General features: G+C 58.4%; 103 protein-coding genes, 1 pseudogene and 1 riboswitch (2 of these 105 running past the window's edge). Of the genes and pseudogenes, 50 read left to right on the top strand and 54 right to left on the bottom strand.

Translation table 11 applies throughout. From position 1 onward, the window contains the following. The 4 genes from AB8W27_RS13910 to bioA form a co-directional block, all read right to left on the bottom strand. On the bottom strand, positions 1-1,162 hold the 5' portion of the coding sequence (locus tag AB8W27_RS13910; RefSeq protein ID WP_041923352.1) for a putative acyl-CoA thioester hydrolase. Its footprint begins 149 nt before the window's first position; 1,162 of the gene's 1,311 nt are visible here — the first part of the coding sequence; it begins with the start codon at positions 1,160-1,162; its stop codon lies off the left edge, out of view. A 111-nt stretch (positions 1,163-1,273) separates the two neighbouring features. Beyond that, positions 1,274-1,750, bottom strand: coding sequence for a kinase inhibitor (locus AB8W27_RS13905; protein ID WP_041923353.1), 477 nt, complete (start codon positions 1,748-1,750; stop codon positions 1,274-1,276). Between the two features lie 13 nt (positions 1,751-1,763). Then, a complete protein-coding gene (locus tag AB8W27_RS13900) occupies positions 1,764-2,444 on the bottom strand; it encodes a type 1 glutamine amidotransferase domain-containing protein (protein ID WP_015740590.1) in 681 nt (226 codons plus the stop codon). Positions 2,445-2,512: 68 nt separating this feature from the next. Next, the gene (bioA, locus tag AB8W27_RS13895) at positions 2,513-3,805 is read right to left on the bottom strand and encodes an adenosylmethionine--8-amino-7-oxononanoate transaminase (protein ID WP_015740591.1); all 1,293 of its coding nucleotides are present in this window, start codon (positions 3,803-3,805) and stop codon (positions 2,513-2,515) included. An 81-nt stretch (positions 3,806-3,886) separates the two neighbouring features. Between bioA and bioB the strand changes: the two genes are divergently transcribed. Genes bioB through bioD form a run of 4 tightly spaced genes read left to right on the top strand, consistent with a single transcriptional unit; the run spans position 3,887 to position 7,493 of the window. Then, positions 3,887-4,927, top strand: coding sequence for a biotin synthase BioB (gene bioB / locus AB8W27_RS13890; RefSeq protein WP_015740592.1), 1,041 nt, complete (start codon positions 3,887-3,889; stop codon positions 4,925-4,927). Further along, positions 4,924-6,075: an 8-amino-7-oxononanoate synthase gene (gene bioF, locus AB8W27_RS13885; RefSeq protein ID WP_015740593.1), complete on the top strand. Its 1,152-nt coding sequence runs from the start codon at positions 4,924-4,926 to the stop codon at positions 6,073-6,075. Before bioB ends, bioF begins: the two co-directional genes overlap by 4 nt. Then, positions 6,059-6,817 carry a malonyl-ACP O-methyltransferase BioC gene (gene bioC, locus AB8W27_RS13880; protein ID WP_041923354.1) on the top strand — a complete coding sequence of 253 codons (759 nt, stop codon included), beginning with the start codon at positions 6,059-6,061 and terminating at the stop codon, positions 6,815-6,817. The genes bioF and bioC overlap by 17 nt, the downstream gene beginning before the upstream one ends. Continuing rightward, on the top strand, positions 6,810-7,493 hold the full coding sequence (gene bioD / locus AB8W27_RS13875; protein WP_015740595.1) for a dethiobiotin synthase: 684 nt from the start codon (positions 6,810-6,812) through the stop codon (positions 7,491-7,493). Before bioC ends, bioD begins: the two co-directional genes overlap by 8 nt. Here bioD and AB8W27_RS13870 read toward each other — a convergent pair. After that, positions 7,490-8,197, bottom strand: a complete 708-nt coding sequence (locus tag AB8W27_RS13870) for an ABC transporter ATP-binding protein (RefSeq protein ID WP_015740596.1) — start codon at positions 8,195-8,197, stop codon at positions 7,490-7,492. The two genes, bioD and AB8W27_RS13870, sit on opposite strands and share 4 nt — an antisense overlap. Before the next feature lie 890 nt (positions 8,198-9,087). Between AB8W27_RS13870 and uvrB the strand changes: the two genes are divergently transcribed. Further along, positions 9,088-11,109: an excinuclease ABC subunit UvrB gene (gene uvrB, locus AB8W27_RS13865; protein WP_015740598.1), complete on the top strand. Its 2,022-nt coding sequence runs from the start codon at positions 9,088-9,090 to the stop codon at positions 11,107-11,109. A gap of 191 nt (positions 11,110-11,300) precedes the next feature. On the opposite strand, the gene yvcK is transcribed toward uvrB, so the two are convergent. Next, positions 11,301-12,209, bottom strand: a complete 909-nt coding sequence (gene yvcK / locus AB8W27_RS13860; protein WP_015740599.1) for a uridine diphosphate-N-acetylglucosamine-binding protein YvcK — start codon at positions 12,207-12,209, stop codon at positions 11,301-11,303. A 221-nt stretch (positions 12,210-12,430) separates the two neighbouring features. Beyond that, positions 12,431-12,566, top strand: a riboswitch (molybdenum cofactor riboswitch). On the opposite strand from yvcK, the gene moaA reads away from it, so the two are divergent. From moaA to AB8W27_RS13830, 6 genes are all read left to right on the top strand, one after another. Next, positions 12,554-13,543, top strand: coding sequence for a GTP 3',8-cyclase MoaA (moaA, locus tag AB8W27_RS13855; RefSeq protein ID WP_041923355.1), 990 nt, complete (start codon positions 12,554-12,556; stop codon positions 13,541-13,543). (Overlaps the previous riboswitch by 13 nt.) Before the next feature lie 21 nt (positions 13,544-13,564). Next, complete coding sequence (gene moaB / locus AB8W27_RS13850) at positions 13,565-14,077, top strand: molybdenum cofactor biosynthesis protein B (RefSeq protein WP_007768497.1); 513 nt, start codon at positions 13,565-13,567, stop codon at positions 14,075-14,077. Positions 14,078-14,080: 3 nt separating this feature from the next. Then, on the top strand, positions 14,081-14,566 hold the full coding sequence (gene moaC, locus AB8W27_RS13845; RefSeq protein ID WP_015740602.1) for a cyclic pyranopterin monophosphate synthase MoaC: 486 nt from the start codon (positions 14,081-14,083) through the stop codon (positions 14,564-14,566). Continuing rightward, positions 14,559-14,804, top strand: coding sequence for a molybdopterin synthase sulfur carrier subunit (gene moaD, locus AB8W27_RS13840; protein ID WP_007768499.1), 246 nt, complete (start codon positions 14,559-14,561; stop codon positions 14,802-14,804). The genes moaC and moaD overlap by 8 nt, the downstream gene beginning before the upstream one ends. 1 nt (position 14,805) lies before the next feature. Continuing rightward, positions 14,806-15,258 carry a molybdopterin synthase catalytic subunit MoaE gene (gene moaE, locus AB8W27_RS13835; protein WP_015740603.1) on the top strand — a complete coding sequence of 151 codons (453 nt, stop codon included), beginning with the start codon at positions 14,806-14,808 and terminating at the stop codon, positions 15,256-15,258. A 93-nt stretch (positions 15,259-15,351) separates the two neighbouring features. After that, positions 15,352-16,059 carry a Bax inhibitor-1/YccA family protein gene (locus tag AB8W27_RS13830; protein WP_015740604.1) on the top strand — a complete coding sequence of 236 codons (708 nt, stop codon included), beginning with the start codon at positions 15,352-15,354 and terminating at the stop codon, positions 16,057-16,059. A gap of 215 nt (positions 16,060-16,274) precedes the next feature. Here the strand turns inward: AB8W27_RS13830 and AB8W27_RS13825 are convergent, their stop codons facing one another. Genes AB8W27_RS13825 through AB8W27_RS13815 form a run of 3 tightly spaced genes read right to left on the bottom strand, consistent with a single transcriptional unit; the run spans position 16,275 to position 19,302 of the window. Then, positions 16,275-17,303 carry a YbhN family protein gene (locus tag AB8W27_RS13825; RefSeq protein WP_041923356.1) on the bottom strand — a complete coding sequence of 343 codons (1,029 nt, stop codon included), beginning with the start codon at positions 17,301-17,303 and terminating at the stop codon, positions 16,275-16,277. Beyond that, positions 17,303-18,544, bottom strand: coding sequence for a cardiolipin synthase ClsB (gene clsB, locus AB8W27_RS13820; protein WP_015740606.1), 1,242 nt, complete (start codon positions 18,542-18,544; stop codon positions 17,303-17,305). The genes AB8W27_RS13825 and clsB overlap by 1 nt, the downstream gene beginning before the upstream one ends. After that, complete coding sequence (locus AB8W27_RS13815) at positions 18,541-19,302, bottom strand: endonuclease/exonuclease/phosphatase family protein (protein ID WP_041923357.1); 762 nt, start codon at positions 19,300-19,302, stop codon at positions 18,541-18,543. Before AB8W27_RS13815 ends, clsB begins: the two co-directional genes overlap by 4 nt. Positions 19,303-19,437: 135 nt before the next feature. Here AB8W27_RS13815 and AB8W27_RS13810 point away from each other — a divergent pair, with 135 nt between their 5' ends. Further along, positions 19,438-19,854 (top strand): YbhQ family protein, encoded by a 417-nt coding sequence (locus AB8W27_RS13810; protein WP_015740608.1) that lies wholly within the window; start codon positions 19,438-19,440, stop codon positions 19,852-19,854. Here AB8W27_RS13810 and AB8W27_RS13805 read toward each other — a convergent pair. Genes AB8W27_RS13805 through cecR form a run of 5 tightly spaced genes read right to left on the bottom strand, consistent with a single transcriptional unit; the run spans position 19,816 to position 25,459 of the window. Beyond that, a complete protein-coding gene (locus tag AB8W27_RS13805; protein WP_015740609.1) occupies positions 19,816-20,922 on the bottom strand; it encodes an ABC transporter permease in 1,107 nt (368 codons plus the stop codon). The genes AB8W27_RS13810 and AB8W27_RS13805 overlap by 39 nt on opposite strands. A 9-nt stretch (positions 20,923-20,931) precedes the next feature. Beyond that, positions 20,932-22,053, bottom strand: coding sequence for an ABC transporter permease (locus AB8W27_RS13800; protein WP_015740610.1), 1,122 nt, complete (start codon positions 22,051-22,053; stop codon positions 20,932-20,934). Next, complete coding sequence (locus AB8W27_RS13795) at positions 22,050-23,780, bottom strand: ATP-binding cassette domain-containing protein (RefSeq protein ID WP_041923358.1); 1,731 nt, start codon at positions 23,778-23,780, stop codon at positions 22,050-22,052. The genes AB8W27_RS13800 and AB8W27_RS13795 overlap by 4 nt, the downstream gene beginning before the upstream one ends. Beyond that, on the bottom strand, positions 23,767-24,768 hold the full coding sequence (hlyD, locus tag AB8W27_RS13790) for a secretion protein HlyD (RefSeq protein ID WP_041923359.1): 1,002 nt from the start codon (positions 24,766-24,768) through the stop codon (positions 23,767-23,769). The genes AB8W27_RS13795 and hlyD overlap by 14 nt, the downstream gene beginning before the upstream one ends. After that, positions 24,761-25,459: a transcriptional regulator CecR gene (cecR, locus tag AB8W27_RS13785; protein WP_015740613.1), complete on the bottom strand. Its 699-nt coding sequence runs from the start codon at positions 25,457-25,459 to the stop codon at positions 24,761-24,763. Before cecR ends, hlyD begins: the two co-directional genes overlap by 8 nt. Before the next feature lie 225 nt (positions 25,460-25,684). Between cecR and rhlE the strand changes: the two genes are divergently transcribed. Beyond that, positions 25,685-27,181 carry an ATP-dependent RNA helicase RhlE gene (gene rhlE, locus AB8W27_RS13780; protein ID WP_041923360.1) on the top strand — a complete coding sequence of 499 codons (1,497 nt, stop codon included), beginning with the start codon at positions 25,685-25,687 and terminating at the stop codon, positions 27,179-27,181. Positions 27,182-27,547: 366 nt separating this feature from the next. Then, entirely contained in the window at positions 27,548-29,728 is a 2,181-nt protein-coding gene (dinG, locus tag AB8W27_RS13775) for an ATP-dependent DNA helicase DinG (protein ID WP_041923361.1), read from the top strand. On the opposite strand, the gene AB8W27_RS13770 is transcribed toward dinG, so the two are convergent. The 5 genes from AB8W27_RS13770 to AB8W27_RS13750 all read right to left on the bottom strand — a co-directional run bounded on the left by AB8W27_RS13770 (position 29,719) and on the right by AB8W27_RS13750 (position 35,097). Then, on the bottom strand, positions 29,719-30,213 hold the full coding sequence (locus AB8W27_RS13770; RefSeq protein WP_015740617.1) for a fimbrial protein: 495 nt from the start codon (positions 30,211-30,213) through the stop codon (positions 29,719-29,721). The two genes, dinG and AB8W27_RS13770, sit on opposite strands and share 10 nt — an antisense overlap. Before the next feature lie 12 nt (positions 30,214-30,225). Beyond that, the gene (locus tag AB8W27_RS13765) at positions 30,226-31,206 is read right to left on the bottom strand and encodes a fimbrial protein (protein WP_041923362.1); all 981 of its coding nucleotides are present in this window, start codon (positions 31,204-31,206) and stop codon (positions 30,226-30,228) included. Between the two features lie 23 nt (positions 31,207-31,229). Further along, positions 31,230-33,782, bottom strand: coding sequence for a fimbria/pilus outer membrane usher protein (locus tag AB8W27_RS13760; protein ID WP_015740619.1), 2,553 nt, complete (start codon positions 33,780-33,782; stop codon positions 31,230-31,232). Between the two features lie 40 nt (positions 33,783-33,822). Further along, positions 33,823-34,494: a molecular chaperone gene (locus tag AB8W27_RS13755; protein WP_041923363.1), complete on the bottom strand. Its 672-nt coding sequence runs from the start codon at positions 34,492-34,494 to the stop codon at positions 33,823-33,825. Positions 34,495-34,560: 66 nt separating this feature from the next. After that, entirely contained in the window at positions 34,561-35,097 is a 537-nt protein-coding gene (locus tag AB8W27_RS13750; protein ID WP_041923364.1) for a fimbrial protein, read from the bottom strand. A gap of 329 nt (positions 35,098-35,426) precedes the next feature. Here AB8W27_RS13750 and ybiB point away from each other — a divergent pair, with 329 nt between their 5' ends. After that, entirely contained in the window at positions 35,427-36,395 is a 969-nt protein-coding gene (gene ybiB, locus AB8W27_RS13745) for a DNA-binding protein YbiB (RefSeq protein WP_041924138.1), read from the top strand. A gap of 92 nt (positions 36,396-36,487) precedes the next feature. Here the strand turns inward: ybiB and ybiJ are convergent, their stop codons facing one another. From ybiJ to AB8W27_RS13730, 3 genes are all read right to left on the bottom strand, one after another. Next, on the bottom strand, positions 36,488-36,748 hold the full coding sequence (gene ybiJ / locus AB8W27_RS13740) for a DUF1471 family protein YbiJ (RefSeq protein ID WP_007768578.1): 261 nt from the start codon (positions 36,746-36,748) through the stop codon (positions 36,488-36,490). A gap of 259 nt (positions 36,749-37,007) precedes the next feature. Further along, entirely contained in the window at positions 37,008-37,274 is a 267-nt protein-coding gene (locus AB8W27_RS13735; protein ID WP_015740623.1) for a DksA/TraR family C4-type zinc finger protein, read from the bottom strand. A 93-nt stretch (positions 37,275-37,367) separates the two neighbouring features. Further along, positions 37,368-37,985: a flavin reductase family protein gene (locus AB8W27_RS13730; protein WP_015740624.1), complete on the bottom strand. Its 618-nt coding sequence runs from the start codon at positions 37,983-37,985 to the stop codon at positions 37,368-37,370. A 111-nt stretch (positions 37,986-38,096) separates the two neighbouring features. Here AB8W27_RS13730 and rlmF point away from each other — a divergent pair, with 111 nt between their 5' ends. Further along, positions 38,097-39,026, top strand: a complete 930-nt coding sequence (gene rlmF, locus AB8W27_RS13725; protein WP_041923365.1) for a 23S rRNA (adenine(1618)-N(6))-methyltransferase RlmF — start codon at positions 38,097-38,099, stop codon at positions 39,024-39,026. Here the strand turns inward: rlmF and ybiO are convergent, their stop codons facing one another. From ybiO to rhtA, 6 genes are all read right to left on the bottom strand, one after another. Next, the gene (gene ybiO / locus AB8W27_RS13720) at positions 39,027-41,285 is read right to left on the bottom strand and encodes a mechanosensitive channel protein (RefSeq protein WP_161577141.1); all 2,259 of its coding nucleotides are present in this window, start codon (positions 41,283-41,285) and stop codon (positions 39,027-39,029) included. Positions 41,286-41,565: 280 nt separating this feature from the next. Continuing rightward, positions 41,566-42,288 (bottom strand): glutamine ABC transporter ATP-binding protein GlnQ, encoded by a 723-nt coding sequence (gene glnQ, locus AB8W27_RS13715; protein ID WP_007768596.1) that lies wholly within the window; start codon positions 42,286-42,288, stop codon positions 41,566-41,568. Then, complete coding sequence (glnP, locus tag AB8W27_RS13710; protein WP_015740627.1) at positions 42,285-42,944, bottom strand: glutamine ABC transporter permease GlnP; 660 nt, start codon at positions 42,942-42,944, stop codon at positions 42,285-42,287. The genes glnQ and glnP overlap by 4 nt, the downstream gene beginning before the upstream one ends. Positions 42,945-43,030: 86 nt before the next feature. After that, complete coding sequence (glnH, locus tag AB8W27_RS13705; RefSeq protein ID WP_041923366.1) at positions 43,031-43,774, bottom strand: glutamine ABC transporter substrate-binding protein GlnH; 744 nt, start codon at positions 43,772-43,774, stop codon at positions 43,031-43,033. Positions 43,775-44,149: 375 nt separating this feature from the next. Next, on the bottom strand, positions 44,150-44,653 hold the full coding sequence (gene dps / locus AB8W27_RS13700; RefSeq protein WP_015740629.1) for a DNA starvation/stationary phase protection protein Dps: 504 nt from the start codon (positions 44,651-44,653) through the stop codon (positions 44,150-44,152). 317 nt (positions 44,654-44,970) lie between these two features. Continuing rightward, positions 44,971-45,858, bottom strand: coding sequence for a threonine/homoserine exporter RhtA (rhtA, locus tag AB8W27_RS13695; RefSeq protein WP_015740630.1), 888 nt, complete (start codon positions 45,856-45,858; stop codon positions 44,971-44,973). 351 nt (positions 45,859-46,209) lie between these two features. Between rhtA and ompX the strand changes: the two genes are divergently transcribed. Continuing rightward, a complete protein-coding gene (gene ompX / locus AB8W27_RS13690; RefSeq protein ID WP_007707096.1) occupies positions 46,210-46,722 on the top strand; it encodes an outer membrane protein OmpX in 513 nt (170 codons plus the stop codon). A gap of 68 nt (positions 46,723-46,790) precedes the next feature. Here ompX and AB8W27_RS13685 read toward each other — a convergent pair whose 3' ends face one another. Both AB8W27_RS13685 and mntS read right to left on the bottom strand, forming a co-directional pair. Continuing rightward, entirely contained in the window at positions 46,791-48,374 is a 1,584-nt protein-coding gene (locus AB8W27_RS13685; RefSeq protein ID WP_015740633.1) for a phosphoethanolamine transferase, read from the bottom strand. Positions 48,375-48,667: 293 nt separating this feature from the next. Further along, positions 48,668-48,802 carry a manganase accumulation protein MntS gene (gene mntS, locus AB8W27_RS13680; protein ID WP_015740634.1) on the bottom strand — a complete coding sequence of 45 codons (135 nt, stop codon included), beginning with the start codon at positions 48,800-48,802 and terminating at the stop codon, positions 48,668-48,670. A 183-nt stretch (positions 48,803-48,985) separates the two neighbouring features. Here mntS and mntR point away from each other — a divergent pair, with 183 nt between their 5' ends. From mntR to AB8W27_RS13640, 8 genes are all read left to right on the top strand, one after another. Further along, positions 48,986-49,453 (top strand): manganese-binding transcriptional regulator MntR, encoded by a 468-nt coding sequence (gene mntR, locus AB8W27_RS13675; protein ID WP_004388452.1) that lies wholly within the window; start codon positions 48,986-48,988, stop codon positions 49,451-49,453. A gap of 2 nt (positions 49,454-49,455) precedes the next feature. Next, entirely contained in the window at positions 49,456-50,574 is a 1,119-nt protein-coding gene (locus AB8W27_RS13670; RefSeq protein ID WP_015740635.1) for an anion transporter, read from the top strand. A 100-nt stretch (positions 50,575-50,674) separates the two neighbouring features. Continuing rightward, entirely contained in the window at positions 50,675-51,832 is a 1,158-nt protein-coding gene (locus AB8W27_RS13665; RefSeq protein ID WP_041923367.1) for an HlyD family secretion protein, read from the top strand. Next, positions 51,829-53,400 (top strand): DHA2 family efflux MFS transporter permease subunit, encoded by a 1,572-nt coding sequence (locus AB8W27_RS13660; protein WP_015740636.1) that lies wholly within the window; start codon positions 51,829-51,831, stop codon positions 53,398-53,400. Before AB8W27_RS13665 ends, AB8W27_RS13660 begins: the two co-directional genes overlap by 4 nt. Position 53,401: 1 nt before the next feature. After that, positions 53,402-54,943, top strand: coding sequence for an efflux transporter outer membrane subunit (locus tag AB8W27_RS13655; RefSeq protein WP_041923368.1), 1,542 nt, complete (start codon positions 53,402-53,404; stop codon positions 54,941-54,943). A gap of 226 nt (positions 54,944-55,169) precedes the next feature. Beyond that, positions 55,170-56,546: a glycoside hydrolase family 1 protein gene (locus AB8W27_RS13650; RefSeq protein WP_041923369.1), complete on the top strand. Its 1,377-nt coding sequence runs from the start codon at positions 55,170-55,172 to the stop codon at positions 56,544-56,546. Positions 56,547-56,581: 35 nt separating this feature from the next. Continuing rightward, entirely contained in the window at positions 56,582-57,919 is a 1,338-nt protein-coding gene (locus AB8W27_RS13645; protein WP_041924139.1) for a PTS sugar transporter subunit IIC, read from the top strand. Between the two features lie 12 nt (positions 57,920-57,931). After that, the gene (locus AB8W27_RS13640) at positions 57,932-58,648 is read left to right on the top strand and encodes a GntR family transcriptional regulator (protein ID WP_015740640.1); all 717 of its coding nucleotides are present in this window, start codon (positions 57,932-57,934) and stop codon (positions 58,646-58,648) included. 71 nt (positions 58,649-58,719) lie between these two features. Here AB8W27_RS13640 and ldtB read toward each other — a convergent pair whose 3' ends face one another. Beyond that, the gene (gene ldtB, locus AB8W27_RS13635; protein WP_041923370.1) at positions 58,720-59,640 is read right to left on the bottom strand and encodes a L,D-transpeptidase; all 921 of its coding nucleotides are present in this window, start codon (positions 59,638-59,640) and stop codon (positions 58,720-58,722) included. Positions 59,641-59,859: 219 nt separating this feature from the next. On the opposite strand from ldtB, the gene AB8W27_RS13630 reads away from it, so the two are divergent. After that, positions 59,860-61,452, top strand: a complete 1,593-nt coding sequence (locus tag AB8W27_RS13630) for an ABC-F family ATPase (protein WP_041923371.1) — start codon at positions 59,860-59,862, stop codon at positions 61,450-61,452. An 81-nt stretch (positions 61,453-61,533) separates the two neighbouring features. On the opposite strand, the gene AB8W27_RS13625 is transcribed toward AB8W27_RS13630, so the two are convergent. The 3 genes from AB8W27_RS13625 to AB8W27_RS13615 all read right to left on the bottom strand — a co-directional run bounded on the left by AB8W27_RS13625 (position 61,534) and on the right by AB8W27_RS13615 (position 68,095). After that, on the bottom strand, positions 61,534-63,678 hold the full coding sequence (locus AB8W27_RS13625) for a filamentous hemagglutinin N-terminal domain-containing protein (protein WP_015740643.1): 2,145 nt from the start codon (positions 63,676-63,678) through the stop codon (positions 61,534-61,536). 732 nt (positions 63,679-64,410) lie between these two features. Continuing rightward, on the bottom strand, positions 64,411-66,774 hold the full coding sequence (locus AB8W27_RS13620; RefSeq protein ID WP_015740644.1) for a TIM-barrel domain-containing protein: 2,364 nt from the start codon (positions 66,772-66,774) through the stop codon (positions 64,411-64,413). Positions 66,775-66,784: 10 nt separating this feature from the next. Continuing rightward, positions 66,785-68,095: an MFS transporter gene (locus AB8W27_RS13615; RefSeq protein ID WP_015740645.1), complete on the bottom strand. Its 1,311-nt coding sequence runs from the start codon at positions 68,093-68,095 to the stop codon at positions 66,785-66,787. Between the two features lie 306 nt (positions 68,096-68,401). On the opposite strand from AB8W27_RS13615, the gene AB8W27_RS13610 reads away from it, so the two are divergent. Continuing rightward, the gene (locus AB8W27_RS13610) at positions 68,402-69,472 is read left to right on the top strand and encodes a LacI family DNA-binding transcriptional regulator (RefSeq protein WP_041924140.1); all 1,071 of its coding nucleotides are present in this window, start codon (positions 68,402-68,404) and stop codon (positions 69,470-69,472) included. On the opposite strand, the gene moeB is transcribed toward AB8W27_RS13610, so the two are convergent. Together moeB and moeA are read right to left on the bottom strand one after the other, a co-directional pair. Continuing rightward, positions 69,469-70,227: a molybdopterin-synthase adenylyltransferase MoeB gene (moeB, locus tag AB8W27_RS13605; RefSeq protein WP_041923372.1), complete on the bottom strand. Its 759-nt coding sequence runs from the start codon at positions 70,225-70,227 to the stop codon at positions 69,469-69,471. The two genes, AB8W27_RS13610 and moeB, sit on opposite strands and share 4 nt — an antisense overlap. A 1-nt stretch (position 70,228) precedes the next feature. Beyond that, positions 70,229-71,458: a molybdopterin molybdotransferase MoeA gene (gene moeA, locus AB8W27_RS13600; RefSeq protein ID WP_015740648.1), complete on the bottom strand. Its 1,230-nt coding sequence runs from the start codon at positions 71,456-71,458 to the stop codon at positions 70,229-70,231. A 235-nt stretch (positions 71,459-71,693) separates the two neighbouring features. On the opposite strand from moeA, the gene gsiA reads away from it, so the two are divergent. From gsiA to gsiD, 4 genes are all read left to right on the top strand, one after another. Further along, the gene (gene gsiA / locus AB8W27_RS13595) at positions 71,694-73,568 is read left to right on the top strand and encodes a glutathione ABC transporter ATP-binding protein GsiA (RefSeq protein ID WP_041923373.1); all 1,875 of its coding nucleotides are present in this window, start codon (positions 71,694-71,696) and stop codon (positions 73,566-73,568) included. Between the two features lie 29 nt (positions 73,569-73,597). Further along, entirely contained in the window at positions 73,598-75,136 is a 1,539-nt protein-coding gene (gene gsiB, locus AB8W27_RS13590) for a glutathione ABC transporter substrate-binding protein GsiB (RefSeq protein WP_041923374.1), read from the top strand. A 205-nt stretch (positions 75,137-75,341) separates the two neighbouring features. Then, positions 75,342-76,262, top strand: coding sequence for a glutathione ABC transporter permease GsiC (gene gsiC, locus AB8W27_RS13585; RefSeq protein WP_007768642.1), 921 nt, complete (start codon positions 75,342-75,344; stop codon positions 76,260-76,262). A 2-nt stretch (positions 76,263-76,264) separates the two neighbouring features. Further along, positions 76,265-77,176, top strand: coding sequence for a glutathione ABC transporter permease GsiD (gsiD, locus tag AB8W27_RS13580; RefSeq protein ID WP_007768643.1), 912 nt, complete (start codon positions 76,265-76,267; stop codon positions 77,174-77,176). Between the two features lie 110 nt (positions 77,177-77,286). Here the strand turns inward: gsiD and rimO are convergent, their stop codons facing one another. Beyond that, positions 77,287-78,612: a 30S ribosomal protein S12 methylthiotransferase RimO gene (rimO, locus tag AB8W27_RS13575; protein WP_015740651.1), complete on the bottom strand. Its 1,326-nt coding sequence runs from the start codon at positions 78,610-78,612 to the stop codon at positions 77,287-77,289. 171 nt (positions 78,613-78,783) lie between these two features. On the opposite strand from rimO, the gene AB8W27_RS13570 reads away from it, so the two are divergent. Continuing rightward, positions 78,784-79,896 carry a PQQ-dependent sugar dehydrogenase gene (locus tag AB8W27_RS13570; protein ID WP_041923375.1) on the top strand — a complete coding sequence of 371 codons (1,113 nt, stop codon included), beginning with the start codon at positions 78,784-78,786 and terminating at the stop codon, positions 79,894-79,896. Here AB8W27_RS13570 and AB8W27_RS13565 read toward each other — a convergent pair whose 3' ends face one another. Beyond that, a complete protein-coding gene (locus AB8W27_RS13565) occupies positions 79,897-80,523 on the bottom strand; it encodes a glutathione S-transferase family protein (protein WP_041923376.1) in 627 nt (208 codons plus the stop codon). A 249-nt stretch (positions 80,524-80,772) separates the two neighbouring features. On the opposite strand from AB8W27_RS13565, the gene dacC reads away from it, so the two are divergent. Beyond that, positions 80,773-81,984: a serine-type D-Ala-D-Ala carboxypeptidase gene (dacC, locus tag AB8W27_RS13560; protein ID WP_015740654.1), complete on the top strand. Its 1,212-nt coding sequence runs from the start codon at positions 80,773-80,775 to the stop codon at positions 81,982-81,984. Positions 81,985-82,011: 27 nt separating this feature from the next. Here dacC and deoR read toward each other — a convergent pair whose 3' ends face one another. The 3 genes from deoR to AB8W27_RS13545 all read right to left on the bottom strand — a co-directional run bounded on the left by deoR (position 82,012) and on the right by AB8W27_RS13545 (position 84,186). After that, the gene (gene deoR / locus AB8W27_RS13555) at positions 82,012-82,776 is read right to left on the bottom strand and encodes a DNA-binding transcriptional repressor DeoR (RefSeq protein WP_015740655.1); all 765 of its coding nucleotides are present in this window, start codon (positions 82,774-82,776) and stop codon (positions 82,012-82,014) included. A gap of 79 nt (positions 82,777-82,855) precedes the next feature. Continuing rightward, positions 82,856-83,449: an undecaprenyl-diphosphate phosphatase gene (gene ybjG / locus AB8W27_RS13550; protein WP_007768656.1), complete on the bottom strand. Its 594-nt coding sequence runs from the start codon at positions 83,447-83,449 to the stop codon at positions 82,856-82,858. After that, positions 83,446-84,186, bottom strand: a complete 741-nt coding sequence (locus AB8W27_RS13545; protein WP_049787141.1) for a phosphatase PAP2 family protein — start codon at positions 84,184-84,186, stop codon at positions 83,446-83,448. The genes ybjG and AB8W27_RS13545 overlap by 4 nt, the downstream gene beginning before the upstream one ends. Positions 84,187-84,353: 167 nt before the next feature. Here AB8W27_RS13545 and AB8W27_RS13540 point away from each other — a divergent pair, with 167 nt between their 5' ends. Next, positions 84,354-85,586 carry an MFS transporter gene (locus AB8W27_RS13540; RefSeq protein WP_015740657.1) on the top strand — a complete coding sequence of 411 codons (1,233 nt, stop codon included), beginning with the start codon at positions 84,354-84,356 and terminating at the stop codon, positions 85,584-85,586. A gap of 33 nt (positions 85,587-85,619) precedes the next feature. Here the strand turns inward: AB8W27_RS13540 and AB8W27_RS13535 are convergent, their stop codons facing one another. Beyond that, positions 85,620-86,432: a Cof-type HAD-IIB family hydrolase gene (locus AB8W27_RS13535; RefSeq protein ID WP_015740658.1), complete on the bottom strand. Its 813-nt coding sequence runs from the start codon at positions 86,430-86,432 to the stop codon at positions 85,620-85,622. 180 nt (positions 86,433-86,612) lie between these two features. Here AB8W27_RS13535 and AB8W27_RS13530 point away from each other — a divergent pair, with 180 nt between their 5' ends. Continuing rightward, the gene (locus tag AB8W27_RS13530; protein WP_007768658.1) at positions 86,613-88,064 is read left to right on the top strand and encodes a flagellin; all 1,452 of its coding nucleotides are present in this window, start codon (positions 86,613-86,615) and stop codon (positions 88,062-88,064) included. Here AB8W27_RS13530 and AB8W27_RS13525 read toward each other — a convergent pair. Further along, entirely contained in the window at positions 88,057-89,283 is a 1,227-nt protein-coding gene (locus AB8W27_RS13525) for an MFS transporter (RefSeq protein WP_015740660.1), read from the bottom strand. The two genes, AB8W27_RS13530 and AB8W27_RS13525, sit on opposite strands and share 8 nt — an antisense overlap. 104 nt (positions 89,284-89,387) lie before the next feature. Between AB8W27_RS13525 and AB8W27_RS13520 the strand changes: the two genes are divergently transcribed. Beyond that, positions 89,388-89,933, top strand: a complete 546-nt coding sequence (locus AB8W27_RS13520) for a TetR/AcrR family transcriptional regulator (protein ID WP_007768661.1) — start codon at positions 89,388-89,390, stop codon at positions 89,931-89,933. Between the two features lie 124 nt (positions 89,934-90,057). Beyond that, positions 90,058-90,390, top strand: coding sequence for a DUF1493 family protein (locus AB8W27_RS13515; RefSeq protein WP_015740661.1), 333 nt, complete (start codon positions 90,058-90,060; stop codon positions 90,388-90,390). Between the two features lie 477 nt (positions 90,391-90,867). Here AB8W27_RS13515 and AB8W27_RS13510 read toward each other — a convergent pair whose 3' ends face one another. Then, the gene (locus AB8W27_RS13510; RefSeq protein WP_015740662.1) at positions 90,868-91,671 is read right to left on the bottom strand and encodes a DUF3800 domain-containing protein; all 804 of its coding nucleotides are present in this window, start codon (positions 91,669-91,671) and stop codon (positions 90,868-90,870) included. A gap of 411 nt (positions 91,672-92,082) precedes the next feature. Here AB8W27_RS13510 and AB8W27_RS13505 point away from each other — a divergent pair, with 411 nt between their 5' ends. Together AB8W27_RS13505 and AB8W27_RS13500 are read left to right on the top strand one after the other, a co-directional pair. Next, positions 92,083-92,652: a hypothetical protein gene (locus AB8W27_RS13505; RefSeq protein WP_041923377.1), complete on the top strand. Its 570-nt coding sequence runs from the start codon at positions 92,083-92,085 to the stop codon at positions 92,650-92,652. A 46-nt stretch (positions 92,653-92,698) separates the two neighbouring features. Continuing rightward, entirely contained in the window at positions 92,699-93,112 is a 414-nt protein-coding gene (locus tag AB8W27_RS13500) for a hypothetical protein (protein WP_015740665.1), read from the top strand. A gap of 6 nt (positions 93,113-93,118) precedes the next feature. Here the strand turns inward: AB8W27_RS13500 and AB8W27_RS13495 are convergent. Further along, positions 93,119-93,720 (bottom strand): annotated as a pseudogene (locus AB8W27_RS13495) (phage portal protein); the annotation flags it as partial. A 214-nt stretch (positions 93,721-93,934) separates the two neighbouring features. Further along, positions 93,935-95,617 (bottom strand): aspartate:alanine antiporter, encoded by a 1,683-nt coding sequence (locus tag AB8W27_RS13490; protein WP_007768664.1) that lies wholly within the window; start codon positions 95,615-95,617, stop codon positions 93,935-93,937. Positions 95,618-95,909: 292 nt separating this feature from the next. On the opposite strand from AB8W27_RS13490, the gene ybjM reads away from it, so the two are divergent. From ybjM to rlmC, 10 genes are all read left to right on the top strand, one after another. Beyond that, positions 95,910-96,287, top strand: coding sequence for an inner membrane protein YbjM (gene ybjM / locus AB8W27_RS13485; RefSeq protein ID WP_015740668.1), 378 nt, complete (start codon positions 95,910-95,912; stop codon positions 96,285-96,287). Positions 96,288-96,418: 131 nt separating this feature from the next. Next, complete coding sequence (nfsA, locus tag AB8W27_RS13480; protein WP_007768667.1) at positions 96,419-97,141, top strand: oxygen-insensitive NADPH nitroreductase; 723 nt, start codon at positions 96,419-96,421, stop codon at positions 97,139-97,141. Between the two features lie 79 nt (positions 97,142-97,220). Continuing rightward, the gene (rimK, locus tag AB8W27_RS13475) at positions 97,221-98,123 is read left to right on the top strand and encodes a 30S ribosomal protein S6--L-glutamate ligase (RefSeq protein ID WP_015740669.1); all 903 of its coding nucleotides are present in this window, start codon (positions 97,221-97,223) and stop codon (positions 98,121-98,123) included. Between the two features lie 82 nt (positions 98,124-98,205). After that, the gene (locus AB8W27_RS13470; protein WP_015740670.1) at positions 98,206-98,685 is read left to right on the top strand and encodes a YbjN domain-containing protein; all 480 of its coding nucleotides are present in this window, start codon (positions 98,206-98,208) and stop codon (positions 98,683-98,685) included. Positions 98,686-99,043: 358 nt separating this feature from the next. Then, positions 99,044-100,156, top strand: coding sequence for a spermidine/putrescine ABC transporter substrate-binding protein PotF (gene potF / locus AB8W27_RS13465; protein ID WP_041923378.1), 1,113 nt, complete (start codon positions 99,044-99,046; stop codon positions 100,154-100,156). A 139-nt stretch (positions 100,157-100,295) separates the two neighbouring features. Further along, the gene (gene potG / locus AB8W27_RS13460) at positions 100,296-101,429 is read left to right on the top strand and encodes a putrescine ABC transporter ATP-binding subunit PotG (RefSeq protein WP_105581804.1); all 1,134 of its coding nucleotides are present in this window, start codon (positions 100,296-100,298) and stop codon (positions 101,427-101,429) included. A 10-nt stretch (positions 101,430-101,439) separates the two neighbouring features. Then, positions 101,440-102,399, top strand: coding sequence for a putrescine ABC transporter permease PotH (gene potH / locus AB8W27_RS13455; protein WP_015740673.1), 960 nt, complete (start codon positions 101,440-101,442; stop codon positions 102,397-102,399). After that, positions 102,396-103,241: a putrescine ABC transporter permease PotI gene (gene potI / locus AB8W27_RS13450; RefSeq protein ID WP_007768676.1), complete on the top strand. Its 846-nt coding sequence runs from the start codon at positions 102,396-102,398 to the stop codon at positions 103,239-103,241. The genes potH and potI overlap by 4 nt, the downstream gene beginning before the upstream one ends. A 113-nt stretch (positions 103,242-103,354) precedes the next feature. Further along, a complete protein-coding gene (locus AB8W27_RS13445; protein WP_049787142.1) occupies positions 103,355-103,789 on the top strand; it encodes a YbjO family protein in 435 nt (144 codons plus the stop codon). 52 nt (positions 103,790-103,841) lie between these two features. Continuing rightward, entirely contained in the window at positions 103,842-104,969 is a 1,128-nt protein-coding gene (gene rlmC / locus AB8W27_RS13440; protein ID WP_015740675.1) for a 23S rRNA (uracil(747)-C(5))-methyltransferase RlmC, read from the top strand. A gap of 112 nt (positions 104,970-105,081) precedes the next feature. On the opposite strand, the gene AB8W27_RS13435 is transcribed toward rlmC, so the two are convergent. From AB8W27_RS13435 to AB8W27_RS13425, 3 genes are read right to left on the bottom strand one after another with little or no spacing between them, the layout of a single operon-like run. Beyond that, the gene (locus AB8W27_RS13435; protein ID WP_015740676.1) at positions 105,082-106,269 is read right to left on the bottom strand and encodes a glycoside hydrolase family 88 protein; all 1,188 of its coding nucleotides are present in this window, start codon (positions 106,267-106,269) and stop codon (positions 105,082-105,084) included. Positions 106,270-106,285: 16 nt separating this feature from the next. Beyond that, a complete protein-coding gene (locus tag AB8W27_RS13430) occupies positions 106,286-107,545 on the bottom strand; it encodes an oligosaccharide MFS transporter (protein ID WP_015740677.1) in 1,260 nt (419 codons plus the stop codon). 17 nt (positions 107,546-107,562) lie between these two features. Further along, entirely contained in the window at positions 107,563-109,407 is a 1,845-nt protein-coding gene (locus tag AB8W27_RS13425) for a DUF2264 domain-containing protein (protein WP_041923380.1), read from the bottom strand. Between the two features lie 191 nt (positions 109,408-109,598). Here AB8W27_RS13425 and AB8W27_RS13420 point away from each other — a divergent pair, with 191 nt between their 5' ends. Beyond that, the gene (locus AB8W27_RS13420) at positions 109,599-110,471 is read left to right on the top strand and encodes an AraC family transcriptional regulator (protein WP_041923381.1); all 873 of its coding nucleotides are present in this window, start codon (positions 109,599-109,601) and stop codon (positions 110,469-110,471) included. A gap of 16 nt (positions 110,472-110,487) precedes the next feature. Here AB8W27_RS13420 and artJ read toward each other — a convergent pair whose 3' ends face one another. The 5 genes from artJ to artP all read right to left on the bottom strand — a co-directional run. Beyond that, a complete protein-coding gene (gene artJ / locus AB8W27_RS13415) occupies positions 110,488-111,219 on the bottom strand; it encodes an arginine ABC transporter substrate-binding protein ArtJ (protein ID WP_015740680.1) in 732 nt (243 codons plus the stop codon). Between the two features lie 264 nt (positions 111,220-111,483). Beyond that, positions 111,484-112,152 (bottom strand): arginine ABC transporter permease ArtM, encoded by a 669-nt coding sequence (gene artM, locus AB8W27_RS13410; RefSeq protein ID WP_015740681.1) that lies wholly within the window; start codon positions 112,150-112,152, stop codon positions 111,484-111,486. Beyond that, entirely contained in the window at positions 112,152-112,868 is a 717-nt protein-coding gene (gene artQ / locus AB8W27_RS13405; RefSeq protein ID WP_015740682.1) for an arginine ABC transporter permease ArtQ, read from the bottom strand. Before artQ ends, artM begins: the two co-directional genes overlap by 1 nt. An 8-nt stretch (positions 112,869-112,876) precedes the next feature. After that, positions 112,877-113,608 carry an arginine ABC transporter substrate-binding protein ArtI gene (gene artI, locus AB8W27_RS13400; protein WP_032993733.1) on the bottom strand — a complete coding sequence of 244 codons (732 nt, stop codon included), beginning with the start codon at positions 113,606-113,608 and terminating at the stop codon, positions 112,877-112,879. A gap of 20 nt (positions 113,609-113,628) precedes the next feature. Next, positions 113,629-114,136, bottom strand: partial view of an arginine ABC transporter ATP-binding protein ArtP gene (artP, locus tag AB8W27_RS13395; protein ID WP_007768702.1) — the 3' portion only. 221 nt of this gene lie beyond the right edge of the window; 508 of the gene's 729 nt are visible here — the last part of the coding sequence; its start codon lies off the right edge, out of view; it ends in the stop codon at positions 113,629-113,631.

Below are 114,136 nucleotides of genomic sequence, written 5' to 3'. Positions count from 1 at the left end.
CCAGCGCCGGGCCCCACGGCTGCGCGGTGTTGAAACCGGCGTCAATCACGCTGTCGCGGATAACCACCTGGCCGTTTGGCGTCTGGCCTGGCGTATAGCCGTTGGCGCTCGCATCCATATCCCAGGCGCGGCCCAGTTGCGCCACGCCTTCACCAGCGGCCACAAAGCGGCTGTTCACGGCGAGGAAACCGAAATAGAAATTCGGCATAGTCGCCGGTGCGAAGACATAGCCTTCTTTCTGCGTACGGGTATTCACCACGCGGAAGTCGGTGTTATCAAACACCACCGCGCCGCGACCCGCGACCAGATCCACATCGCCTTCCACGTAGCTGTTAGTCACCTGCGTGCGGGTCAGACGATCCGGCGTGAAGCGGTTGCGGATATCGCTGTTGGTCACCAGGAACGGATTCTGGCGGCCCAGGATATTCACTTTGTTGATCTGCACGCGATCGCCATCGGTACGCAGCGCGACAGCCTGGTGCTGGCCTTCGCCCGCGGCGTCGCCGAGGCTGTTTTCGATGGTCAGGTTCTGCAGTTGCAGACCATTATTCTGTGACCAGAACACGGCGGAGCACATCAGGCCGACGCTGCCGTTGCGGTGGTTCTGGCAGTTGTCGAACATATACCAGGCCGGTTTGCCAGGCATATATTTACCGGACGGGTTCACGGTACGACGCCAGGTGTTGGCATCCATTTCGCTGTCCAGCGCGGCGCTGATTTTCACATCAAGCGGTTTTTCGCCGGTGCCGTAAAGCGTGACGCTGCCCGGCGCCGCAGGCACGTAAACGGTGCCTTCGTAGGTGCCCGGAAGGATCGCGATGTACTGGCGCGCTGAGGCGTGACGGGCAATGGCTGCGTCAACCGCCGCCTGAATGCTGGTATGGGTCACGCCCTGCTCGCCCGCCTGGCCGACCACGAAGTCCGCTTGTTCAGGCAGGCGAATCGGGGAGGGCGACCACGGCGCGGCATTCGGATCGGTATTGGCGAAATAGCGGGCCGGGACGAAATTTTTCGCTTCATCCGCAGACAGCACCGGGCGAGCCGACGTACCCGGCGCGCGTTGTTCAGAAGGACGTTGGTCCGGTGGCGTTGAGCTGCATGCAGTCAGTGTCACGCCAAAAGCGAACGCCAGCGCCAGACGGGAGACCGAAAATTTGTTCAAGGGTTGCTCCTTGCTAAGCCTGTTTAAAATGGGGGAACGCACAGAGCCTGCTTTTTTATACTAAGTTGAGCGAAACGGGAAGCCGATTGTGATAACCGGCTTCAAAATGATTCAGATGTAATGCGCGGTCAGCGAGGCGCTGGCGAGCCGGTGAAAGTGAACATTGAAACCGACCAGCGCGCCGCTGGCGTTTTCATCAACGTCAATACTATCCACATCCAGCGCATGCACCGTGAAAATATAGCGGTGCGTTTCGCCTTTCGGTGGCGCGGCGCCGCCATAACCGGCGGTGCCGAAATCGGTGCGCGTCTGAATCGCGCCGTCCGGCAGGTCAGCCTGGCCGGAGCCCGCGCCCTGCGGCAGCACGCGGGTATCCGCGGGCAGATTCGCCACTATCCAGTGCCACCAGCCGGAGCCGGTCGGGGCGTCTGGATCGTAACAGGTCACGACAAAGCTTTTCGTGCCCGGCGGCACGTCATCCCAGGTGAGATGGGGCGAAATATTATCGCCCTCATAGCCCATGCCGTTAAACACGTGACGCGCGGGGAGCTTGTCCCCGTCGTTAAAATTCACACTGATTAACTTCATGCAGTCTCCCCGCTTACAGATGGAGCAATTTTAACAGCGCTTCGGCGGTGGCCGCGGAAGACGCCGGGTTCTGGCCGGTCACCAGGTGCCCGTCGACAACCACGTGCACGCCCCAGTCATCGGTACGTTCAAACTGGCCGCCAGCCTCTTTCAGCGCATCTTCTACGAGGAACGGCACGACGTTGGTCAGCCCGACCGCGTCTTCTTCGCTGTTGGTAAAGCCGGTGACGCGTTTGCCTTCCACCAGCGGGCTGCCGTCAGGCTTTTTCACATGACGCAGCACGCCCGGCGCGTGACACACCGTCGCGACCGGCTTGCCGCTGCCCCAGTAGTGTTCGATAAGCGCGATGGAAACCGGGTGATCGGCCAGATCCCATAGCGGGCCGTGGCCGCCCGGATAAAACAGCGCGTCGTACTCGTCGGCGTTAATTTCATCAAGCCGCGCGGTATTCGCCAGCGCCTCCTGGGCCTCAGGATCTTCACGAAAACGCCGGGTGTCGGCGGTCTGCGCGTCCGGCTCGTCGCTTTTCGGATCGAGCGGCGGCTGGCCGCCCTTCGGCGTGGCGAGCGTCACGTCGATACCCGCATCGCGAAACACAAAGTAAGGGGCCGCAAACTCTTCCAGCCAGAAGCCGGTTTTTTTCCCGGTATCGCCCAGTTTGTCGTGGGAGGTCAGTACCATCAGAATCTTCATCGCGTTCTCCTGGTTGTTTTATCGCAAATCCTGAAAGTGTAGTGCATCCCTCACGGCTTGCCGGGCGCTCAGCGTCTGAAAAACGACGGGTTTTTCACGGCGTCACACACCGCGCAGGTGAGACGCGTGAGCTGTTCAGGCGTAATGATATAAGGCGGCATCAGGTAAATCAGGCGGCCAAACGGGCGCACCCAGACGCCCTGTTCCACGAAAAAGCGCTGAAGCGCGGCCATCTCGACCGGCGCGGTGGTTTCCACGACGCCGATAGCGCCCAGCACGCGCACGTCAGCGACCATCGGCAATTCGCGACACGGCGCCAGGTCGTCACGCAACTGCCGCTCAATAGCCGCCACCTGTGAGCGCCACTCGCCGGTTTCCAGCAGCGCCAGACTCTCGGTAGCCACCGCGCAGGCGAGCGGATTGCCCATAAACGTCGGGCCATGCATAAAGCAGCCCGCCTCGCCGTTACTGATGGTGTCGGCGACATGCCGCGTGGTGAGGGTGGCGGAAAGCGTCATCGTGCCGCCGGTCAGCGCCTTGCCGAGGCAGAGAATATCCGGCGTTATCCCGGCGTGTTCACAGGCGAACAGCTTTCCGGTCCGGCCAAAGCCGGTCGCTATCTCATCGGCGATAAGCAAAATCCCTTCGCGGTCGCACATGCGGCGAATGCGCTTAAGCCACTCCGGGTGATACATCCGCATGCCGCCCGCGCCCTGCACAACGGGTTCGAGAATGACTGCGGCTATCTCCTGGCGGTGCGCGGCCAGCAGACGGGCGAACGGCGCGAGATCGCGCTCATCCCACTCGCCGTCAAAACGGCTCTGCGGCGCGGGCGCGAAGAGGTTTTCCGGCAGATAACCCTTCCAGAGACTGTGCATCGAGTTATCCGGATCGCACACCGACATCGCCCCAAAGGTGTCGCCGTGGTAGCCGTGGCGGAAGGTCAGAAAGCGCTGACGCGGCTCGCCGCGGGCGTGCCAGTACTGCAACGCCATTTTCATCGCCACTTCCACCGCCACCGAACCGGAGTCGGCAAGAAACACGCACTCCAGGCGCTCCGGGGTCATCGCCACCAGCTTGCGGCACAGGGCTATCGCGGCGGGATGGGTGACGCCGCCGAACATCACGTGCGACATCGCGTCAATCTGGTTTTTCATGGCCGCGTTGAGGCGCGGATGGTTATAGCCGTGAATGGCGGCCCACCACGAGGACATACCATCCACCAGCCGTTCGCCGCTCGCCAGATGCAATTCGCAGCCAGCGGCGTGCGTCACCGGGTAGACCGGCAGCGGCGCGCTCATGGAGGTGTAAGGGTGCCAGATATGGTCACGATCGAAGGCGAGATCGGCGGGTGTTAACATGACTTGTAAACCATTTTAAAAAGATTTAGGTTTACGAGTATATCCATAACCCAGATAAATAAAACCCTTTGGAGACGCCCGATGGCTCACCTTTCACGCTGGACTTTGTCGCAAGTCACTGAACTCTTTGAAAAACCGCTGCTGGATCTGCTGTTTGAAGCGCAACAGGCGCATCGCCAGCACTTCGATCCGCGCCAGGTGCAGGTCAGCACGCTGCTGTCTATCAAAACCGGCGCCTGCCCGGAAGACTGCAAATACTGCCCGCAGAGCGCGCGCTACAAAACCGGCCTTGAGGCCGAGCGCCTGATGGAAGTGGATCAGGTGCTCGATTCCGCCCGCAAGGCCAAAGCGGCGGGCTCGACGCGTTTCTGCATGGGCGCGGCCTGGAAAAACCCCAACGATCGCGATATGCCGTATCTGGAGCAGATGGTGCAGGGCGTCAAAGCGCTGGGCCTGGAAACCTGCATGACGCTCGGCACGCTGAGCGACGATCAGGCGCAGCGCCTCGGCGAAGCGGGACTCGATTACTACAACCACAACCTCGACACCTCCCCGGAGTTCTACGGCAATATCATCACCACGCGTACCTATCAGGAGCGTCTCGATACGCTGGAGAAAGTGCGCGAGGCGGGCATTAAGGTCTGCTCTGGCGGCATCGTGGGGCTTGGCGAGACCGTCACCGATCGCGCCGGGCTGCTGCTGCAACTCGCCAACCTGCCAACGCCGCCGGAAAGCGTGCCGATCAACATGCTGGTGAAGGTTAAGGGCACGCCGCTTGCCGATAATGACGATGTCGATGCGTTTGATTTCATCCGCACCATCGCGGTGGCGCGCATCATGATGCCGACGTCTTACGTGCGCCTCTCCGCGGGCCGCGAGCAGATGAACGAGCAGACCCAGGCGATGTGCTTTATGGCGGGCGCCAACTCCATTTTCTACGGTTGCAAACTGCTGACCACGCCGAACCCGGAAGAAGACAAAGATTTGCAGCTGTTCCGCAAGCTCGGCATCAACCCGCAGCAGACGGCGGTACTGGCAGGTGATAACGAACAGCAGGCGCGCCTTGAGCACGCGCTGCGCGACGCTGACAACCCGCAGTATTACAACGCGGCGGCGGTATGACCTGGCAGGCGAGAATCGATACGGCGCTGCGCGCGCGTGAAGCCAGCCACAGCCTGCGCCGCCGCGTCGTTTGCACGCCGGCGGCTGGCGGCGCGCTGGTGCATCAGGGCGTACGCTACCGTAATTTTTCCGGCAACGACTATCTGGGCTTAAGCCAGCATCCGGCGCTAATCGCGGCCTGGCGACAGGGCGCGGAGATGTTCGGCGTGGGGAGCGGGGCGTCTGGCCACGTCAGCGGCTACAGCGGCGCGCATCAGTCGCTGGAAAACGCGCTGGCGCAGTGGCTCGGTTTCGACCGCGCGCTGCTGTTTATCTCCGGCTTCGCCGCCAATCAGGCGGTAGTCGCCGCGCTGATGCAGCAGCCTGACCGCATTCTCGCCGACCGTTTAAGCCACGCCTCGCTGCTGGAGGCCGCAAGCCACAGCCCGGCGACGCTGCGCCGCTTTGCGCATAACGCGCCGGGGGCGCTCGCCGCGCTGCTCGACAAACCTTGCGACGGGCTGACGCTCGTCTTTACCGAAGGGGTATTCAGCATGGATGGCGATCGCGCGCCGCTTGCGGATATCGCCGGTCTTGCTCAGAGCGCGCAGACGTTGCTGATGGTGGATGACGCCCACGGCATTGGCGTGCTGGGGCGCGAGGGGCGGGGCAGTTGCGATGTCGCAGGCGTCAGGCCCGATCTGCTGCTGGTGACGTTTGGCAAAGCTTTCGGGCTGAGCGGCGCGGCGCTGTTGTGCAGCGAGTCGATGGCGGACTATCTGCTACAAACCGCGCGCCATCTCATCTACAGCACTGCGATGCCTGCGGCTCAGGCCTGCGCGCTGGACGCCGCCTTAACGGTTGTCCGCGAGGGCGACGACTTACGCGCGCGGCTTGCGCGCAACATCACACGGTTTCGCGCGGGCGCGTCGCAGCTACCGCTGACGCTTGCCGATTCGCAGACCGCCATTCAGCCGCTGATCGTCGGTGAAAACAGCGCCGCGCTGACGCTTGCGGAAAAGCTGCGCGAGCGCGGCTGCTGGGCGACGGCCATTCGCCCGCCGACCGTCCCTGCGGGCACCGCGCGGCTGCGTCTGACGCTCAGCGCCGCCCACCAGGATGACGACATCGACGCGCTGCTGGAGGCGTTATATGACGGTTGCCGTTGATAAACGCGCCGTGGCCGCGGCGTTTGGCCGCGCGGCCCACAGCTATGACGATTTCGCGGCGCTTCAGCGCCAGAGCGCGCAACGGCTTGCGGAACACTGCGGGGCGCAGGGCGTCACGACGGTACTGGACGCCGGCTGCGGCACCGGCGCGGGCGGCCTCGACTGGCGCGCGCGTGGCTGCGACGTGACGGCGTTCGATTTAAGCCCCGCGATGCTGGCGCGCGCCCGTGAGCGACACGCGGCGCATCGCTACGTACAGGGCGATATCGAGGCGCTGCCGTTTGCCGAAGGCAGTTTTGATCTTGTGTGGAGCAATCTGGCGGTGCAGTGGTGCCAGAGCCTGTCAGGGGCGCTGGCCGGGATGCTGCGCGTCGCGCGCCCCGGCGGACGCGTGGCGTTCAGCACGCTGGCCCACGGCTCGCTTGGCGAGCTGCATCAGGCGTGGGCGGCCGTGGACGATCGTCCGCACGCTAACCATTTCGCCAGCCCTGAGGCGGTTTTAGCTGCGGCCCCGGCGGCGCGCATGACGCTGCGCCAGCATCCCGTGACGCTGCTGTTCGGCGATGCGCTCAGCGCCATGCAGTCGCTGAAGGGCATTGGCGCGACGCATCTGCACGCCGGGCGCGACAGCCGCACGCTCACCCGCCGTGAGCTTCGCATGCTCGAAGACGCCTGGCCGCGTCAGGACGGGCGTTTCCCGCTGACTTACCAACTGATTTCTGGAGTGATTGAACGTGACTGAACGCTGGTTTATTACCGGAACCGACACCGAAGTGGGTAAAACTATCGCGAGCTGCGCGCTGCTGGAGGCCGCGAAAGCCGCAGGCTTTAGCACCGCGGGCTACAAGCCGGTCGCCTCCGGCAGCGATATCACGCCTGAAGGGCTTCGCAACAGCGACGCGCTGGCGCTCCAGCGCCACAGCAGCGTGGCGCTGCGCTACGAACAGGTGAACCCGCTGACGTTTGAAGAGCCCACCTCGCCGCATATCGCAAGCCGGGAAGAGGGGCTGCCGATTGATTTCACCGTGATGTCCGCTGGCCTGCGCGCGCTTGAGCCGCTGGCCGACTGGGTGCTGGTGGAAGGCGCGGGCGGCTGGTTTACGCCGCTCTCTGACGAGGCGACGTTCGCCGACTGGGCGCAGCAGGAGCGCCTGCCGGTGATTTTAGTGGTCGGCGTTAAGCTTGGCTGCATCAACCATGCGCTGCTGACCGCGCAGGCGGTCCAGGCCGCGGGCCTGCGTCTCGCAGGCTGGGTGGCGAATGACGTGCAGCCGCCTGGCCGCCGCCATCAGGACTATCTCGCCACGCTTAAGCGTTTGCTGCCCGCCCCGATGCTTGGCGAAATTCCATGGCTGGGTGCCGAGCCGGATGTGACGCCTGCCGCGCAATGGATCGATCTCAGCACACTGGCGCGCTAAGGCGTTATCCAGTGCGTCAGACGCGCGTCGGTTAACTGCGCGGCGCTCCCCCGGGCCACGGCGCGCCCGCGGTGCAGCAGGCAGAAACGATCCGCCACCCGGCGGATAAACGACAAATGTTGCTCCACCAGCAACAGGCTCATTCCCCACTCGCGGTTAAGCCGCGTGAGCAGATCCGCAAGCTTTGGAATAAACGTCTGGCCGAGGCCGCGCGTCGGCTCATCCAGAATCAGCAACCGCGGGCGCGTCACCAGCGCCTGCGCCAGTATCAGCTGGAGCGCCAGCTCCGGCGACAGGCCTGAGGCCTGCGCGTGACGGCGCGTCCAGAGCGTCGGGAACAGATCAAACACCGGCTCCGGGCTGGTCGCGCGCTCAGGCTGCGCCCGCAGCGCGATATGCAGATTCTCCTCCACCGTTAACTGTGAAAAATAGCGACGCGCCTGCGGCACGTAGCGGATGCCGAGCGCCGCGCGGGCATCCGCGCCGACGCGCATCAGCTCCTGCGGCGCTTGTCCGGCCTCGCGCCAGAGCATGCTGCCGCTCTTTACCGGCAGATACCCCGCCACACAGTTCAGCAGCGTGGTTTTCCCCATACCAGGCGCGCCGATAACGCAGGTGCACTCGCCGGGCAGGAGATCGAGACTGACGTCCCACAGGGTGTGCTGCGTGCCGTAAAAGTGGTTAACCGCGTGCAGACTTAACATGGCGCTTCTCCTTCAGACAGGTAATCGGAAAACAGCATTGGCGCAGGCGTTCTTACGGCTGCCTGCGCAGTGACTTCCCCGGCCTGCCCGCGCATCCTGCTGTCGCTTCCCGCCAACGACGGGAAGAGGGTGTAGTTCCGGTAACCGGTTATTGCAATTCTCTTGCCAGCCAGTGAAAAGCCCTCCTGTCGCGCCGGAAATTGAGACTAAACCTGAACGCGCGGCGAACGGGTAGTGCGTTATCCTGGAAAAAGCCGGGCGGCGTGCACTTTTTGAGTGCTGAGAGCGGCGTGGTGTTGGTGCAGCGTTGCGCAAAAGCAAAGCAAAAAAAGGTGAAAAGGATCACGCAAGGCGCGGCGTGGAAAGCAAGCGAAATTTGTCGAAACCCGCCGGGAAAATTTTTTTCTGAGCCAGACGCGGGCGGCCAGGGCTCATCGGCGACGCGGCGCGCTTTCAGGGCTGGAGGCAGTTATCCACTATTCCTGTGGATAACCTTGTGTATTAGAGTTAGAAAACGCGCCGTAAGCGAGAGCCGATGCGGCTTGCACCCGATCTGGCGCGAAAGCCGTCTTTTCAGGAAAATCATTTAAAATTAAAAGGTTAATGAAAAGCAAGCGTTGAAGAAAAAGTGTCATCTGCTGCAACAAAACTATCACAGCCTCGCTTGACAAATGTTAAAGGATAAAAAGTTTTGGGGATAACCGGCCTCATATAGTGTTTTATCCGGCGCAGGGGCAAATTTACTTCATACCAGGTGGTAAAAATGCGGTGTGAGCAAAATCCGCTAACCTGCTACTGATTTTATATCCAGTATTTATCGCTGGCAAAAATCGCTGTGGCGAGTAAAATTAACGCTCTGTCCCGCGCAAATCTTCATCAGGTGTTTCTTCATGAGCAAACCGTTCAAACTCAATTCCGCTTTCAAACCTTCCGGCGACCAGCCAGAGGCTATCCGCCGCATCAAGGAAGGGCTGGAGGACGGGCTGGCGCACCAGACGCTGCTGGGTGTGACGGGCTCGGGGAAAACGTTCACCATGGCGAACGTCATCGCCGATTTGCAGCGCCCGACCATGGTGCTGGCGCCTAACAAAACGCTGGCGGCGCAGCTCTACGGCGAGATGAAAGAGTTTTTCCCGGACAACGCCGTGGAATATTTCGTCTCGTACTATGACTACTACCAGCCGGAAGCCTATGTGCCGAGCTCCGACACCTTTATCGAAAAGGACGCGTCGGTGAACGAGCATATCGAACAGATGCGTCTGTCGGCCACTAAAGCGCTGCTGGAGCGGCGCGACGTGGTGGTCGTGGCATCCGTTTCCGCCATCTACGGCCTTGGCGACCCGGATCTCTACCTGAAGATGATGCTGCATCTCACCAAAGGGATGATCATCGACCAGCGCGCTATTTTGCGCCGCCTGACGGAGCTGCAATATACCCGCAACGACCAGGCGTTCCAGCGCGGCACCTTCCGCGTGCGCGGCGAGGTGATTGATATTTTCCCGGCGGAATCGGACGAGCTGGCGCTGCGCGTCGAGCTGTTCGACGAAGAGGTGGAGCGGCTGTCGCTGTTCGACCCGCTGACCGGCACCGTGGATTCCATCATTCAGCGTTTTACCGTCTACCCGAAAACGCACTACGTGACTCCGCGCGAGCGCATTGTGCAGGCGATGGAAGATATCAAAGTGGAGCTGGCCGAGCGCCGTAAGGTGCTGCTTGAGAATAACAAACTGCTCGAAGAGCAGCGTCTGACCCAGCGTACCCAGTTCGATCTGGAAATGATGAACGAGCTGGGGTACTGCTCCGGCATTGAAAACTACTCGCGCTATCTCTCCGGTCGCGGCCCGGGCGAAGCGCCGCCGACGCTGTTTGACTATCTGCCGGCGGACGGCCTGCTGGTTATCGATGAATCGCACGTCACCATTCCGCAGATTGGCGGAATGTTCCGTGGCGACCGCGCGCGTAAAGAGACGCTGGTGGAGTACGGCTTCCGTCTGCCGTCGGCGCTTGATAACCGCCCGCTGAAGTTTGAAGAGTTCGAGGCGCTGGCCCCGCAGACGGTTTATGTGTCGGCAACGCCCGGCAACTATGAGCTGGAAAAATCGGGCAGCGAGATTATCGACCAGGTGGTGCGCCCGACCGGTCTGCTCGATCCGATTATCGAAGTGCGCCCGGTAGGGACGCAGGTGGACGACCTGCTGTCGGAAATCCGCAAACGCGTCGCCATCAACGAGCGCGTGCTGGTGACGACGCTGACCAAGCGCATGGCGGAAGATTTAACCGAATATCTCGAAGAACACGGCGAGAAAGTGCGCTATCTGCACTCCGATATCGACACCGTGGAGCGTATGGAGATTATCCGCGACCTGCGTCTTGGCGAGTTTGACGTGCTGGTGGGCATCAACCTGTTGCGAGAAGGGCTGGATATGCCGGAGGTGTCGCTGGTGGCGATCCTCGACGCCGACAAAGAGGGCTTCCTGCGCTCCGAGCGTTCGCTTATCCAGACCATTGGCCGCGCGGCGCGTAACGTGAACGGCAAAGCGATTCTCTACGGCGATAAAATTACGCCGTCGATGGCGAGAGCGATTAACGAAACCGAACGCCGTCGTGAGAAGCAGCAGGCGTACAACGAAGAACACGGCATTGTGCCGCAGGGTCTCAACAAGAAAGTGGTCGATATCCTGGCGCTTGGCGAGAATATCGCGAAAACCAAGGCGAAAGGCCGCGGCAAAGGGCGCACGGTGGCGGATGCCGAAGCCGCTGAACTGGCGCTGACGCCGAAAGCGTTGCAGCAGAAAATTCATCAGCTTGAAGCGCAGATGGTGCAGCATGCGCAGAATCTGGAGTTTGAAGAGGCCGCGCAGATCCGCGATAAGCTTCATCAGTTGCGCGAGCTGTTTATCGCCGCGTCGTAAGCGCTTCTTGCTGCGAATGGATGGTTTGCGATGCGGTGGGTGTGTGATTGTCTGTGGTGTGGTGTGGTGTGGTGTGGTGTGGTGTGGTGGGTGCGCTTCGCTTACCCACCCTACCTGGAATCAATGCCGGCTTCGTCGTTCCGTAGGGCGGGTAAGCGAAGCGCACCCGCCATAACCACGACCCGAACAGATTATCCCAGCGCCTGAATCGCTTTTTCCAGCGCCACGCGCAGCAGGTGGCGGTCGTGGCGGTAAGGGATATCGCTGGCTTCCAGCGGCTCCTGAATCACAATCCTGTCCTGCGCGCCGCTCACGTCCACCTTCGGGCCGACCACCACGGCATCCACCACGCGTTTCCCGACATACGTCTCCATCAGCGCCAGCTTCTCTTCGAGCCTGAGCGAAGCGGCGGCCGGGCTTAACTCGCGGCCTAAATTGCCGATATACACCATTGGCGCGGGCGTGCGGCGCAGCGCTTTGGCGAGATCGTCAAGCAGCAGCAGCGGTATCAGGCTGGTGTAAAAACTGCCAGGGCCAATAATAATCAAATCGGCTTCGGCAATCGCCCCAACGGCCTCGCGCGTCGCCTGCACATTTGGGTAGAGCATCAGCTCCTTGGGCGGGTGGCTCAGCAAATCGATATTCACTTCGCCGTACACTTCGTGGTCTTCGCGATCGATTGCCATCAGATCGACCGGTTGCTCAGACATCGGGATCAGGAACGCGTCCACTTTAAGCAGGTTGCGGATAAGATTGATCGCCTCAAGAGGCCGCACGCTCAGATGATCCAGCGCCTTTAACATGAGATTTCCGAGGTTATGCCCCGAAAGTTCCCCATTACCTCCAAAACGGTACTCAAACATCGCCGACGCGACGCTCGGTTCGGTAATTAACTGGTTGAGACAGTTGCGCATATCGCCCCAGGCGATCCCGCCTTCCGAGCGGCGGATGCGGCCCGTCGAGCCGCCGTTATCCGTCGTCGTGACAATGCCTGTGAGGCGCGAGCCCAGAGAAGAGAGCGAGGACATAACGCGTCCTAAACCGTGACCGCCGCCGAGCGCCACCACCCGGTCGAGATCCGCAAACGTGCGATTGCGCATACCTAATCCTTATTATTCAAAACTCGCCTACGTTAGCTGAAAAGCGCGAGAAAAACGATCCGCTGGCGCTGAAAATGACACACATCAAAGTGAAACCGTGGTTTTTACGTATTCTGGTGCACGTTACGCAAATAATGCCGTTATGTATCAATTTATATAGCGAAATCGCGCGTGGCGAAACCCGCGATAACACGCTACTATCGCCGCTGGCAGGTTTAAAAACCTGAAAAAGACACTCAAGCCTTTGCGCCTACGTTTTTAAGAAATATGGCGCTCTGGCCGTGGCGAAACGCCACCAGGGTGCAGGAAGAAATGACTGCATCTCCCGATTTGGAAAGGTGTACATGATTTCTCAACTTACCGATGCGTTTGCGCGTAAGTTCTATTACTTACGCCTGTCAGTGACTGACGTTTGCAACTTTCGTTGCACCTATTGCCTGCCGGATGGCTACAAGCCCGCAGGCGTCACCAACAAAGGCTTCCTCTCGCTCGACGAAATCCGTCGCGTGACGCGCGCGTTCGCGAATCTCGGCACTGAAAAAGTGCGTCTGACCGGCGGCGAACCGTCGCTGCGCCGCGATTTTTGCGACATCATCGCTGCTGTGCGTGAAAACCCCTCCATTCGCCAGATTGCGGTGACGACCAACGGCTATCGCCTGGCGCGCGACGTCGCGCAGTGGCGCGAGGCCGGGCTAACCGCGGTGAATGTCAGCGTCGACAGCCTTGATGCCCGTCAGTTTCATGCCATCACCGGCCAGGATAAATTCCGTCAGGTAATGGCCGGTATTGATGCCGCCTTCGACGCAGGGTTTGAAAAGGTGAAGGTTAACACCGTGCTGATGCGCGACGTCAACCACCACCAGCTCGACACCTTCCTCAACTGGATCAAATCCCGCCCCATCCAGCTACGCTTTATTGAGCTGATGGAAACCGGCGAGGGGAGCGATCTCTTCCGCAAGCACCATATTTCTGGCGCGACGATCCGCGACGAACTGCTTAAGCGCGGCTGGATCCATCAGCTACGCAGCCGCGCCGACGGCCCGGCGCAGGTCTTCTGCCACCCGGACTATCAGGGCGAGATCGGCCTTATCATGCCGTATGAGAAAGATTTCTGCGCCAGCTGCAACCGCCTGCGCGTGTCGTCGGTCGGCAAGTTGCACCTGTGCCTGTTCGGTGACGGCGGCGTGGAGCTGCGCGATCTGCTGGCCGAAGAGGGGCAGCAGGCGGCGTTGATGGCGCGCATTGAAACGGCGTTGCTCGGCAAAAAGCAGACCCACTTCCTGCATCAGGGCGACACCGGCATCACCCAGAATCTGTCCTATATCGGCGGCTGACGCCGCGTACAAGGAGTCACTATGAGTCAGGTTAGCGCAGAGTTTGTGCCGGCGCGCGTCGCCATTCTTACGGTTTCCAGCCGCCGCGGCGAAGAGGACGACACCTCCGGCCATTTTTTGCAGGAGGCCGCTCACGAGGCGGGCCATCAGGTGGTGGATAAAGCCATCGTCAAAGAGAACCGGTATGCCATTCGCGCTGAAGTCTCCCGCTGGATTGCCAGCGACGATGTTCAGGTCGTGCTGATTAACGGCGGCACGGGCTTTACCGCAGGCGATCAGGTGCCGGAGGCGCTGCAGCCGCTGTTCGATCGCGAGATCGCGGGTTTCGGCGAAATGTTTCGTATGCTCTCGTTTGAAGAAATTGGCACCGCGATGATGCAGTCGCGCGCGGTGGCGGGCATCGCCAACGATACCCTGATTTTTGCCATGCCGGGCTCGACGCGCGCCTGTCGCACCGCCTGGGAAAATATCATCGCGCCGCAGCTCGATGCCCGTACGCGCCCCTGTAATTTTCACCCTCATCTGAAGAAGTAAGTTATGTCGCAACTAACCCACATCAACGCTGCGGGCGAAGCCCATATGGTGGATGTCTCCGGCAAAGCGGAAACGGTGCGTGAAGCGCGCGCCGAAGCGTTTGTTGAAATGCGCCCGGAGACGCTGTCGATGATCGTCAATGGCAGCCATCACAAAGGCGACGTGTTCGCCACGGCGCGCATCGCCGGTATTCAGGCCGCCAAACGCACCTGGGAGCTGATCCCGCTCTGTCATCCGCTGCTGCTGAGCAACGTCGAAGTACAGCTTTTCGCCGACGAAGCGCACAGCCGCGTGCGTATTGAATCGCTCTGCCGTCTGACTGGCAAAACCGGCGTCGAGATGGAAGCGCTCACTGCGGCGTCAGTGGCGGCGCTCACGATTTACGACATGTGCAAAGCGGTGCAGAAAGATATGGTGATTGGCCCGGTGCGGCTGCTGGCGAAAAGCGGCGGCAAATCGGGCGATTTTCAGGTAGATGCTCATGATTAACGTGCTTTTCTTCGCGCAGGTGCGCGAGCTTACCGGCGTGGACGCCGAGCGCGTGGCGGCGGAATTCGCGACCGTTGAGGCGCTGCGCGAACATCTCGCGGCGCGCGGCGGGCGTTTCGCGCTGGCGCTGGAGCCTGGCAAGCTGCTGGCGGCGGTCAACCAGACGCTGGTGCCGTTTGACCATCCGCTCGCCGATGGCGATGAAGTGGCCTTTTTCCCGCCAGTGACCGGAGGCTGAGATGAACGACACCCGCATCCGCGTCGGCTATGAGAATTTCAGCGTCGGCGAGGAATACCAGTGGCTGGCGCAGTGCGATGAAGACGGCGCGGTCGTGACCTTTACCGGCAAAGTGCGCAACCACAATCTCGGCGACAGCGTAAGCGCGCTGACGCTTGAGCATTACCCAGGCATGACCGAGAAAGCGCTGGCGGAGATCGTCACCGAGGCGCGTGAGCGCTGGCCGTTGCAACGCGTGTCGGTTATCCACCGCGTCGGCGAACTGTGGCCGGGCGATGAAATTGTTTTTGTCGGCGTGACCGGCGCGCACCGCAGCCAGGCGTTTGAAGCGGCGCAGTTTATTATGGATTACCTTAAAACGCGCGCGCCGTTCTGGAAGCGTGAAGCTACGCCGGAAGGCGACCGCTGGGTAGAGGCGCGCGACAGCGATCAGGCGGCAGCGAAGCGCTGGTAATGACATCACAGGAAATTTGTTCCAGGATTAACAGCGGGGAGGCGCGTTACGCGCGTCTCGACACAAGATTAACTGAATGAATGAGGCAGCGTCATGGATCGATTCCCACGCTCAAGTGAAAGTATTGTGCAGCCGCGCGCCGGGCTGCAAACGTTTATGGCTCAGGTTTATGGCTGGATGACCTGCGGTCTGTTGCTGACCGCCTTTGTCGCCTGGTATTCGGCCAACAACGAAAACCTGATGATGTATATCTTCTCCAGCCGGTTTGTGTTCTTTGGGCTTATCATCGCCCAGCTTGCCCTGGTGTTTGTTCTCTCCGGCCTGGTGCATAAACTCAGCCCGGCGGTCGCCACCGCGCTGTTTATGCTCTATTCGGCGCTCACGGGGCTTACGCTCTCGTCTATATTTCTGGTCTATACCTACGCGTCCATCGCCAGCACGTTTGTGGTGACGGCGGGGATGTTCGGCGTGATGAGCCTTTATGGCTATACGACCAAACGCGATCTCAGCGGCTGGGGCAATATCCTGTTTATGGCGCTGATTGGGCTGATTATCGCCTCGCTCGTGAACTTCTGGCTGAAGAGTCCGGCGCTGATGTGGGCGGTAACCTATATCGGCGTTATCGTGTTTGTAGGGCTGACGGCCTATGACACCCAGAAGCTGAAGAGTCTGGGCGAGCAGATTGACGTGAACGACCATGGGAATCTGCGCAAATATTCGATTCTCGGCGCGCTGACGTTGTACCTCGATTTCATCAACCTGTTCCTGATGCTGTTGCGGATTTTCGGTAACCGCCGTTAACCGGCTGTGAATACATCAAACCCTCTGCGGAGGGTTTTTTTATGGGCGGGGGGCGGCGGGTGCGCTGCGCTTACCCGCCCTACGAAGATGACGCGATGTGTGATGCTGTAGGGTGGGTAAGCGCAGCGCACCCACCAGCGGACACGAAGATAACGTTGAGGTTGGTTTTGTAGGGGGGGTAAGCGCAGCGCACCCACCAGTCACCCACAAACCCATCACTTCTCCTTCGCGAGGCTCAGCGACGGCTCATCGTTCTCCTCACGCACGCTCTCAGAGCCCTGCGCCTTAGCGAGCTTCTGCTCGTTTTTGGCGCGCAGTTTCTTCGCGCGGCCCTCAAGAACCAGATAGATAACGATAGCCAGCAGCAGCGGGGCGAAGAAATAGAGCATACGGTAGGCAAGCAGCGCCGCGATAATCGCGCCGTGGCTCACGTGCTCGCCGCCGAGTAGCGCGATAAACACCGCCTCCAGCACCCCGATACCCGCCGGGATATGGATAATCACCCCGGCGATACTGCTCACCAGCAATACGCCCAGCACAAAGAAGTAATTCACTTCCTGGCCCAGCAGCAGCCAGATAATCGCGCCCATCGCCATCCAGTTCGCGCTGGAAATCACCATCTGCGCTATCGCGAATTTCCATGACGGTAGCACCAGCTTCTGGCCCTTGATCGTCATATGGCGGCGTTTAGCGAACGCGCAGAACCACATATACACCGCAATCACCGCGAGCAGCACAATACCGATAATGCGCAGCGTCATTTCGTCGATATACCAGTGCGCCGGCAGCTTCACCACGCCAAAGGTGAAAATGACGCCGCCGAGCAGGATATAACCGAGCCAGTTGGTGGTAATACTTAGCGAGAAAATGCGCGTGATGGTGCTCCCCGGCAGCCCCAGGCGCGAGTAAAGCCGGTAGCGCATCCCGACGCCGCCCACCCAGGTACTGAGCGTCAGGTTAAACGCGTAGCAGACGAAAGAGACCAGCATCACCTGGCGTTTGGCGAGCTTGTGGCCGCAGTAGGCGCGGCCCAGCAGATCGTAACAGCCATACAGCAGATAACTCACGATAACCAGCGCGACCGAGATAAGCAGGGCGGAGCGGTCATAGTTCTTAATGACCTTCCACACTTCTTCCCAGTCGACTTTTTGCGCATACATTACAATCAGCACGACGACGGCGATAAAAAACAGCCACGTCAGGATTTTCTTTGTCAGACGCCACTTCGGATGCGATTTCGCCATCACGGTTTCACTCCAGGATTTTCAGTCTCCACCCGGTCCTGGGTTTCGATTTCAGGTTGTACCGGGGGCGGCACCTGCGCGAGCTTCGGGGTATGCGCGGGCAGCCAGCCCACCATCGCCGGGAAGTGGCGCAGGAAGTGGAACACGATGACGCTCTTGCCGAGATTCCACCAGGTGCGTTTCGGCATCATGCTCTCATCCACCTGTTTACAGTCTTCACGAATCAGCCGCGTCAGGTTGTCGCGCAGGGTCTGGTTAAACTGCGTATCGTGAATGATCAGATTCGCCTCAAGGTTAAGCGACAGGCTCAGCGGGTCGAGGTTGCTGGAGCCCACCGTCGCCCAGTGATCGTCCATCAACGCCACTTTGCCATGCAGCGGACGGCGCAGATATTCATAGACTTCGACGCCGCCTTTCACCAGATAGTTATAAAGCAGGCGCGCGCCTACCTTAACGATAGGCATATCCGGCTCACCCTGCACAATCAGCTTCACTTTCACGCCGCGGCGCGCGGCGTTGCGCATCGCATGCAGCAGGCGGTAGCCGGGGAAGAAATAGGCGTTGGCGATGATCACCTCTTTTTTGGCGTTCGCCAGCATCTTGAGGTAATGACGTTCGATATCGTCGCGATGGTCGTTATTATCGCGCCAGACAAACAGCGCCTGCGCCTCGCCCGGCGTGGTGTTCTCCACTGCCTGCTGATAGTGGCGCTGCCACCAGCGGCTTACGCGCTCTTCGCCGAGATTGCTGAGCACAAAATGGTAGATATCCTGCACCACCGGCCCTTCAACGCGCACCGCGTAATCCTGTTTCGCCTCCGGGCCGTAATCGCTCATATGCTCGGCGGAGTAGTTGATGCCGCCGACAAACGCCACTTCGCCATCAATCACCACAATCTTGCGGTGCATGCGGCGGAACACATTGGTGCGCATGCCCATCGTGCGCGGGCGCGGATCGTAATAGCGGAACATCACGCCCGCCGAGGTGAGCGTGCCGACAAACTCGTCGCTGAGATCCGGCGAGCCGTAGCCGTCCAGCAGTACTTCGACGCTGACGCCGCGCTGCGCGGCGTTCAGGATAACCTCATGCAGCTGGCGGCCGACGTTATCGTCGAACCAGATAAAGGTTTCGAGAATGACTTTACTGCGCGCTTTGTCGATGGCGTCAAAGACGGCGGGATAGAACTGGTCGCCGTTCTCTAACAGCTCAATATGGTTGCCGTCACGCCAGGTCGTTTTCATAGATGGATCTCCACAGCCAGCGGGGCATGGTCGGAAAGATGGCGCCAGTTACGCAGCGGCAGCGCGGTCGGCGCGCTCGCCGAGGCGTTTTTCACATAGATCCGGTCAAGACGCAGCAGCGGAAAACTCACCGGAAACGTGCGCGCCGGGCGTCCGTGGGCGCGGGTAAAGACTTCATCAAGCCCGGCCTCTTTACGCAAAATCCGGTTCGCCTGCTGGCGCCAGTCGTTAAAATCGCCCGCGACCACCACCGGCTCGCCTTCCGGCAGGCTGTTGACCAGCTCGGCCAGCATCATAAGCTGCGCCTGGCGGTGCGCCTCTTTCAGCCCCAGATGAACGCAAATCACATGAATCGCTTTTGGAAAACCGGGCGGGGTAATACGGCAGTGCAGCACGCCGCGCTTTTCGGTGCCGGGCACTGAAACATCGCGGTTTTCATAGTGCTCAATCGGATAGCGCGACAGTACGGCGTTGCCGTGATGGCCTTCCGGGTACACGGCGTTGCGCCCGTAGGCGTAATCGCTCCACATGGTGTCGGCCAGAAATTCGTAATGGGTTGTGTCCGGCCAGTTCTCGACATGCAAAGGATGCACTTCGTGCGCGCCCATGACTTCCTGGAGACAGACAATATCCGCCGACACCGTGCGAACCGCATCGCGCAGTTCCGGTAAAATAAAGCGTCGGTTAAACGCGGTGAAACCTTTATGGGTATTAATTGTTAAAACGTTCAATGAAAATCGCTGTGTATTATCTGCCATGTTTCCCCAGCCACTTCTTATTCTCCTGATGTCGTTAAAGTGTAGTCCCAGTCACAAAAAGCGGCGGGGATACGGAATTTTCCGTAAACTGCGGTACTCTGAAGAATGAGTGAAAAATCCCACAGGAGTGCGGCCATGAAGTGGCAACAATATATTCGCGTGGCGACGGGCCTCAGCTGCTGGCAGATTATGCTGCATCTGGCGGTCGTGGTTATGCTGGTGGCGGGCTGGATGAGCGGGTCGCTGGTGAAGGTCGGCCTCGTATTATGCGCGTTTTATGCGCTGACGGTTGTGCTGATGCTGGCGTTCCAGCGCCACCACGACGGCCTCTGGCGCGAGGTCGGCGACTTTCTGGAAGAGCTGACCACCACCTGGTATTTTGGCACGGCGCTGATTGCGCTCTGGCTGCTCTCCCGCGTTTTACACAATAACCTGCTGCTGGCGCTGGCGGGCGTGGTAATTCTGGCAGGGCCGGCGCTGCTTTCACTGCTGGTAAAAGAGCGCAAGCGCGATTCAGCCAATTTTGCGTCGAAACATGGCATACGCCGCTAACCCTGTCGTGGCCGCAATCACCAGCAGCGGCCACACGCTACGCCAGATGATGTCGAGACTGGCGTCTTTGAGATAAATCGCTTTCGTTATATCGGTAAAGTGCCGGATCGGGTTAATCCACGTCAGGTTTTGCAGCCAGACCGGCATATTCTCCACCGGCGAGACATACCCCGAGAGTAAAATCGCGGGCATCATAAAGACAAACACCCCGATAAACGCCTGCTGCTGGGTAGAGCAGAGCGCCGAAATCAAAAGCCCGAACCCCACCAGCGACAGCCCGTAAATCACCATCGTGAAATAAAACAGCGTAAGCGATCCGGCAAAGGGGATCTGATATCCCCAGATGCCGATGCCCAGCACAATCGTGGCCTGAAAGGTGGCGACAATCAGCGCCGGAACCGCTTTACCGATGAAAATCTGCCAGGTGGCGAGCGGCGACACTAACAGCTGATCGAGCGTGCCCTGTTCGCGCTCGCGGGCCACCGACAGCGACGTCACAATCATCACCCCGATGGTGGTAATCATCGCTATCAGCGAGGGCACCACAAACCATTTGTAGTCGAGGTTCGGGTTATACCAGTTACGCACAATCAGCTCGCTGTTGTTAGGCTTCGCGCGGCCTGCGAGCAGCTCCTGCTGATAATCTTTGACGATCTGCTGAAGGTAATTGGCGGCAATCTGCGCGCTGTTGGAGTTGCGCCCGTCGAGCAGGATTTGCAGGGGCGCGGGTTCGCCGCGTACCAGCTTGCGGGAAAAATCCGCCGGAAAGTGAATGGCCAGCAGCGCTTTCTGGGCATCGATCGTCGGGCGGATCGCCTGCTCGCTATTGAGTAGCGTCACGTGGCTGAACGCGCTGGCGCGGGCGAAACGCTGGGTCAGTTCCACCGCGTGCGCGCCGTTATCCTGGTTATAGATGGCGATGGTGGCATTGGTCACCTCAAGCGTCGCCGCGAACGGGAACAGCAGCACCTGCAACACCACGGGCAGGATCAAAATGGCGCGGGTCTGCGGCTCGCGCAGCAGCGACTGCAACTCTTTGCGGATAAGCGTCCATAAACGGTGCCACATAGCGTCTCCTTAATCGAGGCGGCGTCGGGTATTCACCCAGGTAAGCCCGATAAACATCACGGCGGAAGCCAGCAGAAACAGCACGTTGACCAGCAGTACGCCCGGCAGGGTGCCCGCGAGGAACAGGCTTTGCAGCGTACTGACGAAATAGCGCGCCGGGATGATATACGTCACCGCGCGAATTACGGCGGGCATACTGTCTATCTGGAAAATAAACCCCGAGAGCATGACCGAAGGCAGGAACGCCGCATTCAGCGCCACCTGGGCGGCGTTAAACTGGTTGCGGGTGAGCGTTGAGATAAGCAGCCCCATGCCGAGCGTGCTCAGTAAAAACAGGCTGGAGATGAAAAACAGCGCCAGCAGCGAGCCGCGATACGGCACGCCGAGAATAAAAACCGATACCAGCATACAGAGCAGCATCGCCAGCATGCCGAGAAAATAGTAGGGGATAAGCTTGCACAGCAGCAGCTCGCCGCGCGTTACTTCGGTTGAGAGCAGCGCCTCCATGGTGCCGCGCTCCCATTCGCGGGCCACCACCAGCGAGGTCAGTATCGCGCCGATAACCGTCATGATGATCGTCACCGCGCCGGGAATAATAAAGTGCTGGCTAATCGCCGCCGGGTTAAACCAGTAGCGGAGCTGGACATCAATCAGCGGCTCGAACGTCTCGCCGCGATCCTCCGCGCGCTCGGCCTGCCAGAGCTGCCAGATGCCTTCCATATAGCCGCGCACGAAGTTGGCGGTGTTCGGTTCGCTGCCGTCGGTGATCACCTGAATCGGCGCGCTGTCGCCAGGGCGCGCCATCCGCGCGGCGAAATCCACCGGAATGACTACCAGCCCGCGGATTTTCCCGGCCTGCATCAGCGAAATCAGATGCTGGCGATTGTCGCTGATGGTCGGCGCGATAAACGGCGAGGCGGTAATGGTATGGGTCAAGTCGAGCGCCTCTTCGCTGCGCTGCTCCAGCAGCACGCCGACGTGCAGGCGGCTGGAGTCGAGGTTAATGCCGTAGCCGAAGATAAACAGCAGCAGCAGGGGAATGGCGACCGCGATAAGCCAGCTGCTTGGGTCGCGCAAGATCTGTCGCGTCTCTTTTACGCACAACGCGCGCACGCGCCGTAGCTTCATCATTGGCTGTGCTCCTTATCCCAGGCCTCGATAAGGCGGATGAAGGCTTCTTCCATCGTCGGCTCGTCTTCTGCATCGCGCGCCGCCTGACGCTTTAAATCATCCGGCGTGCCGCTGGCGATAAGCTTGCCGTGGTAAACCAGCCCGATACGGTCGCAATATTCCGCCTCGTCCATAAAGTGAGTCGTCACCATCACTGTCACGCCTTTCTCCGGCATGCTGTTGATGTGCCGCCAGAATTCACGACGGGTCAGCGGGTCGACGCCAGAGGTCGGCTCGTCGAGAAACAGAATATCCGGCTCGTGCATTAGCGCGCAGGCCAGCGCCAGGCGTTGCTTAAAACCGAGCGGTAGCGCGTCCGTCGGCTGACTGGCGATGCTTTTCAGTCCGAACGCCTCGCTCATGCGCGCCATTTTCTCCTGCTGCGCCCGGCCGCGCAGGCCATAGACGCCGGAGAAAAACCGTAAGTTCTGCTCGACGGTCAGGTTGCCGTACAGCGAGAATTTCTGCGCCATATAACCGAGCCGCTGGCGCGCTTTGCCGGAGTCGGTTTTTAAATCGAGGCCGAGCACCAGCGCCTGGCCGTCGCTCGGCTTCAGCAGGCCGCACATCATTTTGAACGTGGTGGATTTGCCCGCGCCGTTAGGCCCGAGCAGGCCGAAAATCTCCCCGCGCTGTACGGTGAAATTCACATGATCGGTCGCCGTAAAATCGCCGAAGGTTTTGGTCAGTTCGCGCGCCTCGATGACCACATCGTCACGGCTGCCGGGAATGTCATGCAGAATGGCGCCGAGCGGCGATTCGCGAAGCGCGGCGCCGCCCGCCAGATCGATAAACGCGTCTTCAAAGCGCGGCGCGGTCTCCCGAAGCGTGGCGCCGGGCAGGGCGCGCAGGGCGTCTGCGTCGGAGCCCTCTTTTAAAATCACCCGCACCGCCGCGCCCTGAATGGTGGCGTCGCCGACGTCCGGACGTTGCATCACCTCGCGCAGCAGCGCGCGGTTGTCGCCATTGTCGGGGCGCAGCAGCAGACTGCGGCCCGCCATTTTCTCGGTCAGCGCCTGCGGCGCGCCCTGATACAACAGCTCGCCTTCGTTCATCAATAGCACGTCGCGGCACTGCTCGGCTTCGTCGAGATACGAGGTGCTCCAGAGAATTAACATCCCGTCGCCCGCCAGCGCATGCACCATCTCCCAGAGCTCGCGGCGGGAAATGGGGTCAACTCCGACGCCCGGCTCATCGAGCAGCAGCACCTTCGGCTGGCCCACCAGCGTGCAGGCAAGCCCCAGCTTTTGCTTCATCCCGCCGGAGAGTTTGCCCGCGAGCCGCCCGGTGAACGGGCCAAGCGCGGTAAATTCCAGCAGCCGGGCGAACGTCTCCTGACGCGCCGCGCCAGTGACGCTGCGCAGATCCGCGTAGAGATTGAGGTTCTCCTGCACGGTGAGATCTTCATACAGGCCGAATTTCTGCGGCATATACCCGAGCTCCGCATGCAGCGCGTTCTCCTGGGCGATGGGGTCAAGCCCGAGCACCTGCACGCGGCCTTCGTCCTGGCGCATCAGCCCCGCCAGGATGCGCATCAGCGTGGTTTTGCCCGCGCCGTCCGGCCCCACCAGCCCCGTGACGCTGCCCGCGCGGATCGTCACGCTGAGCGGCGCGACGGCGGGTTTATCAAGGCCCGGAAAGCGTTTGACCAGCCCGTCGAGCACGATGCTGTCGTTAGCGGTTTCCATCCGCCGCCTCATCCTGGAAACGCAGCGTGACCGGCATCCCCTGACGCAGCGCGTCGTCGGCGTCGTTGACGACAATGCGCAGGCGGTAGACCAAGTCAGTGCGCAGATCTTCGGTTTCGACCGTTTTCGGCGTGAACTCCGCAGTTGGCGAGACGAACCCGATTTGACCATGGTACGGCTTGTCGGGGCGGCCATCGGTGTAAATCAGGATCTTGCTCCCTGGTACGGCGCGGCCCAGATTCACCTCATCAATGTAAGCGCGTATCCAGACCGGGCGGGTCAGCGAGAGCGTGAATACCGTACTGCCCGCGTTCAGTATCGAGCCGGGCTCTACGGCGCGCGTCAGTATGGTGCCGTCAGAGGGGGAAACCAGGCGCGTGTCTTCCGCGTTAAGCTGCGCCTGGGCCAGCTCCGCCTGCGCCTGTTCGAGATTCGCCTGTGCCTGCGCGATTTCCTGCGGGCGGTTGCCGGCGCGATACTGGCTGAGTTTATCCTGCGCGGCTTTCAGCTGCGCCTGCGCCTGATCCCGCGCCGAACGGGCGTTTTCCAGATCGTTGGCGGAGATAACTTTGGTGCGCCACAGGCCCTGCTGACGCTGATAAAAATTCTGCGCGTAATCATAAGCGGCCTGCGCCTGATGCACCGCGGCGGCGGCCTGGGCTATCTCTTCATCGCGAAAACCCGCGACGGTGAGATCGTATTTCGCCCGCGCGGCGGCGACGTTCGCCTGCGCCTGGCGCAGCGCGTTTTGCTGCGGCGCCGGGTCGAGATCGCCGAGCGGCTGTCCGGCGCGCACCGCGTCGCCTTCATCGACGGCAAGCGACGCCAGACGGCCGCTGACGCGAAAGCTTAAATTCACCGTGCGAATATCGACGTTGCCGTAGAGCGTCAGCGGCGTGTGGCGCGCGGCATACCAGCGCCACCCGGCAATCGCCGCGATGATAATGACTACCACCAGCGCCAGCAGCGCGACGCGTTTTTTATTCATCACGAAGGCTCCCTGAAAGACCCGCGAGGATCCAGTCGATATGCAGCGTCACCACCCGGTGGATCTGCGCGGCTTTGTCGTCGTCAAACTGCCGCCAGCCGGCGCGCAGCAGAATGGTTTCGCGCCCGAGACGAAATGCGAGGATTTCGCCAATCAGCGCGTGGGTATGCAGCACCGTTTCGGTGGCGTCCGGATCGGCGCCGGTCAGGCGGGCGATGAGCCGGGTAAAATGATGGTGCAGCGGCGCGATGACCTGATCGTGAATCAGTTGATACGCCGGCGACGGGGAGAGCTGCTCGCGGGAGATGAATTTGCTCACGCTCAGCGTCTCGTCGGCGGTCATCAACTGGATCATCTGGCGGCAGGCGTCATCAATCAGCGCGCGCATCGCAGCCTGGCCCGGCGCCGGCTGGCTGAGCAGCGCTTCGGCGGCGTCGGCGTGGGGCTGAAAATGACCGCGGATAAAATCGGCTATCCACTGCGCCGAGGCCATATAAAGATCTTCTTTCGAGCCAAAGTAGTAAGGAATGGCGGCAATATTCTGCCCGGCCGCGGCGGCGATATCCCGCGTGGTGGCGTGCAGGCCATATTCGCCGAACTGGTTAATGGCGGCGCTGATGAGCTTCTCTTTGGCCTGCTCGCCGCGAGAGGTAGGCGGCGTAATGGAGAGCGACATATCGATGCGGTCCATAAAAGTTAATCAATCGATTGATTAACTTTATGACTAAAAAGCGCGCTTGTCGAGATGAAAAAAGCAGCGGTTCACAAACAGGCGCGAGAATTTATGCGGTTGCTCACAAAAACTGTTACACTCCGCTCCTCTGCGACATTGTGGTTTATGTCCCTTCTCCGGCCAGACGGCCATTAGACTCCCTGAAACTACACCCTTTGCGGTCGGGACGAGTCAGGAATAACTATGTCTTTTGATTCACTGGGCTTAAGCCCTGAGATCCTGCGCGCCATTGCCGAGCAGGGTTACAACGAACCGACTCCGATCCAGCGCCAGGCCATTCCGGTGGTGCTTTCAGGTAAAGATTTGATGGCCAGCGCCCAGACCGGCACCGGCAAAACCGCAGGCTTCACGCTGCCGCTGTTACAGCGTCTGACGGCGAAAGCGCCGCACGCGCAAGGCCGTCGCCCGGTGCGCGCGCTGATCCTGACCCCGACGCGCGAACTGGCGGCCCAGGTGGGCGAGAACGTGCGCGAGTACAGCAAATATCTCGATATCCGCTCGCTGGTGGTCTTCGGCGGCGTGAGCATTAACCCGCAGATGATGAAACTGCGCAGCGGTGTGGACGTGCTGATCGCAACCCCTGGCCGTCTGCTCGATCTGGAACACCAGAACGCGGTGAAACTCGACCAGGTAGAAGTGCTGGTGCTGGACGAAGCCGACCGTATGCTGGACATGGGCTTTATTCACGACATCCGCCGCGTACTGGCGAAACTGCCGCCGAAGCGTCAGAACCTGCTGTTCTCCGCCACCTTCTCCGACGACATCAAAACGCTGGCGGAAAAACTGCTGCGTAACCCGGAAGAAGTGGAAGTGGCGCGCCGCAACACGGCCTCCGAGCAGATCACGCAGCATGTGCATTTCGTGGATAAAAAGCGCAAACGGGAACTGCTTTCTTACCTGATTGGCGACGGCAACTGGCAGCAGGTGCTGGTGTTTACCCGTACCAAACACGGCGCCAACCACCTGGCGGAGCAGCTGAATAAAGACGGTATCACCGCCGCGGCTATCCACGGTAACAAGAGCCAGGGCGCTCGTACCCGCGCGCTGGCAGACTTCAAAACCGGCGGCATTCGCGTGCTGGTGGCGACCGATATCGCCGCGCGCGGTCTGGACATCGAAGAGCTGCCGCACGTGGTGAACTACGAGCTGCCGAACGTGCCGGAAGATTACGTTCACCGTATCGGCCGCACCGGGCGCGCCGCTGCGACCGGCGAGGCGCTGTCGCTGGTGTGCGTCGATGAACATAAACTGCTGCGCGATATCGAACGCGTGCTTCAGCGCGAGATCCCGCGCATGGCGATTGCGGGCTACGAGCCGGATCCGTCTATCCCGGCGGAGCCTATCGTTAACGGCCGCCAGGGCCGCGGCGGACGCGGTGGTCAGGGCGGCGGCGGCGGTCGTGGTCAGGGCCAGCCGCGTCGTCAGGATGGCGAAGGTAGCCGTTCCTCAGGCGAACGCGCGCGTCGTCCGGCAGGCGAAGGCAACCGTCCGGCGGGTGAGCGTTCACGTCGTCAGGATGGTGAAGGCAATCGTCCGTCAGGTGAGCGTTCGCGTCGTCCTGCTGGCGAGGGCAACCGTCCGTCAGGCGAGCGTTCACGTCGTCCGGCAGGCGAAGGCAACCGTCCGGCAAGCGCCAAACCGCGCGCCCGTCGCGCGCCGCGTAAAGCGTCCGGGGAATAATCCACGGATGTGTTAAGCGGCGCCTGATAAGGCCGGTGAAAAGGCGGGTATGCGAAAGCGTACCCGCCTTTTTTATGGGGCCGCCGTTGACGGACGCGCTTCGCTTACCCGCCCTACAAAACCGATTCACGTTCTGTGTAGGGTGGGTAAACGTAAGCGCACCCACCTTTAACCCTCCTAAATCCATAGCGTTTTCATCTCGCCTGGTATTCGGTTAATGAATAGCCCGTAATTTATGATTAGCGTGACGATAAATTGTGATCCGCCCTTGCGAATCGGCCCGCGCCGCGCGGGTAAAAAAAGGTTCAGCTGGCGGTGGAAAAGTGCCACAATAGTGGCTGTTTATACAGTATTTCAGGGCTTCAGATGGCATTAACCGCCGCGCAGAAATCGCAAATCGCCGCCTGGTATAAGGCGCTTCAGCAGCAGATACCGGACTTCATTCCCCGCGCCCCGCAGCGGCAAATGATTGCGGAAGTGGCGAAAACCCTCGGCGGCGATGAAGGGCGGCATCTGGCTATCGAGGCGCCGACCGGCGTCGGTAAAACGCTCTCTTACCTGATCCCCGGTATCGCCATCGCCCGCGAAGAGCAAAAAACACTGGTGGTAAGCACCGCCAACGTGGCGTTGCAGGATCAGATCTTCAGCAAAGATCTCCCGTTGCTGCGCAAAATCATCCCTGAACTGCGCTTTACCGCCGCCTTCGGTCGCGGGCGTTACGTCTGCCCGCGCAACCTCGCGGCGCTCTCCACCGACAGCGCCTCGCAGGGCGATTTGCTGGCGTTTCTTGACGACGAGCTGACGCCGAACAGCAAAGAGGAGCAGCAGCGCTGCGCGAAACTCAAAGCGGATCTCGACAGTTACAAGTGGGACGGCCTTCGCGATCACACCGACCAGGCGATTGAAGATAGCCTCTGGTCGCGGCTCAGCACCGATAAAGCGAGCTGCCTGAACCGCAACTGCCACTATTACCGGGAATGCCCGTTCTTCGTGGCGCGCCGTGAAATTCAGGAGGCGGAAGTGGTGGTCGCCAACCATGCGCTGGTAATGGCGGCGCTGGAGAGCGAATCGGTCCTGCCGGAGCCGAAGCATCTGCTGCTGGTGCTTGATGAAGGCCACCATCTGCCGGACGTCGCCCGCGACGCGCTGGAGATGAGCGCCGACATCAGCGCGCCCTGGACGCGATTGCAGCTCGACCTCTTCAGCAAACTGGTCGCCACCTGCCTTGAGCAGTTCCGGCCAAAAACCGTGCCGCCGCTTTCCACGCCTGAGCGTCTCAATAATCATTGCGAAGAAGTGTATGAGCTTGTCGCCACCATGAACCGTATCGTCGGGCTGTTGCTGCCGCCGGGTGATGAGAGCGAGTTTCGCTTCCCGATGGGCGAACTGCCGCAGGAGGTGATGGAAATCTGCGAGCGGCTGGCGAAGCTCACTGAAAACTTGCGCGGGCTGGCGGAGCTGTTCTTAAACGATCTCAGCGAAAAGACCGGCAGCCACGACATCGTGCGCCTGCACCGGGTGCTGTTGCAGATGAACCGCGCGCTCGGCCACTTTGAAGCGCAGAGCAAGCTCTGGCGGCTCGCCTCGCTGGCGCACGCCTCCGGCGCGCCGGTCTCCAAATGGGTGACGCGCGAGACCCGCGAAGGGCAGCCGCATATTTTCTTCCACTGCGTGGGCATTCGCGTCAGCGATCAGCTGGAAAAGCTCATCTGGCGGCAGGTGCCGCACGTGGTGGTGACCTCCGCCACGCTGCGCTCGCTTAACAGCTTTGCGCGGCTTCAGGAGATGAGCGGCCTGCGCGATAAAGCAGGCGACCGCTTCGTGACGCTCGATTCGCCGTTTAACCATTTCGAGCAGGGCAAACTCGTGATCCCGCGCCTGCGCCATGAGCCGATGATGGAGCATGAAGAGGCGCACCTCGCCGAAATGGCAGCCTATTTCCGCGCGGAATATAAAAAGGGCGAGCATAAAGGGATGCTGGTGCTGTTCGCCAGTAACCGCGCGATGCAGACTTTTTTATCCTTTGTGCCCGATCTGCGGCTCGGCCTGCTGGTGCAGGGCGATCAGCCGCGCTACCGGCTGGTGGAGCTGCACCGTAAAAAAGTGGAGCAGGGCGAGGCGAGCGTGCTGGTGGGGCTACAGTCGTTTGCCGAGGGGCTTGATCTGAAAGGCGAGCTGTTAAGCCAGGTGCACATTCATAAAATCGCCTTTCCGCCGGTGGACAGCCCGGTAGTGGTGACCGAGGGCGAGTGGCTGAAAAGCCTCAGGCGTTATCCGTTTGAAGTGCAAAGCCTGCCCGCGGCCTCGTTCAATCTCATTCAGCAGGTGGGGCGACTTATCCGCAGCCACAGTTGTTGGGGCCAAATCGTCATTTATGACCGCCGCCTGCTCACCAAATCCTATGGCAAACGGCTGCTGGACGCGCTGCCGGTGTTCGCGATTGAACAGCCAGAGGCGCCGGAGGCGTTAATCAAACCGGCGCCCGCGAAGCGCGCTACTGCAGGCCGCAAGGGCGCGCCCGCCCGACGGCGCAACACTTACCGGTAAGTAAACGTTACCTGCACGGCGCTTTCAAAGGTGCCAGGTACAAAAAGCGACGAGGTGCGAACATAGCGTGCCCTCATTGTGAACGTGGCGCCGTGTGTCATTGCATCTACCGGTTCGGTGACTTTATCGCCGCCAGGCAGCATGTACATCATGCTTTTACTGTCGGCGACCTGCAGCGCCACCCCGCGCCCGGTCCCGGTGTTCGCATAGGCCGTGCTGACATACGTATCCAGCTGACCGGTAAAAGCGGCATCGACACTCGTCACGTTAGCGGGGCAGTTAATGACGCTCAGCTCGAACGGCACCCAGGGGCCGTAGCTAAAATCGCTCGCCACCGCCTGGCCCATCTCAACCGTTTTGTTTTTACTGGCGGCATCCACATCACACGAGCCCGCAGTAATCGTTCCGTTAATCTGCAGATTAATGTCATCGGCCTGAGCCTGCGCAGCCACGATAACAAGCATCAGCAGCAGTAGTTTTTTCATCGCGCTGTCTCCTTACCGGTAAGCGATGGTAATGGTCGCGACGGCGTTGGCGACACCGGGTGTGACGGTACTGGAGGTCTGATAGTACTGAAGGGAAAACGGAATACTGAGCGTTGCATTCGCAACCGGGATATCGCCCACCATGACATAGTGGTCAAAATCCGTATTCTGCCCGTTGGTCAGGAGGTGTACTCCGATACCGCTGGCTACCCCAGCTTCTGGCGTGAGTTTAATGACGGAGGGTTGGGTGGAGGCGTAACCGTTAGCGCTTGAGACTTTCACGCCAACTTCCACAGGATCGTTACAGGTGGCATTGACGATGAAACTATACCAGTTCGATGCACTGCCAGGGCCCGTAAAAGATGTTGCAGGCACATTGCCAAGCGCAATATTCAGTTCTTTCGGATCAACGGAACAGGTCACGGATTTATAAGTGATATTACCTGCATAAGAGATGTTGTTCGGCGATCCCACCGGCGCCTGGCTGTAAACCCCCACCCCAAACATGGTCTGCGACTGCTGGAGCGAACCGGCGACAATGGTCTCGGCGGTTTTTACCAGTGCCAGCGTTACGTTAAAGTTAAAGGTCTTTTGGCTATCGTTTGATACATAGCCCAGCGGGGTATTACGCGTGTCGCAACCGATACCACCGCCAATAATACGCTGCCCTTTATCATTGACCAGCGTGATCCCGATGCCTTCCACGCCCGTGTGGTAAACCCCCGGCATTCCCGCCACCTCACTCCCGTTGCCGTAGTAACAACCGATAATCACCTGGCCTGCGTAATCAGGGCAGGAGCCATGAATATTGATGGTTTCGTCGCTGCCGGGTATCGCGGAACCGACCGGCAATGAACTGGAAACGGCAATGGACGCGACGGATACCGTATACGGCATCATCGGCGCCGTGCAGATCGCGGCTTTCGCGTGAGGCATAAACAGGAGGCTACCAGCCAGTACTAACAACACGCTGAACAATTTTACGATTCGCATAAAGAATTTCCTGTAATCACGCATTACACACACTGCGCGGAGAGAGTAATAAACGGGGTGGCGGCGTTTACGGAGGGCAGTTGCCAGGCGGCAACGCAATGCTGGCTGGCGTTTTTCCCCCAGCTCACCTGCAGCGTGCCCTGTGGCTTGAGCCCGGTCAGATACACCTGACCGTCTTCGCCGACGATAAAAGCGTCGGTGGCGTCGGCATCCGTGGCGGTCGCGCCAAACGGCACCGGGTGGCCGTCTGCACGTAATAAGGTCATCAATGCGCGAGCGCCTGTTCGGGTATCGAAGCGGGCGCGCACTATTGCCCCGCGCGTCGGCGTCACGCTTTGTACTGCCTGCGTCACGTCAGCGTCGGCAGGCAGCGTTTCGGTATCAAGCGCAATGGCGTTTCGGCGGTAGGGGCTGACAAAAGGCACGATGGTGTAGCCGCGCCCATCCGTGGCAAGCCCGGTCTGGTTGGCGATAGCGGTGCCATTGGCGCCAGGCGCTTCCACCAGCGCGACGGTTTCCCCCATGGGCTGCCCCAGCGTTACGCCGTGAGCGTGAGCGATAATGCCGCCCTGGAGGCCATAGTGGATCTGGCGCTGGCTGGAGTCCTGGCCGTACCCGGCGCTCAGTTCGCCGAAAGCGCCCTTATAATCAGCATTTAGCGTAGTGTTGTCCGCCTGGCCCTGGCTGTCATGGCTCTGCTGGATATTCCAGTTCAGGTTATTGCCCGCGAGCGCCGTTCCGCTCAGACCAAGGTTTTGAGTGGTGCCCTGTTTGCTGTGGTTCTGGTTGTAACTGGCCCAGGTGTCAGGCAACCAGCGATCAAGCGGGACGGAGAGCGTGAGTGACAATACGCTGTCATTTTGCCTTGTGGATTCATCGTCGTTATATCCAGTGGTGTTGCGGTTCAGGCTGTAGTTGAGCCCGTAGTTGATGCCGTGCCAGCTATTGCTGTAACCGACACTCAGCGAGGCCATCGCCTGGCGACTGTCCCAGTAATTCTCTTTGAGCAGGCTGACGTTCAGGGAACCCAGCGTGTCGCCAAGCGGTTGTTCCAGCGTAAGCTCGGCGCGATGACGGCGACGCAGCGGGTTTTCCCACTGGTTATCCGAGCGCAGCGCATCAAACACTTCCTGCATTCCGTAATAATTTTCGCTGCTAAAGCGGTAGCCCGCGACCGAGAGCGTTGCGCCCGTCAGAGGAATATCCTTACTGTAGCGTGCGCGCCATGACCGGCCCGTTTGCTTATCGCCCAGTGCCAGCGTAGAGGTTGCCTGCGTCATATCCAGCGAGAGCGCGCCAAACGTACCGAGGTTTTCACCGACGCCCACCGCCAGTGCATGATATGGCTCGCTGGCCTGTATCCCGCCGTAGAGCGTAAACCCATGCGGCAGACCATAAATCGCCGCGCCCTGGATAAAGGGCGTCGGTAACACCTCATCGTCATAAGACCGATAGCGTCCGCCGGTAAGGCTGTATTTCAGCCGTCCTTCACGTTGCAGGACAGGGACAGAAGCGTAAGGCACCGCGAAATGTTGTTCGCTACCATCGCTTTCTTTCACCGTCACGTTCAGATCGCCGCTGCTGCCGCTTGGGTAAAGATCATTAATTTCAAAGGCGCCAGGGGCGACGTTGTTCTGAGAGATAACGTAACCGTTCTGGCGAATAATGACCTGCGCGTTGCTGCGCGCGATGCCACGCACTATCGGCGCGTAGCCGCGCAGCCCGTCCGGCAGCATGTCGTCGTCAGACGCAAGCTGTGCGCCAGTGAAAGGAATACTGTCAAAGACATCCGCAGGCGAACTGCTTTGCCCCAGCGTCAGGGCGCTTTTAAGGCTCACCACGTCGCGTTGTGCGTAGGTATAGACACTGGAAAAGTCCTGCTCCGTTCCCGTGCTGTTTTCTGCGCGCCTCCAGGTGGAGTAATTGCGCAGCCGCCACGGGCCAATGTTAATACCGGGGCGCAGGTTGGCATACAGGTCGCGGCTGTCTTGCGTATCCGGGGTTAGCGCTTTCTGACGTGTGCCATTCACACTGTAATTCAGCAAAAGCGCGTTAATACCCTCATTAAACTCGTCCGGAGGAATATACCCGCGCGGCACCTCACCCAGCGCGCTTTGCGGAATGCTGAGCTGAAGCTGTTGACGGCTCACGTTGAAGCGGGCGCTGGCCGAAGGGATCACCGAGAGATCGGCACATTGTGCAGGTGTGCGCAGCGCGTCGAAGCGGTCGGTCTGCACGCCAAAGCTTTTTAAATCGTCCACCGTCAGGCACGGCTGCAACGCGCTGCTGCCATCGGCGGCGGTAGCCAGCGTAAACGTCACTTCACGGGTATCGATACGGTTATTATTCACGTAGATATCCACGCGATATTTCCCCGGTGCGAGGCCCGGTCCTTTTTCATAAAGAGTTAAATCGGTTTTTTCCTGACCAGGATTATCAATATCAAGTAATGCCGGGTTGAAATAATCCTCTGCCCACGCAGGTGCCAGCGCCAGGCTTGTATAAATACAGGCTATCACCAGCGCTAAATGACGGGCGCGAAAAATATTTTTCCGTCTGGCATTGCTGAGTGGCATGATAATTACCGTTTAATTAAACAGAGGGTTTTAATGGGTTTCAGATATTCTGTGACCACGTTTTACTGATGGCGCCAAAGTCATTAATAATGGTCCATGAAAGCGTGCCGTGCTTCATGCCTTTAGCTAATTGAAAGCGGCTTTCACCTTTTGGTACGGCGAAGTTAATATCATTAAGATTATTTCCGTTAATGCTGATGTTATTAAAGTTCATATAGAAGGATGTCGGGTTTTCAACCACCAGCGTATTGCCTTCGGTATGCCATTTCAGCATATTCGCGACATCTTCCGGCTTACCGTTGATTGAGGCCGGGCGATACATCAACTTAATGCGTGTTTTAATGGCGATTTGCAGGCGGTTAACGCCTTCTTTTTTGGCCGCAGAAGGAATGGATTTAATATTTAACCAGTACAGCGACTCGCGGTCTTCGGGGAGGTTGCCTCCGGTGCGTACTACGCGCAGCGTATTATCCTGGTGCGCATCCAGACGAAAAAGCGGAGGTGTCACCATAAACGGTGCTTTAGCTGCGCCCGTTGCATCAGTATCTACCCATGACTGAATTAAATAATTAATGTCATCATTATTAGTAACTGGGACGGAAGCCTCTTTTTTATCGCTCTGATATACTACGCGAGTACCGCCGACAATAACGCCAGCCTGTGCAGCAGTGGCAGACATGAGTAAAACTGAAATAGCAATTAACTTACGCATAATAATAAATTCTCTTAAATAAGAGCTGTTAGCCGCCGTCAGATGCGGCTAATAGCCCATCGGGGATCAATTATAAGTCACAGTAAACGTGGAGGAGCCGTTGGCGGTACCCGCCGTAACAGCCGCACCGGTTTGAATATAACGCGCGCCGAATTCCAGGTTATTGGTCGCGGTGCCTGTCTGCAGCGCGTAATCCGCTGACGCGGTGTAGAGATTCAGCGGCGTGCCGTCAGCATCGACTAACTGAATGCCGACGCCGCTGGCGGCGCCGGTACCGCCAGTCAGGGCAAGAACGTTGGCGTTATCGGTATCTGCATTGCCGCCAAATTTAATTGAGGCTTTTGTCACCGTTTCGGGGCAATTTTTTAGCTCCAGGAAAAAACTGGTGATGTTGGTAGTGGAGCCAACGCCAGTAAAGGCGGTTTTAGAGACTTTCCCTAAATCCACCGCCAGCGGGCTGCTCAGGCTGTTAACGACTTCGCAGGCGGCATCAAGAATTTCGCCTGTAAAGTTGATCTGGCCTTCACCGGTCGATGCAGCCCAGGTGAGGGGGGATGAACAGGCCAGCGCGGCCAGTGTGGTGGTAAGCAATATCTTTTTCATCAGTGATCCTGAGTCGGAGAGAATAAAGTCTTAAATAATTAAGACGTGAATAATTTCGATGAAAAATATGCTTCTTATTAAGCAAATGCTCCAGTTATGAACACTTAACGATTCATTTAGTAAATAAATACAATGTGAAAATGGCGAAGTGTTCGCTAGCGGAATAAAGGGGATGAGACCGCGGTGAGCGCCCCAGACGCTTGTCATATCAGACGCTTAACTTGTATTGTGCGCAGAGGCGGGGCGTCGTCTGCGGCGGGAAAGCGGTAACGCATCGCAGAGAATGATGCATCGGGGCTATGATTAAGGGTATCTGCGAGGAGGAAAACATGGATTATCGTGCGATCGTTAAAGAAGTTGGCCGGGGAAAAAACCATGCGCGTGACCTGGACCGGGATACCGCACGGTCTCTCTATACTCACATGCTGGATGGCGATGTGCCGGACCTGGAGATGGGCGCCATTCTGATTGCGCTGCGTATTAAAGGCGAGGGCGAGCCGGAGATGCGCGGTTTTTACGACGCGATGCAGCAGCATACCCTGCGCCTGACGCCGCCGGTGGCAAGGCCGATGCCTGTCGTCATCCCAAGCTATAACGGCGCGCGTAAGCAGGCCAACCTGACGCCGCTACTGGCGCTGCTGCTGAGCCGTCTCGGTTTTCCGGTCGTCGTACATGGTGTTAGCGACGATCCGACGCGCGTGCTGACAGAGACGATTTTTACGCTGATGGGCATCGCGCCGACGCTGCACGCAGGCCAGGCGCAGGCGAAACTGGACGGGCGCGATCCGGTTTATATCCCGGTCAGCGCGCTCTGCCCGCCGCTCGAAAAACAGCTGGGTATGCGCTGGCGGCTTGGGGTGCGCAACAGCGCCCATACGCTGGCGAAGCTCGCCACGCCGTTTGGCGAATCTGATGCGCTGCGTCTGTCCAGCGTCTCGCACCCGGAATATGTGAGTCGGGTGGGGCAGTTCTTTATCGATATCGGCGGACGCGGTTTGCTGATGCACGGCACCGAAGGCGAGGTCTACGCTAACCCGCAGCGCTGTCCGCAAATCGCGCTTATTGAAGATCAGAACATGCGCATTCTGGTGGAGCGCCAGAGCGAGGCGCACGTAAGCGCTGTCGCGCTGCCGGAGGCGAAAGATCCGGAGGTGACCGCCCGCTGGACCGAGCGCTGCTTGTCCGGTCTGGAGCCGGTGCCGGAGTCGCTCAAAACCCAGATGGCGTGCGTGCTGGTGGCAAGCGGCGAGGCGCAGGATATTCCGTCGGCGCTGGCCCGTATCGCAGAGACGTTTTGACGAAAAAAAGCCCGCAGCATCCGCCGCGGGCAAAAAAAGTAACAAAGGTCAATTAAGGGTAATGAAGGTATCTGTCAGTCGGCGCGTGGCAATCAGTTATAGATAACAGCGGTGCCGCTCGCCAGATCGTTAGTACGGGCAGACGTAATGCTGTAAGCCTTCGCGCCTGCTGCTTGCGCTTTCGCCGCCAGGGTGTCGTTCAGTTCGTCAAGGGTGCGTGCGCCCTGAGCAGAAACGACGCCGATTTTGTTCAGGTTCTGCGCCTGCGCCGGGCTTACCTGCTCTGCGGCACCGGCAGCAAAGGTAAAGGCGGAAAGGGTCAGTGCGGCTACAGCATATTTGATGGCTTTCATAGGGATTCTCTCGCAGTTTGTTCTGTTAAACACGGTGTGTTCCGTTGATGTGATGATTGTCACATTCACGAGCAGAATATAAAACCGAAGAGAATTGACAGCCTTATTCTAAAAATTTGAATGTAATATAAGCCGCTGAATTTATTATCAATAACCCGCTACGCCCACGCATCTTTACACGCCCTTACCGTCCCGGTGTTTAAGGGCACAAATGGATACATCGAAACGGTAAAAGCGTGTAGTGGAGCGCCGAAAGGGCTTAGCGGAGCTGGCTGTCTTTCGAGCCGCGGCGGTTATAGAGGGCGTAACGCTGACGGTGTTCGTCCTGTTTTTGCTGGCAATTGACGCACAGATGCACGCCAGGGATCGCCTTGCGGCGCGCCTCGGGGATCGGCTCATCGCACATCTCGCAAAACGCCAGGCTTTCGCCTGTCGGCAGGTCGCGTCGCGCGCGCGCCACGGCGTCTTCAACGGTGCTGTCGATTTGATCCTGCACCGCGCCATCATTTGCCCAACCTGAAGCCATAAGACCTCCTCTGTGGTTAAACACAGTACTTATTATAGCAAAAAAGGGGGCGCTCTGCCGGGAAGGGCCCGCCGTAGCGGGCAGCGTAAAGCGTTAGCGGGCGTCAGGGCGCACGAGATCGAAGCGCTGGGCATCATCAATGCCGTAGTAAGCGCTCGGGCCGCCTGCGCGCAGGATGGGCTGCGCTTTCGACGTCTGGTAGATGCCATCTTCGAGCAGCGTTTCGGCGATGTGCACCGCCACTACTTCGCCCAGCACCAGCCAGGTGTCGATGGGCTCGCCGCTCGCGGAGGTAAGCTGAATACACTGGCTCAGGCGGCACTCGAAATTCACCGGGCTTTCGGCGACGCGCGGCGCGCTCACCAGTCGCGAAGGCGCGGCGGTCAGGCCTGCACGCACAAACTCATCTTCGTCGTGGGGCAGAGAAGCGGACGTCTCGTTCATCGCCGCCGCCAGCGAGCGCGTCGCCAGATTCCAGACGAATTCTTTGGTATCGACAATATTTTTCACGCTGTCTTTCCAGCCGTTGCTGGAGAAACCAATAATCGGCGGGCGACAGTTAAAGCAATTAAAGAAACTGTAGGGCGCGAGATTGCGATGGCCTGCGGCGTCCTGCGAGGCTATCCAGCCAATCGGGCGCGGGCCGATGATGGCGTTCAGCGGATCGTGCGGCAAACCGTGGCCGCGTGCCGGTTCGTAGTAGTAGCTCATAGCATTTCCCTGGGCAAAAAAACTATCATAGCCGCCCCGCTAAATTTTGCCGCGCTTATTTACCAGGGGCGGGTCAGCGGGTATTGTACGCGCCCACACAGGAGGAAGCCGATGAACCGCAAACCGGGCCTGCACCCACGTAACCGCCATCACAGCCGCTATGATTTCGAGGCGCTGACACAAAGTTGTCCGGCGCTTGGCGCTTTTGTACGTCCGTCGCCCACGGGCGAGCCGACGGTCGATTTCGCCGATCCGCAGGCGGTGAAAACCCTTAACCAGACGCTGCTGGCGCACTTTTACGGCGTGCGGGAGTGGGATATTCCTGAGGGGTTCCTCTGCCCGCCGGTACCGGGGCGTGCGGATTATATTCACCATCTCGCCGATCTGCTTGCCGAAAGCAACGGCGGCGCGCTGGCCGCGCAGGCGAGCGTGCTGGATATCGGCGTCGGCGCCAACTGCATTTATCCGCTGATCGGCCAGCATGAGTATGGCTGGCGTTTTACCGGCACCGACACCAGCGATGAGGCGATCCGCAGCGCGAGCGCCATCGTTGACGCCAATCCAGGGCTTAACCGCGCGATCCGTCTGCGTCGCCAGAAAACCCCCGGCGCGATTTTCAACGGCATCATTCACAAGAATGAGAGTTATGACGCCACGCTGTGCAACCCACCGTTCCATGACTCCGCCGACGCGGCAGAGGCGGGGAACGCGCGCAAGCGCCGCAATCTGGGGCTTGCGGCTGATAGCGGGCTTAATTTCGGCGGCCAGCAGCAGGAGCTGTGGTGCGAAGGCGGCGAGGTCGGGTTTATCACGCAGATGATAGCCGAGAGCAAGCCGTTCGCCCGCCAGGTGCTGTGGTTTACCACGCTGGTATCGAAAGGCGATAACCTGCCGCTGCTCTACCGCGCGCTGGAACAGGCGGGCGCGGTGAAGGTTGTTAAAAAAGAGATGGCCCAGGGGCAGAAGCAGAGCCGCTTTATCGCCTGGAGTTTTCTCGATACGGCCCAGCGCGAACGCTGGGCTCAGAACCGCCTGCGGTAATCATACCGTCGGGTTGGCAGGCGGCAGCGCGCCGGATGCCGCGGCTTGTGCTTCGGCGGCCGCCGCGGCATCCGGCATCGGCTGCATGACCTGTACTGTCTGCACTGGCGGGCGAATGCCTGCCAGATCGAAGTGCTTTTTCACCATCCCGTCGAGTGCGAAACGCACCGTCCACTGCTTGAGCGGCTGGGTGGTGAAGGTCACGCGGATCGTAAACGCGGTGTTGGTCAGCCCCACGATGCCCACCACATTCGGCTCGCCTATCACCAGCATGCGGATATCTTCCTGCTCCATCAGTTCGTCCACCGCGGCACGCAGGGCGCGATTGGCTTTATCGGTATCTTCAAACCTGTCCACATCATAGTTCGCGACAAACGAGCCGATGCCGCGCACGAAGTTCGCGAAGGTGGTGATCGATGACCACGGAATGATGTGGTACGCGCCGGTATCCTGACGCACGCCCACCGAGCGGATCGACATGCGCTCCACCGTGCCCGTTAACGGCCCAATCGTGACGAGATCGCCGGTATTCATGCCATTTTCAAACTGAATAAAGATGCCGGTAATAATATCTTTCACCAGCGTCTGGGAGCCGAACGACACCGCCAGGCCCAGCGCGCCCGCGCCGGCCAGCAGCGGCGCGATATTCACGCCAATCTCCGAGAGCACAATCATGATGGTAATGGTGCTGATGACCACCGCCAGCGCGTTGCGAAACAGCGTCAGCAGCGTGCGGGTGCGCGCGCTGGGCATCGGGCGGCCGTGAATATCAGAGGCGAGGCGGCTCTCAATGAGGCTCGCCAGCAGCGTCCAGCCGACGGCGGAGAAGAACACAATCAGCGAGATGCGGATTAAAATATCGACGGCTTTTTCGCCGGCGCCCACGGTAAGCCACGTCCAGAAGTCAAACAGCCCCCAGGCGTTGAGCAGCAGCATCACCGTCACGCAGACGGTGAAAAAGCGCGCAAGCTTCAGCGAGACCGACAGCCAGCCGTTGAGGCGTTTTTGCAGCTCCGGGTAGTTGCGCTGCACTGGCGGCGAGAGCGTGATGGTTTTGCTGAGCCAGCGGGTGAATACGCCGCAGATAAACGCCGCGACGCTGACAATGACGAGGGTTTTCAGCGAGGCGCCCATCATCGTTTTCAGGCTGTTGCCCGGATCGAAAAGCGAAAAGAAAAAGAGCACGATGAAATAGGCGCTGGCCAGCCAGTGCCAGACCAGCGCGAACGCGCGGATAAACAGGCTGAAGAAGGCAAGCGAACGGTCCGCCAGGCGCGTCAGCCCGGCGGTGATGGCGCGCTTATTGTGGAAGATAAGATAAAGCGCCCAGGCGGTCATGGTCAGCATGATAATGACATTCGCCAGCGCGCCGATTTGCACGTTGACCTGGGCTGAGATAATCGGCACCGCCACCAGCAGGCCGTAGCCAATCAGGCTGCTGAGCCCGCTTAAGCGCAGGTGCCAGTAGCGTGCGCTCGCATCACTGATAACAAACGGGCGCAGCGACGGAAAGCGCGGGCAGAAAATAAGGCGCAGGATCGCCTTAAAGAATTCAATCAGCGCGAAAGCGTTGAGGAACAAACCCTGCTGGCGGGCGATGGTGCGGCTGCCAGCGTTCATCATCTCAATGGCGAGCTGGCCCACGAACAGCGTCAGCGCCAGCAGCGCGAGATCGATGATAAACGCGAGGATAATCATCAGCGGCAGCTGAACCCAGCTCGCCCGGTTGATGTTTTTGCGCCGCCCCCACTGGCCCATTTTGCGGTACAGCGGAATAGCGCAGGCGCGAACCGCGAAGTAAAAAAGAAAGACCGAGACCGCGAGCAGACTGAAATGGGTCAGCGCGTTGAAAAAGGTTTTCTCGTTGAACACCTTGTGCGGCGCGTTGGTGATATTGCGGTGCAGCTGCGCGAAGCGTCCGGCGAGCTCGCCGCCGTAGTGGCGGGTAACTTCGGTGACGTTCTCCAGCACCGTTTTATCTTCTTCATTATTGACCGGCGGTTTGATGACGGGCGTGGGCTGGTCTGCGGGTGTGGCCGCCGCCTGGCGCAACTGCTCAATCAGCGCTTTGCGGGAGGCCTCGTTTTCCAGCACGTCCGCCAGCGCCGCGTAAGCGGCTTTCTTTTTATCGGCGTCGGGCTCAGCGGGCGGCGTCTCGCTTTTCTGGGTGGTTGAAGCCGCCACGGCCGCGGCGGGCAGGCTGACGGCATTGGCTGAGACGCTAAACAGGCTGACAAGCAGCAGCAAAATCCACGGCACGCTCTCCTCCGGCTGAGAAAGTGACACAAAGAGGTAAGTATAGTGCCGGGATAAGCGAAGCCCGGAAAAGAGGAGTATTCCGCAGTGGCTTTAATGTAACGGTTGGATACAGGGCCTGACGATGAAAGTGGGTGCGCTCACGCTTACCCACCCGACAAAAAACGTAATGCCGATATCTGTAGGGCGGGTAAGCGCAGCGCACCCGCCTTAACGGCGGCACACCTGCCGGACGCCCATAAAAAAACCCTCTCCGGGGAGAGGGTCCATGAAAGCGCAAACCTTACGACACGTGCTGCAGAAACTCCTGCAAGCGCGGGCTTGGCGGGTTTTTGATGAGATCCTGCGGATTCCCGTCCTCGGCGATGCGGCCTTTATCAATAAAGATCAGGCGCGACGCCACTTTTTCGGCAAAGCCGATTTCGTGGGTCACGATCACCATCGTCATGCCTTCCTCAGCCAGATCCTGCATGACTTTCAGCACCTCGTGACGCAGTTCCGGGTCGAGCGCGGAAGTCGGCTCATCGAACAACATCATTTTCGGCTTCACCGCCAGCGCGCGGGCAATCGCCACGCGCTGCTGCTGACCGCCGGAGAGCTCGGACGGATAGTGGTGCGCGCGCTCGGCGAGCCCCACTTTCGCCAGCAGAGATTTCGCCAGCGTTTCTGCTTCGTCCTTGCTGGCGCCGCGCACGCGGGTCGGGCCGAACATCACGTTTTCCAGCGCCGTCAGGTGCGGGAACAGATAGAACTGCTGGAACACCATGCCAGCTTCCTGACGAATCAGGCGCTCGTCCACTTTCGGGTCGTTGACCTTCAGCCCGTCGACGATCAAATCGCCGCTGGTGATCTCTTCCAGCTTATTGATGCAGCGCAGCAGGGTGGATTTCCCGGAGCCGGACGGCCCGATAATCACTACGACTTCGCCCTGCTTCACGTTCAGGTCAATGTTATGCAGCACCTGGGTCGGGCCAAAATGCTTGGAGACGTTTTTAAATTCGATCACAGGATTTTCATCCTTCTTTCAAGAATACGGAGCACGATGTTCAGAACCTGGGTGATTATCAGATAGATAACCCCGACGGCGGTCCAGATTTCCAGCGCGCGGAAGTTGCCGGCGATGATTTCCTGGCCGCTGCGTGTCAGCTCGGCGGCGCCGATGACGATGAACAGCGAGGTATCCTTGATACTGATGATCAGCTGGTTACCGAGCGCCGGCAGCATGCGACGCAGCGCCAGCGGCATGATTACGTGGCGAATCGTTTCGCGACGCGACAGGCCGAGCGCCAGCCCCGCTTCGCTAAAGCCTTTATGGATTGACAGCACCGACCCACGGGTGATTTCCGCAATGTAAGCCCCTGAGTTGATCATGATAGTGATCACGGCGGCGGTGAAGGTATCGATGCGGATATCCGGGAAGGCCATCGGCAGGGCGAAGTAGATATACATCACCTGAACGACAATCGGCGTTCCGCGGATGATTTCGATGAAAACAAGGGCGATGTGGTTTGCGATCCAGCCGCCGTAGCTACGGGCGAGGCCTGCCAGCAGACCGATGACGATACCGCCCGCCAGGCCAAGGATCGAAATCCACAGAGTCATTTTGGCGCCGTCCAGCAGAATGGGAATAGCGGGCCAGATGACGCTCCAGTCAAACTCCATAATGTGTTCCTGTTACTGTTACCGTGGTTCAAAAATAACAGGGGCGAAAGGTCGCCCCTGAGAAGGGTGAGACGCAATAAAAATAATTATTTTGGCTCAGTGCCGAACCATTTTTTGTAGATTTCGTTGTAAGTGCCGTTCTCTTTCAGGTTTTTCAGCGCGCCATTCACTTTATTACGCAGGTCATCGCTGCCTTTCGGGAACGCGATACCATACTGCTGGCCCGCCAGAGACTCGCCTACCGCTTTGAACTGGCCGTTGCCTGCGGTTTTGATGAAGTAGAGAATGTTTGGGGTATCGTGCAGCACGGCATCAGCACGGTTAGTGCCAAGCTCCATGTACGCGTTGTCGATGTTCGGGAACTGGCGCAGATCTTTGGTTTTGATGTTGGCTTTTGCATAGTCCACGGAACCGGTGCCGCTCTTCACTGCCAGGACTTTACCGTCGAGATCTTTCACGCTTTTCACGTCGTTGTTATTCGCTTTCACCATCACCAGCAGGCCGCTTGTGTAGTAACCGTCGGAGAAGTCGATCGCTTTTTTACGTTCATCCGTGATGGTGATGCCGGCCAGCGCCACGTCGACGTTTTTGGTTTGCAGCGCAGGAATAATGCCGCTGAAATCCATCGGTTTTAAGGTGTAATCGAGCTTCAGCTCTTTAGCGATAGCGGCCCACAGGTCGACGTCGAAGCCGACATATTTATCGCCTTGTTTAAATTCGAAGGGAACAAACGCGGTGTCGGTTGCTACAACCAGCTTATCCGCCGCCTGAGAAGAGACCGCAAAGGCCAGAGTCAGGGCTGCCAGGGAAACTTTAAAAACAGACTTCATAGCATTTCCTTTATTTATCCGCGGGGCGATCCCCGATAAGAACGTAGCGCTGCATGAAAAAATCATGCCAGTTTTACAACCCGCTGTTTTGAAAGGCAAGACAAAAGTCCGTTTGCACGATTTGTGCGCTTTTCCCACAGCTCTGCACCACGATGGCGCACCAAAATAGTGCGTTGCGGCGGACAGTCGGGCCAGTCGCCTTTTTAGCCTGAAAAGCGGTGATAAAACAATCTTTCATTAACGATTGTGTGAGAGGATTATTACAAATAGATAACGTTTGCGGCGGGAGCGGGGCAGTCAATGCCCCCTTTTAGTGCAAAGCCCCCTCCGCGGAGGAGAGGGCCTGATAAGTAAAGCGTCTGAAGCGTCAGCGAGTTATTCGATGTTCGATTCGATAAACCACAGGAATTTATCCAGATCGCGGGACGCGGCGGTAAAGATATCCGCCGTGTCTTCATCCTGCGCTTCGCTGATAGCTTTACGGACGTCGTTCGCGACGATAGCGTAACGATCGGCCAGCTCTTTCAGGTGATCCTGAACGCTGTGGATGTCCAGCGGATAGCTTTTCAGCGGGGTCTTGCTGTTGATCACCTGTGTGGTGCCCAGCGCCACGCCGCCCAGCTGCACAGCGCGTTCAGCAATGGTATCCATATGACCGGTCAGCGCGGTACGGAAGCCGTCCAGCATTTCATGCACGCCAATGAAGTTCGCGCCGCGCATGTTCCAGTGTGCCTGTTTGGTAATCAGCGACAAGTCAATGAAATTAACCACCTGGCGGTTCAGCAGCTCGATGGTGGCCTTTTTGTCGCCGTCTGCTACATCATTACGTGTGTAGAGCAGGTCGGAAGCCTTCGTTTTAACCAGTTTAGCGGTACCCATAATTTCATATCCTCTTGATGATTGTGTCCCAGGAAATTACGGAATTAAGTATAGCACCGTGTTTTGAGTTTGCTGGCGAGGCTGTACCTATCAGATAAATAGCGAGGGGGTGCTTGCTATAATTTTTTCTTTATGAACAACATGTTGGCTAATTTTGTAAGTATTTTTATAGTGGCAATAGCAGCGCAGGATTAAAGGCGAAGCGCGCGCGTTAATATTTTAAAAGAGAATGAGTCGCAACGCGGAAATATCTTAAAACTGTCATAAAAAGGATATTCCGACACAGCATAAACCGTGCCGGAAAATAGTTATTCTTTTTAATCAATATCGAGGCTTTTTATCTGCGTTTCACGTCTGAGCGTCAGGGTCGAGCCGACCGAGGCGATAATTATCGACAGCAGCGCCAGCCATTGCACCAGCGTCAGCGTCTCGCCAAGAAAGATCATGCCGGTAAACGCCGCCAGCGCAGGCTCCATACTCATTAGCGTACCGAATGTACGCGTGGGCAGACGCGTGAGCGCCGTCATCTCCAGTGAGTAGGGGAGCGCGGTAGAAAGGATGGCGATCCCAAGCCCGACGGGCAACACTGACCAGTGCCAGAGCGCTTCGCCTGCCGCCACCGCGCCAATGGGCACAAACACCACTGCCGCAATCAGCGACCCGATGGCCACGGTAGCCGGGCCGTGCTCCGCGCCGGCCTTTTGCCCGGCAATAATGTAAATCGCCCAGCAAACGCCCGCGCCTAACGCGCAGGCGGCCCCGAGCGGATCGACATGCGTCACGTCCTGGCCCAGCGGCAGCAAAAACCACAGGCCAAGCACCGCCAGCGCGACCCAGAGAAAATCTACCGGACGGCGCGAGCCGAACAGCGCCACCGCCAGCGGGCCGGTAAACTCCAGCGCGACGGCGATGCCCAGCGGCACGGTGCGAATGGAGAGATAAAACAGGTAGTTCATCGCGCCCAGCGCCAGCCCATACACCAGCAACGGCATCCGCTGACTGCGGGTAAAGCGCAGTCGCCAGGGTTTAAACACCACGGCCAGAATCAGCGTGCCGAGCGCCAGACGCAGCGCGGTGACGCCGGGCGCGCCCACCAGCGGGAACAAGGATTTGGCAAGCGAAGCGCCGCTCTGAATCGACGCCATCGCAACGATGAGCACCACAACGGGCAGCCAGATGGGGGTCTTATGGGGTAACGTCGGCATCCTGCGCACCTGCAAAAGTTAAAGATAAGTAAACGCGATAGCTTACTGTATTTAACTGCATTGTGGTTGAGCAATCATTGATAAACGCGCCGGGATTAACCGTTATCATACTCGCGTTAGCGCAAAAAATGCGCAATCGCGTTTAGGAATAATCCGGATGCGGTATGACCTGGCCTGAGACGATAATGACGGCCGCCCGGTAAAATCCAGCGTTTTGAGCAGGATAGACGCGGGCGGAAACGTTCTGTTACAGGAAAGAGCGCATTAGACAACGCGAACAACAAAGAGTTTCCTGCTGGGTTTTGATATATTTAAATCTTAGGACTTACTTGAAGCACATTTGAGGTGGTTATGAAAAAAATTGCATGTCTTTCAGCACTGGCTTGTGTTCTGGCCGTTTCCGCAGGTTCTGCTGTTGCTGGCACCGCTACCGTTACCGGTGGTTATGCACAGAGCGACGCGCAGGGCGTAATGAACAAAATGAACGGTTTCAACCTGAAATACCGTTATGAGTTCGACGACACCAACCCGCTGGGCGTGATCGGTTCCTTCACCTACACCGAAAAAGATCGCACTGAAGATGGCGTATATGGCAAAAACCAGTACTACGGCATCACTGCTGGTCCGGCTTACCGTCTGAACGACTGGGCAAGCATCTACGGCGTAGTGGGTGTGGGTTACGACAAAGCACAGGCTACCAACGGCGTTGATAAAGCAGACACCAGCGACTACGGCTTCTCCTACGGCGCAGGCCTGCAGTTCAACCCGGTTCAGGACGTCGCTCTGGACTTCTCCTACGAGCAGAGCCGTGTGCGTAACACCGACATCGGCACCTGGATCGCAGGCGTAGGTTACCGCTTCTAATCACTTCGGTGATAAAAAAATCCGCCCACGGGCGGATTTTTTTTATCTGCGCATCGCGTCAGGTTACGTTAACGAGATCGCGCGTCAAACAGATCCGTGCCGAGGTGATCATAGCTCACCTTGTTGAGTTTAAAGTTAGTCACAAAGACCGGCCCCGCCTTTTGCCCGGAAATAAATTTATATTTCGGCGCTATCTCTTTCACTTTGATTCCCGTCCACTGCGCAAAAAAGCTCAGGAAATCATTGGCCGATCGCCGTGCTTTGATAATCCGGTGCGCTTTATCGTCGCTTGAGAGCACCATAAACGGCACCTGGAAATTTTGCTGGAATTTATCGTCATGCGCCAGGTACTGCACCGCTTTGCCGCGCTCTTTAAAGGCCAGGCCGTGGTCAGAAAAATAGACCATCGAGAAGCTCTGCCCGCTGTTTTGCAACTGCTGGTAAAGCTGGCTTAAGAGGTCGTCGGTCTGGCGAATGCTGTAGAGATAGCAGGAGGTCTCTTTCGACTGCACAAACTCCGCATATTTGCCCTGGGTACGGTCGCAGGCCTGCGGGTGCGAGCCCATCAGATGCAGCACGATAAGCTGCGGCTGTGGGCGCTGGGTCGCCAGCACCTGAGCCGTCATCTTCAGCAGCGCTTCATCGCGCGTGTTTTTATCCGCCTCGAAATCGCCGCTTTTTAAAAACTGCACTTCATCGGCGCGCTTCGCGATGCTGGCGATAGCGGTGTCATATTCGCCAATCTGTCCCTGATTGGAGAACCACCAGGTCTGGAAACCCGCGCGGTTGGCGAGCGTGACGAAGTTATCCTGATACTGCGGTTTATTATCGACGACGCGGTTGAGCGTCAGCCCCAGGGATTTCTGCGTCGACCCGCTGGCAGCGATGTAATCGGTAAACAGATAACCGTTAACGCGGCTCGCAAACGGGCTGTTATCCCACTGGCCGCCAAACGCGCCTACCGCGTCGCGACGTACGCTCTCGCCGATGACCACCACATAAGTGTGATACTTCGGCGCGACCGCCAGCACGTTCCAGGAGTCTTTGATTTTAGAGAGCGCCTCCATGCGTTGCTGCTCTTCCAGCACTTCGTGGTTATTCACCACCACGTCTTTGACGAAACGAAACACCGGATAGCCGCTGTCTTTCAGCGCGAATACGCCGCCATAAAGTTGGTTTTGCACCGGCGTGACGAAAAAACTCACCACGCTGACCGCAAGACAGAGGCTGTCAAACGGCTGCCAGCGGGAAGGGCCCTGCGGCGTGCGGCGCACCGCGATAATGCCGAGCGTAAAAATAAACAGCGACACCACATAGCTGTACCACGGGAAAATCGTCAGCAGCTCTGTCGACTCTTCCATGTTGGTGGCGTGCATGGCCAGCAGCGTGTTGAAATTCGGCGCGCCGTAGGTCTGCCCGAAAGGAAAATAGAGCCCGGCCACCAGAGAGCAGAGGGCTAAAAGCCCTTTTTGCGCGCGCGGCGCGGTTTTCCACAGCAGCAGCAGGACGCAGCAAAACGCGACGGCGTACAGCAGGCTGAATTCATAACCCAGAGCGAAATTAATTAATAACGATTGCAGAAAATAGAAGCCAATCCACGGATCGAGAGCGATGCCGCGTGCAGCAAGAGTATTTTTTAGCGTTAGATTCATAGTACGGATTCAACGAAACGCCATGCGCAAACCCTGGCGTCAAAGGTATTCGCCCGCCAGAGTGCTGGACCAGAAGGGAGGGAGATCCGCATTCGGTATCGTCGTAAGAGCAGGGCTGCAAGAAGATAGAGCCGCACGGCAAGAATAGCAACGGGGTGAAACCAACTAGTTTGCGAGAAAGGCTGCAAATTTCGCCAAAAGAGGAGATTAAAGCCAACGTGAGGAGCGCCAGGGCTCAGGATAACGCAGAAAGATGAAGAAAAAATGGCAAACGCCGGGGGGGAAGAGGCAACTTATTTTTGCCCGTTATCGTCCTGCTCCGGCTGGGGTTTCGGATTAAACATATCGCACAGCATATTCAGCAGCCGCAGCCGCACCTGAAAAGGGGAGTGAGTAAACACGGTCAGACACCTCACTAATTCGTTCATAACACACCTCCGCGTCTCACAGCCTGAAAACCTCTCGACTGTTCGCATTACATACAGATATAGCACAGGCTATGTTATATAGCTATGGCTAACGCGTTAATTTTTTGTACTGGCACAGCTGTGGTTTACAATGGCCCGCAGACAGCGTTAACCGTATCGCGCCACTGTAATGAGGAAGTATTAATGAGCCGTCGGGCAGGTAAGCAGAGCAGCATGAAAGTGACGCAGCTGGTCAATGTCGAAGAACATGTTGAGGGGTTTCGCCAGGTGCGTGAAGCCCACCGCCGCGAGCTTATCGACGATTACGTGGAGCTGATTTCCGATCTCATTCGCGAAGTGGGCGAAGCGCGACAGGTCGATATGGCGGCGCGTCTTGGCGTATCGCAGCCGACCGTTGCGAAAATGCTTAAGCGTCTCGCGTCGGTGGGGCTGATTGAGCAGATCCCGTGGCGCGGCGTGTTTCTGACGCCGGAAGGCGAAACGCTGGCGCAGCAGAGCCGCGAGCGGCATCAGATCGTTGAAAATTTCCTGCTGGCGCTGGGCGTGAATCCGGATACCGCGCGCCGCGACGCCGAAGGGATGGAACACCATGTCAGCGAAGAGACGCTTGAGGTCTTTCGCCGTTTCAGTCAGCAAAACGGATTCGAATAATCATGTTACGTCGCCTCGCGCGTCCTTTTCTGCACGACAGGTTTTTCCAGCTTTTACTGATAACCGGCGCGATACTGTGCTTTTTTGTGCCTTTCGCGCCGCGGGCGTGGCCGCAGGCGGTGGACTGGCGCACCATTATTACCCTTGCGGGGCTGATGATGCTGACCAAAGGTGTTGAGCTCAGCGGTTATTTTGACGTTCTGGGCCGCCGTCTGGTGCGGCGCTTTTCGACGGAGCGCAGCCTCGCGCTCTTTCTGGTCTGCGCGGCCGCGCTCCTCTCCACCTTTTTAACTAACGACGTGGCGCTGTTTATCGTGGTGCCGCTGACGCTGACGCTGAAAAAGCTGTGCGCCATTCCGGTTAATCGCCTCATTATTTTTGAAGCGCTGGCGGTGAATGCCGGTTCGCTGCTGACGCCCATCGGCAACCCGCAAAATATTCTGTTATGGGGCCGCTCCGGCCTCGCGTTCGGGACGTTTATTTTGCATATGGCGCCCCTCGCGCTGGCGCTGATGCTAAGCCTGCTGCTGCTCTGCTGGTTTTGCTTCCCGGCGAAGGCGCTGCATTATCAGTCGCACGATAAACAGCACGACTGGCAGCCGCGTCTGGTCTGGAGCTGCCTTGCGTTTTATGTCGTGTTCTTAACCGCGCTGGAGCTAAATGTCGCGCTGTGGGGGCTGGCGCTGGTGGCGGCCGGGTTCCTGCTGGTGGCGCGCCGGGTGCTTATCAGCATTGACTGGAGCCTGCTGCTGGTCTTCGTGGCGATGTTTATCGATGTGCATCTGCTGACTCAACTGCCTGCGCTGACCGCCAGCCTGCATCATGTTTCGCAGTTGCCGCCCGCGGGGCTGTACGCGCTGGGCATCGGCCTGTCGCAGTTTATCAGCAATGTGCCGTCCACCATTTTGCTGCTTAATTACGTACCGCCGACGACGCTGCTCGCCTGGGCGGTCAATATCGGCGGATTTGGGCTGCTGCCCGGCTCGCTGGCGAACCTGATTGCGCTGCGTATGGCGGCCGACCGCCGCATCTGGTGGCGCTTTCATCTCTACTCGCTGCCGCTGCTCGTCTGGTCGGCGCTGGTGGGTTATGCGCTGCTCTGGGGGCTCTTTCTCAGATAATGCTAATTTGTCAGTTTTTCCTGGCAAATGTATAGACTGCTCCTAAGTTTAGTAAACGGTATTTTGTGATGGTGTTAACTTACAGGACTGTTGCTGAACTATGGCGGAAAATCACAATAACAACGCTGACGAAGAGAAACGTCAGGACCCACAAGACGATAACAGCAAAAACGAGGATAACGGCAAGGGCAGCAGGAAAGGCGAGGGAGAAACCCGCAAGCGCCCTGGCAAAAAGCCGCTGATTATCCTCGGCATCGTTGTCATCATTATGGTTATCGGGGCCATCATCTGGTGGTTTATGACCCGCAACCTTGAAACCACCGACGACGCCTTTATCGATGGCGACGCCGTGACCGTCGCCCCGAAAGTGGCGGGTTATGTCACTGAGCTGCGCGTCAAAGATAACCAGCGGGTGAAAAAAGGCGATCTGCTGGTCGTCATCGACCCGCGCGACGCCACCGCGCAGCGCGATCAGGCCCAGGCGCAGCTTTCGCTTGCCGAGTCGCAACTGCACCAGGCGCAGGCGCAACTGGCGCTCGCTAAAGTGCAGTATCCGGCCCAGCGTGACCAGGCGAAAGCTCAGGTGCTGCGCGCGCAGGCGGAGCTTGCCAACGCCCGCGCCGAATATCAGCGCCAGCGCGGCGTTGACCCTCGCGCCACCTCAAAACAAAACATCGACGCCGCCAGCGCGCAGTTGCGCAGCGCCGAAGCGGGGCTTGCCAACGCGCAGGCGCAACTGGACGTCGCCGAACAGGTGCAACTGCAAATCCGTCAGCAGGAAACCAACGTGGAAGCCCGCCAGAGCCAGGTGGCGCAGGCCCGCGCGCAGCTGCAAACGGCCGAGCTGAATCTCTCTTATACCGAAGTGCGCGCGCCGTTCGATGGCTACGTCACTAAGCGTAACGTGCAGAACGGTACGCTGGTGCAGGCAGGCAGCGCGCTCTTTTCGATCGTGTCGCCTGACATCTGGGTGGTGGCGAACTTTAAAGAGTCGCAGCTTGAGCGGATGCGCCCTGGCGATAACGTTGAAATCTCGGTGGACGCGTTTCCCGATCTCGAACTTCAGGGCCATGTTGAGAGCATTCAGCAGGGCAGCGGCTCGCGCTTCTCGGCGTTCCCGGCGGAAAACGCCACCGGCAACTTTGTGAAAATCGTCCAGCGCGTGCCGGTGAAAATCGTTATCGACAAAGGCCTTGAGAACTGGAACCAGCCGCTGCCGCTGGGGCTGTCCGTCGAGCCTGAGGTGACGGTGGAATGAGCGAGCAGGCCCACAGCGGCTGGCGCCCGGCCAGCAACCCCTGGTCCGTCGCGATAGTTGTGACGATCGCGGTGTTTATGGAGATCCTGGACACCACCATCGTCAACGTGGCGCTGCCCCACATCGCCGGGTCGCTGTCGTCGAGCTATTCCGAATCCACGTGGGTCCTGACCTCGTATCTGGTGGCGAACGGCATCGTGCTGCCGCTGTCGGCGTTCTTCAGCCGGCTGTTCGGGCGCAAACAGTTTTTCCTTATTTGCATCGTGATGTTTACCGTCTGCTCGTTCCTGTGCGGCATCGCCACCGAACTCTGGCAAATTATTCTGTTTCGTATTTTGCAGGGCTTTTTCGGCGGCGGCCTCCAGCCGACCCAGCAGTCGGTGCTGCTGGATTACTTTAAGCCGGAAGATCGCGGCAAGGCGTTCGGGCTTTCTTCCATTGCGATTATCGTCGCCCCGGTGCTCGGCCCGACGCTTGGCGGCTGGATAACCGATAACTACTCCTGGCGCTGGGTCTTTTTTATCAATATTCCGGTCGGCATCGTCTGCGTGCTGGCGGTGTATCAGTTGCTGGAAGATCCGCCGTGGGAGAAAAAGTCCGAGGAGAAAATCCCGGTGGACTGGACGGGCATCGGGCTTATCGCGCTGGGGCTCGGCTGCCTTCAGGTGATGCTCGATCGCGGTGAAGACGAAGACTGGTTTGCGTCCGATTTTATCCGCACCTTCGCGGTGCTGACGCTTATCGGGATTGTCGGCGCGATTTACTGGCTTATCTATACCCGCCGTCCGGTGGTGGATCTGCATTGCGTGCGGGATAAAAACTTCGCCGTCTCCAGCGTGCTGATGGCGGGCATGGCATTGATCCTCTACGGCAGCTCGGTGGTTATCCCTCAGCTCGCGCAGCAGGATCTCGGCTATACCGCCACCTGGTCGGGGCTGATACTTTCGCCCGGCGCGGTGCTTATCGTCTTTACCATTCCGATTGTGCTGAAGCTGATGCCGCTGGTGCAGACCCGCTGGATCATCGCGTTCGGCTTTCTCTGTCTTGGCGTGTCATTTTTCTGGTCGCGCAATCTGGTGCCGAACGTCGATTTCGAAACGCTGGTGCTGATGCGCAGCGCGCAGTCTGTCGGGCTTGGCTTCTTATTTGTGCCGCTTACTACGATTGCGTTCGTCACCATTCCGCAGCGGCTGAACGCCGACGCGGCGGCGCTGTTTACGATGTTCCGCAACGTCGCGGGCTCGATAGGAATTTCACTCTCCACCGCCGCGATTACCGAGCGTGCGCAGGTGCAGAGCGCCCATCTGAGCGCGCACATGACGCCTTTTGACGAACAGTTCCAGCAGGCGATACGCAGCGGCGCCGAGGCGGTGCGCAATTTCACCGCGCAGCTTGGCGACCCGACCAGCATCGCCACCGGGCAGCTTTATAAAACCATGATTGCCCAGTCGCGCATCCTCGCGTATGTCGACGTATTCACGATGCTGAGCGTGGTGGCAATCCTGTTGATTCCGTTTTGTTTATTGCTTTCGCCCATCAAGAGCGAAGGCTCCGCAGGAGCACATTAATATGTCCGGGAGAGTGACCTTCCCCTTATCACTGACGGCGCTCGCGCTGCTGCTGGCCGGCTGCGCGGTCGGCCCCGATTACCAGCCGCCTTCGCCCGTCACGCCGGGCGCCTTTGGCGAAACGGCCCGGCAGAACGCGCCGGATGTGGCATCTAAGGCGCGCAACACCGCGCCGGATCCGCGCTGGTGGCGCACCTTTAAATCGCCGCAGCTCGACAGCCTGATTGAACGCGCCATCGCCGGTAACTTATCGCTACAGCAAACCGTGCTGCGTATCGCGGGCGCCCGCGAGCAGATAAATCAGGCGGGCGGCGCTTTTTTCCCGGCGGTCAACGGCAACCTGCGCGCCACGCGCCAGCAGCTTGGGCTGGAAGGCGAGCTGAAATCGCATGATGTCTATGGGCAGCTCAATAATGTCGATCCGCAAATCAGTTCGGCGCTCGGGCCGCTGACGCAGCCCATTAATCTGTACCAGGGCAGCTTTGACGCGCAGTGGGAAATCGATCTGTGGGGCAAAGTGCGCCGTCAGGTAGAGGCCGCAGACGCGCAGCAAAAAGCGGCGATTGAGCAGCGCAACGACGCGCTGGTCTCGCTCGAAGCCGAAGTGGCGCGCGCCTGGCTGCAACTGCGCGGCGCGCAGAGCATTCTCGCTACTATGAATCAACAAATAGCCTCGGCGCAGCAGACGCTGGAGCTGACCGAAAGCCGCCAGCAAAGCGGGTTGTCGCCGCAGCTGGATGTGGAAAACGCCCGCGCCCAGCTCGGCACGCTCCAGGCGCAGCTGCCGCAGTATCAGGCGCAGGAGCGTCAGGCGATGAACGGGCTGGCGGTGCTGCTTGGCAAGCCGCCGGGCGCGCTCGACGCCGAATTGCAGGCCGCGCAGCCGCTACCGGCGTTGCCTGAAATCGTGCCGGTAGGCATTCCGTCGACGCTGGCGCGCCGTCGCCCTGATGTGCGCGAAGCCGAGGCGCGGCTCCATGCCGCCACCGCCCAAATCGGCGTGTCGGTGGCGCAGCTCTTTCCGAGCCTGTCGCTCTCCGGTCAGTTTGGGATGCGTAACAGCGAAACCAACTACCTGACCGACTGGAGCAGCCACTTTTACAGCTTCGGCCCGCAAGTGTCGATTCCCATTTTCCAGGGCGGGCGGCTGGTCTCCAGCGTGAAACTGACCCGCGCGGAGCAGGGCGCGGCGGCCTTACAGTATCGCCAGACGGTGCTGACGGCGTTAAGCGACGTGGAAAATGCGCTGGTAAGCTACCGCACCGACCAACAGCGCGAGGCGGGGCTTGAGAAAACCCTGGACGCGCTGCAAACCTCGTTCGAACTGGCGAGCGACAGCTATCGCAAAGGCATCGCCACGTTCATTGAAGTTCTCGACGCCCAGCGCCAGCTAGCGCAGGCCGAGCAGCAGCGCGCGCAGGCGCGGGTGCAGAGCAGCCTGGATCTCGTGGCGCTCTACAAAGCCCTGGGCGGCGGCTGGGAGCCGTATCAGAACGTTCGCCTGCCGGATTACGACGTCTTTGGCCCCGCGCCGCGCGGCTGAACCTGCGATTTTCCCTGTTTCTCCTTCGCAAAGCGGTGAGTGAAAACTCACCGCTTTTTTCTGCCGTGCGCTGACGCACATTTTTTTTCATCGCCATTCCCGACGGTTTTTTTTTACGAGATTGTTCGCAAATTAATCACCTGCGCGTTGGCACCGAACGGCGGTTAGTTATATGACTAGTCATATTAAAACTATGACTTTACATGAAAGCGACAGGAGAAAAATGATGACTCACACGCTGCCGGACGGTTTTCTGTGGGGTAATTCGGTTTCCAGCATGCAGACGGAAGGCGCCTGGAATGAAGACGGCAAAGGCCCGTCGGTGTATGACATACGCGAGGCGAGCGAATTTGCCTCAGACTGGAAAGTGGCGACCGACAGCTATCACCGCTATGAAGAGGATTTCGACCTGATGGCCGATCTGGGCATGAACTGCTACCGCTTCCAGATAGCCTGGAGCCGCGTCTGCCCGGAGGGCGACGGGGAGTTTAACCCGCAAGGCATCGCCTTTTATGAACGCTTTATCGACGGCCTTCTCGCCCGCGGCATCGCGCCGATGATCTGCCTGTATCACTTCGATATGCCGCTGGCGCTGGCGCAGAAATATAACGGCTTTATGGACCGGCGCGTGATGGACGCTTTTGTACGCTACGGGCAGAAGATGATCGACTGCTTCGGCGGTCGGGTGAAATACTGGCTGACGTTTAACGAGCAAAACATCTATCACATGCCGGAAGCGTTCCGGGTAAGCGGCTATTTGCAGGGCGATAAAACGCTGCGCGAGCTGTATCAAATCCAGCATCACGTGATGATGGCGCACTGTCAGTTGACGCACTACCTGCATCAGCAATTCCCCGGCGCGCTGATGGGCGGCATGCTGGCGCATCAGCTTATCTATCCGGCCACTTGCAAGCCGCGCGATATTTTTTGCGCCCAGCAGTATGACGAATTCCTGAACCAGAATCTGCTGCGCGCTTTCGCAGGCCAGGGCTACAGCCCGTCGGTAATGGCGGTAGTGGCGCGCGAAGGGTTCGACGATATCTTCCGGGCAGGCGATCTGGTGCAACTCGCACAGATGAAAAACGACTTTATGGCCTTTAGCTACTACGCCAGCAAAACGCTCGACAGCGACGCCATTCCTGATGACGCGCCGGTGAACGACTGGCTGCGGTATGGCGATAAACCCAACCCGTGGCTGAAGGCCACCGAATGGAACTGGCAGATCGATCCGCTCGGTTTTCGCACCCTGATTACCCGCTATTACAACGACTGGCGGCTGCCGGTCTTTCCGATTGAAAACGGCATCGGCGTTATTGAGCAGTGGGATGGCGTTCACCCGATTGAGGACGACTACCGCATCGCGTATCACCGGGATCATATCAACGCGATGAAAGCGGCGATAACGGAGGACGGCGCGCAGGTCATGGGCTATCTCGGCTGGGGGCTTATCGACATTCTCAGTTCGCAGGGCGATATGCGTAAGCGCTACGGCGTGGTTTACGTCAATCGTGAAAACCATGATCTGAAAGATCTTAAACGTGTTCCCAAAAAGAGCTACGGCTGGCTGAAGCAGGCGATCGCCAGCAACGGCGAGACGCTGTAGCGCGAGCGGGGCGGGCGACGAGAAGAGGCTGAATGATGACGCAAACAACCATAACGCCGAAAATGCAGGCATTTGTTGAGAAATTTGTCGATTACTCCGCGCGTCTGGCGGGGCAGGTGCATCTGCGCTCGCTTCGCGACGCGTTCGCGATGGTGATGCCGGTCTTTATCCTGGCCGGGCTGGCGGTACTGATCAATAACGTGGTGTTTCCGTGGGTGCTGGAGGGCGAGACGCTGGCGCGCTTTAAGATCTGGGGGGAAGCCATCATTAACGGTACGCTGAACATTGCCGCACTGTTGATTGCCCCGATGATCGCCTGGGCGCTGGCGCGCAACCGCAACTTTGGCAACCCCGTTTCCGCCGTGGTTATCGCGCTGTGCAGTTTTATCATCATGATGCCGCTGCGCCTCAACGTGGTGCCGGAAGGCGCGCAGCATGCCGTTAGCGTGACGCAGCTGTTGGCCTTCGCCAATATCGGCTCGACTGGGATTTTTGCGGGCGTGTTGATCGGGCTTATCGCCACTGAGGTGTTTATCCGCATCTCGTCCATCCGCGCGCTGGATATTTCGCTTGGCGAGAATGTGCCGCCTGCGGTAGGCCAGTCGTTTTCCGCCTTGATTCCAACGATTCTCACGCTTTCTGGTTTCGCCATTGTCGCCGCGCTGCTGGCGGGCGTGCTGCATACTGATTTAATTCATCTCATCACCACGCTGATCCAGCAGCCGCTGCGGCTTATCAACACCAGCCTTCCGGGTACGCTTTTTATCTACAGCTTCGGGAATTTCCTTTTCACGCTCGGCATTCATCAGTCGGTGGTCAACAGCGTGGTGCTGGAGCCGTTTTTACTGATCAACACCAACGAGAATATGCTGGCATTCGCCAACGGGCAGCCTATTCCGCACATCATCAATAATATTTTCGTCCCCACCTTCGGCATGATTGGCGGCACCGGCAGCACGCTGTCGCTGCTTATCGCGATTTTCATCTTCGCGCGGCAAAAATCGTCGAAACAGGTTGCCCGGCTCGCGATTTCGCCTGGGCTGTTTAACATCAATGAGCCGGTGATTTTCGGCCTGCCGATTGTGTTTAACCTGCCGCTGATGATCCCGTTCGTGCTGCTGCCTGCCATGGGTATTTTTTTCGCCTGGTGTTGTACGTCGCTGGGGCTGATGTCGCGCTGCGTGGTGATGATCCCCTGGACGACGCCGCCGGTGCTGAGCGCCTGGCTTGCCACCGCAGGCGACTGGCGGGCGGTCGTGGTTCAGTTGATCATCATTGTCTTTGGTGTATTCTTCTACCTGCCTTTTCTCAGGATAGCTGAGCGGGTAGCCATGAAAAACAACGAGATAGCAGACTCCACCCCCCACTCATAACGGAAGCGGCAGATGGCGGCGAAGTACATCGCAATTGCGCGGGAAATCAAAAAACGGATCGTCAGCCAGCAATATCCTGCGAGCGAGCCGCTGCCGGATCAGTTTGCGCTCGCGGAAGAGTTCAACACCAGCCGGATGACCATTCAGCAGGCGATGCGCCAGCTGATTGTCGAGGGGCTGGTGTATACCCGCAAAGGGCTTGGCACCTTCGTGCGGAAAAATTTCCAGCAGATATCCCGCTGGGATCGCCCCGGCAGCGACTATTTCGGCGCCACCCGCACGTGGCAGGGGCTGGGTACGGTCACCAGCGAAATCATTAAATTCGAGCTGCGTTTCCCCGATGAAAAAGAGCAGGCATCGCTGCTCATTGACGCCAGCGCGCCGGTGTATGACTTCGTGCGCCTGCGTCTGGTTAATAACGAGCCAGTGTCGCTGGAGTTCACGCTGATGCCGGTAAACCTGGTGCCGGGGCTTAACAAATCGCATCTCGAAAGCTCGGTATTCGGCTACGTGCAGGAGACGCTGGGGTTGAAACTGATGGGCTCCTGGCGCGTGGTGCGCGCGCTTAAGCCTGGGGAGGCGGATAAGCGTTATTTACAGTGCGACCTCACCGACCCGGTGCTGGAAGTGGAGCAGGTGGTTTACCTGGATGACGGTACGCCGCTTGAATACGCCCGCTGCCATTACCGCTACGATCACGGCGGCATTATCATGGTGAATCACGGCTAGGCGCGGCAGCGCGTATAAAAAACCCCGCGGGCAGCGATGCGCGCGGGGTTTTTTTATCGCCTTGCGGCAGATTAATTCAGACGGACCGGCATGCCGGAACGGTTCTGCACCGCCTGTTCAACGACGTTCTGATCGACATCGCTCTGGCTGGTGACGGTGGTCACCGCTTTGGTGAGCATGATCGGCACCAGTTCGTTGTTGTTGATCTGATCTTCGCTGGTGGAGAGCGGGTTATGCACCTCGATGTAGCGGCTGCCATCCGGCTCGGTGGTCGCTTTCACCGGCTCGTTGACAAACTGCACGCGGGTGCCGACCGGCACGTTCTCGAACAGGAATTTAATGTCTTCGTTACGCAGACGCACGCAGCCGTGGCTGACGCGCAGGCCGATACCGAAGTTGGCGTTGGTGCCGTGGATAGCGTAGAGACGGCCGATATAGAGCGCGTAGAGGCCCATCGGGTTATCCGGGCCAGCCGGTACGACCGGCGGCAGCGGTTCGCCTGCGGCCGCGTATTCCGCGTGCATCTTGGCGGTCGGCGTCCAGGTCGGGTTCGCGCGCTTGCGCTCGACTTTCGTCACCCAGTTGATCGGGGTGTCTTTACCGAGCTGGCCGATACCGATCGGCAGCACGATAACCGTGTTGGTGCCTTGCGGATAGTAATACAGACGCATTTCGGCGCTGTTAATCACAATGCCTTCATGCGGCGTATCCGGCAGGATCAACTGCTGAGGAATGTTCAGAATGGTGCCGCCTTTCGGCAGATACGGGTCGACGCCCGGGTTGGCTTCCAGCATGTTGGAAAGCCCCATCTGATACTGTGCGGCGAAATCTTCCAGCGGCAGATTATTGCCGTCAGGGATCGTCACCACCTGGTTTTCACCCACCAGACGGCTACCGTCGGTCGGCAGAGGATAAGTCACCGCAGAGGCGGAGTTACAAAACCCGACGACTGCGAAGGCTGCCACTAAAAGCGTGCGTAATTTCATCTTCATGTTATGCAAATATCGTTGCCGGACCGGCCGTTAGAGTGAACGAAAGAATACAGGGAGCGCATTATATGTGCATTCTCCGTGGCAGGGAATTGAGATGTGTGCTTATTCACATTTTTTTCCCATTCCTGAGTCAGTGTAGTCAGCCCATTGACGGGGGAAATAAATTCGGAGTTATGGCATAATGCGTTGTTTATCACACATCTTACCCAGGAATTACGCGTGTTAGTTACCAGCAACGTCACCATGCAGTTCGGCAGTAAGCCGCTGTTTGAAAACATTTCCGTCAAGTTTGGCGGCGGCAACCGTTACGGTCTGATTGGCGCCAACGGGAGCGGCAAGTCCACTTTCATGAAGATCCTCGGCGGCGATTTACAGCCGAGCGCGGGCAACGTCTCGCTCGACCCTAACGAACGCATCGGTAAGCTGCGCCAGGATCAGTTCGCGTTTGAACAATACACCGTGCTGGACACCGTGATCATGGGCCACGGCGAGCTGTGGGAAGTGAAGCAGGAACGCGATCGCATCTATGCGTTGCCGGAGATGAGCGAAGAAGACGGCTATAAAGTGGCCGATCTCGAAGTGAAATATGGCGAAATGGACGGCTACAGCGCAGAGTCCCGCGCCGGTGAGTTGCTGCTGGGCGTCGGCATTCCGCTGGAGCAGCACTACGGCCCGATGAGCGAAGTCGCTCCTGGCTGGAAGCTGCGTGTCCTGCTGGCGCAGGCGCTGTTCTCGAACCCGGACATCCTGCTGCTCGATGAACCGACGAACAACCTGGACATCGATACCATTCGCTGGCTGGAACAGACGCTCAACGATCGCGACAGCACCATGATCATCATCTCGCATGACCGTCACTTCCTGAACATGGTCTGCACCCACATGGCCGATCTCGACTACGGCGAGCTGCGCGTCTATCCGGGCAACTACGACGAGTACATGACCGCGGCCACCCAGGCGCGCGAACGTCTGCTGGCTGACAACGCCAAGAAAAAGGCCCAGATTGCCGACCTGCAATCCTTCGTCAGCCGCTTTAGCGCCAACGCCTCGAAATCCCGTCAGGCGACCTCCCGCGCCCGCCAGATTGATAAAATCAAACTGGAAGAGGTGAAAGCCTCCAGCCGTCAGAACCCATTTATCCGCTTCGAGCAGGATAAAAAGCTGTTCCGCAATGCGCTGGAAGTGGAAGCGATGACGAAAGGCTTCGATAACGGCCCGCTGTTTAAAAACGTCAGCCTGTTGCTGGAAGTGGGCGAAAAGCTGGCGATTCTGGGCGCCAACGGCGTGGGTAAATCCACCATGCTGAAAACGCTGGTCGGCGAACTGCAACCGGACCACGGCACCGTGAAATGGTCTGAGAATGCGCAGATTGGCTACTACGCGCAGGATCACGAATATGAATTCGCCAACGATCTGACCGTGTTCGAATGGATGAGCCAGTGGAAACAGGAAGGCGACGACGAGCAGGCGGTTCGCAGCATTCTCGGCCGTCTGCTGTTCAGCCAGGACGATATTAAAAAGCCTGCCAAAGTGCTGTCCGGTGGTGAAAAGGGCCGCATGCTGTTCGGCAAGCTGATGATGGAAAAACCGAACGTTCTGGTGATGGACGAACCCACCAACCACCTGGATATGGAATCGATCGAATCACTGAACGCCGCGCTGGAGATGTACCAGGGCACGCTGATTTTCGTTTCCCACGACCGTGAGTTCGTCAGTTCTCTCGCGACCCGCGTGATTGAAATCACTCCGGAGCGCGTGGTGGATTTCTCCGGCGGTTACGAAGATTATCTGCGCAGCAAAGGCATCGAATAATTACTCGCCTTGCGAAAATAAAAACGGGGAGTCATCTGACTCCCCTTTTTTTATGGACTGGCGTTAAACCGCCTGGGGCGATTAATAGTCGTGTAGATCGTAATACCCTTCAATGCGGCCATGATTCACAAAGCGATCGGTGAAAATCTCATTATCGTCGCTGGAGATTTTAGCGCCTTTATGGTTAGTCACCCGATGGGAACGTAGCGTTATCGTATCGTAAGAATAGAGCGAGCCATCGTTATCCAGTGTATTCACCGCCTCGATTGACAGACCGTCACGGCCATTAATATAACCCCCGTTTTCATTGACGAATGATTTCGCCGCATAAATCGTGATGTCATCGCCGGTCGAAATGCTGCCTTTATTGGAGAAGGTGCTGCTGTTAAGCGTAATCGCGCCGGTGCCTTTGATGGTGCCGTCATTGGAGAAATTGTCGGCGGCGTTGATGGTAATATCGCCCCCTCTCGATTCTACAGCGCCGTGGTTATTCACATAGAAATCCTTATCCGCGTTTACGGTGATGTTCCCGGTTGCTGAAATCGTCCCGTTGCCCACATCAAACGTATCGCCCTGTAAATAAACCGTGTTGCCTTTCAGCGTTCCCTTATCATTATTAAAATAACCGCTGCTCATGCTGATGGTATTACCGGCGATGGTGCCACCGCCATCACACATGTCCGCACTGTTATCGATGGTGTCGGCGACAATATCCAGCTGCCTGGCGCTGAAAATCGCGCCTGCCGTATTGGTTAAGGTTTTGGTATCGACTGTCACATTGCCGACAGCCCCCAGCACGCCTTGCTCGTTATCGAGACTGTGGGAGGCATAGGCATCCAGCGCGTCTTGCGCGTAGATTTTGCCCCGGTTGCGAATATCATGGGTTTGCAGAGCCATATCGCCCGCACTGCTGATGAGCCCGTCTTTTTCATTCTCCAGCGTGTCGCTGGATATCGTCAGCGTGTTTTGCGCCTGTATTTCATTCTGGTTAGTAATCTTATGCGCGGCGACAGACAGCGTATCGGCGCTGATTTCGCCCCGGTTGCTGAGTTTATCGGCGCTGATCGTCATCACGCCGCCGCCGGTCAGGCGACTGCCGTTATCGATATCGCCTGCGCTCACGCTGATATCCTCGCGGGCAATAATTCCCTGACCGTTATTATCCAGCGTCCCGCCGTGGGTATTTATGTTGATATTTTCGGCCGTTATTAACCCGTTAGTGTTGTTATCGAGCTTGCTGCTGGCGATGGCTAAATCGCGCTCGGCCTGCAGGGTGCCATGATCGTTATCGACAGCATGCTGGTTGGTGTCGATAAGCAAGTCTTTATTAGCAGAAATAATATTATTGTTTTCCAGCTCGCCATCCAGCGTGATAGAAATGCTTTCCGCGGCCGTAGAAATAATGCCGTTATTGCGCACGCCGACGCCATCTTCTGTACCAATAAGCTCAATCTTATTCGCATACATCCCGCCGAGACTGGACACATCCAGCGCCAGAGAAGGCTGAGGGCTGAATTTTGCCGGCTTAATTTCCCGCGCGTCCAGCGTCTTATAATTCACTTTGTTGCTGCCGGTGACGATCCGCAAATCGCGCGCCGTGAGCTGAGCATTCACGACTACGGAGCGGGAGATAATATCGGTGTAGTCCGTCGCATGGTCGTCCATGCCTTTACCGGTAATTACGATTTTGCCGTCCGTGACGTTAAAGCCGCTGACTTTACCGCCTGTCATGTCAACGCTGCCGGTGACCAGCGTCGAGCGACTGGTATTGATGAAACCACAGCCGTCACAGGTGATGCCCGAAGGGTTAGCGATGATAACCGCAGCCTGCTGGCCCGCCACTTCCACCATGCCGTTTAACTGGCTCGGGTTAGAAGAGGCCACTTCGTTTAAAATCACGCTGGCGCTGCCGCCTGACATATTCGCGTTGCCGTTGACATTGCCGGCAAGCGTTGTGTTACTGCTGCCTGCGCCATTATTCAGCACCACGCCTGCGCTGTTCACGTCGAACTGTTTGTAGTAGTTATGCGAAACGCCGCCGTTTGATGGCGCGCTGACGTCAACCACCGTCGCGCCGTTGCCCGCCACATTAACCGTGGTGGTGGGGGATTTTTGCTGATCGACAACAATCGCGGCGTGAGCCTGCGACACCAGCCCAAGCGCAATCCAGGTACTGAAGCAAAGGGCGCTGATACGATAGCGCGGCGACGACACTGACATTTTCATAAATAATCCTTCATTTAGCAGAAAATAAAATAGCCTGCCGCCTTTATTGCAGGCAGACCGTTCTTTTCTCATCAAGAGAAATCCTGAGGGCAATAGCGATACGGCGCGTTATTTATCTGGCGCAACTCTCTGACGAAATATGAACGTTACAGGTGGGCATCGCGCCACGCTCCTTGTGTGGTTATTACGCATCCCTGCAAAGAATAATGTTAAGGAATGCTAATTATCTTTCCATTGAAAACCATGCGGGTCGTAGTAGCGATAAACGGCCTTATGTTCCAGAAAAAGCTCTAAAAAAAGCACTGGCAGCGACGGTAACAAACCGGATTTCTCAAGTCAGATGGTTAATAACGATGGATTAGCGATGGTTAAGTGTTTTTACTTATCAATCAATACGAAACACTATGATATTTTTGGTGTGAATTATTCGCACTGGCTTTTTTATAGCTAATGCTTTGATTAACATGAAAATAATAAGAGGCGTAATGCTAACGCGAACCCAGCCAGAAAGTGCGATTCCGGATGATATATAATGCTAAATAATCACTGATACCAATGATAAAAATATAATGTGACGTAATAACACACTTTTTCTCCGTCATTATTTGCCTGAATAATTATGCAGCAAAAATAGATTTATTATTTGACGTGTAATCATGGAATTGTTCAGATAAAAAAAACGCCGCGGCAGGATGGCGGCGGCGTAGTGATTGCAGCGTATTTGTTCCGGCGTTAACGCTCCCAGCGCTGCCCCGGCTTGCCGTTAATATACAACGTGCGGTGCTCATCGGCAGGGAGCGTAACGTCAATGGCATCCCATGCCGGACGGTAATCGCCAGTCACAGAGAACGTCAGATAAATGGCGTCGGCGGTGCATTGCATCTGCCAGTTCACCCACAGGGCGTTACCCTCACGATACCCCCAGGTTTCACCGTCATCTTCAAACAGCAGGCCTGCGGTATCGCCGTGGCCCGGCACCGGGAAAAGCCTCAGCTCGCGCGTGTCGTCGCGCTGCGCATCGACATGGCGCAGTCGCGCGCTGAGCGGCAGGCCGCTGCCTGCGCGCACCAGCAACGGCAGGCGCTCAAGCGGCGCATCCAGCGTCACCTGCTGACCGCCCGCATACCAGCGTCCCGTGTGGAAATCGTACCAGCCGTGGTCATTCGCGGGCAGCCAGAGCGTGCGGGTACGCGCGCCGGGCTCCACCACGCTTGCCACCAGCAGATCGCGGCCCAGCATAAACTCGTCGCACGCCTGGAAGGTCTGCGCGTCATGTTCGTGGTCGAGGAACGTCGGGCGCAGCATCGGCTCATCATCGTCATGCGCCTGCCACAGCAGCGTGTAAAGGTAAGGCAGCAGACGGTAGCGCAGTTCGATGGCGCTGCGGATCGCGGGCGTCACCGCCGGGTACATCCACGGCTCGTTAACGGTCTGATCGTCATTCCACGAGTGAATGGTAAAGCGCGGATGCATCACGCCGTTCTGCACCCAGCGCACGAACAGCTCCGCGTCTGGTTTGTCGCCGGAGAAACCGCCGACGTCGTGACCGACGTTATACAGCCCCGACAGGCTCATACCCAGCCCCATGCGAATGTTGTAGCGCAGCGTCTGCCAGCTGGTGCGGTTATCGCCGCTCCAGGTCTGGACGTAGCGCTGCATCCCCGCGCAGCCGGAGCGCGAAATCAGGTACGGGCGTTTCTGTGGCGCGAAGGTCTGCTGGGCCTCCATTGAAGCGCGCATCATCAGGAGCGGCATCACCGGGCGGATATGTTTAATCGCCACCGGCTCGCCGAAGCCGTGGCAGCGCGCTTCGCCGTCCCAGACCTCATATTCGTTATTGTCGTTCCAGGTGGAATCGATGCCCATCTCAAGCAGCTGCGTGGTGACGCCGTTCTGCCACCAGGCGATGGTCGCCGGGTTGGTGAAATCAAGGTGCGAGCCTTCGTCATCCCAGAAGCTGGAGCGCTCCGGCGCGTCGGTTTCGGAATCGCGGATAAACAGCCCCTGCTGCGCCACTTCCGTATAGCGCGGGTGATCCTGCAACAGGCAGGGCTTGATATTCGCGGCGAGCTTCAGCCCGGCGTCATGAAACGCCGCGCTCATCGCTTTCGGCTGCGGCACTTTGTCGTAGTTCCAGTTAAAGACGTAGCGCTTATTATTGATGGAGGTATAACCCGACGAGAGCTGGAAGGAGTCGCACGGGATAGCCTGCTCCTCGCACAGGCGAATAAAGTGCATCAGCTGATTCTGCGCATCCGGCGCGTCGGTGTAATGCATCGTTGAACCGCTGTAGCCGAGGCTCCATTTCGGGCCGAACAGGGTTTTCCCGGTCAGGCGGACAAACGCTTTGGTGACATCCAGCACGCGCGGGCCGACGAACAGGTAGTAATCGATATCGCCCGCTTCGGCCTGCCAGCGGCGGTAGGGCAGGTGATAGTTGTCGATTTCATTACCGAGATCGAGCCAGCAGCTGCTCAGGTTGTCGTAAAACAGCCCGAAGCTGACCTGCTCGCGGCGGGTAATGGTAAACGGGATATGTTTATACAGCGGATCGGTGCTGGCGGCGTTATAGCCCATCGCGTCAAGGTTACGCATCTCGAAGCGGCGGCCGGTGCGCTCCAGGTCGCCCGCTTTTTCGCCCAGCCCGTAATACCGGTCGTCTTTCTGGCGGCGCTGATAGTGCGCCACGCCGTCGCCATGCGCGTTCATCAGGTAGGCGCTGGTGGGGCGGTCGCTGGTGAGAAACTGCCAGTGGCCGTCATCGTCGCGGTAATGCCACTCCAGCCACAGCGGCTGATGCACCGTTACGCGCAGGCGTTCACTGCTGATGACCAGGCGCTCCGGCGTTTCGTCGAGCGTAAAGCCCGGCAGGCTGAAGCCGTCGAGACTGTCGCGCGAGCGGCCTTCCCATGGCGTGTCGTCGCCTGGCGCGATGCTCCACGTGCGGTTGAGCGCATACGCGCCGCGGCGTTTCACCGCCACGCGGAACAGGCCCGGCTCCAGCACCCACAGACAGAGCGTATGGGCGTCATCGACGGTCAGCTCGACACGATGGTCGTCGGCGTGGGTGAATCTCCAGTGTTTGAGGGTTTTCATTCGCATCTCCCTATGAAGCGCGCTTGTTGCGGCGCTCGGCAATAAAGGCAACCAGGAACACGGCGCCAATCAGGTCAAAGAACCCCATGGCGACAAACAGCGGGTTAAAGCCGATTTTGTCGGCAGTTACCCCGATAATCAGTGAGAACAGGAAGCTGGCAATCCAGGCGCAGGAGCCGCGCATTCCGTTAACGGTGGCCATCTGGCCGCGATCGAACGATTCCACCACCAGCGCGCTCAGCATGCAGGAAATAATCTGATGCCCGAAGCCGCCGATGGAGATAAGAACGATGGTGATGTACGGGTCGCGCGTCAGGGTGACAATCGCCAGCGACACCATGAGGAACGCGCCGGTCACGGAGCTTGCCACCACCGAGTTGATCTGCGTGCAGCCGAACACGCGTACATAAAGCTTCGTGAGATAGCCGCTCGCCACCGAGCCTAAATCGGCAGCCAGGAACGGCAGCCAGGCGAACATGGCTATCTGCTTCAGATCCATGCCGTGCTCTTTGGCGAGGTACAGCGGCACCCAGAAGCTCATCACCGCCCAGGCGGGCTCGGCCATAAAAGCCGGAATGGCGATGCCGTAAAAACGTTTGTTCTTTGAAACGGTTTTCAGCGCGGTAAAGAAGGGCAGGCGTACCGGCGGCGGCTCGTTATCCTGGCGAATGAACGCGAGTTCTTCCTGGCTCAGGCGCGGGTGGTTTTCCGGGTTGTAGTAAAAGAGCCACCACAGCACGACCCAGACCAGCGCCAGCACGCCGGTAAACAGAAACGCGCCCTGCCAGCCGAAGGAGATATGCGCGAAGTAAATAATCGGCGGCGCCAGCATCGCGCCGATGGAGAACCCGACGCCCGCCCAGCCTGCGGCGACCGGACGCTCTTTTTTCGGGAACCATTCGCCAAGCGTTTTGGCGTTGGCAGGCGTCGCCGCCGCTTCCGCCGCGCCCATAAAGAAGCGCAGGATCGCCAGATGCAGCCAGCTACCGGCCCCGGCATGGAGAATACACATCAGCGCCCACAGCGAGGCGCAAATCAGAAAGCCGATTTTTAAACCAATGACATCGATCAGCCAGCCGCACAGCGGCTGAAACAGGGTATAGGCGAGCTGAAACGCGCCCACGATGTAGGAGTACTGTTCGGTGGTGATGCCCAGGCTCTCTTTCAGCTCGGGCGCAAGAATGCCCAGAGAGTTACGGGTGATGTAGTTGACGGTCACGCCCATCAAAAACAGCACCAGCACCCACCAGCGCAGATGACGGATGGCGCGGCGGGTACGGGTTTTCACCGCGCCGACATCCTGATTAATGCTCTGACTCATTTATTCTTCTCCACGGTTAGCCTGACGGGTATAACAACTCGCATTCCGGACGCTCCGAAAACCACAGCAGAGACCGCTATTTATTTGAATTAACATCATTTTTTGTAGGGGTGTCATACGCGTTTTAGATAAAAGCTGTACGACAACCTGAGAGTAGAGCAGCAGCTGGAATGGTAGTAGCCTCTTTTATGCAAGGATTTTCATAAAAGACCCTGACTGTGTTAAAAGAAGCCTTATGGGAAGGGATATATCGTAAAAAATACATGTGAAAAATTTTTCATTTCACAACCGGAGATGGATCACAAAATGAGTAAAAAGCTCCAGGTCGCCCGGATCGCCGAACAAACCGGTCTTTCGCTCAGCACCGTTTCCCGCGTGCTGGCGGGCAAAGCCAATACCAGCGAAAAAGCGCGCCGCAGAGTGCGGGAGTGCGCGAAAGCGCTGGGCGTGCTGGAGGATATGGCGGCAGGCAGGCTGCTGCTCAACAGTCTGGTGGTGTTCGCGCCGCGCCGCGCGTTTGATGAGCGGTCCGACATCTTTTATTACCGCGTGATCCAGAGTATTAACAAAGCGCTGGAGCCCCATGAAGTGCGGCTGCGCTACTGCGCGCTGGAGGAGAACGACGCGGACGCCAACCTGTTTCTCGCCCGCATGAACGATCCCCAGACCGAGGCGGCGCTCCTGCTCGGCATCGACGATCCGCACATTCACGATCTGGCGTGTGATGTGGGCAAGCCGTGCGTGCTCATCAACTGCCGCGATCGCAAAATGCGCCTGCCTGCGGTCGCGCCGGATCACCGGGCGATTGGCGAGAACGCGGCGCGCTATCTCTTTGAGATGGGCCACCGCGAGGTGATGAACGTGCTGTGTCTGCGGCGATATACGATGGAGCTGCGTCTGGCGGGCATCCGCGACGCCTGGGAGGCCCAAAACCTGGCGTTTGACGAGAAAAGACACTTGCTGACGGCGCCTGATTTCAGCGCCAGGGGCAGCGAGGCGCTGGTCACGCGGTTTCTGGAGGAGACGCCTGCGGCGCTGTTGCCTGGCGCGCTGCTGGTGGGCGGCGATTTTATGGCGGCGGGCGCGGTGAAAGCATTACAAAACGCCGGACTGCGGGTGCCGCAGGAGATGTCCGTGATGAGCATCGACGCCTTTAACCTGGCGGCCATTGAAGATGTGCCGCTGACGGCGGTGCATGTACCGCGCGACGCGCTGGGCGAAGAGGCGGTGTTTATGCTGCAACAGCGGCTCATTCGCCCGCAGGCCGCGGTCGGCACGCTGCTGCTGAATGGCACGCTGGACGTGCGCGAATCGGTGCGCCGCGTCAGGCCGGGGCGTGGGAGCGCCAGCGTGCAGCGCGACGGCCTGTACGATTAACGCCCGTCGCCGCAGACCTCGCAGTGCGGGTTGCACGCCAGTTTCATTTCGCGAAACTGCGTGCGCAGCGCGTCATACATCACCAGCTTTCCGGCGCACGGTTCGCCATAGCGCGCCAGCACTTTGATGGCTTCCATCGCCTGCAACGATCCAATAACGCCCACCAGCGGCGCCATCACGCCCGCTTCCACGCAGGTCAGCGCGTTGTCGCCAAACAGGCGGCTCAGGCAACGGTAGCACGGCTCGCCAGGCTGCCACGTAAAGACGCTGATCTGGCCCTCCATGCGGATAGCCGCGCCGGAGACCAGCGGCACTTTATGATGAAAACAGAGCGCGTTGAGCTGATTGCGCGTCGCCACGTTATCGGTGCAGTCGAGCACCAGATCGTGGCGGGCGATAAGTTCCGCGAGCGCCGCGTCATCCAGCTGCGCGTTGACGGCGTCGATAACGCAGTGCGGGTTAATGGCGCTGAGCGCCTCACGCGCGGATTCCACCTTCGGCTGGCCGATGGTGGCGTCGCGATGCAGCACCTGGCGCTGGAGATTGGAAAGCGCCACCGTGTCGAAATCGAGCAGCGTCAGCCTGCCGGTGCCCGCCGCCGCTAAATAAGGCGCGGCGGCGCAGCCAAGACCGCCGAGTCCCACCACCAGCACACGCGCGGCTTTCAGCCGCTCCTGGCCGTCAAAATCGAAATCCCGCAGGATGATTTGCCGGTTATAGCGCAGCATCTCGGCATCGCTTAACGCCTCGGTCATCTCAGCCTCCGAACAGGTGGTTAAACAGCTCGACCTCAACCCATTCGCCCGGCTCGACGTTGCCGCGCTCGCGCTCCAGCACGATAAAGCAGTTGCCCTGGCTAAAGGAGCTGAAAATATGCGAGCCCTGATGGCCGGTGCTCACGACTTCCGGCAGGCCGTCCGCGCCGGTGCGCAGTACGCCGCGCTGGAAATCGAGCCGTCCGGGCGATTTTTTCAGCCGTGTCGCCGCACGCACGCGCAGGCGCGGCGTGGCGACATCCTGCTGACCGCTCAGTCTCGCAATCAGCGGGCGCACCAGCTGATAGAACGTGACGGCCGCGGAAACCGGGTTGCCCGGCAGCCCGCAGAACCAGCTGTTGGCGAGGCGGCCAAAGGCGAACGGTTTGCCAGGCTTGATGGCGAGTTTCCAGAAGCCGATTTCGCCAAGCTCCTCCAGCAGCGTTTTGGTGTAGTCCGCTTCGCCGACGGAAACGCCGCCGGAGCTCAGCACCAGATCGGCCTCGCGGTCTGCTTCCAGGAATGCGGCGCGCAGGGCGTCCGGGTCGTCGCGGATAATGCCGAGGTTAACCACGTCGCAGCCGAGCGCTTCAAGCATCAGGTGCACCGCGAGACGGTTGGTGTCATAAATCTGGCCTTCCGCCAGCGGCTGGCCGGGGAGCTGGAGTTCATCGCCGGTGGAGAAAATCGCGACCCGCGGCTTGCGCACTACCTCGACTTCGGGAATGCCGAGCGAGGCGAGCAGCGGCAGTTCGGCGGCGCTCAGTTTCTGGCCTGCCTCCATCACCACCGCGCCCTGACGAATATCTTCGCCGCGACGGCGGATGTGCTGGCCCGCGCGCACGTCGGCGGTAAAGCGCACGCCCGCGTCGCTGGTCTGCGCCTCTTCCTGCATGATGACGGCCTCTGAACCCGGCGGCACCGGCGCGCCGGTCATGATGCGGATAACCGTGCCCGCGGGCCACTCGCCGCTAAACGGCTGGCCCGCGAACGCTTTACCCGCCACCGGCAGCCACTCGCCGGACGCGACATCGGCCAGGCGCACGGCGTAGCCATCCATCGCGGCGTTATCAAAGCCCGGCACATCCAGCGGCGAGGTGACCGCGCGTGCGGTCACCCGGCCCAGGCTTTTCAGCAGCGGCAGCGTTTGCGTCTCACTCAGGGGAACGATGCGGGAAAGCATCTCCTCAAGGGCGGTTTCCAGGGACATCAGTCCGGCGGTCGGTTCCATGTTTCACTCCAGCGCGACAATCACAAAACGCCTATTATGACAGAAAGGGCGGCAGGGATGCATGTTTCGCCCTCAGCCGCGCCCGGCGGGCTTTACATCACATTTACCTCTTTCTATATTCAAAATTCGTCTGAAAGCGCGGCAACAATAATGATATTTATAGAAAAAACGCAGCCGCCCAGGAATAATTTTGCTAAATGCTTACGCGCCGAATCATCACCAGCGAGGAACCGCAGTGCCAAAAGTTGAAGTGTTGCCTGAAGAACAGGTGTTGTCGGTTTCCGGCCTGAGCGTCCGTTTTAAAAATGAAGACGACTCCACCGACGCGGTGCGCCAGCTTTCATTTAACCTGAAACGCGGCGAAACGCTGGCGATTGTCGGGGAATCCGGCTCGGGGAAATCGGTCACGGCGCTGTCGCTGATGCGCCTGATTGAACAGGCGGGCGGCGAGATGGAGAGCGGCCCGCTGCTGCTGCGCCGTCGCAATGAGCAGGTGATTGATCTGCGCGCGTTCAGCCAGAAACAGATGCGCGACGTACGCGGCGCCGACATGGCGATGATTTTTCAGGAGCCGATGACCTCGCTAAACCCGGTCTTTCCGGTGGGCGAGCAGATAGCCGAGTCGATTCGTCTGCATCAGGGCTTCGGGCGCGAAAAAGCCATGCGCGAGGCCAAACGGATGCTCGATTTAGTGCGCATCCCGGAGTCCGAAGCGATGCTGGCGCGCTTTCCTCATCAGCTTTCCGGCGGGATGCGCCAGCGCGTGATGATTGCGATGGCGCTCTCGTGCCGCCCTGCGGTGCTGATCGCCGACGAGCCGACCACGGCGCTGGACGTCACCATTCAGGCGCAGATCCTGCAACTTATCCGCGTATTGCAGCAGGAGATGTCGATGGGCGTGATTTTTATCACCCACGACATGGGCGTGGTCGCCAATATGGCCGACCGGGTGCTGGTGATGTATCAGGGCGAGGCCGTGGAAACCGGCAGCGTCGAGGAGATTTTCCGCCGCCCGGCGCACCCCTATACCCGTTCCCTGCTGGCCGCCGTGCCGCGCCTGGGCGCGATGAACGGCACCGATCTGCCGCGTAAATTCCCGCTTAACCACGCGCCGCGTTGTGACATGGACCCGCCCGACGCCGAGCAGGATACGGTGGTGCCGGACAGCGAGCCTATTCTCCAGGTGCGCGATCTCGTGACGCGTTTTCCTGTGCGCAGCGGCATCTTTAACCGTGTGAAGCGCGAAGTCCACGCGGTAGAGAAAGTGAGTTTTGATCTGTGGCCCGGCGAGACGCTGTCGCTGGTGGGCGAATCGGGTTGCGGTAAGTCGACTACCGGGCGCTCGCTGTTGCGCCTTGTGGAGACGCAGGGCGGCTCGATTACCTTTGGCGGCAAGCGCATTGATACGCTCTCCGACAGCGCGATGCAGGCGGTGCGCCGCGATATGCAGTTTATCTTTCAGGACCCTTACGCCTCGCTCGACCCGCGCCTGACGGTCGGTTATTCCATTATGGAGCCGCTGCTGGTGCACCGGTTGCTCGACGGCGAGGCGGCGCGCAAGCGCGTGGCGTGGCTGCTGGAGCGCGTGGGGCTGAAGCCCGAGCACGCCTGGCGTTACCCGCATGAGTTTTCCGGCGGCCAGCGTCAGCGTATCTGTATTGCGCGCGCGCTGGCGCTCAACCCGAAAGTGGTGATCGCCGATGAGTCGGTCTCCGCGCTTGATGTCTCTATCCGCGCGCAAATCATTAACCTGCTGCTTGATTTGCAGCGCGATTTTGGCATTTCGTTTCTGTTTATTTCACACGATATGGCGGTGGTGGAGCGTATCAGCCACCGCGTGGCGGTGATGTATCTCGGACAGATTGTTGAGATAGGTCCGCGCCGCGCGGTGTTTGAAAACCCACAACACCCCTACACCCGCAAGCTGATGGCGGCGGTGCCGGTGGCCGATCCTGGTCATCCGCGTCGTCAGCCCGTGCTGCTTTCTGATGAGATCCCGAGCGCCACGCGCCCGAAAGGCGACGCGCCGTTTGTCGCGCCGCTGGTGCAGGTGGGGCAGGGACATTATGTGGCGCGCCACCCCGTAGGGGCGACGGACCACCATTTTTAATTTTCAGGTACGGCTTTCAGGAGAAGACTATGACACAACACATCGCACGCCGCTGGCTGGCCGCGGCAGGGCTGGCGTCTGCGCTGGCCGCCGCGCCCGCCTTTGCGCAGAAAGAGATTGTCGTGGCCGTGGGCTCAAGCTTCACCACGCTCGATCCTTATGACGCTAACGACACGCTCTCCCAGCAGGTTGCCAAATCGTTCTATCAGGGGCTGTTTGGCCTTGATAAATCAATGAAAGTACAGAACGTGCTGGCGCAGAGCTACAGCGTGTCGGACGACGGGCTGGTCTACACCGTAAAACTTCGCAGCGGCGTAAAATTTCAGGACGGCACCGATTTCAACGCTGCGGCGGTAAAGGTGAACCTCGATCGCGCCAGCAACCCGGATAACCACCTGAAGCGTTATAACCTGTATAAGAACATCGCCAGCACCGAGGCGGTGGATCCGACGACGGTCAAAATCACCCTCAAACAGCCATTCTCGGCGTTTATTAATATTCTGGCCCACCCGGCGACCGCGATGATTTCCCCGGCGGCGCTGGAGAAATATGGCAATGAGATAGGCTTCCATCCGGTCGGCACCGGGCCGTATGAGCTGGTAACGTGGAACCCGACCGATTTTGTGAAGGTGAAGAAAAATGCCCACTACTGGCAGCCGGGGCTGCCGAAGCTTGACGCCATCACCTGGCGTCCGGTGGTGGATAACAATACGCGCGCCTCGATGCTGCAAACCGGCGAAGCGCAGTTCGCGTTCCCGATCCCTTACGAACAGGCGGCGCTGCTTGAGAAAAACAGCAAGCTGGATCTGGTGGCAACGCCTTCAATCATGCAGCGTTATATCAGCATGAACGTGACCCAGAAGCCGTTCGATAACCCGAAAGTGCGCGAGGCGATTAACTACGCCATTAACCGTCAGGCGCTGGTGAAGGTGGCATTCGCGGGCTATGCGACGCCCGCCACCGGCGTGGTGCCGCCGACGATTGAGTTCGCGCAGCAGTATCAGCCGTGGCCATACAACCCGGCCAAAGCGCGCGAGTTGTTAAAAGAGGCGGGCTACCCGAACGGCTTTAGCACCACGCTCTGGTCATCGCATAACCACAGTACGGCCCAGAAGGTGTTGCAGTTTACGCAGCAGCAGCTGGCGCAGGTGGGGATTAAAGCGAAAGTCACGGCGATGGACGCGGGCCAGCGCGCCTCGGAAGTGGAAGGCAAAGGACAGAAAGAGAGCGGCGTGCGGATGTTCTACACCGGCTGGTCAGCCTCAACCGGCGAGGCCGACTGGGCGCTTTCGCCGCTTTTCGCCTCGCAAAACTGGCCGCCGACGCTGTTTAACACGGCGTTTTACAGCAACCCGTCGGTGGATAAAGACCTCGCCGATGCGCTGAAAACCACCGATAAGTCCCGTAAAGCCGCGCTGTATAAAGCCGCGCAGGATACGCTGTGGAAAGAGTCGCCCTGGGTGCCGCTGGTGGTAGAGAAGCTGGTGTCGGCGCACAGCAAATCGCTGACCGGGTTTTACATGATGCCGGATACAGGCTTTAGTTTTGAGGACGCGGATATCAAGTAAGCGTTGCAGGAAGGTGGGTGCGCCTACGCTTACCCACCCTACATTTATGCACCCAACCGCTGTAGGGCGGGTAAGCAAAGCGCACCCGCCGAGCCAGGGTCGGCAATGGAAACCGTAGGGCGGGTAGGCAAAGCGCACCCGCCGGCGGCAGACCGGCACGTACTCATAACAGAAGAAGAGATCATGAAGGAATACAGGGTTTCGCATGTTTAGCTACATCATAAAACGCCTGCTGGGGCTCATCCCGACGCTGCTCATCGTGGCGGTACTGGTGTTTTTGTTTGTTCATCTGCTGCCGGGCGATCCGGCGCGCCTGGTCGCCGGGCCGGAGGCGGATTCGCAGGTCATTGAACTGGTGCGCCATCAGCTCGGGCTCGATCAGCCGCTCTGGCAGCAGTTCTGGCACTACATCAGCAACGTGGTGCGGGGCGATTTCGGCACCTCGCTGGTGTCGCGTCGTCCGGTATCGGAAGAGATAGCCAGCCGCTTTATGCCGACCTTCTGGCTGACGCTTGCCAGCATGAGCTGGGCGATGATCTTCGGGCTCGCCGCCGGGATTGTCGCGGCGGTGTGGCGCAACCGCTGGCCAGACCGCCTGAGCATGACGCTCGCGGTCTCCGGCATTTCATTCCCCGCGTTCGCCCTCGGTATGCTGCTGATGCATATCTTCTCGGTGCAGCTCGGCTGGTTGCCCACCGTGGGCGCCGACAGCTGGCGGCACTATATTCTGCCGTCGCTGACGCTGGGCGCCGCCGTGGCGGCCGTCATGGCGCGCTTTACCCGCGCCTCGTTCGTCGATGTGCTGAGCGAAGATTACATGCGCACCGCCCGCGCCAAAGGCGTGAGCGAAAAGTGGGTTATCCTGAAACATGGCCTGCGCAACGCCATGATCCCGGTCGTCACCATGATGGGGCTACAGTTCGGCTTTCTGCTGGGCGGCTCTATCGTGGTGGAGAAAGTTTTTAACTGGCCGGGGCTGGGGCGTCTGCTGGTGGATTCAGTGGAGATGCGCGACTACCCGGTTATTCAGGCCGAAGTGCTGCTGTTCTCGCTGGAATTTATTCTTATCAACTTAGTGGTGGATGTGCTCTACGCCGCCATTAACCCGGCTATCAGGTACAAGTAAGGATGCGACTTTTCAACTGGCGCCGACAGGCGCTTATCAACGGCATGCCCACCGTCCGGCCATCGACGACGCGCACGCCGTGGCATGAATTCTGGCATCGCCTCAAACGCCAGCCGGTGGCGCTGGTAGCGGGCGGCTTCGTGCTGCTGCTGATAGCGCTGGCGCTGTTCGCGCCGTGGATCGCGCCGTTCGACGCGGAAAACTATTTCGATTACGACCGCCTCAATGAAGGGCCGTCGATGGTGCACTGGTTTGGCGTCGATTCGCTGGGGCGCGATATTTTCAGCCGGGTGATCGTCGGCGCGCGGATTTCGCTCGCCGCCGGGGTGTTTGCGGTACTGACGGGGGCGCTGATCGGCACCGTGCTGGGTCTGCTGGCGGGCTTTTACGAAGGCTGGTGGGACCGGGTGATTATGCGCATCTGCGACGTGCTGTTCGCCTTTCCGGGTATTTTGCTCGCCATTGCCGTGGTGGCGGTGATGGGCAGCGGCATGGCGAATGTCATTATCGCCGTGGCGATCTTCAGTATCCCGGCCTTCGCCCGCCTGGTGCGCGGCAATACGCTGGTGCTGAAGCACCAGACGTTTATCGAATCGGCGCGCAGCATAGGCGCGTCGGATGCGACCATTCTGTTTCGCCATATCCTGCCGGGGACGGTGTCGTCGATTGTGGTCTATTTCACCATGCGCATCGGCACGTCGATTATCTCCGCCGCCAGCCTGTCGTTTCTTGGCCTGGGCGCGCAGCCGCCGACGCCGGAGTGGGGCGCGATGTTAAACGAGGCCCGCGCGGATATGGTGATGGCCCCGCACGTGGCGATTTTCCCGAGCCTTGCGATTTTCCTGACGGTGCTGGCGTTTAACCTGTTGGGCGACGGGTTGCGCGACGCGCTGGATCCGAAGATTAAAGGGTAGGGCGGGAAGTGGTGGGTGCGCACGCTTACCCGCCGTTGCAACACAACGCCGTCCGGCACCCGCAATAAAAAAGGCTGCCATCGGCAGCCTTTTCACGTCGCGCAGAAACCTTAGACCAGGCTTCCCCACAGGTCATATTCGTCGGCATTTTCCACCTTCACGCGCACCACGTCGCCCGGCTTCAGTGTGGTTTCCCCGTTCAGGTAGACTGCGCCGTCGATTTCCGGGGCGTCCGCCATGCTGCGGCCAATCGCGCCTTCGTCGTCCACTTCATCAATGATGACCAGGATCTCGCGGCCCACTTTTTCCTGCAAACGCTCGGCGGAAATCTGCTGCTGCAACGCCATAAAGCGGTTCCAGCGCTCTTCTTTCACCTCTTCCGGCACCTGATCCGCCAGATCGTTGGCGGTCGCGCCTTCGACCGGGCTGTACTTAAAGCAGCCCACGCGATCCAGACGCGCCTCTTTCAGGAAATCCAGCAGCATCTGGAAATCTTCTTCGGTTTCGCCAGGGAAGCCGACGATAAACGTCGAGCGCAGAGTCAGCTCCGGGCAGATCTCGCGCCACTGCTTAATGCGCGCCAGCTGGCGGTCCACCGAGCCGGGACGCTTCATCAGCTTCAGGATACGCGGGCTGGCGTGCTGCAACGGAATATCCAGATACGGCAGGATTTTGCCTTCGGCCATCAGCGGGATCACATCGTCCACGTGCGGGTACGGGTAGACGTAGTGCAGACGCACCCAGACGCCCAGCTTCGCGAGCTGTTCGCACAGGCTTACCATGCTGGTTTTGACCGGGGAACCGTTCCAGAAACCGGTGCGGTGTTTCACATCCACGCCGTAAGCGGAAGTGTCCTGCGAAATCACCAGCAGCTCTTTGACGCCCGCTTCCACCAGACGTTTGGCCTCGGCCAGCACGTCGCCAATCGGGCGGCTGTCGAGATCGCCGCGCATCGACGGGATAATGCAGAAGGTGCAGCGATGGTTGCAGCCTTCGGAAATTTTCAGGTAGGCGTAGTGGCGCGGCGTCAGCTTCACGCCCTGTTCCGGCACCAGGCTCAGGAACGGGTTGTGCTTCGGCTTCGGCACATAATGATGAACATGTTGCAGCACCTGTTCGTAACTGTGCGGCCCGGTTATCTCCAGCACTTTCGGGTGCACTTCGCGGATCTGATCTTCTTTCGCGCCGAGACAGCCAGTGACAATCACCTTGCCGTTTTCATTCAGCGCCTCGCCGATCGCCTCCAGCGACTCCTGCACCGCGCTGTCGATAAACCCGCAGGTGTTGACGATAACCATATCGGCGTCGTCATAGCGTGGCACCACGTCATAACCTTCGGTGCGAAGCTCTGTCAGGATGCGCTCAGAGTCCACCAGGTTTTTTGGGCAGCCCAGCGAAACGAAGCCGATCTTTGGCTGCTGCATTACATTGCTCATAGGTCAAAAATTCATCATTTATGGAGTTATCAGGGCGGGGATTTTACAGAGGTTGGTGGGAAATTTGTACTGCTATCTTATGCTGCCGCCTTGTTAAAGATTTTGTAAAAGTCAGCCCGGCTCTCTGGCGGCTGGCTACCCTTAATCGGGACTGCCATAAGGAGAACCGCCATGCCGCTACGCTCGCCCCAATTACTCGCTCTGCTGCTCGTTGTGAGCGCCTCCGCGGCGGCGCTGCCCGCAAAGGTGGATGTGCTTGCCGATAATCTCGAAAACCCGTGGTCGCTGGCGTTTTTGCCCGATAACCAGGGCATGCTGATAACGCTTCGCGGCGGCGAACTGAAACGCTGGCAGCCAGGCAAAGGGCTTTCCGCGGCTATCTCTGGCGTGCCGACGGTCTGGCATCAGGGGCAGGGCGGTCTGCTGGACGTGGTGCTGGCGCCCGATTTTAACGAGAGCCGCCGCGTCTGGTTGAGCTATGCCGAAGCTGGCAGCGATGGCAAAGCGGGCACCGCGGTGGGCTACGGGCGGCTCAGCGACGATATGCAGCGGCTGGAGAATTTTAAGGTCGTGTTCCGCCAGCAGCCGAAGCTCTCGGTCGGCAATCATTTCGGCGGACGTATGGCGTTTGACGGTAAAGGGCATCTGTTTATCGCGCTTGGCGAGAATAACCAGCGCCCGACGGCGCAGGATCGCGATAAGCTCCAGGGCAAGGTGGTGCGCCTGACGGAGAACGGCGACGTGCCGAAGGATAATCCGTTTGTCGGCAAACAGGGCGTGCGCCCGGAGATCTGGTCTTACGGCATTCGCAACCCGCAGGGGCTGGCGCTCAACCCGTGGAGCCAGACGATATGGCTTAACGAGCACGGCCCGAAAGGCGGCGATGAAATTAATATTCCCGAAGCGGGTAAAAATTACGGCTGGCCGCTTGCCACCTGGGGCATCAATTACAGCGGCGAGCCAATCCCGGAGGCCAAAGGCGGTGAAGCGCCGGGCACCGAACAGCCGCTGTTCTACTGGAAAGTCTCGCCTGCAGTGAGCGGCATGGCGTTCTATAACGCCGATACATTTCCCCAATGGAAAAATAAGCTGTTTATCGGCGCGCTCAAAGAACAGAACCTAATCCAGCTGTCGGTGAACGGCAACAAGGTGACGGAAGATGGCCGACTGCTGGAGAAAGAGCACCAGCGCATTCGCGATGTGCGCGTCGGGCCGGACGGGTTCCTGTATGTGCTGACCGACGAATCCGACGGCCAGCTGCTGAAAGTCAGCCCGGCGTCGTGATTAGCTCACCGGGATCATGACGATATGGCGAAACGCCGGGCGCTCGGTGAGCTGCTGATACCAGCGCGCCAGGTGCGGACGCGGCATCCACTCGATGCCGACGTTAAAGAGATTATAGATGTGCGGGGCAGGCGCCATATCGGCGATGCCGAACGCGTTGCCGGAGAGCCACGGCGTTTTCGCCAGTTCGGCATCAAGAATACCGAACAGCGCGTCGCACTGCTTTTTGCTCTCTTCAATCAGTACCGGGTCGCGCTGCTCGGGCGGCGTGCGCACCAGGCTGAAGACCACGCCGCGGTGCGGGGCGGGCAGCGTGCTGATAGCCCAGTCCATCCACTTTTCACCGCGGGCGCGCTCAACCGGGCTTTCCTGCCACAGGCGGCCCTGGCCATACTGCGCCGCCAGATAACGCACAATGGTGTTCGATTCCCACAGCACCAGCCCGGTTTCATCGTCGCGCAGGCACGGCACCAGGCCGTTCGGGTTCATCGCCAGGTAATCGGCATCATGGTTGACGCCATATTTACCGCCCGCCGGAATGCGGTTATACGGCAGCTCCAGCTCTTCCAGACACCACAGCACCTTCTTCACGTTAGTGGAATTCTCTCGACCCCATACGGTTATCATGACTTGCTCCTTTGCAGATGAACGATGCCGCGGCGACGACTGCGCGCCACGAATAATCGCCATGGTGGAATAAACCCCGCGCTTTCGCAACTGCCTGAAAATGCCGCCCCGGTTTGTGACCGGAAAGTGAAACTTTAAAAACTTTACCCCCGTGCTGTTTCATTGAGGGCGTTTGTGCGTTATTACTCACCTTTTCACCGATACGGTTGATTTGTAGTAGTTTCTGGAATGGATATTCAGGTGGCTCTTATGACCTCATTCTCACGCTCCGGCGCTCGTCGCGTGCTGGCTCTCTCAGGCGCGTTTCTTTTAATGTCTCTCTCCACCGCGCATGCGGCCGACCCGATTGCGCCCGTCGCGCCGGACGTCGATGCCCGCGCCTGGATCCTGATGGACTATCACAGCGGCAAAGTGCTGGCGGAAGGCAACGCGGATGAAAAACTCGATCCGGCGAGCCTCACCAAACTGATGACCAGCTATGTGGTCGGTCAGGCGCTTAAAGCGGGTAAAATTCATCTCGATGATAAAGTGACCGTCGGCAAAGACGCCTGGGCGACCGGCAACCCGGCGCTGCGCGGCTCGTCGCTGATGTTTTTAAAACCCGGCGATCAGGTGTCTGTGGCCGATCTCAACAAAGGCGTGATTATTCAGTCCGGCAATGACGCCAGCATCGCCATCGCCGATTATGTGGCGGGCAGCCAGGACGCGTTTGTCGGCCTGATGAACGGCTACGCCAAACGCCTTGGGTTGACCAGTACGACCTTTAAAACCGTCCACGGCCTCGATGCGCCTGGGCAGTTCAGCACCGCGCGCGATATGGCGCTGCTCGGCAAGGCGCTGATCCACGACGTGCCGGATGAGTACGCCATTCATAAAGAGAAAGAGTTTACGTTCAACAAAATCCGCCAGCCGAACCGCAACCGTCTGTTGTGGAGCAGCAGCATGAACGTCGACGGAATGAAAACCGGCACCACGGCGGGCGCAGGCTATAACCTCGTGGCCTCGGCGACGCAGGGCGATATGCGCCTGATCTCCGTCGTGCTGGGCGCGAAAACCGACGGCATTCGTTTTCGCGAATCGGAAAAGCTGCTGACCTGGGGCTTCCGCTTCTTTGAAACCGTCACGCCGATCAAACCGGATGCCGCGTTCGTCAATCAGCGTGTGTGGTTTGGCGACAGCAGCGAAGTGAAACTCGGCGCGGGCGAGGCGGGCTCGGTGACGATCCCGAAAGGCCAGCTGAAAAACCTGAAAGCCACGTATACGCTCACGTCGCCGCAGCTTACCGCGCCGCTGAAGCAGGGGCAGGTGGTCGGCACCATTGATTTCCAGCTGAACGGCAAGAATATCGAGCAGCGCCCGCTGGTGGTGATGGAGGCGGTAAATGAAGGCGGCTTCTTTAGCCGGATGTGGGATTTCGTGCTGATGAAATTCCATCAGTGGTTCGGGAGCTGGTTCTCGTAACCGTGCGCTCCCGGTTCGCGGGAGCGTTTACCACATGACGCTGACGTTTGCCGCCTGCGCCCAGGCGATAAACGCGTCGCCGGGCATGCGGTCGGTGGCGATAGTATCGAACGCCTCAAGCGGCCCCATGCAGGCGGGCCGCACCTGACCAAACTTACTGTGATCGGCCACGATCACGTGACGCTGGGCCATCTCCAGCGCCCAGTGTTTTACCGGCAATTCGTCGAGATTAAAACAGGTCGCGCCATACTGCGGATGTACGCCCGCCGCCGAAAAAAACGCGATGTCGGGGCAGAGATTGCGCAGCGTCTCCTGGAAATTGAGCGGTTTGAAAATGGCGTTGCTGGCGTGGAATTCGCCGCCGCAAAGAATAACGCGGCAGTGCGGTTTCTCCTGGAGCGCCAGAAAGGTGTTAAGCGAATAGCAGATGCCGGTAAAGGGCAGGGCGTCGTCCAGCGCGTCGATGATCCATGGCGTGGTGGTGCCGCAGTCGAAAAATAGCGTCTGGTGCGGGCGGGCGAGCGACGCCGCGAGCGCGGCCGCGTGGCGCTTCTCTTCCACCAGCCGGGTTTGCTCGTCGCTCAGCAGATAGCGGCTCACCGCCACCCCGCGCGGCTCCAGCACAATGTAACCGCCAAGCAGCGTGACCGGCGCGTCATTGCCCTGAAGATCGCGGCGAATGGTCATCTCAGAGACGCCCAGCAGCGCCGCCGCCTCTTTAAGATGCATTTTATCCTGTCGCTTTAGCGCCTGTAGCAATTGCGCCAGCCGCTCGTCACGCCGCGTTTCCATAATCCCTCTTGCTCAACCCGGCGCCACGCCCTTCGCGCGGCGCCTGAAAAGTCGTGCAATCTTACCTGTCGGCCTGCGGTTAGTCACGCACCCAGCCTTTACGGATGGGCAGCGCAAAACAGAAACGATAGAGCTGGCGCAGCGTGCGGTAGAGCGGTTCGCCGAGCGGCGTCCAGAGGATCTGCGCGCTCAGGCAGGCGAGCATCGCCACCAGCAAGCCGCCCGCCATATCCAGCGGCCAGTGGACGCCCAGATAGACGCGCGACCAGGCGATCGCGCAGGCCACCGCCATTAACAGCGCGCCCGACCAGAGGCGGTGCCAGAAGAGAAACGCCAGCGCGAAGGTGAAAATCACGGTGCCGTGATCGCTTGGGTAGGAGTCGTCCGGCGCGTGCGGCAGGAACTGATGGCCGAGGCCCACCACAAACGGGCGCGGATGCGGAAACAGATGGCCCGCAAGCCAGGAGACGGCAAGACTAATGAGCAGCGCCAGCGCGAACTTCACGACCAGCCTGCGCTCGCCGGGACGCCAGAGCCAGAGCACCGCCGGCAGCAGCGGCACAATCGAGATAAGATCGCGGGCGATAAACGTCGCCAGCGCGATAAGCCAGCCCGGCGACGCGGGCGTCGCGTTAATGTGCAAAAACAGAAATTGATTCAACGCTTCCATCATAGGGTTGCGGGTTCCTTATTCATCAATGTGGTGGTCACGCCCCACGTCACCACCTGCGTGAGCCACACCCACCAGCCTGCCCACAGGTTATGGGTGAAGAAATGCGCGCCGCGCATCACCTGGCCGAAGCCCATCGCGAGCCCCAGTACAATGCCCGCCGCCAGCGCCAGCCGGGCGTATCCCGGATGTTCGCGTTTAAGACCGAACCAGAGGCCCATCATCATAAAACCGCTGGAGGCATGGCCGCCGGGGAAACAGCGGCCAGGACCGCTGCCGTCGGGCACCGCGTCAAAGAGCGGATAAGAGAGCGCCTTTCCGCCATACTCTACGAGATCCCACGGACAGCTGTGATGGCTGATGGCCTTCAGGATGCCGACCACGGCGGCCCCTAGGCCCATCAGCACCGCCACCATCATCCAGCGCGGATGGCGACGAATCACGCCATACAGCAGGCTCCCGACGGCGACCGCGATCGCGCAATATTTGGCGAGCCGGTGGTTGAGCAGATCAAGCCAGTGGTTGTCCTGCCAGGGAAAATCTCCTGCGGCGGCGTCAAACCACATCTGCGTCAGCCAGCGGTCCAGCGTTTCCGTGCGTGAAAGCCAGGTGAACAGCACGCCCAGCGCCGTTAACAGCGCGAGCTGACCAACATAAAAGCGCAGAGGCAAGGAATAAAGGGAGATTGTCTTATTTATCCGGGGCCTGGCGGGCCAGAAAAGCGGAGTTAAAGTACGCATAGCGGCGCCATCGGGAAGAGGAAAACCGCCAGCATAAAGAGGCTAACTTAAGAAAACCTTAAACAACCGGGCGAAAGGCGCGCCACGCCCCGGTTGTCGCACACAATTCACTATCGCGCGGCGCGGCAATTCATTACACTTTGCGCGATTTTATAGATGGATGACTCATGCAAACTCACGCAAACCGAACCGGACGTCTCGGACGCCAGGCGCTGCTGTTCCCGCTCTGCCTGGTGCTCTACGAATTCTCGACTTATATCGGCAACGACATGATCCAGCCGGGCATGCTCGCGGTCGTCGAACAGTATCAGGCGGGCGTCGAATGGGTGCCCACCTCCATGACCGCTTATCTCGCGGGCGGCATGTTTTTACAGTGGCTGCTCGGCCCGCTGTCTGACCGTATCGGCAGACGCCCCGTGATGCTGGCGGGCGTGGTGTGGTTTATCGTCACCTGCCTCGCCACGCTGCTGGCCCAGACCATTGAACAGTTCACCGTGCTGCGCTTTTTGCAGGGTATCAGCCTGTGCTTTATCGGCGCGGTAGGGTATGCCGCGATTCAGGAGTCGTTTGAGGAGGCGGTGTGCATCAAAATCACCGCGCTGATGGCGAACGTGGCGCTGATAGCGCCGCTGCTCGGGCCGCTGGTGGGCGCCGCCTGGGTGCACGCCGCGCCCTGGGAGATGATGTTTGTGCTGTTCGCGGCGCTGGCGGCTATCTCTTTCGTTGGCCTGTGGCGCGCCATGCCGGAGACGGCCACGCGGCTTGGCGAGACGCTGTCGCTGCGCGAGCTGGGCCGCGACTATAAAGCGGTGCTGAAGAACCTGCGGTTTGTGTCCGGGGCGCTGGCAATAGGTTTCGTCAGCCTGCCGCTGCTGGCGTGGATAGCGCAGTCGCCGGTGATTATTATCAGCGGCGAGCAGATGAGCACCTATGAGTATGGCCTGTTGCAGGTGCCAATTTTCGGCGCGCTGATTATCGGCAACCTGGTGCTGGCGAAACTCACCGCGCGGCGCGCCGTGCGTTCGCTGATTGTGATGGGCGGCTGGCCGATTGTGACCGGGCTGGCGCTGGCGGCGCTCGCGACGGTTATCTCATCCCATAGCTATCTCTGGATGACGGCGGGCTTAAGTATTTACGCCTTTGGCATCGGCATTGCCAACGCGGGCCTGGTGCGCCTGACGCTCTTTGCCAGCGATATCAGCAAAGGCACCGTCTCCGCGGCGATGGGCATGTTGCAGATGACCATCTTCACGGTGGGCATTGAGGTCAGCAAGCACGCCTGGATTGGCGGCGGCAACGCGCTGTTTAACCTGTTTAACTTCGCGAGCGGGCTGCTGTGGCTGGGCCTGATGGTGATTTTCCTGAAGGACAAAACCGTCGGCACCCGCCCGGAAGGCTAACGCGTTAGGCGACGGCCCGTCCGGGCCGTCGCCTCAGGCGAATGGCGCATCGCCGTTCAGCACCTTGTCGATAATCTCCAGCACGCCATCCCGATTGTTGGCGGGCGCACGGTAACGCGCCACCTTGTGGATCGCCTCCGGCGCGTTGTCCATCGCAAACCCAAACCCGGCATGACGCAGCATCTCGACGTCATTGCCGCCGTCGCCAAACGCCACGACCTCGCTGTCCGCAATGCCCCAGCGCTGTTGCAGCATCTGAATGCCGTTCGCCTTGTGAAGGCCAGGGATGATGAGATCGATAGAGCCGTGACCGCTGGAGACCGGCACCACGATGCCTTCAAACACCTCGGTCAGCTCGTCCATTCGTTTCAGCAACTGGATATCCGGCAGGTTGAGCGCGAACTTAAAGAAAATGTCGTTGATACCGTGCAAGTCGTCGACAAAGGCCAGGCGGTGGTAGTAGCGCGACGCCATCTCTTTGAAGCGTTCGTCGTAGCGGTTAAGCGTGTAGCCGCTGTTTTTCCCGCAGGCGATAATTTCCAGATTGTCCAGCGTCATCAGGTGGTCGATGACGTGACGATACTCTTCATCGCTCAACTCGCCGTTAAACACATCTTCGCCTTCGCACACCACCCACGCGCCGTTTTCCGCCACGAAGGCTATCTCATCGGCTATCTCCGGAAAGAACGACGTCAGCTGGTAGTACTGGTTGCCGCTCGCCACGACAAAACGGATGCCGCGCGCTTTCAGGGCGGCGTACTGCTTAAGAAAACGCTCGCGGTGATAGGTCTTGTCATCGCGTAAAAACGTGCCGTCCATATCCACGGCGATTAACTTAACTGTCATAAACGCTCCTTAAGGATTTACCAGGCCAGACACGGTAAAAGTGCGGATAATGGCCTGTTAACATAAGCTCTGGTTATTAAAAGGATTTTCACTTAATTCAAATTTAGACCTAAAGCTAAATTGCCCCGGGGCCGATAGTAGCCTTGTTAACGACTCTCCGACGTGCGAAACGGCAACCCTATGGCGACTATCTTCAACAACCTGATGTCCGGCAATGTCCTGACGCAGCAGAAAAAAACGGCCGCTAGCTTAAGCCAGTCCATCGAGCGGCTCTCCTCCGGCATGCGCATTAACGGCGCGAAAGATGACGCTGCCGGGCAGGCTATTGCCAACCGTATGTCCGCCACGCTCAGGGCGAATGATGTGGCCTCGCGCAGCATGAACGACGGGATCAGCCTCTCGCAGACGGCGGAAGGCGCGCTTTCCGAAGTAACCGATCTGCTGACGCGCGCCAAAGAGCTGGCTGTTCAGGCGGCGACCGGCACACTGGATTCGAGCGATCGTGCGGCGATTTCCGCCGAATACAGCGAGATAAGAGAGCAGATTGACGCCATTTCCACAGGGACGACGATTTTCGGCAAATATCCGCTGGCGCCCGCGGCATCCCCACCGCCGCCCGCGCCGCAGCTCGGTAATATTCCGTCTATCAACCAGCGCTTTCCGGTGCCTGGTCAGCAATACACCTTTTCGTCCGGACTGGTGCCGCTGGCTTACATTCCGGCAGGCGCGACCAACATTACGCTCACGATTAACTCGGGCTGGATGGATGACGATATCCAGCTGTTCAGCCGTGATGGCAGCCATCTTGTCGGCACGCCGGTGAACGGCCCCACCCGCGATTTCACCTGGACCAATAACGGGGTGAACAGTACCGCGACGGCGAACACCAAAATCATTTCTACCGATAATGGCTTTCTGCCGGGGGCCAGCTACAGCGACGCGAACCTGACGCAGGGGCCCGCCACGTACAATGTTAGCGGCGGCGCGGTGAAGCAGTACAACGGCATGACCATCACCTACAGCGGCGACGGCGATCGCTATGAGACGCCCGCGACGGGCTGGGCCAACAACGGGACGGTGTCGCCGGGAAACTATCTGGAACGGCTCTCGATCGACAAGGTGACGGAAGATGTGATCATCATGGTGGTCGGCAACGGCTCGTTTTATGGCGATATGACCTGGAGTAAGCTGCCGAAGCCCACCGATCCGCCGGATAACGGGCCGGTCAGCACCGATACCGACATCGTCATGAGCGCGGACTACGGCGAGGCGGTGGAGTATAAAACGATCCCCGGCACGCCCTCGGACACCAAAACGCTCGGCCTTGACGTTACGCGGCTCGATAACCAGCAGAGCGCGTCGCAGGCCATAGACGCCATCGATCACGCGCTGGATACCGTGAGCGCGTACCGCGGCACCTACGGGAGCCTCGTGAATACGTTCGATTCGGCGAAGGCGGGGCTGGCGCAGAAGACCGTCGCCACGACCGCCGCGCGCAGCCGCATCGAGGATGCGGATTTCGCGCAGGAAGCCAGCAACCTCAGCCGGTCGCAGATCCTGCAACAGGCCGGTAACGCCGTGCTGGCGCAGGCGAACCAGCAGGCGGAGAGCGTGCTCTCGCTGCTTAAATAACGTCACGCGCCTGCCCGGACGCTGACGCCACAGGCGTAGCGGGTTTCGCCACCGCGCGAGCCACCATGGCCGCCAGCACCACCAGCGACAACACCACCAGCATTGCGCTGCGCAATCCGTAATGTTCCCCCAGGAAGCCGAGCAGCGGCGGGCCCACCAGGAAGGCGATATAGCCTGCCGTCGCCACCACGCTGACGCGCACCGGCGCATCCGGCCCGGTATCACTCGCTGCCGAAATCGTCAGCGGGAAGCCGAGCGACGCGCCCAGGCCCCACAGCAGCACCGACACACTCGCGATAATCGGGTTATCGACAAAGATAATCAGCCCGATGCCGAGCGCGCCCATAATAGCGCTGGCGCGCACCACGTTAACGCGACTGTAGCGGTCGATAAACCAGCCGCCAAAGAAGCGGCCGAGCGTCATGCCGAGCGTGAAACCAGCGTAAATCAGCGAGCCGGAAGTGGGGCTAAAGCCGTGACCGTCCACCATGAGGAGCGGCAGCCAGTCGTTGGCGGAGCCTTCGGCAAACGCCATCGCCAGCACAATCAGGCCAATCAGCAGCAACTGGGTGTCTCTCCAGAACGGGATATGACCGGCAGGACGCTGCTGGCGCGCTTCTTTCGTCTCTATGCCGACGCCTTTCGGGATAGCCCGCAGCCCGATGATAATCGGAATAACGGTGATCAGCGTGGCAATCGCGAGATGCAGATCGGCGCGGAAATGAAACGCCGTCAGGCTCAGGCCGATGCCCGCGCCAATCAGCGTGCCGAGGCTGTAAAAGCCGTGCATCATGGGCAGCACGGTCTTGTTCTGTAACTGCTCGACGGTCGCGCCTTCGACATTGAGCGCCACTTCGGCGGAGCCCATGCCCGCGCCCAGCACCGCCAGCCCGCTGGCAAACAGCAGCGGCGAGGCGAACCACAGCGCGAGCGCCATCAGCAACATCCCGATAACCCCAAGCGCCATACCGTTGCGGATAACCGTATGCGTGCCGAGGCGCTTTACCAGCCAGCCGGAGCAGAGAATACCGCTCATGGAGCCGACCGAAAGCCCGAATAGCACGATGCCCATTCCGGCGGTGGAAACCGCCAGCACGTCACGGATGGACGGCGTGCGGGTCGCCCAGGAGGCCATCAACAGGCCCGGCAGAAAGAAAAACAGAAACAGCGCCCACGTCCGGTGACGCAGCGCGGAAGAGTGATTCACGTCGGATGACATAGCCCATTCGCCTGGAGAGTGAAAAAGAACCTTTAAAACGTAGCAAGGTTGTGTACATTTGTACACATACAGAAAATGCTTTCCGGCTGAGAATTCGACACCCTATGGCGACACGACAAAACGACCCGCAACGCCGCGAGCGTATCCTGGAAGCGACGCTGGCCTGTATCGCGGCGCATGGCTTTCATCATATTACGCACCGCAAAATCGCCCTGGAGGCTGGCGTGCCGCTGGGCTCGGTCACCTACTATTTTACGACGCTGGAGGCGCTGCTGGCCGAGGCGTTTACGCGTTTCGCCGAAAGCATGTCTTGCCAGTATCAGGCGCTGATGGCGCAGGCTCAGAGCCGTGAGGAGGCCTGCGAGGCGCTAACGGCGTTGATTTGCGGCGCGCAGGTGACGACGCCTGAAAATATGGAGCTGATGTACCAGCTCTACGCCTATGCGAGCCGCCAGCCGCAGCTCAAAATCATCATGCAGGACTGGATGCGCCGCAGCCAGCAGACGCTCGAAACCTGGTTCGACCCGGCGACCGCCCGCGCGCTCGATGCGTTTGTGGAAGGGATGACGCTGCACTACGTCGTCGACCGCGAGCCGCTGAACCGCGAAACCATCCGCAGTATGGTGGGGAGAATTGTGGGGGAGGGGTGAGGGGAACTGAATACACGAAACCGAGAAAGATACTTCTGGTCAATTAAGCCTAATTAAAATGATGCAAAATCCCCCCAACGGCATTTCGCTTTAATACACTTGTGCGCAATAAGGACGGGAGCGGATGAAGACAGTATCTGATAAAGAGATTGAGGCAATGATCTTAAAAGAATTGCCGCGGGTGACGTCTTTTACACTTAAAACACAACAGCATGATATCGACAGCCCTTTGCAGGAAACATTTGAAGCCGAGGATATCGCCGAGATGGCGCAGGCGCTTTTTAGCCACTTCGGAACAGAGCGCGGTAGCTTCGATTTGGCCGTCTACTATCCATGGAAAACCTCGGGATGGTTTTCACGCAAGCCCGTGATACAGGATAAACCGCCTTTAACAATAAGGATGTTTGTGGAGTCGGTGAAGGCGGGACGGTGGTTATATGAGGGAGTGGAGAAATAGTCTGCCTGCAGTGCAGAAGGAAAGCATAAGGTTCACTTTGATTTGGAATGCCAATAAACATGCTTTCAGGACTGTCATGCGATAGAACAAAAAGTGCTGAACTATCATTAATATACGCCATCCGAACTATAGCAGGCTGGCGAAACAATGAGATTGACGTGAACAAGCCGACGCTATTAACTGACGGTTGTATTAAACACTGAAAGCAGGTCAACTAAGCTGAGCGAATATTAAGTAGGTCAGAATGAGAGTACACAATAGTGACTTCCTTTTTTAAAAGCAGCAACATTAGCACAATGTACCTTACGACATGAATTTTATGTATTTTGTTGAGTTTAAAACTATAAACCGCTATGATTAATGGAATGAATTTATGGTTTTGGGGAATTAGAGGCGGCCCCCCGAAAGTTGATACCGCCTAGTTGGTAACTTCGTCGAGCGACTGGGACTCCAACCGTGCCGGCTGTGAGGTCAGCTCTAATTTTTAGGCTTTGGCAACGCATACTTCAAATTCACATCTCGCGTAAGTATATCCCTTGGCCCTTTTGACCTGTCAAAAAAAAGCCAAATATTGAATTTGCGTTCTTTTGGCCATGTGTCATACATGAGTGAATCCCACCCCAGATAAGATGCAACTTTGTTTGCTACTGCTAGTTTTGCTTCTGAAGTTGCTTTACCTTGATAAGCACACATCACTGCTCCTAGAAGAAAATCTGCAATTTGAATGTGCTCAGAAGATTTTGAATCCTTCGTAACGACACTTTTAATGATATTCTTCCGTCCAAATCTTTTTGCTAACGTGTGGTTAGTTATGACTTCAAACGCCTCATCAGCTTTTTTATAACGTGATGGAAGGGGATCTACTTCAATACGGAATTCGCATTCTCTGTCAGGGTGAGCCTTGATAACGTTAGCAATTTTAGTTTCAATCAACTTGCCAAAATGCTTACGCATTGCCAAATCGTAGTCACCGCCATGGAAGGACTTTTCAACTTTTGATTTTTCAACGATGATGCAGTGGAATGCCAACCATGGATGCTTAAAGAAGGTTTCAAGTAAATCATGGTAAAAAGCTGCATTTCGTTTTGAATGAGCTTTTTGCCACTTTATTTCATCACTACAGTTATGCTTTTCTCTAAGCTCACGAATGATTCGCACGAAATCGCCACGCCTTTGATACTTCATCCATAAGCTGCCAAATCCATAAAACCGCTGACCATCTATACCTGATTCATCACAGGCAACATGCCATATCAGCTTGCCAGGATCATTCGCTTCCATGTTTTTCCTTCATGAGTGAAGTTGAAATGTCAGTGTATGATTTAACCACATAGCCAAGTGCTTGATAAGGATCAGTTTTAAATTATTGAATGCGAGAAGTCAGCTCAACGCAAAGTTTAGATACTCTGAGTTTGCGGGATGGCTAGCGGACTTCGAAGGAGTAATGTGCATCAAAAGCATCGAAGTACGCATAGATTCGCATAATCTAAAAATGATCGTAGCGGGTTTGAACCACCCGAACTGGCGTCTTTTTCGGCTCGTCATGCAACTGCGTGAAAACAACTATTCAAAGCTGGCTGGCGTGGCGGTTATACGAGCGCGCGTAAACTCTCAAGATACAATACATATGTTTATCTTTATAGTGTTTGAGGTTATGATTTACACTGGTTTCTCATTAAACGGAATGGAAATATGTTTGATGCAAAGTATTTTCAAAAAATTAAGGAGCATGCAGAACAGGTTAATGAAGCAATCGCTGCCATCAATTATCTTCTTAGCAATAACACTGAATTAGTGGCATTAAATGTAAAAGTAAAAAGAATTTCAGATTCGGAATTATTATTTGTTGAAAGAGAGTGGGAAACAAAATCTGAGCGAAAGGTTGGATGGAGCTGGCGTGCAATAATCGGTAAGAAAAAGAAAAAAATATGGAGGCTTGCTCTATCTATTTTGTCTGAGGATCAAGTTTGCGGAATGCTTTTTTGCACAGGGTCTAGGCATGGCATCAATGTGAATATAAGATATTTGGAAGGCAGTCCAGATAATACTCATCCCTTAAAAAGCTTTATTTTAGATATTGCGATTCAATCCGCGGAACAATATGCGGAAAGTATACATGCAAAAATGGTTACTATACAAAACCCCATAAAGGATGTTGTCGAAAGGTACATCGATAAGGGTTATGAGTACAATCAGCAGGATAGGCGACGGGATAGCAAAGGACTAACGCCGGTGTGTAAAACATTGGAAAAAATGCTATAAAATAGCTAGTATAATAATGAATTTAGGGTGTTATGAGGAATGACAGATGAACATTCATAGAACAAGGAAAGCGGCTGAAAAGAAAAGCACACCAAGCAAGCGTGTAATCTATTTATCTGGTCGAGAACTTCTCAATCAATACCCCAGAGCGTTAAGTTCTGATGGGGCAAAAGTTTTTTTGGCTTTATTGGAATGCGGAAAGTTGACTGAAAAAGGCGCTGAAAGAAAGATTAATAAACTTCAGTTTAAAGAGCAAGTTCTTTCTTATCATCCCGATTTACTTAAAACCAAAGCAGGTCGTCGATTTATTGTCGCTGCGATTCAAACTTCTTCAACTAGTCTTGAATTTGAAAAGAAGGTTCAAAAAATAGAATTGCAAAAGACTAAATTTGACAAGATTATCAGCGAATCTGCTAATTCAAAGAAAAAATATCAGCCTGTAATGGCTGGTAAAAAATGAACGTGCCTAACTTGGGGGCGTAGCCCCCTCGATTTTGATAGCTAGACCATATGGTAAAAATCGTACAATATCCCGCTTAATCCTTAAAATTTTTCTAAAAAGCGTTTTTGTAAGGGAGTTAACTCGGTCCATACAAACAAGTTTGCCGCTTTCTCCACATTCCAACCTCTCCCGATATTACTCGGCATGATCCCCATCATCTGCGGCGGTACGCGGTGCGCTGCCATCATGTCATCCCGGCTCACATTCTTGATATTCAGAAACTCATCCTTTGCCGCGACCTCTGACAGCGGGATGATCTGAATACCGCCCTTTTTACCGTCAGGCGAGTATATGAACAGGTTGCGAAAGTTGCCCGGTCCCTTGGCGCTTTTCATGGCGTGGTGGATGTTATTGACGTCCTCCTGATTCTACGCGGCATCTGTCATATACATGATGAATCCTGCATGGCTGCGATTGATGTAATGCTTGCGACGAAAAAGCGTGGCGGACTCGTTGAGCAGGGCGGACGGAATGGCTGAGAGGTAGCCGGGTAGCCCGTAAATCTCCTGGTTAATATCATGCTCAAGAAGACGGAAAATGCTTCCCGGCGTTAATGCATAGGGCTGCCGCAGCTTTGTCGCCATCCGTCCAAAAGCGATCTGGTAACTAATTAAATGTTAAAAGCATAAACCCCAGGCAACAAAAAACCCATCAACCTTGAACCAAGATGGCGGGGTTGATGGGCTCCACAAAATGGGGACATCAAAGAAAAGCAGTGGCACTAATTGAGACTGGCGCTTTTGGGAAAAGTTCGCGCCATCTGCAAAATTTCTCGTTTTTTTATGTGCCGGGCCAGATGATGACGATAAGCGTACCGGCGAGCGTCAGCAGAACGTTGGCTATCGCATAGGTGCCTGCATAGCCGAGCGCCGGGATGTTGCTGCGCGCGGTATCGCTGATAATCTCCATGGCCGGTGCGCAGGTGCGGGCGCCCATCATCGCGCCAAACAGCAGCGCGCGGTTCATGCGCAGCACATACGCGCCGAACAGGAAGCAAATCACCACCGGCAGCAGGCTGACGATTAAGCCCGCACAGAGCATCTGGCCGCCTACAGCGCCGAGGCCGTGGCCGATGCCGCTACCCGCGCTCAGGCCCACGCCCGCCATAAACACCATCAGGCCAAACTCTTTCACCATCATCAGCGCGCCCTGCGGGATATAGCCGAACGTCGGGTGGTTGGCGCGCAGGAAGCCGAGCATGATCCCGGCGAACAGCAGACCGGCGGCGTTACCGATGCCGAAGCTGAACGAGCTGAACTGGAAGGTGATCATCCCGATCATCAGGCCGACAATAAAGAAAGCGCAGAAGGCGAGAAGATCCGTCACCTGGCTGTGAATGGAGATAAACCCGATGCGGTCGGCGATGGTTTTCACGCGCCGGGCGTCGCCGCTCACCTGTAAGACGTCGCCTTTGTTAAGGACGATATTGTCGTCAATCGGCATCTCTATCTGGCTGCGGATGACGCGGTTTAAGAAGCAGCCGTGGTCGGTGAGCTTAAGCTGGCCAAGACGGCGGCCAACCACGTTGTGGTTTTTCACCACGATCTCTTCGGTGACGATGCGCATGTCGAGCAGATCGCGGTCGAACACCTCTTTGCCGTTGCGAAAGCTCGGGTCGAGGCGCGCGTGCGCGTCCGGGTAGCCTACCAGCGCAATCTCATCGCCCATCTGCAATACCGCGTCGCCGTCCGGGTTCGCGAGAATGCCGTTGCGGCGGATGCGCTCAATGTAACAGCCGGTCTGGCGATAAATGCCAAGCTCGCGCAGGTTTTTGCCGTCGGCCCAGGCGACCAGTTCCGGCCCCACGCGATAGGCGCGGATAACCGGCAGATAGACTTTGCGATTGGCGTCGGTGTCGAGACCGCGCTCGCGCGCAATCTGCTGGGCGCTGGTTTGCAGATCCTGGTGTTGCAGCTTCGGCAGATAGCGCGCGCCGAAGATCAGACTCACCAGACCGATAAGGTATGTCAGCGCATAGCCGAGGCTCAGGTGATCCAGCGCCTGGGCGAGCTGCGCGCCTTCCATTCCCGCGTGGCGCAATGTATCGCCTGCGCCCACCAGCACGGGGGTGGAGGTCATCGAGCCTGCCAGCATCCCGGCGGTCAGGCCGATATCCCAACCGAACGCGCGGCCAAGGCCGAGCGCGATAAGCAGGGCGCTGCCGACCATCACCAGCGCCAGCATTAGATAATTCTTACCGTCGCGAAAGAAAATAGAAAAAAAGTTGGGACCGGCTTCAACGCCGACGCAAAAAATAAACAGCATAAAGCCGAGGTTAAGCGCGTCGGTGTTAATCGAAAAATGCTGCTGGCCTAATAATAATGAAACGACTAAAACGCCAATGGAATTACCCAGTTGCACAGAACCCAGGCGTAATTTACCAAGACACAGGCCGAGCGCCAGCACCACAAATAATAACAGGATGTAATTCCCGTTTAACAAATCTGCGACGTTTATATTCACGGAGGCTAACTTCTTGTTTACCAGTAAGTTGTTGAAAAGGAGAGGCTTCTGGGCTAGGATTTTGCTTATGTTTTGCCGGAAGTGCGCTTTTTCCGGCGCCGTTATTTCGTCTGCATAAGCTTTTAGCCGCCGCTAGTTTAATCGTTATGTATAGTATCGGCCAGCAAGAATATTCTATTACCCGCAGTTAATTACGAGGCACGGACTGCCGCCATGCTTTATCTGACTAAACATCCGCACGGGCGGAGAGGATATCAGGTTGATACAGGCACTATCAGGGGGATATCTGTTGATGCGACGTCATAGCCGGACCGCGACCGTCTGCTGTTTTATTCTGTTCCTGGCCGTTTTTCTGGCGCAAAAAATGGTGCCAGGCACTTTGCCGCCGGTCTGCGGATCGATGGATTTAGGCATTTTATATTTCATGCTGCCAGGCGCGGTGGCGGGTCTCTGCGCCCGGCGAGGCCGCGAGCTTAAGCCGCTGCTGGGCGCGCTGCTTGCCGCGCCGATCTGTCTGGTTATTCTGCATCTGTGGAGTGGAGAAGGGCGCTCCATCTGGCAGGAGCTGGCGTGGATTTTCAGCGCGCTGTTCTGGTGTTCTATCGGGTCGCTCTGCTGGCTGTTCGTGCTCACGCTACGCCATCGCAGGAGCGGCAGACGCCGGCTGTAACGGCCGGTTTCACTTTCCTTTCTAAACGCAACGTTCCGTTAACCGCCATCTGGCGCATTACGATTATACTGATGAGTTTTGGAGCGAGCCCGTGGCTTGCTTTTCAACACACCAGGAATAAGGAAAACGTGATGACGCCAACGATTGAGCTGCTTTGCTCGCACCGTTCCATTCGCCATTATACCGATGAGCCCATCAGCGACGCCCAGCGTGAAGCGATTATCCACGCGGCGCAGTCCGCCTCCAGTTCCAGTTTCCTTCAGTGCAGCTCCATTATCCGCGTGACCGACCGCGCGATGCGCGAGCAACTGGTGACGCTGACCGGCGGCCAGCCGCACGTCGCGAAAGCGGCCGAGTTCTGGGTCTTCTGCGCGGATTTCAACCGCCATCTGCAAATCTGTCCGGACGCGCAGCTTGGGCTGGCCGAACAGCTGCTGCTCGGCGTGGTGGATACCGCGATGCTCGGACAAAACGCGCTGGTCGCGGCCGAATCGCTCGGTCTCGGCGGGGTTTACATCGGCGGTATTCGTAACAGTATTGAAGCGGTGACGGAATTGCTCGGCCTGCCGAAACATGTCCTGCCGCTGTTTGGCCTGTGCCTTGGCTGGCCGGCGGACGATCCGCAGGTGAAACCGCGTATGCCGGCGGGTCTGATGGTGCATGAAAACCGCTATCAGCCGGTCGATCGCGAACTGCTCGCCGAGTACGACGAAGAGATTGCCAGCTACTATATGCATCGCGACAGCAACGCCCGCCGCGATACCTGGAGCGATCAGATCCGCCGCACCATCATCAAAGAGAATCGTCCGTTTATTCTCGACTATCTGCATAAGCAAGGCTGGGCAACGCGCTAAGCCTTTTTGCATTCCCCCGCCCGCGCGGGGGAGTGTATGATAGGCCGGTTTTCACAAGACGTGTTCAGAGAGGTGCAGGGTGAAAATCGCCATTTTGTCCCGGGACGGTACGCTCTATTCTTGTAAACGCCTGCGCGAAGCCGCCACGCGACGCGGCCATCAGGTGGAAATTCTCGATCCGCTTTCCTGCTATATGACCATCAACCCCGCGGCGTCCTGCGTGCATTATAAAGGCCGTCAGCTGCCGCATTTCGATGCGGTGATCCCGCGCATTGGCTCCGCCATTACCTTTTACGGCACCGCCGCGCTGCGCCAGTTTGAAATGCTCGGCAGTTATCCGCTGAATGAATCGGTCGCCATTACCCGCGCGCGCGATAAGCTGCGCTCGCTGCAACTGCTGGCGCGTCAGGGCATCGATCTGCCGGTCACCGGCATCGCCCATTCGCCGGACGACACCAGCGATCTTATCGATATGGTGGGCGGCGCGCCGCTGGTGGTGAAACTGGTGGAAGGCACGCAGGGCATCGGCGTGGTGCTGGCGGAGACCCGTCAGGCGGCCGAAAGCGTGATTGACGCCTTTCGCGGGCTGAACGCGCATATCCTCGTGCAGGAGTATATAAAAGAAGCCCGAGGGCGCGATATCCGCTGCCTGGTGGTGGGCGATCGCGTGGTCGCGGCCATTGAACGCCAGGCGAAAGAGGGCGATTTCCGCTCGAATCTGCACCGCGGCGGCGTGGCGCGTATCGCGGAGATAAGCGAGCGCGAGCGCGACATCGCCATCAAAGCCGCCGCAACGCTCGGTCTTGACGTCGCGGGCGTCGACATTCTGCGTGCCGACCGCGGCCCGCTGGTGATGGAAGTAAACGCGTCGCCGGGCCTGGAAGGCATCGAGAAAACGACCGGGCTGGATATCGCCGGGCAAATGATTAGCTGGATAGAGCGCCACGCGCGGCCCGACTACTGCCTCAAAACCGGCGGTTGATCCGGCGTCATGGTATAACGTCCGTTTTTTGCGTAAGCTATCCGATTGACATGTTTGTTGACTACAAGAGGCTACAGGTTTTATGGATTCACTCGTCGTCCCAACGCTGGACACCCTGCGCCGCTGGCTCGATAACCTCGGCGTGAGCTTTTTCGAGTGTGATACCTGCCAGGCGCTCCATCTCCCCCATATGCAGAATTTCGAAGGCGTGTTCGACGCCAAGATAGACCTGGTGGATAACGTGGTGATGTTTTCCGCGATGGCGGAAATCAAGCCCTCAGCGCTGCTGACGGTCGCCGCCGATCTCTCGGCCATCAATGCCGGCTCGTTGACCTTAAAAGCCTTTCTCGATATTCAGGATGATAACCTGCCGAAGCTGGTGGTCTGTCAGACGCTGCTCGCGGAAGTGGGCGTAACGGTTGAACAATTCGAAGCCTTTTACCGCCAGAGCGAACAGCAGACCTCGATGGTGATTATGGAAGCCCGCGCGCACCAGCTGGTTTATTCCCCCGAAGAGGACGAAAAAGGGGAACCCGAAGTGAATAACCATTTTCTTCACTGATCCCGCCTGCTTTTAGCGCAGTCGCCACCAGGGCGACTGCGTATTTCCATTTATTATTCTGTATATAAACTGTTGCGATAGCATAAATCACCGCTCACATTGCCCTTTTGGCTTATCACGTAGACCAAATCTGACTAAAAAATTGTTAAAAGGCGTTTTTTATTCCGGGCTATAGCCTCGGGGTCAGGCTACAGTTATCCTTGCGAAGCTGCATACAGCGTGCAACGTCTGCCGGAGAGCCGCGCTCTTTTTTCTGCGCAGAATGACCATCTATGCATGAATCTTGCATATGTTTAATTGCGTAAATTTAGTTCGCGCCGATGCGGACTTTTACCCTTTATTCAGAAGGAAAACAGATATGTCCACCCAGAGTAAAAAATGGTTATCGGGTGTGGTTGCCGGTGCGTTGATGGCCGTTAGCGCGACGACCCTGGCGGCTGAACAGAAAACGCTGCACGTGTATAACTGGTCCGACTATATCGCCCCGGACACGATTGCCAATTTCACCAAAGAGACCGGCATTAAAGTCGTCTATGACGTGTTTGATTCCAACGAAGTGCTGGAAGGCAAACTGATGGCGGGCAGCACCGGTTTTGACCTCGTCGTGCCGTCTGCAAGCTTCCTTGAGCGCCAGCTCACCGCCGGCGTGTTCCAGCCGCTGGATAAGAGCAAGCTGCCGAACTGGAAAAACCTCGATCCGGAAATCCTCAAGCTGGTGGCGAAGCACGATCCCGATAACAAATACGCGATGCCTTACCTGTGGGCGACCACCGGCATCGGTTATAACGTGGACAAAGTGAAAGCCGCGCTTGGCACCGATGTGCCGCTGAACAGCTGGGATCTGGTGCTGAAACCGGAAAACCTCGAAAAACTGAAAAGCTGCGGCGTCTCTTTCCTGGATGCTCCGGAAGAAATTTTCGCGACCGTGCTTAACTACCTCGGCAAAGATCCGAACAGCAGCAAAGCGGACGACTACAGCGGCGCGGCGACCGATCTGCTGCTGAAGCTGCGTCCGAATATCCGTTACTTCCACTCCTCGCAGTACATTAACGATCTGGCGAACGGCGACATTTGCGTGGCGATCGGCTGGGCGGGCGACGTGTGGCAGGCGGCGAACCGCGCGAAAGAAGCGAAGAACGGCGTCAACATCTCCTACACCATTCCGAAAGAGGGCGCGCTGGCGTTCTTTGACGTCTTCGCGATGCCTGCGGACGCTAAAAACAAAGACGAAGCGTATCAGTTCCTCAACTACCTGATGCGTCCGGACGTCATGGCGCATATCAGCGATCACGTCTACTACGCGAGCGGCAATAAAGCGTCCACGCCGCTGGTAAGTAAAGAAGTGCGTGACAATCCGGGCATCTATCCGCCGCCGGACGTGATGGCCAAGCTCTTTACGCTTAAAGTGCAGGAACCGAAGCTGGATCGCGTCAGAACCCGCGCCTGGACCAAAGTGAAAAGCGGTAAATAAGGCCGTTTTACCGTAAACGGTATGCATCGGGGCGGTGCAACTGCCCCACAACAGAACAGAGGACACGCGCCTCTGTTCTGCCATTTGTGCGGCAACCGGGCCGCACAGGTACTTTTGCTTTTTGCCGGAGAGCAATGTAGTGAACGACGCTATTCCCCGCCCACAGGCGAAACCCCGCAAGGCGCTGACCCCGCTGCTGGAAATCCGTAACCTGACCAAATCGTTCGACGGCCAGCACGCCGTCGATGACGTCAGCCTGACCATCTATAAAGGCGAAATTTTCGCGCTGCTCGGCGCCTCCGGGTGCGGAAAATCGACGCTTCTGCGCATGCTCGCGGGTTTTGAAATTCCCACCGCCGGGCAGATTGTTCTGGACGGCGTGGATCTCTCCCACGTGCCGCCCTACCAGCGTCCCATTAATATGATGTTCCAGTCCTACGCGCTCTTTCCGCATATGACGGTTGAGCAGAATATCGCCTTCGGCCTGAAGCAGGACAAACTGCCGAAGGCGGAGATAGCCAACCGCGTCGAGGAAATGCTGGGCCTGGTGCATATGCAGGAGTTCGCGAAGCGTAAGCCGCACCAGCTTTCCGGCGGCCAGCGTCAGCGCGTGGCGCTGGCCCGCAGCCTCGCCAAACGCCCGAAACTGCTGCTGCTCGACGAGCCGATGGGCGCGCTTGATAAAAAGCTGCGCGACCGTATGCAGCTCGAAGTGGTGGATATTCTTGAGCGCGTCGGCGCGACCTGCGTGATGGTGACGCACGATCAGGAAGAAGCCATGACGATGGCGGGCCGCATCGCCATCATGAACCGCGGCAAGTTTGTGCAGATAGGCGAGCCGGAAGAGATTTACGAACACCCGACCACCCGTTACAGCGCGGAGTTTATCGGCTCGGTGAACGTCTTCGACGGGCTGCTCCGCGAGCGTCGCGACGACGGGTTAATCATCGACGCGCCGGGGCTGGTGCATCCGCTGAAAGTGGACCCGGACGCCTCGGTGGTGGACGGCGTGCCGGTTCACGTCGCGCTGCGCCCGGAGAAAGTGATGCTCTGCGACGAGCCGCCTGCCGATGGCTTTAACTTCGGCGTGGGCGAAGTGGTGCATATCGCCTATCTCGGCGATCTCTCCATCTACCACGTGCGGCTGCACAGCGGGCAGATGATCAGCGCGCAGTTGCAGAACGCGCACCGCTACCGCAAAGGCGCGCCCACCTGGGGCGATGAAGTTCGCCTGTGCTGGGACGCGGACAGCTGCGTTGTGCTGACGGTGTAAGGAGCGACAGATGAGCACTATTGAACGTCAAAGCGAGCCGCCGTCCGCCGCGCCAGGCGGTTTCCGGCGCTGGCTCGCGCGCCTGCAAATGGCGCATGGCCGTAAACTTGTGGTCGCGCTGCCATACCTGTGGCTGATCCTGCTGTTTATGCTGCCATTTTTAATCGTCTTCAAGATAAGCCTGGCGGAGATGGCGCGCGCGATCCCGCCGTATACCGATCTGGTGAGCTGGGCGGACGATCAGCTGTCGGTGACGCTGAATATTGGAAACTTCCTGCAACTGACCGACGATCCGCTCTATTTCGAAGCGTATTTGCAGTCGTTGCAGGTGGCGGCGATTTCGACGCTGTTCTGTCTGCTGCTCGGTTATCCGCTCGCCTGGGCAGTGGCGCACAGCAAGCCGTCGACGCGCAACATCCTGCTGCTGCTGGTGATCCTGCCGTCGTGGACGTCGTTTCTTATCCGCGTTTACGCCTGGATGGGCATCCTGAAAGAGAACGGCGTGCTGAATAATGTGCTGCTGTGGCTCGGCGTTATCGACCAGCCGCTCGCTATCCTGCACACCAATCTCGCGGTCTATATCGGGATTGTGTATGCCTATCTGCCGTTTATGGTGCTGCCGATTTACACCGCACTGACGCGCATCGACTACTCGCTGGTCGAAGCGTCGCTCGATCTGGGCGCGCGCCCGGTAAAAACCTTCTTCAGCATTATTGTGCCGCTCACCAAAGGCGGGATTATCGCGGGCTCAATGCTGGTGTTTATCCCGGCGGTGGGGGAGTTCGTTATCCCGGAACTGCTCGGCGGGCCGGACAGCATCATGATTGGCCGCGTGCTCTGGCAGGAGTTCTTTAACAACCGCGACTGGCCGGTGGCCTCGGCGGTGGCGATCACCATGCTGGTGGTGCTGATAGTGCCCATCATGTGGTTCCACAAATACCAGAACAAAACGATGGGAGACCATGCATGAATAATCTGCCTGTGGTGCGCTCCCCGTGGCGCATTCTGATTTTGATTATCGGTTTTGCGTTCCTCTACGCGCCGATGCTGATGCTGGTTATCTACTCGTTTAACAGCTCAAAACTGGTCACGGTGTGGGCGGGCTGGTCGACCCGCTGGTACGGCGAGCTGTTCCGCGATTCGGCGATGATCAACGCCGTGGGGCTGAGCCTGACAATTGCCGCCTGCGCGGCGACGATGGCGGTGGTGCTGGGCACCATTGCGGCGGTGGTGATGGTGCGTTTCGGGCGATTTCGCGGCTCGAACGGCTTTGCGTTTATGCTGACCGCGCCGCTGGTGATGCCGGATGTGATAACCGGGCTGTCGCTGCTGCTGCTCTTTGTGGCGCTCGGTCATGCGATTGGCTGGCCGTCCGATCGCGGCATGCTCACCATCTGGCTGGCGCACGTCACGTTCTGTACCGCGTATGTGTCAGTGGTGATAAGCTCGCGCCTGCGTGAGCTGGACCGCTCGATAGAAGAGGCGGCGATGGATCTCGGCGCCGCGCCGCTGAAAGTGTTCTTTGTGATAACGCTGCCGATGATCATGCCGGCGGTGGTCTCCGGCTGGCTGCTCGCCTTTACGCTCTCGCTTGACGACCTCGTTATCGCAAGCTTTGTATCGGGCCCTGGCGCCACGACGCTGCCGATGCTGGTCTTCTCCAGCGTTCGTATGGGCGTCAATCCGGAGATCAACGCGCTGGCGTCGATTATCCTCGGCGTGGTCGGCGTTATCGGTCTGATCGCCTGGTTTTTTATGGCGCGGGCAGAAAAGCAGCGACTGCGCGACGTCCAGCGTGCAAGGCATAGCTGAACCGCCTAAAATCTGCAATCATGTGCACCCGGCGCCGCGTATGACGCGGCGCTGTTTCACAGGGAAGGCGAGATTTGGACATTTTCAGCAAAGCGCGACAATCACACGCCCGAATGAACGCTCCTACGCTGGTACAGGTGGCGGCGATAGGCATTATTTCTACGCGCTGCCTGGATCTGCTGATGATTTTCAACCTGCTGGGCGTGCGCGGCGTGATGGATTTTATCCACCGCAGCGTACAGACCTGGAGCCTGACGCTGATTTTCTTCGCAAGCCTCGTCTTACTCTGCATCGAATTCCGCTGCGCGTTCGTTATCCTGCAAGGCCGCGGCTGGGGCCGCTGGGGCTTTTTGCTTACCCAGATTATCGCCACCGGTTATCTGTGGGCGGCCTCGCTTGGCTGGGGATACCCTGAGCTGTTCAGTATCGCGGGCGGCTCGCGCCGTGAAATTTTCCATTCGCTGGTGATGCAAAAGCTGCCGGATCTGCTGGTGCTGGCGCTGCTGTTTATTCCCGCCCGCAGCCGACGTTTTTTCCGACTACAGTAATCCTGCGGCGTGATAGAATCGCCGGTCCGCGTTTTCCTTAAGGTTTTTAGCTATGCACTGCGCACTCTATGACGCCGGGCGCTGCCGCTCCTGTCAGTGGATTGAACAGCCCCTCGACACCCAACTTGCCGCCAAAATGACCGACCTGCGAACGCTTCTGGCTGACCTGCCGGTGAACGAGTGGGGCGCGCCGGTGAGCGGGCCGGAGCAGGCGTTTCGCAATAAAGCGAAAATGGTGGTGAGCGGGAGCGTGGAAAAACCGCTGCTCGGCATGCTGCATCGCGATGGCACGCCGGTGGATCTGACCGAATGCCCGCTCTATCCGGCGTCGTTTTATACCGTGTTCGCCGCCATAAAGCCGTTTATCGCCCGCGCGGGCCTGACGCCGTACAACGTCGCCCGCAAACGCGGCGAGCTGAAATACCTGCTGCTGACGCAGAGCACGCTCGACGGCGGGCTGATGCTGCGTTTTGTGCTGCGCTCGAAGGAGAAACTTGAGCAACTGCGCGCCGCCTTGCCTGCGCTGCTGGCGCAACTGCCGCAGCTTAAAGTAGTGACCGCCAATATTCAGCCTGTGCATATGGCGATCATGGAAGGCGACGAGGAGATCTGGCTGACGGCCCAACAGGCGCTGGCGGAAAATTTCAACGGCGTGCCGCTATGGATACGTCCGCAGAGCTTTTTCCAGACCAACCCGACGGTCGCGAGCGCCCTGTACGCCACGGCGCGCGACTGGGTGCGCGCGCTGCCGGTGAATCATATGTGGGATCTGTTTTGCGGCGTCGGGGGCTTCGGGCTGCACTGCGCCACACCTGAGATGACGCTGACCGGCATTGAAATCGCGCCGGAAGCTATTGCCTGTTGCCGCGCGTCGGCGCAGGAGTTGGGGCTGCGCAGCGTGCATTTTCAGGCGCTGGATTCGACCGATTTCGCGACCGGCCAGCAGGCCGTGCCGGATCTGGTTCTCGTTAACCCGCCGCGACGCGGCATCGGCGAAGCGCTGTGCGAGTATCTGAGCCGTATGGCGCCGCGTTATATGGTTTATTCAAGCTGTAACGCGCAGACGATGGCGAAAGACATTAAACAGTTGCGCGGCTATCGCGTCGTCCGCGTGCAGCTGTTCGATATGTTCCCGCATACGGCGCATTACGAGGTGCTGACGCTGCTGGTGCGGGAGTAAATTCCGGGCATTTTGGCCAAGGTGGGTGCGCTGGTGCTTACCCACCCTACATAAGACGATCAGGCCCATTCGGGGCCGTAGGGCGGGTAAGCGAAGCGCACCCGCCACGCCCTCACCAGTACAGCTTCCAGCTTTGCGACAGCCGCGTCAGCGCTTCCATATAAAAATAATCGCCCCAGCTGCAACACTCATCCACGCCTTTGTCGCTCGCCAGATGGTAAACCGAATGCTTCAGCAGACCGTTGCAGGCGTCGTCGGGTTTGGCGAGATAATCCCGCGTCAAGGCGGTGAAAATATGCAGCGCCCACGCCTCGCAGATGGCGCGATCCGGGTCGGTCGCCGGCAGATGCTTGATAAGCTCCAGCAGCCCGCACACGGTAATCGCGGCGGCGGACGAATCGCGCAGCGCATCTGTCCCCTGAAGCGCCAGATCCCAGTGGCAGACGCCATCTTCCGGCAGGCGGTTCACGAAATAGCTCGCAAGCTTCTTCGATAACCAGACCATTCGCGTATCGCCGGTATAGCGGTAGCTCAGCAGAAATCCGTAAACGCCCCACGCCTGCCCGCGAGACCAGCACGAATCATCGGCATACCCCTGCTGCGTATTGCCAAAGCGCGGCTCGCCGGTCACCGGGTTCATATAATAGGTGTGCCAGGTAGAGGCGTCCGGGCGCACCAGATAGCGCGCCGCCTGGTTTACATGCGCCTGCGCCGCCGCCGCGAAGCGCCCGTCGCCGGTCTGCTCGCTCGCCCACCACAGCAGCGGCAGGTTCATATTGCAGTCGATAATCATCCGCCCGGCCTGTTCCGGATCGTCCAGATCGCCCCACGCCTGAATTATCTGCGCCTTCGGGTGATAGCGCTCAAGCAGCGCCTCGGCGGCCAGCAGCGCGAAACCCCGCGCTTCCTGGCGGGCGTTCAGCCGCCAGTCGGCGACGCAGGAGAGCGTATACAGAAAACCGAGATCGTGCGTGTTGGTATCGTGACGCCCGGCGATACGCTCGCCGAACGAGCGCACCTGACGCTGTGCAGCGGCGCGGAAAGTCTCATCGCCGGAAAGCTCCCACGCGAGCCACAGCTGCCCGGTCCAGAAGCTGGTGGTCCACTCGACGTTGTCGGTCAGCGGGTAATACCCTTTTACGCAGGTTTCGGCAGGGAAACGGTCGCCGAAAGCGGCCAGATTCTGGCGCAGGCGCGCCAGTACGGCTTCACGGGTCTGCCCCAGCATCTCGCGAAGCGCCGCCAGAGAGGGCGCGGCGGGCGGATGGTTAAATGGTTCACAGGCAACAGATTGCAGCATAACGACTCCTGAAAAGTTAGTTTTTTACCGTCGCCGCGGCGTGAGCGGCGCCGTCACGTTTGCTCTGACAGGCGGAGAGGGTAAAGGCGGAAATCAGCGTGAAGGTGAGGGCGATAGCGCCCATCAGGATATAGGTCTGCTCAAAGCCGATGCGGTCGTAGAGATAGCCGGCGGGGGACGAAACCACCACGTTGCCGACATACAGCATCGCCTGGTAGCCCAGCAGGTACATGGTGGCGTTGACGCGTTTGTCGAAATGCTCGGCGATATACTTGAACACCGACACCAGCAGCAGGCAGATCTCCAGCCCGTACAATGGCTTCAGCACGGAAATCAGCAGGTGGGAATCGCACATTCCGGAGATAATCAGCCGCGCGCCGACGACCAGGCCGACAATCAGCAGCCCTTTTTTGGCGCCCACGTAATTCACGAATACCGGAATGACCATGTACATCACAAATTCCATGCCGGACTGCACGGTGCCGAGATAACCAAAGACCGCGTTGCCCTGCTGCACATCGTCAAAAAAGGTCACGAAGTAGCGCGAGAACTGCTGTTCGGCGATAAACATCATCCACGCCACGCCCGCCACATACAGGCAGAACGCCCAGAATTTACGGCTGCGCAGCAGCTCATAAACATCGCTCATGGCGATTTTCTGCTTCGAGAGCACTTCACTGGCATGCGTGGTGCTTGTGTTGACCTTCAGGCTCAGCAGCACGCCCAGCATGACCAGCGATGCGACGCTGCCGAGGATAAAGTTATATGCCGGGGAGAGATTAAACAGCAGGCCGGAGAACGACGAGGCCACCGCCCAGCCGAGCGAGCCCCACATGCGGATCTGCCCGAACTCCATGCCGTTCAGGCGGCTGTAGCGATCGGTGTAGGATTCACAGGCCGCGACGCCTGCATACCACGCGAAGCTTAAATAAATCGCCCCGACGATAATCCCGACCAGCGTGTTCGAGACCAGCAGCGGCTGGTAGACATAGATAAAAAACGGCGCCATCAGCGCGGACATGCCTACCACAAAATAAAGCAGGTGTTTGCTCATGCCGATTTTATCGAGGATATAGCCATACACCGGCTTCAGGATCACCGAGAAAATGCCGTTCACGGCAAACACCGTGCCGATCACCGAGCCGCTCAGGTGCGTTTTCTGACCGAGCCAGATAGCCAGCAGACCGATACTGGCAGACCAGGTAAAGAAGTAGAGAAAGATAAAACTACTGATTTTCACATATTCCGCTTTATTGGCAGCAGTGATGTTCTTCATAGCGTCCTCTCAGGGGCTTATTTATTGTTGTAGAGCGGGAAGCGGCGCGTCGTGCCGTCCGGCGCGCGCAGGCGCAGGGCATCGGCTTCAACGGCGATATCGGGGGCGTCCGTCAGCGCGTCCGGCGTGCCGATAACCCCGGCCACCGCGCTACACAGCCAGCTTTCGCCTGCGGCAACGGCGCCCGTAAGGCAGGGAATGGCGGCGCATTCAGCGAACATCACGCTGCTGTTGGGCGGCGTAATGACAGGCTCAGCCTGACGCGTGCGCGCTGGTGCGAGATCGACAATGACGCTGGCGCCACTGGTCGCCTCAATCGCGCAGCGATGGGCGGAGGCGTTAACGCGCGTCGTTTGTGGTTGCCAGAGGGTGGCGAATCCGCCTTCGACGCTGTGCAGGTCACGATCGCTGCGGATATGGTGTACGCGCAGGTGCCACGCGCCGTAAGGGATAAGCCAGGTGGCGATTTGCACATCGCGCCACGGCGACCAGCGCGAGAAAATATGGTCCGGCGCGGTGACGACCTCGTCGCACGCCCGGCGGCCCCGGTAGTAACCGTCGTTTTCGCACAGCAGCAGCATGGAATCGCAGGCGGCGTGTTTGATGCCGTAGCGGCCGCGCTCGATGGTGAAGCCGAAATGGCTGGAGTAAGCGAATTTGGTGTATTTGGCTTCGGTATTCACATAGTTATTCAGCTCCACCTGGCCCGCGGTGAGCAGCCAGGCGTGGCGTGAATGTTCGCTGTGCGCGAGTAATTGTGAGGCTTCGGGAATGGCGTGACAGCCGTCGAGTAGCGGTAGCGGCGCTTCCTGCGCCTGCCAGAAGGGGCTTTCTTCCGCCATCGCCAGCACCAGAAAAACCTTCAGCGCCCAGTAGGGCGAGCCGGGCGAGTTGTAATCTTCGCACATCGCGAGATTCGGGCAGGCGTAACCGAGGGTGAGAATATCGTCGCGATCGAGGATCGGCTTATCCATCCACCAGCGCAGGTGGCGCAGCACAATGCCTTTCACCACGCCCGGCGTAAACACATCGAGCCCGGAGAACGCCACGCTGCTCCAGAACGCCACCATCGCAAAGCGGTAAGTGAGGCTGCGGCCAAAAGGAATGGACGCGCCGTCGGCGGCGGAAAACCAGATGAAATCGGCGGCAAACAGGCGCGCGCGTTCGCGAAGCGTCGCGGCGCGTTCGGCGTCGTCCTGCTCCATCAGCGTGGCGTAGACCAGCCCGTAAAAGTGAAACGCCATCGAGATATAGTAATCCTTCGGGCGGCCGGGACCATCGGCGTACCAGCCGTTGCCGAGGTAATACGCTTCCATGCGGGCGAAACGCGCCTCCAGCACGTCGCGCCGCCACGGCAGGCCCGCGCGCTTAAAGCCCAGCTCCACCAGAATCGCAAAGTAGTTCCAGTTGCTGTCGGGCATGGAGGCGTCCCCCACCTGGCGCAGCCACTGGTAAAGATTATTCAGTTCACGCTCGCTAAAGCGCGCGGTGAGTTTCTCCTGCAACAGCGCCAGCCCCAGCCCATAGGCCGCCATCTCCACCAGTCGCTGATCGTAAGGGCCGGCCTCGCCCCAGTAGCCAGGGTGCTGCGGGTCGGTGCCGTGGCGAATGGCCGTCAGGTATTTTTCCGCTTCCGGCGGCTCGTCGCCGCCCGCCATTAGCGGGAACAGCCCCCACAGCGCCCGCGACAACCCTTCCATACGCGCGATGTCCGGGCCGTAATGCGCGCAGGTCGCGCCAAGCGTAATGCCGGTATCGCCTTCGATAAATTGCTGATCCAGCCCGCGCAGCAGGCGCAGCAACAGCGCGGCCACATCGCTTCGGGAAGAGAGGGGGTTTCTGGAGTTTTTCTCGCCTGACATGATTCACCTCATCAATGCGCTTGCACTGCGCTGCGCTCCTGCGTAATGGCTGCAAGCATAGGTAAGCCGGGCGAGGGGGAAATGTTAGCTGTGTCACAGGGCGGCGCATTGGTTAAGACGCTGTTTGAGAAAATTTAAAACTATGGTTTATAACTGCATGCAACCGGTCAAAAATTGAAATTGGTTGCCCTGTGGATACCGCCTGCGAAAAATCGCTGCTGGAGCTTATCTCGCTGAATGACGACATCGTGTCGTTCAGCCGGCTGTACGCGAATTCGATTCGTTACCATCACTGGCATCAGTGCCTGGAGCTGCTCTATGTGGAGGAGGGGTATGGCGTGGTGATGGTGGACAATCAGCAGTACACCATGCGCCCCGGCAGGCTTTTTATCTTTCCGCCGATGACGCTGCATAAAGTCATGGTGGAGGAGCGCGAACGCGAGCGTTACCGGCGTACCGTGATTCACCTTGATAATCACGCCGCGCTGCGTCTGCTGGCGCCTTTCGCGCAGCGTTATGCGCGGCTTGAGGCGTTAAGCCTGCGCGGGGCGCGCGCCACGGTAGTGGATTTCGCCGACATTCACGCGCATCTCGATCATCTCTTTACGCTCTATGCGCCGCGGCTCGCCAAAGGGCGCAGCGAACATGAAGAGGTGGCGAGCTTTTTGATTCACTTGCTGAGCCTGCTGCCGGAAACGCCCGCGCCGCCGCCGCGCGCCAGCAATGCGCTCTCCACGCAGGTGATGTTCTGGGTGGAGGAAAATTATGCGCAGAAATTCAGCCTGGGCGCGCTGGCGCTGAAACTTAACCGCTCGCGCAGTTATCTTTCGCGCCGCTTCCAGCAGGAAACGGGGGAGGCGATCCACGACTACCTGACGACATTCCGGCTGCGTAAAGCGTGCGAGCTGTTGCGCCATCATGCGTACAGCGTGGCGGATATCGCGCGGATGACCGGCTTTTCCGACACCACGTATTTTATCAGCAGCTTCCGTAAGCGGCTGGGGGAAACGCCGTTGCAGTATCGTAAATCCAGAAAACATGAAGGCCCGCATGGCGGGCCTTAACGGTGAAAAACAGCGCTTACTGCGGGAACCACTGGTCGCTGATTTTCTGATACGTGCCGTCGGCTTTAATGGCCGCCAGCGCGTCGTTAAGCTTTTTCAGCAGCGCGACGTTATCCGGGCGCACCGCGATGCCAAGGCCGGTGCCGAAGTATTGCGGGTCGGTCACTTTTTCCGTCGCGGTGCCGAGCTGCGGATTGTTCTTCAGCCATTCGTTGACCACGGCGGTATCGCCGAACACGCCGTCGATGCGGCCATTTTTCAGGTCGATAATCGCATTCTGGTAGCTGTCATACGCCACGGTTTTCACTTCCGGATGTTTATCCTGGAGGTATTTCTGATGCGTGGTGCCGTTTTCCATGCCGATGCGCTTGCCTTTGAGATCGTCAAAGGATTTGTACGCGCCTTTTTTAGCGATCACGATGGCGGAGTTGGCGTAATACGGCGCGGTGAAGGCGACCTGTTTCTGGCGCTCAGGCGTGATGTCCATGCCGGAGATGACGGCATCATATTTTTTAAATTTCAGCGCCGGGATCAGGCTGTCGAAAGCATGGTTGGTGAATGTGCATTCCGCCTGCATTTGTTTGCATAACGCTTTAGCGAGATCGATGTCGAAACCGACGATCTGATTGCTGGCGTCGAGCGACTCAAAAGGTGGGTACGTCGCCGAAGAACCGAAGCTGATTTTGTCTGCTGCCGCGGCGTGCAATGCGACGCCAGCAAGCATGGCGGCCAGAATGATTTTTTTCATGCGTGAAGCTCCCGTCTGTCAATCTTGTTTTATGTCACCGTTTACCCGGCGTGTTAACACCATGCCACCAAGTGAATTTATATTCAATAAAAACGTATAAGTATTTTATTTGGTTTGCGGCGGATAAGTAGGAGGATATCGGTGGGCGCGCTTCGCTTACCCACCCTACAAAAGAGATTCAGGGTTTGCGTAGGGCGGGTAAGCGAAGCGCACCCGCGATAAAGCATAAAAACCCTCTCCCCGAAAGGGAGAGGGGGAAAGACATTAACTGCGGCGCTCAAACGCCAGCGCGCGGCGCTCGATAACACGCATCAACAGCGTCAGCAGCCCGTTGACGATAAGATAAATCACGCCCGCCGCGCCAAACACCATCACATCATAGGTGCGGCCATACAGCAGCTGACTGTAGCCCATCACTTCCATCAGCGTAATGGTGTAGGCAAGCGACGTACTCTTAAACACCAGCACCACTTCGTTCGAGTAGGACGACAGCGCGCGCTTAAACGCATACGGCAGCAGGATTGCCAGCGTATCTTTGCGGCTCATGCCGAGCGCCCCGCAGGACTGCCACTGGCCCTCCGGGATAGCCCGGATAGCGCCGTAAAACAGCTGCGTGGTATACGCCGCCGAGTTCAGCGACAGCGCCACCAGCGCGCACAGCCACGGCTCGGAAAGCACGTGCCACAGCCACGGGTAGTTTTGCAACGACGGGAACTGCCCCGGCCCGTAGTAAATCAGGAAGATCTGCACCAGCAGCGGCGTACCGGTAAAGAGCGTAATGTAGCCGCGCACAATCCAGACCAGCACCGGCGTTTTCAGCGTCAGGACAATTGTGAAAATAACCGACAGCACCAGCGCTACGGCGATCGACGCCGCGGTGAGCGTCAGGCTGGTGTGCAGCCCTTTTAATAGCTCCGGCAAGTAATCCAGCATCAGCCCGGCCTCCGCTCAAAGCGCGTGGCGCGCAGGTCGATACGCTTAAGGATGTACTGGCTTATCAGGGTGATCACCAGATAAATCGCCGCTGCGATAATGTACCAGGTAAACGGCTCCTGGGTGCGAGTGGCGATGCTTTTGGTCTGCAGCATCAAATCGTTCACGCTAATCAGCGACACCAGCGCGGTATCTTTCAGCAGCACCAGCCACTGGTTGCCCAGCCCCGGCAGCGCGTGGCGCCACATCTGCGGCATCACGAGGCGGAAGAAAATCGCGGATTTCGACAGCCCCAGCGCCTGGCCCGATTCCCGCTGGCCGTGCGGCACCGCTTTCAGCGCGCCGCGCAGCGTCTGCGAGGCATAAGCGGAATAGAGCAGGGCAAGCGCAATCACGCCGCACAGGAACGGGCTGACGTCGAAATTATCGATCTGCACCTGCACAGGAATGGAGGCGAAACCGAGCGGGATCGTAAAGCCGTCCGAGAGCGTCAGCAGCAGTTGCGAGGAGCCGAAATAGATAAACAGCACCACCAGGATTTCCGGCAGGCCGCGCAGCAGGGTCACCAGCGCCGTGGCAAGCCAGGCGACCGGCCGCCACTTCGCCGATTCCAGCACGGCGAACAGCATCGCCAGCACCAGCCCCAGGCCAAGCGCGCAAACGGCAAGGCCGACGGTCATCCCGGCGGCGCTTGCTAAAGGAAACATATCGTTCATTCAGGCGATTACTTCTGGAACCATTTGTCGTAGATGGCCTTGTAGGTGCCGTCTTTCTTCACTTTCTCCAGCGCGGTGTTGAATTTCTGCTGAAGCTCGGTGTTGCCCTGACGAACCGCGATGCCAAGGCCGGTGCCGAAGTAGTCTTTATCCGTCACTTTATCGCCGACAGCGGCCAGTTTCGGGTTGGTTTTCAGCCACTCGGTCACGACAGCCGTATCGCCGAATACGGCATCGATACGGCCGTTTTGCAGATCCAGACGCGCGGTCTGGTAGCTGTCATACGGCACCGTGGTGATTTCCGGGTGTTTGTCGGTGATGTATTTCTGGTGGGTGGTGCCGTTCTGCACGCCCACGCGCTTGCCTTTCAGCTGCTCAATGCTGCTGTTTTTACCCTGAAGGCCGACAAACAGCGCGGAGTTGTCATAGTACGGCGTAGTGAACAGCACCTGTTTCTGGCGCTCAGGGGTGATGTCCATACCCGCCATCACGGCGTCCACGCGCTTGAATTTCAGCGCCGGGATCAGGCTGTCGAAGGCCTGGTTGGTGAAGGTGCAGGTCGCATCAATCTCTTTACACAGCGCATTGGCCAGATCGACATCGAAACCGACGATTTTGTTGCCCGCATCCATCGACTCAAACGGAGGGTAAGAGGCTTCAGTGGCGAAACGGATAGTTTGTGCTGCGGCGGCGGAAAGGCTAACGCTTGCGAGAAGCGCGGCAATCAATACGTTTTTCATTGTCATTATTCCGGTCATCTTCAGTGGGAAAGATAGTTTTTAAACGCCTCGGTCGCAGGGGCGCTAAAGCAGCTCGCGTCGCCCTGCTCGATAATGTGTCCATTTTCCATATAGACCACCCGGCTGGCGGTTTTACGCGCCACTTCCACTTCATGCGTCACAATCACCTGCGTGATCCCGGTCTGGGACAGCTCGCGGATGATGCTGACGATTTGTGCGGTAATTTCTGGGTCGAGCGCGGCGGTCGGCTCGTCGAACAGCAGCACCTGCGGCTCCATCATCAGCGCGCGCGCAATCGCCACGCGCTGTTGCTGGCCGCCGGAGAGGTGCAGCGGATAACGATCGACATACGGCGTCAGACGCAGGCGATCCAGCAGTTTATCGGCACGCTTACGCGCGGCCTCTTTGCTGAGCCCGAGCACCCGACACGGCGCCTCGATAAGATTATCCAGCACCGTCAGGTGCGGCCACAGATTGTACTGCTGGAACACCATGCCGACGTTGCGGCGCAGTTCGCGGATCGCTTTA

This window comes from Cronobacter turicensis (assembly GCF_041222865.1).
In the GTDB taxonomy this organism is placed as follows: Bacteria; Pseudomonadota; Gammaproteobacteria; order Enterobacterales; family Enterobacteriaceae; genus Cronobacter; species Cronobacter turicensis.
This window is presented reverse-complemented; position numbering and strand designations above follow the sequence as displayed.

Coding starts and splice junctions, on each gene's coding strand:
- gsiC (WP_007768642.1), top strand. CDS start 75,342: ATGTTTAGCTACATCATAAAACGCCTGCTGGGGCTCATCCCGACGCTG.
- AB8W27_RS13735 (WP_015740623.1), bottom strand. CDS start 37,274: ATGGCTTCAGGTTGGGCAAATGATGGCGCGGTGCAGGATCAAATCGAC.
- AB8W27_RS13620 (WP_015740644.1), bottom strand. CDS start 66,774: ATGAAAACCCTCAAACACTGGAGATTCACCCACGCCGACGACCATCGT.
- AB8W27_RS13530 (WP_007768658.1), top strand. CDS start 86,613: ATGGCGACTATCTTCAACAACCTGATGTCCGGCAATGTCCTGACGCAG.
- dinG (WP_041923361.1), top strand. CDS start 27,548: ATGGCATTAACCGCCGCGCAGAAATCGCAAATCGCCGCCTGGTATAAG.
- AB8W27_RS13430 (WP_015740677.1), bottom strand. CDS start 107,545: ATGAAGAACATCACTGCTGCCAATAAAGCGGAATATGTGAAAATCAGT.
- AB8W27_RS13540 (WP_015740657.1), top strand. CDS start 84,354: ATGCAAACTCACGCAAACCGAACCGGACGTCTCGGACGCCAGGCGCTG.
- artI (WP_032993733.1), bottom strand. CDS start 113,608: ATGAAAAACGTATTGATTGCCGCGCTTCTCGCAAGCGTTAGCCTTTCC.
- bioB (WP_015740592.1), top strand. CDS start 3,887: ATGGCTCACCTTTCACGCTGGACTTTGTCGCAAGTCACTGAACTCTTT.
- ybjM (WP_015740668.1), top strand. CDS start 95,910: ATGCGACGTCATAGCCGGACCGCGACCGTCTGCTGTTTTATTCTGTTC.
- AB8W27_RS13515 (WP_015740661.1), top strand. CDS start 90,058: ATGAAGACAGTATCTGATAAAGAGATTGAGGCAATGATCTTAAAAGAA.
- yvcK (WP_015740599.1), bottom strand. CDS start 12,209: ATGCGCAATCGCACGTTTGCGGATCTCGACCGGGTGGTGGCGCTCGGC.
- AB8W27_RS13655 (WP_041923368.1), top strand. CDS start 53,402: ATGTCCGGGAGAGTGACCTTCCCCTTATCACTGACGGCGCTCGCGCTG.
- artM (WP_015740681.1), bottom strand. CDS start 112,152: ATGCTGGATTACTTGCCGGAGCTATTAAAAGGGCTGCACACCAGCCTG.
- moaC (WP_015740602.1), top strand. CDS start 14,081: ATGTCGCAACTAACCCACATCAACGCTGCGGGCGAAGCCCATATGGTG.
- moaA (WP_041923355.1), top strand. CDS start 12,554: ATGATTTCTCAACTTACCGATGCGTTTGCGCGTAAGTTCTATTACTTA.
- AB8W27_RS13660 (WP_015740636.1), top strand. CDS start 51,829: ATGAGCGAGCAGGCCCACAGCGGCTGGCGCCCGGCCAGCAACCCCTGG.
- AB8W27_RS13650 (WP_041923369.1), top strand. CDS start 55,170: ATGACTCACACGCTGCCGGACGGTTTTCTGTGGGGTAATTCGGTTTCC.
- AB8W27_RS13535 (WP_015740658.1), bottom strand. CDS start 86,432: ATGACAGTTAAGTTAATCGCCGTGGATATGGACGGCACGTTTTTACGC.
- bioC (WP_041923354.1), top strand. CDS start 6,059: ATGACGGTTGCCGTTGATAAACGCGCCGTGGCCGCGGCGTTTGGCCGC.
- AB8W27_RS13815 (WP_041923357.1), bottom strand. CDS start 19,302: ATGGCAGATAATACACAGCGATTTTCATTGAACGTTTTAACAATTAAT.
- potI (WP_007768676.1), top strand. CDS start 102,396: ATGAATAATCTGCCTGTGGTGCGCTCCCCGTGGCGCATTCTGATTTTG.
- AB8W27_RS13670 (WP_015740635.1), top strand. CDS start 49,456: ATGTTACGTCGCCTCGCGCGTCCTTTTCTGCACGACAGGTTTTTCCAG.
- hlyD (WP_041923359.1), bottom strand. CDS start 24,768: ATGAATAAAAAACGCGTCGCGCTGCTGGCGCTGGTGGTAGTCATTATC.
- mntR (WP_004388452.1), top strand. CDS start 48,986: ATGAGCCGTCGGGCAGGTAAGCAGAGCAGCATGAAAGTGACGCAGCTG.
- moaE (WP_015740603.1), top strand. CDS start 14,806: ATGAACGACACCCGCATCCGCGTCGGCTATGAGAATTTCAGCGTCGGC.
- AB8W27_RS13795 (WP_041923358.1), bottom strand. CDS start 23,780: ATGGAAACCGCTAACGACAGCATCGTGCTCGACGGGCTGGTCAAACGC.
- gsiD (WP_007768643.1), top strand. CDS start 76,265: ATGCGACTTTTCAACTGGCGCCGACAGGCGCTTATCAACGGCATGCCC.
- ybiJ (WP_007768578.1), bottom strand. CDS start 36,748: ATGAAAGCCATCAAATATGCTGTAGCCGCACTGACCCTTTCCGCCTTT.
- AB8W27_RS13505 (WP_041923377.1), top strand. CDS start 92,083: ATGTTTGATGCAAAGTATTTTCAAAAAATTAAGGAGCATGCAGAACAG.
- AB8W27_RS13870 (WP_015740596.1), bottom strand. CDS start 8,197: ATGTTAAGTCTGCACGCGGTTAACCACTTTTACGGCACGCAGCACACC.
- AB8W27_RS13425 (WP_041923380.1), bottom strand. CDS start 109,407: ATGTCAGGCGAGAAAAACTCCAGAAACCCCCTCTCTTCCCGAAGCGAT.
- AB8W27_RS13510 (WP_015740662.1), bottom strand. CDS start 91,671: ATGGAAGCGAATGATCCTGGCAAGCTGATATGGCATGTTGCCTGTGAT.
- AB8W27_RS13750 (WP_041923364.1), bottom strand. CDS start 35,097: ATGAAAAAGATATTGCTTACCACCACACTGGCCGCGCTGGCCTGTTCA.
- deoR (WP_015740655.1), bottom strand. CDS start 82,776: ATGGAAACGCGGCGTGACGAGCGGCTGGCGCAATTGCTACAGGCGCTA.
- AB8W27_RS13825 (WP_041923356.1), bottom strand. CDS start 17,303: ATGGCGAAATCGCATCCGAAGTGGCGTCTGACAAAGAAAATCCTGACG.
- AB8W27_RS13770 (WP_015740617.1), bottom strand. CDS start 30,213: ATGAAAAAACTACTGCTGCTGATGCTTGTTATCGTGGCTGCGCAGGCT.
- AB8W27_RS13570 (WP_041923375.1), top strand. CDS start 78,784: ATGCCGCTACGCTCGCCCCAATTACTCGCTCTGCTGCTCGTTGTGAGC.
- glnP (WP_015740627.1), bottom strand. CDS start 42,944: ATGGAGTTTGACTGGAGCGTCATCTGGCCCGCTATTCCCATTCTGCTG.
- moaD (WP_007768499.1), top strand. CDS start 14,559: ATGATTAACGTGCTTTTCTTCGCGCAGGTGCGCGAGCTTACCGGCGTG.
- rimO (WP_015740651.1), bottom strand. CDS start 78,612: ATGAGCAATGTAATGCAGCAGCCAAAGATCGGCTTCGTTTCGCTGGGC.
- moaB (WP_007768497.1), top strand. CDS start 13,565: ATGAGTCAGGTTAGCGCAGAGTTTGTGCCGGCGCGCGTCGCCATTCTT.
- AB8W27_RS13905 (WP_041923353.1), bottom strand. CDS start 1,750: ATGAAGTTAATCAGTGTGAATTTTAACGACGGGGACAAGCTCCCCGCG.
- artQ (WP_015740682.1), bottom strand. CDS start 112,868: ATGAACGATATGTTTCCTTTAGCAAGCGCCGCCGGGATGACCGTCGGC.
- rlmC (WP_015740675.1), top strand. CDS start 103,842: ATGCACTGCGCACTCTATGACGCCGGGCGCTGCCGCTCCTGTCAGTGG.
- clsB (WP_015740606.1), bottom strand. CDS start 18,544: ATGAAAACGACCTGGCGTGACGGCAACCATATTGAGCTGTTAGAGAAC.
- ompX (WP_007707096.1), top strand. CDS start 46,210: ATGAAAAAAATTGCATGTCTTTCAGCACTGGCTTGTGTTCTGGCCGTT.
- bioA (WP_015740591.1), bottom strand. CDS start 3,805: ATGTTAACACCCGCCGATCTCGCCTTCGATCGTGACCATATCTGGCAC.
- cecR (WP_015740613.1), bottom strand. CDS start 25,459: ATGGACCGCATCGATATGTCGCTCTCCATTACGCCGCCTACCTCTCGC.
- AB8W27_RS13565 (WP_041923376.1), bottom strand. CDS start 80,523: ATGATAACCGTATGGGGTCGAGAGAATTCCACTAACGTGAAGAAGGTG.
- ybiB (WP_041924138.1), top strand. CDS start 35,427: ATGGATTATCGTGCGATCGTTAAAGAAGTTGGCCGGGGAAAAAACCAT.
- AB8W27_RS13800 (WP_015740610.1), bottom strand. CDS start 22,053: ATGATGAAGCTACGGCGCGTGCGCGCGTTGTGCGTAAAAGAGACGCGA.
- AB8W27_RS13900 (WP_015740590.1), bottom strand. CDS start 2,444: ATGAAGATTCTGATGGTACTGACCTCCCACGACAAACTGGGCGATACC.
- AB8W27_RS13645 (WP_041924139.1), top strand. CDS start 56,582: ATGACGCAAACAACCATAACGCCGAAAATGCAGGCATTTGTTGAGAAA.
- moeA (WP_015740648.1), bottom strand. CDS start 71,458: ATGGAACCGACCGCCGGACTGATGTCCCTGGAAACCGCCCTTGAGGAG.
- uvrB (WP_015740598.1), top strand. CDS start 9,088: ATGAGCAAACCGTTCAAACTCAATTCCGCTTTCAAACCTTCCGGCGAC.
- potF (WP_041923378.1), top strand. CDS start 99,044: ATGTCCACCCAGAGTAAAAAATGGTTATCGGGTGTGGTTGCCGGTGCG.
- gsiB (WP_041923374.1), top strand. CDS start 73,598: ATGACACAACACATCGCACGCCGCTGGCTGGCCGCGGCAGGGCTGGCG.
- AB8W27_RS13685 (WP_015740633.1), bottom strand. CDS start 48,374: ATGAATCTAACGCTAAAAAATACTCTTGCTGCACGCGGCATCGCTCTC.
- AB8W27_RS13730 (WP_015740624.1), bottom strand. CDS start 37,985: ATGAGCTACTACTACGAACCGGCACGCGGCCACGGTTTGCCGCACGAT.
- AB8W27_RS13755 (WP_041923363.1), bottom strand. CDS start 34,494: ATGCGTAAGTTAATTGCTATTTCAGTTTTACTCATGTCTGCCACTGCT.
- bioF (WP_015740593.1), top strand. CDS start 4,924: ATGACCTGGCAGGCGAGAATCGATACGGCGCTGCGCGCGCGTGAAGCC.
- mntS (WP_015740634.1), bottom strand. CDS start 48,802: ATGAACGAATTAGTGAGGTGTCTGACCGTGTTTACTCACTCCCCTTTT.
- AB8W27_RS13435 (WP_015740676.1), bottom strand. CDS start 106,269: ATGCTGCAATCTGTTGCCTGTGAACCATTTAACCATCCGCCCGCCGCG.
- AB8W27_RS13610 (WP_041924140.1), top strand. CDS start 68,402: ATGAGTAAAAAGCTCCAGGTCGCCCGGATCGCCGAACAAACCGGTCTT.
- AB8W27_RS13520 (WP_007768661.1), top strand. CDS start 89,388: ATGGCGACACGACAAAACGACCCGCAACGCCGCGAGCGTATCCTGGAA.
- AB8W27_RS13640 (WP_015740640.1), top strand. CDS start 57,932: ATGGCGGCGAAGTACATCGCAATTGCGCGGGAAATCAAAAAACGGATC.
- nfsA (WP_007768667.1), top strand. CDS start 96,419: ATGACGCCAACGATTGAGCTGCTTTGCTCGCACCGTTCCATTCGCCAT.
- AB8W27_RS13445 (WP_049787142.1), top strand. CDS start 103,355: ATGAACGCTCCTACGCTGGTACAGGTGGCGGCGATAGGCATTATTTCT.
- rhlE (WP_041923360.1), top strand. CDS start 25,685: ATGTCTTTTGATTCACTGGGCTTAAGCCCTGAGATCCTGCGCGCCATT.
- moeB (WP_041923372.1), bottom strand. CDS start 70,227: ATGACCGAGGCGTTAAGCGATGCCGAGATGCTGCGCTATAACCGGCAA.
- AB8W27_RS13765 (WP_041923362.1), bottom strand. CDS start 31,206: ATGCGAATCGTAAAATTGTTCAGCGTGTTGTTAGTACTGGCTGGTAGC.
- AB8W27_RS13615 (WP_015740645.1), bottom strand. CDS start 68,095: ATGAGTCAGAGCATTAATCAGGATGTCGGCGCGGTGAAAACCCGTACC.
- ybjG (WP_007768656.1), bottom strand. CDS start 83,449: ATGATGGAAGCGTTGAATCAATTTCTGTTTTTGCACATTAACGCGACG.
- AB8W27_RS13470 (WP_015740670.1), top strand. CDS start 98,206: ATGGATTCACTCGTCGTCCCAACGCTGGACACCCTGCGCCGCTGGCTC.
- AB8W27_RS13665 (WP_041923367.1), top strand. CDS start 50,675: ATGGCGGAAAATCACAATAACAACGCTGACGAAGAGAAACGTCAGGAC.
- AB8W27_RS13810 (WP_015740608.1), top strand. CDS start 19,438: ATGAAGTGGCAACAATATATTCGCGTGGCGACGGGCCTCAGCTGCTGG.
- dps (WP_015740629.1), bottom strand. CDS start 44,653: ATGGGTACCGCTAAACTGGTTAAAACGAAGGCTTCCGACCTGCTCTAC.
- AB8W27_RS13830 (WP_015740604.1), top strand. CDS start 15,352: ATGGATCGATTCCCACGCTCAAGTGAAAGTATTGTGCAGCCGCGCGCC.
- AB8W27_RS13805 (WP_015740609.1), bottom strand. CDS start 20,922: ATGTGGCACCGTTTATGGACGCTTATCCGCAAAGAGTTGCAGTCGCTG.
- AB8W27_RS13525 (WP_015740660.1), bottom strand. CDS start 89,283: ATGTCATCCGACGTGAATCACTCTTCCGCGCTGCGTCACCGGACGTGG.
- AB8W27_RS13545 (WP_049787141.1), bottom strand. CDS start 84,186: ATGCGTACTTTAACTCCGCTTTTCTGGCCCGCCAGGCCCCGGATAAAT.
- glnH (WP_041923366.1), bottom strand. CDS start 43,774: ATGAAGTCTGTTTTTAAAGTTTCCCTGGCAGCCCTGACTCTGGCCTTT.
- AB8W27_RS13760 (WP_015740619.1), bottom strand. CDS start 33,782: ATGCCACTCAGCAATGCCAGACGGAAAAATATTTTTCGCGCCCGTCAT.
- rhtA (WP_015740630.1), bottom strand. CDS start 45,858: ATGCCGACGTTACCCCATAAGACCCCCATCTGGCTGCCCGTTGTGGTG.
- ldtB (WP_041923370.1), bottom strand. CDS start 59,640: ATGAAGATGAAATTACGCACGCTTTTAGTGGCAGCCTTCGCAGTCGTC.
- artJ (WP_015740680.1), bottom strand. CDS start 111,219: ATGAAAAAAATCATTCTGGCCGCCATGCTTGCTGGCGTCGCATTGCAC.
- rlmF (WP_041923365.1), top strand. CDS start 38,097: ATGAACCGCAAACCGGGCCTGCACCCACGTAACCGCCATCACAGCCGC.
- potH (WP_015740673.1), top strand. CDS start 101,440: ATGAGCACTATTGAACGTCAAAGCGAGCCGCCGTCCGCCGCGCCAGGC.
- dacC (WP_015740654.1), top strand. CDS start 80,773: ATGACCTCATTCTCACGCTCCGGCGCTCGTCGCGTGCTGGCTCTCTCA.
- AB8W27_RS13625 (WP_015740643.1), bottom strand. CDS start 63,678: ATGAAAATGTCAGTGTCGTCGCCGCGCTATCGTATCAGCGCCCTTTGC.
- AB8W27_RS13500 (WP_015740665.1), top strand. CDS start 92,699: ATGAACATTCATAGAACAAGGAAAGCGGCTGAAAAGAAAAGCACACCA.